The following is a 115,343-nucleotide window of genomic DNA, read 5'->3' on the forward strand; positions in this document are numbered from 1 at the left end:
CGATCCAGCAGGCGTTCATCGACGCCGGCGCGGTCCAGTGCGGTTTCTGCACCCCGGGTCTGCTGGTCCAGGCCGACGCGCTGCTGGAGGAGAACTCCTCCCCGTCCGACCAGGACATCCGTGAGGCCCTGTCCGGCAACCTCTGCCGCTGCACGGGCTACGAGAAGATCCTCGACGCGGTCCGCCTCGCGGCCGCCCGTCAGTCTGAGGCGGTCTGACCATGGCCCAGAACACGCGCACGGTCCCGGCGGGTACGCCGACCAACGTCACGCAGAAGCACACCAAGGGCGGCATCGGCGAGTCCACGCTCCGCCCGGACGGCACCCTCAAGGTGACGGGTGAGTTCGCGTACTCCTCGGACATGTGGCACGAGGACATGCTCTGGGGCCAGACGCTCCGCAGCACCGTGGCCCACGCCGAGATCGTCTCGATCGACATCTCCGAGGCCCTGGCGATGCCGGGTGTCTACTCGGTCCTGACGTACGACGACCTGCCGGCCGAGATGAAGAACTACGGCTTGGAGATCCAGGACACGCCGGTCCTCGCCAACGGGCGGGTGCGTCACCACGGTGAGCCGGTCGCCCTCGTGGCCGCCGACCACCCGGAGACCGCCCGCCGCGCGGCCGCCAAGATCAAGATCGACTACAAGGAGCTGCCGCTCGTCACGGACGAGGCCTCCGCCCTCGCCCCCGGCGCGCCGCTGATCCACGAGGGCCGCGACGACCACCACATCGGTCACGTCCCGCACCCGAACATCGTGCACCGCCAGCCGATCATCCGCGGCAACGTGGAGGAGGCCCGCAAGCGCGCCGACGTCATCGTCGAGGGCGAGTACACCTTCGGCATGCAGGACCAGGCCTTCCTCGGTCCGGAGTCCGGTCTGGCCGTACCGTCCGAGGACGGCGGCGTCGAGCTGTACGTCGCCACCCAGTGGCTGCACTCGGACCTCAAGCAGATCGCCCCCGTCCTCGGCCTGCCCGAGGAGAAGGTGCGCATGACGCTCTCCGGCGTCGGCGGTGCCTTCGGTGGCCGCGAGGACATCTCGATGCAGATCCACGCGTGCCTCCTGGCGCTGGCCACGGGCAAGCCGGTCAAGATCGTATACAACCGGTTCGAGTCCTTCTTCGGCCACGTGCACCGTCACCCGGCGAAGCTCTACTACGAGCACGGCGCCACCAAGGACGGCAAGCTCACCCACATGAAGTGCAAGATCGTCCTGGACGGCGGCGCGTACGCGTCCGCTTCCCCGGCGGTCGTGGGCAACGCCTCCTCCCTCTCGGTGGGTCCCTACGTCCTGGAGGACGTGGACATCGAGGCGATCGCGCTCTACACGAACAACCCGCCCTGTGGCGCGATGCGCGGCTTCGGCGCCGTCCAGGCCTGCTTCGCGTACGAGGCCCAGATGGACAAGCTCGCGGCGAAGCTGGGCATGGACCCGGTGGAGTTCCGCCAGCTGAACGCCATGGAGATGGGCACGGTCATGCCGACCGGCCAGGTCGTGGACGCCCCGGCGCCCGTCGCCGAGCTGCTGCGCCGGGTCAAGTCCCGCCCGCTGCCGCCGGAGCGCCAGTGGGAGTCCGCCGGCCAGGACGCGGACGTCCGCGCGCTGCCGGGCGGCCTGTCCAACACCACCCACGGTGAAGGCGTCGTCCGCGGCGTCGGCTACGCCGTCGGCATCAAGAACGTCGGCTTCTCCGAGGGCTTCGACGACTACTCGACCGCCCGTGTGCGCCTCGAGGTCATCAACGGCGAGCCCGTCGCGATGGTCCACACGGCCATGGCGGAGGTCGGCCAGGGCGGCATCACCGTCCACGCGCAGATCGCCCGTACCGAGCTGGGTGTCACGCAGGTGACCATCCACCCGGCCGACACGCAGGTCGGCTCCGCCGGTTCCACGTCCGCCTCGCGGCAGACGTACATGACCGGTGGCGCCGTGAAGAACACCTGTGAGGCCGCCCGCGAGGCGGTCCTGGAGATCGGCCGGCGCAAGAACGGCTCGTACCACCCCGCGTGGGCGACGGCCGAGCTGCTCCTCGAAGGCGGCAAGGTCGTCACCGACGGCGGAGAGGTCCTCGCGGACCTGGCCGACATCCTGGAGGGCGAGGACGCGATCGACCTGGAGCTGGAGTACCGGCACCACCCGACCGTCCCCTTCGACCTGGTCACCGGTCAGGGCAACGGCCACGTCCAGTACACCTTCGCCGCGCACCGCGCGGTCGTCGAGGTGGACACCGAGCTCGGCCTCGTCAAGGTCGTCGAGCTCGCGACCGCCCAGGACGTCGGCAAGGCGCTGAACATGCTCTCCGTGGTCGGCCAGATCCAGGGTGGTACCACCCAGGGCCTGGGCGTCGCGATCATGGAAGAGATCATCGTGGACCCGAAGACCGCGAAGGTGCGCAACCCCTCCTTCACGGACTACCTGATCCCGACCATCCTCGACACCCCGACCATCCCGGTCGACGTCCTGGAGCTCGCCGACCCGAAGGCCCCGTACGGCCTGCGCGGCATGGGCGAGGCCCCGACCCTCTCGTCCACCCCGGCCGTCCTCGCGGCGATCCGGCAGGCGACCGGTCTCGAGCTCAACAAGACGCCCATCCGTCCGGAAGCCCTCACCGGCACCCTCTAGGACGGCGTGGTCCGGGGGCCGCGAGGCCCCCGGACCCCCACAGATTTCCGGGCGGTGCGACGCGGGAACGTCACACTTTTCAGTCGCACCGCCCGGAGCACGAAGTCCGGAGTCATCAGCACCGCACCGCTCGCGGTCAGTTTCACCGGCAGTACCCCCACACCCCCCGGTCGTACCACCCACCCCCCGGTGCCACCAGCAGTACCAGCAGTACCGGCAGTACCGCAGAAATCCCGCAGTACCCGCAGTACACGCAGTGAACATTCGCGTCGCCTCGGGCCGTCACCCCGGGTCGTGCAGCCAACGCAGTTTCCCAAATCCCGTGTCTCCAATCTTTATGCGGGTGCCCCTTTGAACCTTGGGAGTTAGGCACCATGACCCAGTCCTCAGTGGAGCCCAAGACCAGTGCGGAGGAGGCCGGCGACGGCTCTCCGAACCCCGCCGGACGGTCTTGGCTCGATCGGTACTTCCACATCACGCACCGTGGATCCAAGGTCGGCAACGAAGTTCGTGGCGGTATCACGACCTTCATGGCCATGGCCTACATCCTCCTGCTGAACCCCCTGCTCCTCTCGGGCAAGGACGTCGCGGGCACCTCGATGGCCGCCTCGGCGATCATCACCGCCACGGCTTTCGCCGCTGCCGTCACGACGCTCCTCATGGGCTTCGTCGGCAAGGTCCCGCTCGCGCTCGCCGCCGGCCTCTCCGTGTCCGGCGTGCTGGCCTCGCAGGTGGCCCCCCAGATGACGTGGCCGCAGGCCATGGGCATGTGCGTGGTCTACGGCGTCGTGATCTGTCTCCTGGTCGTCACCGGCCTGCGAGAGATGATCATGAACGCGATCCCGCTCGCGCTCAAGCACGCGATCACCATGGGCATCGGCATGTTCGTCGCCCTCATCGGCCTGGTGAAAGCCGGCTTCGTGGGCAGGGGTCCGGAATTCGGTCCCCCCGTACAGCTCGGTTCCGTCGGTGAACTCGCCGGCTGGCCCGTCCTCATCTTCTGCCTGACCCTGCTCACCATCTTCATGCTGCAGGCACGCAAGGTTCCCGGCGCGATCCTGATCGGCATCGTCGGCGGAACCGTTCTCGCCGCCATCGTGAACGCCGTGGCCGACATCGACCCGAAGGCCTGGAAGAGCGGCCCGCCGGAGCTCAGCGGCTCGGCCGTCTCGATGCCGGACTTCTCCCTCTTCGGCGACGTCTCCTTCGGCGGCTGGGGCGAAGTCGGCTACATGACGGTCGGCATGATCGTCTTCACCCTGGTGCTCGCCGGCTTCTTCGACGCGATGGCCACCATCATCGGCGTCGGCACCGAGGCCAAGCTCGCCGACGACAAGGGCCGCATGCCGGGCCTGTCCAAGGCGCTGTTCATCGACGGCGCCGGTGGCGCCATCGGTGGCATCGCGGGCGGCTCCGGCCAGACCGTGTTCGTCGAGTCCGCCACCGGCGTCGGCGAGGGTGCCCGCACGGGCCTCGCCTCCGTCGTCACCGGCCTGTTCTTCGCCGCGTGCCTCTTCTTCACCCCGATCACGCAGATCGTCCCGGGTGAGGTCGCCTCCGCGGCCCTGGTCGTCATCGGCGCGATGATGATGCAGAACGCCCGCCACGTGGACTGGGCCGACAGCGCGACCGCGATCCCGGTCTTCCTGACCGTCGTGATCATGCCGTTCACCTACTCGATCACCGCTGGTGTCGCCGCGGGCGTCATCTCCTTCGTCGCCATCAAGGCCGCTCAGGGCAAGGCCCGCGAGATCGGCGGCTTCATGTGGGGCCTGACCGCGATCTTCGTGGTCTTCTACGCCCTGCACCCGATCGAGGGCTGGCTCGGCGTCGGCTGAACCGGCCGGACCTGATCCGCAGCGCACGACCGCACACTCCACGTATCCGATACTGGAAACCGAACCCCTCCGAGGAGGCCGCAATGCTGGACATCGCCGAAGAACTGAACCGGTGGGTCGAGCAGGGACGCGATTTCGCCGTCGCCACGGTCGTGGCCGTGGGCGGCAGCGCTCCCCGGCAGCCCGGAGCGGCCCTCGCCGTCGACAGCGACGGCACGGCCATCGGCTCGGTTTCCGGCGGATGCGTGGAGGGTGCGGTCTACGAGCTGTGCCGGCAGGCACTGGAGGACGGCGAGAGCGTCCTCGAGCGCTTCGGCTACAGCGACGACGACGCCTTCGCCGTGGGTCTGACCTGCGGCGGGATCATCGACATCCTGGTCACCCCGGTCCACGCGGGCTCTCCCGCACGGGAGGTCTTCGCGGCCTCGCTCGCCGCGGCCGCCCGGGGGGAGGCGGCCGCGGTCGCGAGGATCGCCGAAGGCCCGGCCGAGCTGCTCGGCCGCGCCGTACTGGTCCGTGGCGAGGGCGCCCACGAAGGCGGCTTCGGCGGACACCCCGAGCTGGACCGCGCCATCGCCGAGGAGGCCCGCGCCATGCTCGACGCGGGCAGGACCGGTCTGCTGGAGACCGGCGCCGACGGCCGCCTCTGCGGAGAGCCGCTCAAGGTGCTGGTCGAGTCCAGCGTCCCGCCGCCGCGGATGATCGTCTTCGGTGCCATCGACTTCGCGTCCGCCCTGGTGCGGATCGGCAAGTTCCTCGGCTACCGGGTGACCCTGTGCGACGCCCGACCGGTGTTCGCGACGAAGAACCGTTTCCCCGAAGCGGACGAGATCGTCGTCGACTGGCCCCACCGCTACCTGGAGGAGCAGTCCCGTGCCGGCGCCGTCGACGGCCGGACCGTCCTGTGCGTCCTCACGCACGACGCCAAGTTCGACGTGCCGCTCCTCGAACTGGCCCTCAGGCTTCCCGTTGCCTACGTCGGCGCCATGGGCTCCCGCCGCACCCACGAGGACCGCAACAAGCGGCTCCGCGAGGCCGGCGTGAGCGAGCTCGAACTCGCCCGGCTGCGTTCCCCGATCGGCCTGGACCTCGGCGCCCGCTCCCCGGAGGAGACCGCGCTGTCCATCGCCGCCGAAATCGTGGCCAACCGGCGCGGCGGCACGGGCGCGGCCCTCACCGGCGCCCACATCCCGATCCACCCGGACACCTCGAACACGGTGATCAGCCGGATAGGGTCCGTCGCTTGACGAGGTAGCGAGCTGCACCCGGTGCGCGAGGGCGCAACCCCGCCGGAAGGCTTGGGGGTTGCGTCCTTTCGGCGTTCGGTCTATTTTACCCGCCGGTAACAGCGTCTCCCCGCAACGGAGTTGACCGGATGTCTGCCGTTCCTATACGTGCCCGCCGCACCGCTCCGGCCCTGGCGGCCCTGGTCGCCCTGGCCTCCGCCGCCCTCCTGGCGGGCCCCCTCCCCGCGGCGGGCGCCGAGATCGCCGCCGGACCGGCTCCCCGCGAGGTGCTGTTCGTGGGCAACAACTGGGAGGGCACCGCCGACGTCCTCTCCTCCACCGGAGACCTGGCCCGCGTCGGCCGCGTCGACATCGTCCCGGACAAGGCGGAGCGGCTCCGGGAGATCTACCTCAACCCCGTGAAGCTCGGCTACTTCCTGGGCATCCGGCTCACGGCGGGCGAGGGCCACGACCAGTTCGTGGACGACATGTACACCACGCCGGACGGCTCCGCCGTCGTCGCCTCCCGCCCCAGCTTCGCCGACGTGGTCTCCATCGACCTGCGCACCGGCCGGCTCAACTGGCGCTTCCCGGTCGCCGGTTACCGGGCCGACCACATGGCGCTCTCCCCGGACGGCACCCGCGTGGCCGTCTCGGCCTCCACCGCCAACACCGTGCACGTCCTCGACATCGCCACCGGCCGCCAGGCCGGCTCCTTCACGACGGGCGACAAGCCGCACGAGAACACCTTCACCCAGGGCGGCCGCTTCCTGTGGAACAGCTCCATCGGTGACGTGACCTCGGCCCTCGACGCGCCCTGGCTGGACTGGACGAAGGGCGACCGCAAGATCACCGTCGTCGACACGCAGACCTTCCGCACGGTCCGGACGATCGACATGCGGGCGCGCCTCGACGCCTTCGGGCGCTCCGACCTGTCCGACGCGGTACGGCCCATGTCGTTCAGCCCCGACGAGTCGAAGCTCTACTTCCAGGTGTCCTTCTTCAACGGCGTCGTCGAGTACGACGTGGCGGCCGACCGGATCACCCGGATCAAGAACCTGCCCGAGAACCCCGCCACCAGCACCGACCGCACCACCTGGGTCAACGACTCCCGCCACCACGGCATGTCCATGAGCCCCGACGGGGCCAGGCTCTGCGTCGCGGGGACCATGGACGACTACGTGACCGTCGTGGACCGGGCCACTCTCGCCGAGGGTCCGCTCGTGCCCGCCGTCAAGCCGTACTGGGCGACCGTCGACGGCGACGGCACCGGCTGCGTGATCTCCGAGAGCGGCGCCGACCGGGTCACGGCCATCGACTTCGCCACCGGCACCAAGCGGGTCTCCGTCCCCGTCGGCGACCACCCGCAGCGGGTGCGGCTCGGCCGCGTCCCGGAGGGCTGGACGGGCCCGGCGGCGCGCTGACCGCGCGCACCGGCCCGGTGGCGCGGCCCGTCCGGGTCCCGCCGCCGGACCGCGCTCCGCGACCGGCCGGCCGGCGGATCGGACACTTATGAAGTGACTAGTCCGCGATGACCGATTAGTCTCCGGATCATGCTGGACATCCGCGAGGTACCCGAGGCCGACATCGACCGTGCTCTGGAGCTCGCCTATCTCGTCTTCCACGACCGGCCCGAGAAGGAAGGGCGCGAGCGGCACCACGACATGCTCCGCCACTGCGAGCGGATCGGCGCCTACGAAGGGGACGTGATCGTCGGCTTCATGGCCGCGCACGACTTCCGGCTCTCGGTACCCGGGGCGGACCTTCCCTGCCCCGGGCTCACCTTCGTCTCCGTCGCCCCCACCCACCGCCGCCGGGGCGTCCTCACGGCCCTGATGGGCGAGATGATGCGGCGCGCCGGGGCGGCCGGCAGTCCCCTCGCCGCCCTGTGGGCCTCCGAGTCCGCGATCTACGGGCGCTTCGGCTACGGCGGCGCCACCCAGGGCGCCACCATCGAGATCGACTCCACCCGGCCGCTGGCCCTGCGCATCGACCCGGACCGGCGCCCGCTGCGCCTGGTGGACGCCGGGGACGCGGTCGCCGTCGTCGGCCCGTACCACGAGGCGGCCCGCGCGGCCCGGGCCGGGAGGCCGACCCGTACCGCCTGGCGCTGGACCGAGGAGTGGCTGCCCGAGGAGGACGAGGAGGACGAGGAGCTGGGCCCGCCCCGCGTCATCGTCCTCGGCGAGCCGGACGAGCCGATCGTCGGCTACGTCCTCTACCGCACGAAGGCGGAGTCCTCCGAAACGGCCGCCGGCTCCGCGCGCACCCCGGGCCTGGTCCGGGTCTACGAACTGGAGGCGGACACCCCGGCGGTGGCCGCCGCGCTGTGGGAGTGCCTGGCCTCCCTCGACCTCACCGGCAAGGTGAGCGCCTGGGGCCGCCCGGCCGACGACCCCCTGCTCCACTTCGCCGCCGACCGGGACCAGGTCCGGGTCACCGCCGTCTTCCCGGCGCTCTGGCTGCGGCTGGTCGACGTGGCGGCGGCGCTGACCGGCCGGTCGTGGGCCGCGCCCGTGGAACTCGTCCTGGAGCTGACCGACGTACGGCTGCCCGCGAACGCGGGGACCTTCCGGCTGAAGGCGGGGCCGGACGGGGCCGCCTACGAGCCCGCCGACGGCCAGGCGCCGGACCTGACCCTGGACGTACGCGAGCTCGCGGCCTGCTACCTCGGCGGGACCCGGGCCGTCGAACTGGTCGCGGCCGCCCTGGTGGTGGAGCACACCCCCGGCGCGGCGGCCGCCCTGGACGCCGGCCTGCGCACCGAGCTGCTGCCGCACACGGCCGACGAGTTCTAGGCCGCCGGGCGACGCGGCGGCCGGGGTTCGCCGGCCGGGGTCTCAGCGGGCGGGCAGGGAGATCCGGGCCGCCGACATGCCGAAGGTCGAGCTCAGGACGGCGGTGGAGATCCCGTCGCCCAGCCGGTGCAGGTCCTCCTCGCGGTAACGCTTCGCCTTCTGGTGCCAGTTGAGGATCCCGGCGAGCCAGTCCTGCAGCTCGCGGACGTAGGCGTCGAGTCCGGCCCGCGCCCCCGCGTCCAGCTTCCAGTCGTCGTAGAGCAGCGGCAGCTGGCCCGCGACGATGTGCTCGAACTCCTCGGTCCGCTGCGTCATCAGCGCATGGCAGATGCGCAGTGCCTCCTCGTACCCGATGTCGAAGAAGTTCCGGGTGACGAGCACGTAGTTGTGCACCTCGCCCTCGACCTCCACCTCCTTCTGGTAGGAGAAGATGTCGTTGATCAGGCAGGCCGCGTCGGCGATCGCGTTCTCCAGGGAGCGGATGGTGCCGGAGGCGTAGATCTCCTCGGGGATGCCCCGGCCCGCCTGGCCGAGCCGGCACAGGTACATGGTGAGGTAGCTGCCGAAGGTGCGGCGGCGCATCTCGGCGTAGTCCACCGGGTCCGGGATGCGGTTCAGGATCTGGTTCTCCACCTCCCACAGCCAGCTCTCCAGCATGTCCACGAGGGTGGCTCGGAACTCCGCGCGGACCCGGGGGCCCATGTCCCGGCTGGTGCGCACCCACAGGTCGCCGAGCGAGCGCTCCATCGCGGTGGCGGGCGCCGCCTGCTCGGCGTGGTCCACCGGGATCATGGCCACGAGCCGGGCATGGGTGGCCTTGGCGGCCGGCAGGTTCTTGGCCTGCGCGAAGACCACCGGGTAGTAGTCGTCCCCGTACGTGCCCCAGGTCAGCCAGCAGGCGTTGAGGGTCAGGGCCTCGGGGGTGGCGTCGGGGTCCAGGCCGGCGGAGCAGAGCGCGAAGTCGTAGCCGCGCAGCCTCTCCTCGGTCCAGATCGCCGAGCCGGGATCGCCCGGCTGCGGGTCGAGCAGGCCCATATTCCGGGCCCACGCGACGGATTCCTCGAGGGCGCGGGTGTGGTGCGGGCTGAGGGTGAGCGGGAACGGCATGTAGACGTCGGGGACGACGGACGGGCCGGTGCGCTCGAAGGGGACGTGGGTGAAGGAGCGGCGGCGCATCTCCAGGGCGCGCGGGACGAGGATCGAACGGAGGTCGAGGGCGGTGGTGCCCGGACCAGAGGGGAGGAAGGGCAGCGTGAGCGGCGCGGTGGCCCTGGCCTCCTTGTTCATGTAGCGGCTGGAGACCATGTGCCACTCGTGACCGCCGGACTGCCAGTCCTGGAGGCCCTTGGCGTAGGCGAGGACGGCGGCGATCTCCGCCGGGTCCATGGCGTGGTCGGCGAAGAGCTGGGGGAGTTCGACGAGGGCGGTCTGCTCGAACTGCTGGAGCCGGGAGGTGAGGAGGTCGTTGGAGGCCTCGGCGGCCTCCTGGGTGGTGCAGCCGAGGAAGGTCTCCAATACCAGGATGGCGTTGGAGAGTTCACCCTCGTCGGCCACTTCGCGCTGGTAGGAGAAGATGTCGTTCCTGATGTGCACGGCGTCGGAGAAGGCGTCGCGCAGCACCCCGAGCGGCCGTGAGTGTGCGACGCGTGCCGGGACCTCGGCGGACACGTACTCGATGAGCCCCGCCGACCAGGGGGCGCCGCCGACCTTGCGGCGCATCTCGATGTATTCGAGGGGGTTGGCGACCCGGCCGATGTGGATGTTGGCGAGCTCCCACATCGACTCGTCGAGCAGGTTCCTGGTGGACTCGGAGAACCGTTCCCGCCAGTCCATCGACATCGCCGGGACGGTACGGGCCCACAGGTCGGCGAGGCCCGCCTCGACGGGGTTGGTCGCCTCGGGAAATCCGTCGGAGGAGGGGCCGAGGTCCATGGGCATGAAGGCGGCGAGCCGGTCGAGGTAGCGCTTGGCGCCCTCGCGGTCCTGGGAGCGCTTGTACATCTCCAGGAAGTGGTCGTCGAAGAAGAACACCCACACGTACCAGTCGGTGACCAACGACAGCGCCTCGGCGTCGCAGTCGGGGTGGGTGTAGGAGCACAGCAGGGCGTAGTCGTGCGAGTCGAGGTCGCTCTCCTCCCAGACGCCGGAACCCTCGAGCATCCCGAAGCCGCGGGCCCACGTCTTGGTGTGGGCCCGTGCGCTCTCCAGATGGGGGTTCAGTCGCGCCGGATAAGGCACATAGAAATCCGGCAGTTGGAACGGCTGCGTCACGGCAGGGTGGGCCTTTCGTCCGTCTGTCCCGATGAGGGAACGGAAGACCTTGGAGGGGCCTTCCGCACGAGATCAGCAGTGCCCTACCCGTGGCGACGGTGGGATAAGGGGGAGTTCACTTCATCAGGTGACATGGGCGCGGTTCCCGGACGGAGGGAGCGGCCGGACGGTATGAGGCCGGGGGCAGACGGGGCGGGGAGGGTCAGCCCGCGCAGACGGCCGCGTGCCCGGCCAGGACCTCGCGGGTGGCCGCGTACACGGCCCTCGCGGTGGCCCCGGTGCCTTGCGCGAGGAGCGCGTCGGACATCACCTCGGCAGAGACCCGGGTCCGCACGCCGTGCGCTTCCAGGAGCCCCAGCAGCCGCCCGGCGGCGCCGGTCCGGCTGCCGGGGACCAGGCGCAGGTGGAGGGACTCCTGCCGCATGTCCGGCAGGGGATCGGGTCCTACGTCGCACAGCTGGACGGTGAAGATCCGCGCGGCGGGGACGGGGGCGAGGTCCTCGGGCGCGGTCGCGCCGCGCACCCAGTGCCAGACGTCGAGGACGAGCCCGGCGTTGGGGCGCCCGGTGCGGCGCACCAGCTCCCAGGCGGTCGGCAGGTCGGGCACCGCCCCGAACGGCATGTACTCCAGCGCGATCCGCAGTTCGCCGGCCCGCTCGCACAAGGCGGTGAACCGGTCGGCGATGACGTCCAGCGGTGCCGCGTCGAAGAGGCCGACGTTGATGTGGTCGGCCCCGAAGGTGCGGGCGATGTGGAAGGCGGTGCGCTCCTTCGCGGAAGGGATCGCGCCGTCGCCGTCGCCCCCGTCTTCGCCGCCACCGGCCCGTGGGACCCAGTCGCTGAGGAACTCCACCTCGCCGAGGGCGAGTCGGTGCTCGTCGAGGACGGCGCGCATGGCGTCGTCGTCGAGTCCGGACCGGCGGGCTTCCCCGTAGGCCTCGACGCTGAGGCCCACGGCTTGGAAACCCGCGGCGGCCGCCGCCTGGACGCGTTCCCGGAAAGGGGCCGTACCCAGGGTCAGCGAGCTGATCGTCAGAGGGCAGGTATCGACGGTTCCCATGGTCAGTGCCTACGTTTCAACGATTTTCCGCTGATTGAAATCCGGGTAGAACGTGCGCAGCAGGCCGAAGGTCTCGGAGAAGTCGAGCTGGCCCGGTGCGGAGCTGGTGCCGAAGAAGGAGTAGGTGATCCGGGACCCGAGCGCCGGGAAGAAGACGCGCGAGAGGGCGCCGATCGCGCCCATGGCGATCACGATGAGCCGGGTGCCGTCCTCGCCGGCGCGCAGCAGCAGGGAGGCGAGGCGGCGCACGTCGTTTTCGGACGTCACCATGGCGGACACCTTGACGACATCCGCGCCGGCTTCCTTCGCGTCGTCGATGACGGCCTGGAGTTCCTCGGTGCTCGGGGTGCGTTCGAAATTGTGGTAGGAGACGATCACCACGGTGTCGTGCCGGTGGGCGGCCGCGACGACCTCCGACAGGATGTCCCGGGAGGAGAGCTCGATGTCCACGGCGTCCACGCGGGGGGCGAGGGCGCGGAAGAGTTCGAGGCGCTCCTCCTCCGTGCCGGCCCACTCGCCGCCTTCGCGGGTGGAGCGCAAAGTGGCCAGGACGGGCAGGGCTTTGAAGGCCTCGACCTGCGCCAGGACGTGGTCCGCGCCGGTGCGTGAGAACCTGTCGACGCGCAGCTCGGCCACGTCGACGCCGGCGGCCTTCGCCTCTTCCGCCCGGAGCGCGGCTTCGTCGTCGTCGAAGCTGACGGCCACCAGCGGAATCCCGCTGTCGAGGAGCGTGCGCATGGAGTTCATTTACTAGTCACAGCCTTTGCGATTCCTGGACGTGTCCCGTATTGCCCTGCTGCTCCGCCGCCTCACCGACGGGGTGCGAATATCCATCCGCTTCCCTCGGCGGCCTGGACCGCCGCGCCGATGAGTGACGAGTCGGGGGCGGTCACCGCGTGCTGGATGACCTCGGTCCCGAATTTCTCCCTGCACAGGGTTTCCGGGAAACCGTTCATGAAACTGCGAAGGTAGTCATTCGAACGGGCGATCAGTCCGGGTACTTGTGAGATACCCGATCCGACGCGAACCGTGGTGAACGGGGAGGAGTATACAAGGGTCGCGCAGGCCCGTGCAATGTATCTGGCCTGTAGGTCCCAGGCTTCGTGATGGGCGGGAAGTTCGCACGCGGGTACCTGCCACCGGCCGAAAATCGCCCGCCCGGAGGCGAGGCCCTGGAAACAACTCCCGTGAAATCGGCAACCACCTGGATAAGGGTCGTCGGTTTCCCGCGGAAGCGGCATGTGCCCGAGCTGCGGCGGAGTGGTGGGGGGAAGGGCGGGGGAGGCGGCCGCACGGGGCGGGCGGGAAAAAGCCCCGCCGATTCCGGTCCCGATCGAGAGGTAGGTGAATCCGGCCGATGTGGAGGTGTGTCCGCGTTCCTCCGCGGATACGGCGGAATTGACGTCGAAATCGAAATGGACGGGCACCCGGAACCGGTGGGACAGCAGTGCGGGCAGGTTCACTCCGGACCACTGCGGCTCTGAACTTCCGACGATCGCACCGAAGTCCGACCTCAGCGGATCGGTCTCCAGGGGGCCGAACACCGAGAGCCCGATGGAATCCACGCAATGGCGACCGAAGAGATCGGCGAGGCGGTGCTCCAGCAGTTCCAGGGTTTCCGAGGCCGTGGTGACGGAAATGCGGTGGCGTTCGACTTCCACCGTCGGTTTCGACCGGGTGAAGACACCCACGAGGAATTTCGTCTTCCCGGCGTCGATCGCCACGACGGCGGTGTCGTTCTCGTCCGGGTGGGGCTCCGTCACGTCCGCGGCGCCGGAACGGGCGCCGGAACGGGCGCGGGCGCGGGTGCCGGATGGACGGGGACCTGGCCGGGCTGCCTGCTCCAGTTCTCGAAGAGTTCGAAGAGGTGCTCTGTCCGGGAGTTGCGCCCGTAGTAGCGGTACTCCAGGGACTTGTCGGCCAGCCGTCCCGTCCGCAGGTCCCAGGACGGGAAGGTGACCAGCAGGTGGGAGCGGCCGATGGACAGGCCCAGGAGGAAGGGGAAGGCGGGATAGTGCCAGATCTCCAGGCCGGCCTTCCCCTCGCAGAGGGACTTCAGCCGGTCCACCGTCTCGGCTTCCTCCCGTTCCCAGTGCGCGGGGAACTGGCTGCCGTCGGTCAGGGAGAAGTCGATGGTCCGCATCACGATGTTCAGCTTGTTCGGGTTCTGTTGTACGAGGTCCCTGAGCAGCGCGGTCGTGAAGGTGCCGCCGGTGAAGGCGAGGATCTCGATGTCGACTGCGCCGCGCTGCGAGGGTTCCTTCGCGACGACCTCGCGGATGAAGTCGACCGTTCCGCTGACGTCGTCGGGGAACTTGATGCCCGCCTCGGTGGCGCCGATGCTGTTCTGCACCACGCGGGCGAGCCGGTCCTCGTTGCGCTGGCCGATGGGGCCGAGTACGAGGTACAGCGCCGGGAAGACGACGAGCGCCGTGATGACGTTGGGCAGGCAGGCCCTGATGAACTCGATGCCGCTACCGGCTCGTTCCGGGGGAGGAAGCAGGAAGTAGATGACGGTGAGAGCGGCCAGCGTGACGACCGCGAGCACCAGCTTCAGCCACTCGACCGCCGATTCGTTCCCCTGCTCCTGCTGCCCCCGCATCGCCCGTCCCCGTTCCGCGACTACCCGTGTCCCCCGACACGGGTCACCAGACTAGCCAGCCGTCAGGCGCCGCGGGAGGGTGTCCCGGTGAGCGGTGTCCGCCCCGGCGGGCTGCCCGCCCCGCGGCCCGGGTGACCCGGGCCGCGGGAGGGGCCGCAACCGCTACTCGCTCTCGGCTTCGAGGTTGCCCTCCGTGTCCAGGTACACCTGGCGCAGCGCCTCCAGGACCTGCGGGTCGGGCTTCTCCCACATGCCGCGGGACTCGGCCTCCAGCAGCCGCTCCGCGATCCCGTGCAGGGCCCAGGGGTTGGCCTCCTCCAGGAAGGCGCGGTTCTCCGGGTCCAGGACGTAGGTCTCGGTCAGCTTGTCGTACATCCAGTCGGCCACCACACCCGTCGTGGCGTCGTAGCCGAAGAGGTAGTCGACCGTCGCCGCCAGCTCGAAGGCCCCCTTGTAACCGTGGCGGCGCATCGCCTCGATCCACTTGGGGTTCACGACACGGGCGCGGAAGACGCGGGACGTCTCCTCGACCAGCGTGCGCGTCTTGACCGTCTCGGGGCGGGTCGAGTCGCCGATGTACGCCTCGGGGGCCGTGCCGCGCAGCGCGCGGACGGTGGCCACCATGCCTCCGTGGTACTGGAAGTAGTCGTCGGAGTCGGCGATGTCGTGCTCGCGGGTGTCCGTGTTCTTCGCGGCGACCGTGATCCGCTTGTAGGCGCTCTCCATCTCCTCGCGCGCCGGGCGCCCTTCGAGGCCGCGCCCGTACGCGTACCCGCCCCAGACCGTGTAGACCTCCGCGAGGTCGGCGTCGGTGCGCCAGTCGCGGGAGTCGATCAGCTGCAGGATGCCCGCGCCGTACGTGCCCGGGCGCGAGCCGAAGATGCGGGTCGTCGCGCGCCGCTCGTCACCGTGCGCGGCCAGGTCCGCCTGCGCGTGGGCCCGTACGAAGTTGTCCTCGGCGGGCTCCTCCAGCGAGGCCGCCAGCCGTACCGCGTCGTCGAGCAGCCCGATGACGTGCGGGAACGCGTCACGGAAGAAGCCCGAGATGCGCAGGGTCACATCGATGCGCGGGCGGCCGAGCTCGGCGAGCGGGATCGGCTCCAGGCCGGTCACCCGGCGCGAGGCCTCGTCCCAGACCGGGCGGACGCCCAGCAGCGCCATGGCCTCGGCCACGTCGTCGCCGGAGGTGCGCATCGCGCTCGTGCCCCACAGGGACAGCCCGACGGAGGCGGGCCATTCGCCGTTGTCCGTGCGGTAGCGGGTCAGGAGCGAGTCGGCCAGGGCCTGGCCGGTCTCCCACGCCAGGCGGGAGGGGACGGCCTTCGGGTCGACCGAGTAGAAGTTCCGGCCGGTCGGCAGCACGTTGACCAGGCCGCGCAGGGGGGAGCCGGAGGGGCCCGCCGGGACGAAGCAGCCGTCCAGGGCGCTGACGACGTGGGCGATCTCGTCGGTGGTGCCGGCCAGGCGCGGGACGACCTCGCGCGCCGCGAAGTCCAGCACGGCCGCCACGTCCGCGGAGTACCCCGAAGCCGTGGAAGCCACCGCTTCCGGGGCCCAGTTCGCGTCCTCCATCGCCTGGACCAGGGCGCGGGCCGTCTCCTCCGCCTCGTCGGCGCTGGTACGGGTGGCCGCGGACTCGTCGAGGCCGAGCGCCTCGCGCAGACCCGGGAGCGCGGTCGTACCTCCCCAGATCTGGCGGGCGCGCAGGATGGCGAGGACCAGGTTGACGCGGGCCGCGCCGGTCGGGGCGCCGCCCAGGACGTGCAGGCCGTCGCGGATCTGGGCGTCCTTGACCTCGCACAGCCAGCCGTCGACGTGCAGCAGGAAGTCGTCGAAGCCGTCGTCGTCCGGGCGCTCCGCCAGGCCCAGGTCGTGGTCGAGCTTCGCGGCCTGGATCAGGGTCCAGATCTGGGCGCGGATGGCCGGCAGCTTCGCCGGGTCCATCGCGGAGATCTGGGCGTACTCGTCGAGGTGCTGCTCCAGCCGTGCGATGTCGCCGTACGACTCCGCGCGCGCCATCGGCGGCACCAGGTGGTCGACCAGGGTGGCGTGCACGCGGCGCTTGGCCTGGGTGCCCTCGCCCGGGTCGTTGACCAGGAACGGGTAGATGAGGGGCAGGTCGCCGAGCGCGGCGTCGGGGGCGCAGGCCGCCGACAGGCCCGCGTTCTTGCCCGGCAGCCACTCCAGGTTGCCGTGCTTGCCCAGGTGGATCATCGCGTCGGCGCCGAAACCGCCGTCCTCGGCGCGGGCCTGGATCCAGCGGTACGCGGCCAGGTAGTGGTGCGAGGGCGGCAGGTCCGGGTCGTGGTAGATCGCGATCGGGTTCTCGCCGAAGCCGCGCGGCGGCTGGATGAGGATGAGCAGGTTCCCGCGGCGCAGGGCCGCGAGCACGATGTCGCCCTCGGGGTTGGCGGAGCGGTCCACGAACATGTTGCCCGGGGCCTCGCCCCAGTGATGCTCGACGCTTTCGCGCAGCTCGGCCGGGAGCTCGGCGAACCAGCGCTTGTAGTCGGCCGCCGGGATCCGGACGGGGTTGCGGGCCAGCTGCTCCTCGGTCAGCCAGTCCTGGTCGTGTCCGCCGGCCTCGATCAGGGCGCGGATCAGTTCGTCGCCGTCGCCGGACACCAGGCCCGGGACGTCCTCGACGGGGCCGAAGTCGTAGCCGCCCGCGATGAGCGTGCGCAGCAGCTCGACGGCGCTGGCCGGGGTGTCGAGACCGACCGCGTTGCCGATGCGGGAGTGCTTGGTGGGGTAGGCGGAGAGGACGAGCGCGATCTTCTTGTCGCGGCGGTCGATGTGCCGCAGCCGGGCGTGGCGCACGGCGATGCCGGCCACGCGGGCGGCCCGCTCGGGGTCGGCGACGTAGGCGGGCAGACCGTCCTCGTCCAGCTCCTTGAAGGAGAAGGGGACGGTGATCAGCCGGCCGTCGAACTCCGGGACGGCGACCTGCGTGGCGGCGTCGAGGGGGGACAGGCCCTCGTCGTTCTCCTCCCAGGCGCTGCGTGATCCGGTCAGGCACAGGGCCTGCAGGATCGGCACGCCGAGACCGGCGAGCGCGCCCGCGTCCCAGGACTCGTCGTCGCCGCCCGCCGAGGCGGTCGCGGGCTTGGTGCCGCCGGCCGCCAGGACGGTCGTGACGATCGCGTCGGCCGACTCCAGCGCCGAGATCAGTCCCGGCTCGGGGCTGCGCAGCGAGGAGACGTAGAGGGGGACCGGCTGGGCGCCGTGGGCCTCGACGGCCTCGCAGAGCGCGTGGACGAAGCCGGTGTTGCCGCTCATTTGGTGGGCGCGGTAGTAGAGCACGGCGATCCGCGGGCCCTCGGTCCGCTGCGGGGTGCGCTCCAGCGGGCCCCAAGTGGGGGCGGCCGCCGGGGGTTCGAAACCGTGGCCGGTCAGCAGGACGGTGTCGCAGAGGAAGCGCGCCAGCTGCTCCAGGTTGGCCGGGCCGCCGTGGGCGAGGTAGCCGTGCGCCTCGGCCGCGATGCCGATCGGGACCGTCGAGGCCTCCATCAGCTGGGCGTCGGGGGCCTGTTCGCCGGTCAGGACGACGACCGGGCGGGTCTGGGAGGGGGCGAGGAGCACGTCCAAACCCTCCTGCCAGGCGCGCAGACCGCCGAGGAGGCGTACGACGACCAGGTCGACGCCGTCGAGGAGACCGGGGAGGTCGTCGAGGGGAAGGCGGGACGGGTTCGCGAACCGGTACGGGACGGGGCCGTCCGCGGCGGCGCGAGCGCTGAGCAGATCGGTGTCGGACGTCGACAGCAGCAGGATCATGCGGCGGCAGGCCTTCCTCGGGGTTTCCGCGCCCCGGGCAGTGAGGACGGCGGGAGTTCCTGACTCATCCGGTGGCCGTGGGGCCCCGGATTCACAGTGGCGGGACCGCGCCGGAATCACACCGGGCTTCCTCCCATGTCGCCGTCCTCGGCGATGGCGGGCCTGTTGGCCGCCGGAGGTCATCCTAGGCGGCGGTGCCCCTGGCGGGGAGCCCGGGGTGGGCGGGTGCGGCGCCGATGCGGGGCTCTGCCCCGGAGCCCGCGCCTCAAACGCCGGCCGGGCCGGATGTGGCTGGTGTGGCTGAGTGTGGCTGGTCGTGGCGGACCCGGGGCGGTTTGGCGGGACTGGTCGTGGCCGGTTCGGGGTGGTGATCGACACAGGGGGCGGGCGGAGAATCGTGGGTATGCTCGCCGCCATGCCCACGCCCCCTTCCGCCGCAGTGCGGGACGAACCCGTCATACGGGATCGCGGCGACGCCTGCCCGGGCGCGCTGCGGCTGCACGCGGCGGACGACGGGTTCCTCGCGCGGGTTCGGATTCCGGGCGGGCTGCTCAGCGCTGCGCAGGCCGCCGCGCTGGCGGACGCCGCCGACCGGTTCGGGGACGGGCACCTGGAACTGACCTCGCGCGGGAACGTCCAACTGCGCGGTCTCGCCGACGGCTGCGGCGCCGGACTCGCGGAACTGCTCGACGGGGCCGGGCTGCTGCCCGCGCCCTCGCACGAGCGGATCCGCAACATCGTCGCCAGCCCGCTGGCGGACCCCGCTCCGGTGCGCGCCCTGGACGAGGCGCTCTGCGCCGACCCGAAGGCCGCCGCCCTGTCCGGCCGGTTCCTGTTCGCCGTCGACGACGGGCGCGGGGACGTGGCCGCCCTCGACCCCGACGTGACCCTGCTCGCGCGGCCCGGCGGACGGGTGCTCGTCCGGCTCGGCGCCGCGCCGGACGCCGTGGAGGTGGCCGCCGCCGAAGCCGCGGAGGCCGCGCTGGAGGCGGCCCGCCACTTCCTCGACGCCGCGGCCGCCGCCGGCACCCGGGCCTGGCGGATCGCCGAACTGCCCCCCGAACACGCCCTGTCGGCCGAGGAGTTCACGGCACGGCTGATCGGCCGGGGCATCCGCGCCCACCACGTACCCGACGCGCCCCGGCCGTACGCGGACCCGCCCGCGCCCGGGGTGCACGGGGACGCGCTCTGCGTCCTGGTCCCCCTCGGCCGGCTCGACTCCGCCCAGTGGCGGGAGCTCCCCGGCGAGCTGCGGATCACGCCGTGGCGCAGCGTCGTCGTCACCGGCACCACCGCCCGCCCCGCCGGGCTCGTCACCTCGCCGGACGGCCCGTGGGAGTCCGTCACCGCCTGCACCGGCCGGCCCGGCTGCGCCAAGTCCCTGGCCGACGTCCGCGCCGACGCGCGAGCCGTCGCCGAACGGGCGCGGGGGCCGCTGCCGGTCCACTGGTCCGGGTGCGAACGCCGGTGCGGACATCCGCGCGGCACCGCCTGGGTGGACGTGGTGGCCACGCCCGACGGGTACCGGATCGGCGCGGATCCGGTGCCACACCACGAACTCGCGGCGGCCGTCGCCGACGCGCGCAGCGCACTCCGAGTGTCCGAAGACGCAGTGAAGAAATGAGCGAGTACACCGTGTTCGAGTACGAGAAGGACGGCGCCGAGATCTACCGCCAGTCCTTTGCCACGATCCGCGCCGAGGCGGACCTCTCCGGGCTGCCCGCCTCGGTCGCCCAGGTCGCGGTGCGCATGATTCACGCCTGCGGGATGACCGACCTCACGCGGGACCTGGGCTACACGCCCGAGGTCGTGCTGCGGGCTCGCGCCGCCCTGGAGGCCGGCGCGCCGGTCCTGTGCGACGTGCAGATGGTCGCCAGCGGGGTCACCCGCAAGCGGCTGCCCGCCGGCAACGAGGTCATCTGCACCCTCTCCGACCCGGCCGTGCCGGAGCTCGCCGCGAAGATGGGCACGACGCGCAGCGCCGCCGCCCTCGAAGTCTGGCGTGACCGGGGGCTGTTGGAGGGCTCGGTGATCGCCGTCGGGAACGCGCCGACCGCGCTCTTCCGGCTCCTGGAGATGATCGAGGAGGGCGCGCCGCGCCCGGCCGCCGTCATAGGGGTCCCCGTGGGCTTCATCGGCGCCGCCGAGTCCAAGGACGCCCTCGCCGAACACCCCTCGGGGCTCGACCACTTGATCGTCCGGGGCCGGCGTGGCGGCAGCGCCATGGCCGCGGCCGCCGTCAACGCCATCGCGAGCGTGGCCGAATGAGCACGGGCAAGCTGTACGGAGTCGGGCTCGGGCCCGGCGACCCCTCCCTGATGACGCTGCGCGCCGTCGAGGTGATCGGGGAGGCGGACGTCGTCGCCTACCACTCCGCCCGCCACGGCCGCTCGATCGCCCGCTCGATCGCCGCGAAGCACCTGCGCGCCGACCAGGTCGAGGAGCCGCTGGTCTACCCGGTCACCACCGAGACCACCGATCACCCGGGCGGCTACCAGGGGGCGATGGAGGAGTTCTACGAAACGTCCGCCGCACGGCTCGCCGTCCACCTGGACGCCGGCCGGACCGTGGCCGTGCTCGCGGAGGGCGACCCGCTCTTCTACGGCTCGTACATGCACATGCACAAGCGGCTCGCGGACCGCTACGAGGCCGAGGTGATCCCCGGGGTGACCTCGGTGAGCGCCGCCGCGGCCCGGCTCGGCACCCCGCTCGTGGAGGGCGAGGAGGTACTGACCATCCTGCCCGGCACCCTGTCCGAGGAGGAGCTCACCGCGCGCCTCGCCGCCACCGACTCGGCGGTCGTGATGAAGCTCGGCCGCACCTTCCCGACCGTGCGGCGGGCGATGGAGAACAGCGGGCGGCTCGCCGAGGCGCGGTACGTGGAGCGCGCGACGATGGCGGGCGAGCGGACCGGACTCCTCGCCGACACCGACGCCGACACCGTGCCCTACTTCGCCGTCGCCGTGGTGCCCAGCCGGATCGGCAACCCGGGCAGCGTGCCGTCCGGACCGGGTGAGGTCGCCGTCGTCGGCACCGGCCCGGCCGGGCCGCTGTGGCTGACCGCCGAGACCCGACGGGTGCTCGCCGACGCCGAGGTGCTGGTCGGGTACACGACGTACCTGGACCGGGTCCCGGTGAAGCCGGGCCAGATCCGGCACGGCTCCGACAACAAGGTCGAGTCCGAGCGCGCCGAGTTCGCGCTCGACCTCGCCCGGCGCGGCAAGCGGGTGGCCGTGGTCTCCGGCGGCGACCCGGGGGTCTTCGCCATGGCCACCGCCGTCCTGGAGGTCGCAGGTCAGGCGCAGTACAAGGACGTGCCGGTACGGGTGCTGCCCGGGGTGACGGCCGCGAACGCGGCGGCCGCCGCGGCCGGCGCGCCGCTCGGCCACGACTACGCCACGATCTCGCTCTCCGACCGGCTCAAGCCGTGGGAGGTGATCGCGGAGCGGCTGCGCGCGGCCGCCGCGGCCGATCTCGTACTCGCCCTGTACAACCCCGGCTCGCGGAGCCGGACGTGGCAGGTGGCGCAGGCCCGGGAGCTGCTGCTGGAGCTGCGGGCGCCCGGGACCCCGGTGGTCGTCGCGCGCGACGTGGGCGGCCCGCAGCAGTCGGTCCGCATCGTCACGCTGGCCGAACTGGAGCCGTCCGAGGTGGACATGAGGACGATCCTGCTGATCGGCTCCTCGCAGACGCAGGTCACGGAGCGGCCCGACGGGTCGAGGGTGACATGGACGCCGCGCCGCTACCCGTGACGGGGAGGAAGCGCTGAGAGGAGGCCCGGGCCGGTTCGCCGCCCGGGCCTTTCGCGTCGCGCGGGCCGCTGCCGCAGCGGCGGCAGGGTCACCGTCGGGATGGGGCCGGTCGGGAGGCCTCGGCGGCCGGGGCGCGTCCGCGGGCGACGCGGATGCCGACCGTGAACGATCAGCGCGGCCGGTCGTAGCCCAGCCAGCAGAGCGCTTCGGGGACCGAGGCCGCCCGTGGTACGCCCGCCGGCACCGGGGGGCGGCGGACGACGAGCACCGGGATGCCGGCCTCGCGGGCGGCGGTGAGCTTGGGGGCGGTGGCGCAGCCGCCGCTGTCCTTGGTCACCAGGACGTCGACGCGGTGCCGTGCGAGCAGCTCCCGCTCGGCCTCGAGGCCGAACGGGCCCCGGTCCAGCAGTACTTCGAGGCGCGGGGGAGCCGGCACGGCCGGAGGGTCCACCGAACGCACCAGGAACCAGGGCTCGGTGAGGTGCGCGAAGCTGTGCAGGCCCATCCGCCCGGTGGTCAGGAAGACGCGGGAGCCGAGGCCCGGCAGCAGGGCTGCCGCCTCGGCGAGGGAGTCCGCGAAATGCCAGTCGTCCCCGGGGCCCGGGGCCCAGCCGGGGCGGCGCAGCGCCAGCAGCGGGACGCCCGAGAGGACCGCCGCCTCGGCCGCGTTGAAGCTCATCCGCTCCGCGAAGGGGTGCGTGGCGTCGACCAGGTGGGTGACCCCGTGGGCGGTGAGCCACTCCGCGAGCCCTGCGGGACCGCCGAAGCCGCCGATCCGGCTCTCGCCCGGCGGGAGCACCGGTGAGGCGACCCGGCCGGCCAGCGAGGTGGTCACCCGGTACGGGGCGCCCTCCTCGGCGGCCAGCGCCTGCGCCAGGCGGCGGGCCTCCGTGGTGCCGCCGAGGATCAGGACGTGCGGGCGGCCCGGGCCACCGGGCTCAGCAGGCATGCCGGTCGCGCTCGGCGGAGTACAGGTGGCTGTCGCGGAACTGCTCGGCGCCCAGGGTGCGGCCCACCAGGATGACGGCGGTGCGGACCAGCCCGGCCTCCTTCACCTGCCCGGCGATGTCGGCCAGCGTCCCGCGCAGGATCAGCTCGTCGGGGCGGCTGGCCATCGCGACCACCGCCGCCGGGCACTCGGCCCCGTAGTGCGGCAGCAGTTCGTCCACGACCCGGTCGACGTAGCGGGTGGCCAGGTGCAGCACCAGCAGTGCGCCGCTGCGGCCCAGGGTGGCGAGGTCCTCGCCGGGCGGCATGGGCGTGGCCTGCTGGGAGACCCGGGTCAGGATCACGGTCTGGCCGACGGTGGGGACGGTGAGTTCCCGCTTCAGCGCGGCGGCCGCGGCGGCGAAGGCGGGGACGCCGGGGACCACCTCGTAGGGGATGCCGGCCGCGTCGAGCCGCCGCATCTGCTCCGCGACGGCGCTGAAGACCGACGGGTCGCCGGAGTGCAGTCTCGCCACGTCCTGGCCGGCCGCGTGCGCGCGTACGCACTCGGCGATGATCTCGTCCAGGTTCAGCCGCGCGGTGTCGATCAGCCGGGCGTCCGGCGGGCATTCGGCGAGGAGCTCGCGCGGGACCAGGCTGCCGGCGTACAGGCAGACGGGCGCGGCGGCCAGCGTCCGGGCGCCGCGCACCGTGATCAGGTCGGCGGCGCCGGGGCCCGCACCGATGAAGTACACGGTCATATCGTCTGATCCACCATTTCGAGGTAGGGCTTGGTAACCGACCACTGGGTGACGGGCATCGCCTGGCGCCAGCCCGTGAAACCGCCGACCGGCACGGCGTGCGCGACGGCCAGTTTCACCAGTTCGCCGCCGTGGAGCCGGTAGCGCTCGGCGAGGACGGCCTCCGACTCCAGGGTGACCGTGTTGACCACGAGCCGCCCGCCGGGGGCCAGCGCCTCCCAGGCCGCGTCGAGCAGGCCCGGCGCGGTCAGGCCGCCGCCGATGAACACCGCGTCGGGGGCGGGCAGTCCGGCGAGCGCCTCGGGCGCGGCGCCGGTGACCACGCGCAGGCCGGGCACGCCCAGTGCCGCGGCGTTACGGGTGATCCGCGCGGCCCGCTCGGTCACCCGCTCCACGGTCACGGCGCGGCAGGAGGGATGCGTGCGCATCCACTCGATGCCGATGGAGCCGGAGCCGCCGCCGATGTCCCACAGCAGTTCGCCGGGGGCGGGGGACAGCGCGCACAGGGTGGCGGCGCGGACGTGGCGCTTGGTGAGCTGGCCGTCGTGCTCGTAGGCGGCGTCGGGCAGGCCGGGGGTCGCGCCGAGCCGGGGGGCGTCGGCGGCCGGGTCCCGGCGGCAGTCCACGGCGACCACGTTGAGGGGGTCGCCGGGCGCGTGGTCCCAGCTGCGGGCGAGGCCCTCGTAGGCGTCCTCGTGCTCGGAGCCGAGCTGTTCCAGGACGCGCATCCGGCTGGGGCCGAAGCCCCGCTCCCGAAGCAGAGCGGCGATCTCGCCGGGGGTCACCGCTCCGGCGCTCAGGACCAGCACCCGCCGGCCCTCGTACAGCGCGGCCGCGAGCCGGGCCACCGGGCGTCCCACGACGGTGACCACCTCGGTGTCCTCCACCGGCCAGCCGAGGCGCGCGCAGGCGTACGACACGGAGGAGGGGTGCGGCAGGACGTGCAGGGCGCCCGGGCCGAGCTCCTCGGACAGCGCCCGGCCGATCCCGTAGAACATCGGGTCGCCGCTGGCCAGTACCGCGATCCGGCGGCCCGCGTGCTCCGCCATCAGCTTCGGCACCGCCGGCCGCAGCGGGCTCGGCCACGCCACGCGGGTCCCGGCGCACTCCTCGCGGGGGAGCAGGTCCAGCTGCCGTGGCCCGCCGATCAGCACCTCGGCCCCGGCCAGAACGGCCCGCGCGGGAGCGGTCAGCCCGCCCCAGCCGTCGGCGCCGAGGCCGACGACCGACACGGGTACGGGGGGCGGTGGCGGTGCGGAGCTCACTGCGCGGAACCTCGGGGGTACGGGAAGGGGGTGGACCCGCAGCCTACTGGTCCCGGACCCGCTCCCCGGGGTCAGGGTGACCAGGATTACCAGGCCGCGGGGGGCGGCCCGGAGGGACGGGCGGACCCGTGCCGGCGGTGAGCGGCCGGGAGTAGGGTGCCGGGAGGCCGCCGGGCCGCCCGAGGCGGAGCCGGCCGACGCGAGGAGTTGCCATGGCGGGCTGGAAGGCCGCGCACATACCCGACCAGAGCGGCCGCACGGCCGTCGTTACCGGGGCCAACAGCGGGATCGGCTACTTCGCCGCGCGCGAGCTCGCCCGGCGCGGGGCCGCCGTCGTCCTCGCCTGCCGCAGCGCGGCCCGCGGACGCGCGGCCGAGGTCCGGATGAGGGCCGAAGTGCCGGGCGCGGACGTGCGGTTCATGCCGCTGGACCTCGCCGACCTGGCCACCGTGCGGGAGTTCGCGCGGGAGTACGGGCAGCGCCACGACAGCCTCGACCTCCTCGTCAACAACGCGGGCGTGATGGCCCTGCCGTACGGGCGGACCGCCGACGGCTTCGAAACGCAGTTCGGGGTCAACCACCTCGGCCACTTCGCCCTCACCGGACTGCTCCTGCCCGGCCTCCTCGCCGCCCGGGCCGGGGCCCGGATCGTGAACCTCTCCAGCGGCTTCCACGTACTGGGGGACGTGGACCACGAGGACCTGAACAGCGAACGCCATTACCGGCGTTGGGTCGCCTACGGCCGCTCCAAGACCGCCAACCTGCTCTTCACCCACGAGCTCGCCCGGCGGCTCGCGGCCGCCGGCTCCGGGATCGTCGCGGCCGCCGCCCATCCCGGCTACGCCTCCACCAACCTGCACGTCGGCGCGACCCCGCAGGCGGGCACCACCCTCACGTCGCGGATCGCGGTCGCCCTCAACGCCCTCGGCAACGCCGTGGGCAACACCGCCATCGCGCAGTCGGCCGCCTCCGGCGCCCTGCCCGCGCTCTACGCGGCCACCGCGCCCGGCGTCCAGCCCGACGAGTTCATCGGCCCGCGGCTCGGCTGGCGCGGGGCGCCCGCCCGTTCCCGGCGGGCGAAATGGACCCTGGACGACACGTCCGGCCAACGGCTCTGGACCGCCTCCGAAAAGCTCACGGGAGTCACGTACACGTCCCTGCCGCACTGAATCCCCGGGAGCGCGGCACCCCCGGGCCGGGCTCCGCGGCGACAACGCGGTCCGGGCCGGCGGCGGACCGGCCCTGACCGGCCGACGCACGCATTCGAACGGCCGTGTGGGCGCCCCGCTATGAGCCCGTCCGCCCCCGGCGAGCCCCAGGGCGCCCCGTCCGGGACCTGACCGGGGGCGCCCCGTCCGCACCAGACTCGGCGGAATGGACGACGACGCTACGGACAACCACCCACACACCGGCTCGGATCCCGGGGATCACGCGGTGGTCCTCGGGGCGGGAATGGCCGGGATGCTGGCCGCGCGGGTGCTCGCGCGGCGCTTCGCCCGCGTCACCGTGATCGAACGGGATCAACTGCCGGACGACGGACCGGGGTTCAGATCCGGGATACCGCAGTCCCGGCACGCGCACATCCTGTGGTCGCGGGGCGTGGAGCTGCTCGAACTGATGCTGCCGGGCGTCACGCGAAAGCTCGTGGACGCCGGGGCCGGCCTGCTGAACTCGCCGCGGGACTTCCTCTGGCTGAGCCCCGCCGACTGGTTCCGCCCGGTGCCCGGGGCCAAGGTCCTCCTCTCCAGCCGCGAGTTGCTCGACTGGACGGTCCGCCGCGAGGTGCTGCGGGACGGACGCGTCCGGATCCGCGCCGGGACCGCGGCCACGGGACTGGTGGCCGGGCCGGACGGCCGCTCGGTGACCGGCGTGGAGCTCCGCGACGGTGACCCGCTGGCGGCGCGCCTCGTCGTCGACGCGACCGGACGCACCTCCAAAGCCACCGCCTGGCTCGCGGCGCTCGGCCACACGGCCCCGGAGATCACCCGCTACGACTCCCACCTCGGCTACTCCAGCCGCTACTTCGCGATCCCCGCCGACCCGGGACGGCGCTGGCGGGGCATGTACGTCCAGGGCCGCCCCGACCTCCCGCGCGGCGGCGTGCTGATGCCGCAGGACGGGGACCGCTGGCTGGTGACCCTCATCGGCAACGGAGAACACGCCCCGCCCGTGGGGGACGAGGAGTTCTTCGCGTTCGCGAGGAGCCTGCGCAGTCCGGCCCTGTACGACGCCATCCGGGACGCGACCCCGCTGTCCTCGGCCACCGCCTTCCGGGGCACGGCGAACGAATGGCGCCACTACGAGCGCCTGGAGCGCTGGCCGGCCGGCTTCGTGGTCCTGGGCGACGCCGCCTGCCGGTTCAACCCCGTCTACGGGCACGGGATGACGGTCGCCGCCCTCGCCGCGGAGGCCCTCGCCAAGGAGGTCCGCACCCTGAACCCGCGGGAGATCGCCCGGGCCGCACGGCGGATCCAGCGCCGCACCACCGCGGCGGCCGCCGTGCCCTGGCAGATCGCCACCAGCGAGGACATGCGGTACCCGGTGACGGAGGGGCCGCCGCCCGACCGGGCCACGCGGATCCTCCAGCGCTACATGTCACGGGTGATGGTGGGCGCCAACACCGACCCGGCGATCGCCGGCCGGTTCTTCGGGGTGCTGTCCCTCACCTCGCCGCCGGGCGCCCTCCTCGACCCCGTCACGATGGTCCGCGTCCTGTCGAAGTGGCGGCTGCCGGCCGCCCCGGAGACCGCCGACTACCCGGCCCACCACGGGCCGCCGAAGGGGTAGCCGGGCGGGCGAGGGCCGGGGGGTCCACGCGGATCCGGCGGGGCGTCCGTTCTGCCCGGTGCGCCCCTGACGCGGAGGACGGGCCCGTCCGGGGCCGGTACCCTTATTGCGAACAGTTCGCAATAAGGGTGGGGTGGCGGTGTGACGGGATCTCCGGTGGTGCTCGGGATCGAGTCTTCGTGCGACGAGACCGGGGCGGGCATCGTGCGGGACGGGCGGCTGCTCGCCCACGTCGTCGCCTCCAGCATGGACGAGCACGCGCGGTTCGGCGGCGTCGTCCCCGAGATCGCGGCCCGCGCCCACCTGCACTCCTTCAACCCGGTGGTCCGCCAGGCCCTCGACCAGGCGGGACTGCGCGCCGACGAGCTCGACGCGATCGCCGTCACCACGGGTCCCGGCCTCTCCGGCGCCCTCCAGGTCGGCCTGGCCGGCGCGAAGACCCTCGCCTACGCGCTCGGCCTTCCGCTGTACGGGGTCCACCACCTGGCCGGCCACGTCGCCGCCGACACCCTGGAGCACGGGCCGCTTCCCGATCCCTGCGTGGTGCTGATCGTCTCCGGCGGCCACACCTCGCTGCTCCTCGTGCGCGATCTCGTGCGCGAGCCGATCCTGCACCTCGGCGACACCCTCGACGACGCCGCCGGCGAGTGCTTCGACAAGGTCGCCCGCCTCCTCGGCCTGCCCTACCCGGGCGGCCCGGCCATCGACCGCGCCGCCCGGGGAGGCGACCCCCGGGCCGTAGCCTTCCCCCGTCCGCTGACCGGCGGGCCGCGCTCGGGGGACCCGTACGCCTACTCCTTCTCCTTCTCGGGACTCAAGACGGCGGCCGCACGCTGGGCCGAGGGCCACCGGCTGCGCGGCGTGGAGCCGCCGGTCGCCGACGGCGCCGCCTCGCTCCAGGAGGCGGTGGCCGACGTGCTCACCCGCAAGGCGGTCGCGGCCTGCGCGGACCACGGGGTCAGGACCCTCGTGGTGGTCGGCGGGGTGGCCGCCAACTCCCGGGTCCGCGCGCTCGCCGAACGGCGCTGCGCCTCCGCCGGGATCGAGCTGCGGGTGCCGCCGATGACCCTCTGCACCGACAACGGGGCGATGATCGCCGCCATCGGCGACCTGCTGGTGCGGGCGGGCGTGGAGCCGGCCCCGCACCAGCTGACCATCGACCCGTCCGCACCCCTGGAGTACGCCTCGCTGAACCCGGCGGCCCTGGTCTGACGGGCGGGGGTCCGGCGGCCCCGGGCGGCTACCGCGACGGGCTCACCTGCACCGTCGTCACCGCCCCGCCCGAAGCTTCCTTCACCACCGCGATCCGGGTCCCGGTGTCCGGCACCTTGACCCCGAGCTGCGGCAACCGCGCGTCCCAGTAGGACCCGTGGCGGTCGTCGAAGACAGCGACCCCCGGCCGCGCCGGGATCACCGTGGGAGCGCCCGCCTTGTGCAGGACGATCCTGTCGCTCTTCCCGAGCGAGAAGGTGGCGTCGAAGGTCTGCGCGCGTGCGTTGAGCAGCGTCCCGTCCGCGTACGTCAGCGGCTCGGGCCGGGCGTCGACGGGCAGCAGCATGCCCTCTCCCGGGTGTGCCTTGGTGGTGTTGTCGCTGTGCGCGGTGTTCCAGAGCCAGATCAACGCGCCCTGCTGGTAGGGGAAGAACTCCACCTTGTCGCCGGTGAAGCCGAAGTTGTACGGCCCCGTCCTCAGCATGCTGCCGTAACCGGTGTAGCGCCGGTTCTCCACGAAGTACGCGCGCGGGTGCTGCTCGCTGCCCGTACGGCCCTGCGTGCGCGACCACTTCACCGCCGTCCAGCCGTTCGCGCCCTGCTCCGCCCCGTCGCGCAGCAGTTCCGGGCCGTCGCCCGCCGTGACGCGGATGTCGTCGAAGGTGACGCCCTTGCCGTGGGTGTTGCTGTCGGAGGTGACGCGCAGCCTCAACTGCACGCTCTGCCCGGCGAACCGGTCCAGCGCGACGGACAGCCGCGCCCAGCCGGCCGAGGAGCCGCTGATGCCCTTCGCCCCGATCGGCACCGAGTCCACCGTGCCCGGCAGTGCCGTCCATCCGGCCCCGCCGTCCGTGGAGGCCTCCACGGTGAGGAAGTCGAAGTCCTGCTCGATGTCGTACCAGACCCGGGCGTCGAGCCGGGCGGCCGTCCCGGCCGGCGTCCCCGTCAGGTCGACCGTGCGGGACAGGGTGTTGTCCATGAAGTCACCGGTGCCGCTCCACCACTGGCTGGCGCCCTCGAACGGATCGGTCAGCTCGGTCGTGGTCACCGACGGCGGCAGGTGCACCAACAGGGCTTGCGGATCCTCGGTGTTGTAACCCGATATCCCGAGCGTCGCGCGTGTGGTGCGGCCCGCGTCCGCCTCCGTGTACTGGAGCCAGCCCAACTGCAGCTTGCTCCAGGGGTCGAGGTCGCCCGGGAACTCGCCGGTGGAGTTGCGGCCCCGGCCCAGGTAGGAGGCGGAGGACATCAGCGACCAGAAGTTGACGCTGTTGTCCCCGTCCGAGCTGTACAGGTCCGGCAGGCCCAGATCGTGCCCGAACTCGTGCGAGAAGAGCCCGGCGCCGCTGTTCTCGCCGCCGGTCAGGTAGTCGCCGGCCCAGATGCCGGTGTCGCCGACCGGGGTGCCGCCCGCCTTGTTGCCCTCGGGACCGGCGCTGCCGGCCTGGTTCCAGTAGGCGAACCAGCGGTGCGCCCACACGGCGTCCTTGCCCTGCGTACCGCCGCCCCAGGTCCCGTCCTTGCCCGCGTGGACGACGACGAGGTGGTCGAGGTAGCCGTCCGGCTCGTCGAAGTTCCCGTCGTGGTCGGCGTCGTATCGGTCCCACACGTCGTACTCGGCGAGCTGCGCCTTGATCTGTTCGGGCGTACGGCCCTTGGCGCGCTCGGCGTCGTACCAGGCGGCCGTGGCGTCCCGGATCATGTCCCAGTTGGTCCGGCACTGGCCGGCCTCGGAGCAGCGGTCGGTCCCGTAACGGGCTTCGTTCCAGGGGAGTTTGACCCAGTCGCTCACCGTGCCGTCCATGTCGTAGCGACCGGAGGACTGGAGCCGGTAGTAGGCCCGCATGGACGCCGACTGCGGGTCGGTGGAGAAGAACTGCTTCTGGTAGAAGGACCGGTCGAAGTCCTTGCGCCACAGGGTGTGGTTGTCGTCCTTGGCCGGCTTGCCGATGGTGTTGTGCAGCGGGCCCGGGGTGCCGCCGAAGCGCGGCGCGCCCTCGAACTCGGTGGTGTTGTCCACCTGCTCGCCGAACTCGGCGAGGATCACGAAGACCTTGTCCTTGCGCTCCTGGGCCATCTCGACGTACCGCTTGCCGACCTTCGCCTGGCGCGGGAGCGTGCCGTCCGCTTCGGCCCGCAGGCCGCCGGCGCGGCCGCCGTCCGCGCCGCCGGCGCCGGCCGCGATGTCTTCGAGGGCTTGGCGGCGCAGGGCCTGGCGCTGTAGTTCCAGCGGCGCGAGCGGCGGGGAGGCGGCCTGTTCGGCCTGCTGCTGCCCGGCCGGGGGAGGGGAGGGGGTGGTGGAGGCGAGTGCGGAGCCGGCGAGTACCGGGGCGGTGAGGAGGGCGAGGGATATCGCCGCTCCCACCGCAGCGAGTCTGCGCAAGGTGGCTGGCCTTTCCGGGAGTTCGGTCGAAGCGCGAGTAATATTTCACATGTGACAGGTGATGAATAGCCGTGAGGATGCGGGAAAGTCCGGCCACGACCGGCCCCCGGCGCCCCCGGGACCGCCCCTGCACGCCCCGGCCGGGTGACGCGTGAACTCGCCGTTCCACCGGCCCCGTCCGCCGTGCGGCGCTATCGTGCCGAGCGGGGGGACAAGGGTGCGAGGGGGGCGGAGCCGCGATGCGATTTCTGTTTGTGCACGGCACGGGGGTGCGGCGCGAGCGGCACGACACCCTCTACGCACTGGTCCGGGACCGGCTGACCGCCCGCTTCCCCGACGCGGCCGTCGACTCCTGCTTCTGGGGGGAGCGGTTCGGAGCCACCCTCGGCGCCGACGGCCGCTCCGTGCCCGGACTGCGGGCCCCCGGCGGAGCCCCCGGCCCGGGGGACGCCGAGACCGCCGAGTGGGCCCTGCTGATCGCCGACCCGCTGTGCGAGCTGCGGGTCCTGGCGGAGGCGGGCTGGGACACCGGAGCTCCCGCGGACGACGAGCCCTTCGCCATGCCGGGCGTCCGCTCCGCCGGAGCCGGGGTGCTGGAACTGCTGGCCGGCGTGGGCGGGGTGCCCGACGGCGGGGAACTGGCCGCACTCCTGCTCGGCACCGGACTCGCCGCCGGCTTCCCCGCGGCCCTGGAGTGCGTCGCCCGCTCCAACGAGGCCGCCCGCGCCGGCGCCCGCGCCACCGGGCAGCCGCAGGCCCGCGAGCTGGCCACCGCCCTGGCGCGCGCCGTCACCGCCGGCGCGCTCGCTCCCGCCGGGGCCGAGGCGGACTGCACCGGAGCCGAACGCGACCGCCTCGTCGAACTGCTCACCACCCGCCTCGGCGGCGACGCGCGGGTCCCCGGTGCCCGCGCCGCAGCGGTCCTGGGCCGCCTCGCGATGCGCGTCACCACGCAGCCGCTGCTCAACGCCTGGCGCGGTTCCCTCACCGTCGGCAGCGCCCCCGCCCTCGGAGACATCCTGCGCTACCAGGCCCGGGGCGCCGGCCTGCGCGCCTTCCTGCAGGAACGGATCACGGCCGAGCCCGGGCCGACCGTGCTCATCGGACACAGCCTCGGCGGCGTCGCCCTCGTGGACCTCCTCGCGCTCGCGGCCGCCCGGGGCGAGCCCGTACCCGGGGCCGCGCTGCTCGTCACCGTCGGCTCGCAGGCGCCCTTCCTCCACGAACTCGGGGCGCTGGCGGGGATCGCACCCGGCGCCTCGCTCCCGTACGCCTTCCCGCGCTGGCTCAACGTCTACGACCGCCAGGACGCGCTCTCCTACCTCGCCGAGCCCGTCTTCCCTGGCGACCCGCGCGTCAGCGACCACGAGATCGGCAGCGGCCAGCCCTTCCCGGCCTGCCACAGCGCCTACTGGAAACAGGACTCCCTCTACGCGCGCGTCGAACAGGCGGTGGCCGAAGCGGAGATCGGATGATTCCCCCCGGCTTCCTGCCCCCGACCCTGGGGCCGCGGCGCACCTTCGCGCTCGTCGCCGGGGTCGAGAGCTATGCCGTCAGCCACCACTGGAACCTGCGCGGACCGGCCCGCGACGCCCTGCGGTTCGCCCGCTGGCTGACCGGCCCGGGCCAGGTACCGCCGGGCCACGTACGGCTGTTGCTCTCCCCGCTCGACGACCCGGACGCCCTCGACTGGTCGGCCTCGGCGGAGCTGGAAGCCCTGCGCGGCACCTACCGGCCGGCCACGGAGGAGAACGTGAAGTCGGCGCTGCTCGACGAACTCCCGGAATGCGACGGTGACTTGCTGTGGATCTTCTGGGCGGGACACGGCTACACCGAGCCGCGCCGCGGTGAGCTGATGCTGCCCTGCGCCGACGCCCGGCCCGGCCAGATCCGCCACCTCAACCTCGACTCCGCGCTGCGCTGGTGGCGCACCGACCTCGTCAAGCACCGGCGGTTCCCGCTCCAGGCGGCCCTGGTGGACGCCTGCCGCGTCGACGCGCCGCGCGACGCCCGGTGGAACTTCGGCAGCAGCGACTACGGGGGCGGCGCCACCGTCCCCGGACGGCGGCAGTTCCGGCTGTACGCCTCCCGCGAGGGCGAGGCCGCGCAGAACGACGCCGAGCGCGGCGCGGGGCGCTTCACGGAGGCGCTCCTCGGCGAACTCGGCGAGCGTTCCGTACGGGAGGGCGTCGCCGGCCTCGCCGAGACCGCCCGCTCCATCCACCGCACCTTCGGCGAACTGCGCGAGCGCGGCGAGGGCTGGCAGCTCCCGCAGTTCGTCGTGGACCGGGACTGGGACGCCTGCTCCTTCCTCGACGAGGACCACCCCGGGGTGGCGCTGCCGCGCGCGGCCCGCCTCGACCAGGCCGCCTGGGACGGGCTCGGCCGGCTCTTCGAAGGCCGCGACCTGCCCCGATGCGCCTACGAGGCGTACGCGTGGGCGTTCCGGGCGACCGGCTGCGCCGCCCCGCTCCAGGGCGGACTGCCCGGCGACACCCTGCTGGAGGTGGTCGCGGACCTCGACGAACGCCACGGCGGCCCGGACGGGATGCCGCTCGCGGTGCCCTTCGTACGGTTCCTCGGCGAGCGGGCCGGCGCGGGCGACGAGCGGTGGGCGGACGGGCTGCGCGCCTGGGTGAGCACCACGCTCGAACGCCTCGCGCTGCCCGTGCTCCCGCCCCCGCCCCCAGCGCCGCGCACGACGGCCCTGCACGTGCGGCTGGAGCCGCCGCCGGGCGGGGAGGACGGATTCCTGGCCCGGATGTGGCTGCGCCGGGACGCGGCCCGGCCCGGCCGGGGGCCGCAGGGCGGGTCCGTCCGCAGGGAGGCGTCCGAGCACATCTGGGAGTCGGAGGGCGAGCCCGTTCGGCTCGACGCGATCCGGGACGAACTCGTACGCCGACTGGGCGGCGTGGGCCGTGCGCCGGGCGGGCACGCCGAGGCCGGGCGGCCGTCCGAAGCGGTGGACCGGATCGAGTTCCACGTGCCCTACGAGCTGCTGGACCTGGACTTCGACCAGTGGCCGGTTCCGCGCGGCCCCGGCGGGCGGACCCGGGCCCTCGGGCTGGTCTACCAGGTGGTGGTGCGCTGCCCGCAGGAACGCGAGGACACCGGCGCCGAGTGGCGCAGCAAATGGCGCTGGCTGTGGTCCCAGGGCGGCCGGCACGCCGACGCGGTCCGGGTCGTCGGCGACGCGGAGGTGCACGACGGGCTCGGCATGGAGCTGGGGGCGGCCCCGGCGCCCGCCTGCGTACTGGCGCACACGCGGGGCGGGGCGCGGACGCAGGCGCTGGTGGAAGCGGTACTGGAGGGCGGCGTCCCGGTGGCGCTCTGGCGCCGCCCCGCTACGGCGTCGGCCGCCCCGGCTCCGGCGGGGGCCCACGACCTGCTGGCCCTGCTCGCGCCGGCCGGCGAGGACGGACGTCCCGACCCCGGAGCGCTCGACGTCCTGGCGCTGCCCGCCCGGGTGCGGGAGGTGCGCCGGGCGGCCGCCGTCGCGGCCGCGCGCGCCTCCGCCGGAAATCGACAACAAGCTTCAGGGGGAGACCGGTTGGTCCTCTTGTGGGACGATCCCGACGACACGCTCACCTTCCGGTCCCTGGCCTGAACCCGCACCCCCGGATCCACCTCCGCATCCGCCCCGACCCCGATGCCCGTCCCCGGCCGGCCCCGACGCCGGCAGCGACCGCGACACCCACAGCGACAGCGACAGCAGCAGTGATACGAGAGGGAGGCACAGGCAGTGGCGAAGGACTGGTGGCTGTACCACGGGACAGGCGAGGCCGCCGAGCGCCGGGCCAGGCTGGAGGCCGGACCGCCACCGCCCTGGCGCGATTTCACCGGCGTCCCCGACCCGGGGTACGCACCCCCCGGCTGCGCGGGGCCGGCATGGGAGCGCACCTGGCGGCGCGGCGAGGGCTACGCACCCGACGAACCCGAGAAGGACGTGGTCAACACCGCGCTGCACCTGCGCAGGCCGCTCCTCATCACCGGCAAACCCGGGGTCGGCAAATCCACGCTGGCCTACAGCATCGCCTCCGACCTGGACCTGGGCCCCGTACTGCACTGGCCGGTCACCAGCCGCACGGTCCTGCGCGACGGGCTGTACCTCTACGACGCGATCGGGCGGCTCCAGGAGGCCGGGCTGGAACAGCTGCGCGCACCCGGCGCCGCGGCCCAGGCCGCACCGGGCGCCGTAGGAGCCGCGGGCGCCAAGGGGGCCGAGGAGGGCCCGGCGTCGGCCCGGGACCCCGTCGCCGCGGGCCCGTCCATCGCCCGCTACCTGCGCCTCGGCCCCCTCGGCACGGCCCTCCTGCCCCAGGACCGGCCGCGGGTCCTGCTCGTGGACGAGATCGACAAGAGCGACATCGACCTCCCCGGCGACCTCCTCACCGTCTTCGAGGACGGCGGCTTCGTGATCCCCGAACTCGCGCGGCTCGCGAAGGAGGACCCGAGCGTCGCCATCGGCACCGACGACGACCCGGACGCCGCCGTCCGGATCACCCAGGGCCGCGTGCAGTGCCGGTACTTCCCCATCGTCGTCCTCACCAGCAACGGCGAACGCGACTTCCCGCCCGCCTTCCTGCGCCGTTGCGTCCGGCTCCACCTCGAACCGCCGAAGATCGACAAGCTCGCCCGCATCGTCCGCGGCCGGCTCGGCGTGGACATCGAACGCAACAGCGAGTACCGCGAGCTCGTCCAGAGCTTCCTCGACCGCGCCGAGGACGGCGACCTGGCCACCGACCAGCTCCTCAACGCCATCCAACTCCGCCTGGCCGGCGCCTGGTCCGCCCCCGACGAACGCGAACGCTTCCTCGCCACCGTCATGCACCACCTCACCGGGCCCTCCGCGTGATCGAGAGGCTCCTCGCCGCCTTCGCCGAAGGCGCCGGGGACGGCGGCCTCCGCCCCGGGGTCGGGGCGGAGGAGATCGCCGACATCCTGTGGCTGGCCACCCGCGTGGACGCGGCGGACCGCCCGCCCCCCGCGGGCCCGCCGACGACGGATCCGGAGCCGGCGCCCCCCGCCGGACCGGCCCCGGCGGCACCGGAGCCACCCGCGGGTCTGCGGGCCGACGAGGAAGCCGCCGCCCAGTTCTTCCCCGCGGCCCGGCCCCTGCCGGCCCGTCCGCGCGGGCCCGCCGGGCAGGCCGCGGGCGGCGCCGCCCCGGCGGCAGCGGCGACCGCCCGCCGCGGCACCGCGCTGCGCCTGCCGCGGGCCGCCTCCCTCGACGACCCGCTCGCCCTGATGCGCGCCCTGCGCCCCGTGGGCCGTCGCAACATCGGCGGTCCGGGCGAGGAATTGGACGAACAGCTCACCGTGGAGCGCAGCATCGAGCGGATGGTGCTCACCCCGGTCCTGCGCCCCGCCGAGAGCCGCTGGCTGGACGTGGCCCTGGTCGTGGACGCGCACCACTCGATGCTGCTCTGGTCCGACCTGGTGGAGGAGGTGCGCGGGGTCCTCACCCGCAGCGGAGTCTTCCGCGACGTGCGGGCCTGGCGGCTCACGGGCACCGGCCCCGGCGGCACCCCCATGGTCGCGCACGGCCCCGACACCCCGCCCCGCAACCCCCTGGAGCTCGCCGACCCGGCCGGCCGCCGGCTGATCCTGGTCCTCTCCGACACGGTGGCCGGCGGCTGGCGGGAAGCCCCCCTGCGCGGGGTGCTCCGGCAGTGGTCCGCGCACAACGCCGTGGCCGTACTGAACGTCCTGCCCGAGCGGCTCTGGACGCGCGGCGCGGTCAGTCCGGTCCCCTTCGCCGTCCGCGCGGACCGCCCCGCGGCCGCCACCCGCTCCTGGCAGCGGGTCCCCATGGTCCGGCGGGCCCGCGGGGGCGGGGCGGTGGTCCCGGTGGTCGGCATCGCCTCGGGCAGCCTGGCCCGGCTGATCCGCGTGGTCTCCGGGGACGGGCGCTGGCGGCGGCTGGCCTGTCTGCGGCTCGACGCCGAGCCCAAGCACGAGGCGGCGTACGAGGCCGACGGGCGGCCGCCGGACCCCTTCCCCGACCCCTTGGACGCGATCGAGCGCTTCCGGGCGAGCGCCTCCCCGACCGCCCAGCGGCTCGCCTCGCATCTGGCCGCGGTACCGCTGACGCTGCCGGTGATGACCCTCGTACGGCGCTCCCTGCTACGGGACTCCGAACACAGCCACCTCGCCGAGGTGGCCCTGGGAGGCCTGTTCGCGCCGTGGGGCTCGGAACAGGGCACGGAGCAGTCCGAGTTCGAGTTCCTGCCGGGCGTACGGGAGGCCCTGCTCGGCGCGCAGCTGCGCGGGGACGTCGCCGCCGTGCGGGAGCTGGTCCGGCGGCGCGTGTGGGAGTACATGTCCCGGCACCGCGGCACCGGCCGGGACTTCACGGCGATACGGATCACGGACGGCCTGGAGGGCCGCCGGGAGGTGGCCGAGGAGGCGATCCCGTTCGCGACGGCGGCCCGTCCCGAACCAGGTCTGGCCGACCGCGTGGTACGGGTCCGCTTCGAGTCGATGCGGGAGCCGCAGTCGGTCGGCGTGCTGCTGTCCGCCCGCATGGTCCTGGCGGTCGGGGAGGGCAGCGGCCGCGGCGCCACCGCGTGGGTCCGGGCGGGCGGACGCGAGCTGCCCTGCCGTGCGGTCTGGTGGGACGGGGCCACGCCCACGGCGTTCCTGCTGCTGGCCGACGAGGACCTCGTGGATCCGCGGGCCTGGCCGCCTCCGCGGTGGGGCGAGGCCGCGGGCGGGGGCGCCCGACTGCGGGTCGACGGCTTCACCGACCAGGGCGAGCCGGCCTCGCTGACCGGCGAGGTCCTGCCGTACGAGGGGGAGCGGAACGGGGAGATAGTGAGGCTCTCCTCCGAGCCGCAGCCCTGGACCCACTACGTGGGCGCGCCCGTCTCGCGCGGCGGGCGGCTCGCCGGCATCGTGCACAGCGTCCTGCCGGAGCGGATGGTGTTCCTGTCGGGGCGGGCGCTGCTCGAACAGCCGAATTTCCGCGAGGTGTTGACGGCACACGCGCGCGCCGCGAGCGAAGTCGCCGGCATCTGCCTGGCGGTACGGCCCCACGTGGTCATGGGGCCGAACGGCCGGTCGGTGGAGGCGGCGTTGGTCGAACTCCTCATGCAGGCGGAGGGGGAGACGGGCGCATTGGGGATGACCGCCCCCGCGCGGGACGGGGTCCTGTTCGTCACGGTGGCGGATCCGGACGCCCTCGGAAAGACGGGCCTGCTGCTGGCCGCAGTGCCCGGAGTCCTGTCGCGGCTGCGCGCCGGCTCCGGCGAGTGGGAGGTGTCCCTGGCGGTGGCCCTGGCCGGGGGCGAGTTCACGTCCGACGGGGCGGGGGTGCGCGGGCCGGCGGTGGAGGAGGCGGGACGGCTGGTCCGCCGCCGGGCGGTCTCCGCGCGGCTGGAGCGCCGGGCCGGGGCCGGAGACATCGTCCTGGTGACGGGCGAGTCGCTGCGCGGCGTCGGAGGCCTCGACTCGCTCCGGGTCGAGCGGATGGACCCGGACCTCGACCCGGAGGCGGAAGCGGAGGCGGACGCGGAGACGGAGACGGGCGCGCAGGCGGACGCGGGGACGGAGGCGGACGAGGAAGCGGGGAAGCCGGCCGCGACGCCCGCCCCGGGGAAGCGGTCCGGGGGCGGCCCGGCCGGATGGTTCCTCCTCGAAGCCCCCGCCGACACGGCCCGGGCCCTGATCGACGCCGGGCTGCGCGTCGATGACCCGGCCGTCGACTGGCAGCCCTGCGGGTACGGGGCCACGGTGGCCGACCCGGCCGGATGCGTCGGCATCCGGATGTGGCCCCGCGCGTACTGCCTGGCCCACCTTTCCCCGGAAGAACAGGCGCTCCAACTGGGGGAGTTCAGGCCCGGCGGCGCCGTCGACCTGCGGGGAACCACCTTCGCCGGCGGCTTGCTCGAACGTGTGCTGCGCACTCTGCGGGATCCCTCGACGGGACACGTCCGGATCGGGACGGCCGCCTTCGACCGCGCGCACTTCGTCGACGAATGGAGCGCGGTGGGGGCCGAGTTCGACGACCGCACCTCCTTCGACCGGGCCGTCTTCGACGAACGGGCGGGATTCGAGGCGGCTCGCTTCAGCGGGCCGGCCTCCTTCGGGCGGACCGTGTTCCGTCGCGGCGTCGCCTTCGACGGGGGCACCTTCGACCGTGCGGCCCGGTTCGGCAGGGCGGACTTCGGCGGCAGCGCGGGCTTCACGGACGCGCTGTTCGTCCAGGGCCTCGACATGACCTGGGCGGAGCTGTGGGACGAGGCGCTCATGAGCGGGATGAGGGTGCGGGGGCCCGCCGATCTCTCACACACCGTCTTCCACGGCGCGAACGAGTGGACCGGCACCGCCTTCCTCGGGCGGGCCTCTTTCGCGCACACCCTCTGGGGGCGGTCGGCGGCCTTCCGCGGGGTCCGCTTCGAGGGCGCGGCCTCCTTCGACCGCGCCACCTTCGCAGGCGCCGCGCGCTTCGCGCAGGTGGTCTTCGCGCAGCGGGCGACCTTCGAACGGGCCGACTTCGCGGACCGGGCCGATTTCGTGGAGACGTCCTTCGCCGATCCGTCCTCGCTCCCCGCCGCGTGGCGGGTTCCACCGGCCCGTTCGGGCGCCGTCACCTTCGGCCTCACCCCTCGGCCGGGCGGGTCGGAGCGGTGAGCCCCGGCGCCCGCCCCGAGGAGCGGGCGGGCGCCGACCGCGGGCGGGGGACCGGGAAGGCCCCGCGCCCGCGGCCGGCGGCGGGCGCTCAGGCGCCCGGCGGCACCCGGCCCGGCCGGCCCGCGCCCCGGGTCAGGCGGTAGCCGCCGACGCCGGCGAGCCCGGCGAGCAGGCCGCCCGCCACCGTCCAGAGCCAGCGGTCGGACCACCAGCCGCCGGACCAGCCGTCCTCCGGTTCGAGACCGGCCGCCGTGCCGGCGCCGGGCACGAGCGGCGCGGCGAGCGCGTTGTCGGCCGCGTACGCGCCGCCGACGTCCTTCGCCTCGGCCCGCAGGCGTGCCCGTACCGGCTGGCCGAGGTCCTCCTGCGCGAGGTCGGTGACGGTGAGGCGGATGTAATAGGCGCCCTGCAGCGGGTCGTTGGCCCACTGGTCGGCGCCCGAGCGGACCGGGCGCAGCGTGCACGACAGGTCGATCGTCGCGGCGACCTTGGCGGCCGTACCGGTCTGCGCGCCGTACATGCAGGGCTGGCGGCGGCGCAGTCCGTCGTAGACGTCGAGCTGCCACGTCGAGGCGGCGTGCCGGCCGGTCGCGGCGGGCAGCGTGACCGACGCCGTGACGGTGGCGCGCTGCCCCGAGTCCAGCGGGAGCACCCAGTAGAGGTAGTCGCCGGTGGAGGCGTCGGCCGTGGCCTCCTGGCCCAGCCGGACCGGTGTGGCCGTACGGAAGGCGGTGCCGGCCTCGGTCGGCGCCTGGGGGCCGCCACTGGGGCTCGGCGACGGCGAGGCCGCCACGCCGAGCAGGCCGCCGCCCACGAGCAGCGCGGCGGTCAGCGCGCGCCGAAGGCCGCGTACACCGCCCGCGCCCCGGACACCGTGTGGGGTGTGTTCACGTCGTGCGGCACTTCTCAGGGCACTCATCAGTTGGTCCTCCAGACCGCGATGCGCCAGCGGGAGACCCAGCCCCACACCAGGCCGGCGAGGAAGCCGGTGAGCACCAGTGCGCCGATCAGCCACCAGCCGCGCCCGAGACCGAAGGAGGCCACGTCGCTCGCGTCGTCCGGACCGTCCACCACGTCGATGGTCAGCTCGACGGGCATGCCCGGGGTGGTCTTGACGGATGCGGGCGCCGAGAAGGAGTTGCTGACCTGCAGACACACCGTCTCCGCAGGCTGCGGGTCCTCGTCGTCGTCCCCGGTGCCGCTCTTGGGGTAGCGCAGCCCGGAGGAGATCAGGTCGGTACGCCCGTCCCCCGCCTCCTGGCCGCGTACGATCTCCCGCCCGCTCAGCGTCGTGGCGCGCAGCAGGATCCCGTAGTCGTTGTTGACGGCGCGGTCGGCGCCGATGCTCACCGAGGCCCGCAGCTCCTGGCCGGGCTTGACGTTCACCCGGTACCAGCGGTGCTCCGCGAAGCTCTCGCGGTCGCTGTAGAGGCCCGGCTTCAACTCCGGTGCCTCTCGGCACTCCTTGGCGCCCTCGGTGGCCACGGGGTTGACCACCGGTGTGGCCGCACGGTCGACCAACTGCCGCACTCTGCCCGAGAGTTCAGCGGTGTGCTGCACGGAGGTGTAGGTACCGCCCGTGGCCTCCGCGATGCAGATCAGCTGGTTGCGGGTCTTGGCGTCGGGGACGAGTCCGAGGGTGTCGATGACCAGATGGATCCCCTTGGCCGCGATCTCCCGGGCCACTTCGCAGGGATCGAGCGGGGCGCAGGTGTCCTCGCCGTCCGTGATGAGCACGATCCGCCGGGTGGCGTCACCGCCCTTCAGGTCCTCGGCGGCCCCGAGCAGGGCCGGCCCGATGGGTGTCCACCCCGTGGGGGCGAGCGTCGCGACCGCGGTCTTGGCCTCGGTCCGGTTCAGCGGCCCGACCGGGTAGAGCTGCTTGGTGTCCTTGCAGCCCTGGTTCTTGTCGTCGCCGGGATAGTTGGCGCCGAGCGTCCGTATCCCGAGCCGCACTTCGTCGGGCACGGCGTCCAATACCTCGTTGAACGCCTGTTTCGCGGCGGACATCCGGGACTGTCCGTCGATGTCCTGTGCGCGCATCGAGCCGCTGACGTCCAGCACCAACTCGACTTTGGGCGCTTCCTTCGCCACCGGTTCACCGGCGGCGGCACCTGCCGGGAACAACCCGGCAGCCAGGGTGACGAGCAGACCGCACGCACCGGCCGCCACCCATCTTCTAGTGATCATCGCCGGATCGTATTGAGATTCCCCCCACCCGCCAAACCGAGCACCGCTACGGTCCGGGCGGCCGCGCGGGGGGCTGATCCGGCGACGCCGGAGCGAGGGTCCCGGCGGACAGGCCGCGCAGCGTCTGGACCCCGGCAACCGACCAGGCCAGGACGAGGAACACGTACAGAGCGCCGGCGAGCCAGGCGTAGGCGGTCAGGCCGGTGTGCCGGGCCAGGCCCTCCTCACCGGTGACGCAGGTGCCGACCGGGAAGGTGAGGGCCCACCACGTCATCGAGAAGCCCATGCCGTGGCGGCGGGCCCGCAGGACCACCGCGGACGCCAGGGCGAACCACAGCAGCGCGAACCCCGTCGTCGGCACCCCGTAGAGCACCGCGAGCATCCTGAAGCCCTCGGCATAGGGGGGCCGGAGCACCCTGCGGCGCGGCATCGGCGAAGTTGTTCACCGCCGTCGTGGACTGCCCCAGCGGACCGAGCACCAGGAAGAGCGTCGGTGTCAGGGCGAGCGGCAGCCGCGGGCCGGCCGAGGTGGCGCACGCGCGAGCCCGCGGAGCCGGCCTCGGGGCGGATCGCGGAGCTCGTCCGGACGGGTGTGCTCATGTGTCCACGGTGACCCGGCATGGCCGCCCCGACCATTCGGCGTTCCGCCGGAATCCGCTGGTGGGGCGGGGAACGTCCCCGTTAGCATCCGATGATGACGACGCCGGCGGACAAGCCCTTCCACGAACCGCTGCGCCGGACCGACGCCGGCCCGCCGGTCGGCCACCTCGACGCACGGCTCTGCTCACCGGCCGTCTTCGGACGTCTCGTCCGGCACGGTGATCCCCGCGTGCGGTACCGGGGACTGGTCCTCCTGGCCGAGCGCGTCACGTCGGGCCGGACGGGAGACGAGCGCGAGACGGCCGAGTTCGCGGAGCTGCTGCCCGTGTCGGTGGAGGGACCTCCCGAGGCGCTGCTCGTCCTGGCGCGGCTCTACGAACGACTGGGGCCGTACCGCCGGGGGCCGCGCCGGCCGCAGTGGCGCGCGGCCGAGCTGCCGGCGCGGGTGAAGACCGCTTGGCTGCGCGCCGAGCTCCTGACCGAGCCGACGGTGATCCGCGAGGAGCCCCCGGGCGAACTGCTGTACCAGGCCGTACGGGAAGCGACCGCGGCCCGTGCGCACCGGCCCGGGCCACTCGTGAACGAGCTGGTGGACAGCGCCGACCCCGTCCTGCACGCCGCGGCGCTGCGCCTGGCCCGGGAGGGGCTGCACGCCGGTCTGCTGGCTCCCGCACTGGTGCGCGCGCAGGTGATCGGCCTGCTCGGTTCCCGCAGTGCGGACGTCGTCGCCGCCGCCCTGGTCGAACTCGCCGAGCCGTGGGCGGCGTTGGATCCCCTGCCGTCGGGGCGGCTGTCTCCCTTCCTCACCGCCGGTTCGGTGATCGCACGGCCCGAGGTGGCCGGTGCCGCACTCACGGCCGCGGCCCGTCACGGACACCGCGCCCTGCTGCGGCAGGTCATCGACGACCCGGACCTGCCGCCGCTCCTCCGCCGGCGCGGCCTGGAACTGCTCGGTGACCTGGCGGACCGCGGTGACATCGGCGCGTTGACGGCGACGGCCGCACGGGACCCGTTGCTGTTCGGCGGGCCGATGGTGACATGCCTGCGCGGGCTCCACCGGCGCGGGCACTTCCCGGACGGCCGGCACGTCCCGTCCGTCATCGGGCTGGCGCTGGCCGATCATTCGATCGCGCCCCACGAGGTCGCGACGGTCCTCTTCACCTGCCGCCAGGCGGTGTTCCGCGTCCTCGTGGACGCCGCCGCCGACGATCCGAGCTGGCCGCGACGGCTCGCGCTGCTGGTCGCCCTGGCCGCGCAGGGAGCCGAGGAACTGCCCGTCGGGGACGCGATCACACGGGTCCTCCCCGAGGCTCCCGCGCCGGGGCCGTTCCTCGACGCGATCCGCGCGTTGCGCCACGCGGAGGCCGAGGACACCGTGATCGCCCTCCTGCCATCGGCGCCCGCGGCGGCCCTGGCCGCTCTGGAAGCCATCGGCGGCCACCGGACGGCAACGGCGTTGCGGGAGGGGCTCGGCCTCGGACCGGGGGAGGGCGCGGGCGTGATCGCGCCGCATCTGCGTGCGGTGCGCGACAGCGCCCTCGAGGTGCTGTGGCACCTGACCCACGATCCGTCCCAGCGGCGCGCCCTCCTCCTCCGTCTCGATCCCGCCGATCTGCCGGCCCGCGTCGCGGCGGACCTCGGTGGCCCGGACGAGGAGGAACTGGCCCTCCTGAGTTCCCACCTGGACCCCGCCGAGCCCGTGGCGGCCCTGTGCAGACTGGCCGCCCACGGCGGCGCCGGCACGCTGCCCGTCATCGCCGACCTCCTCCTGCGCGTCGTGGCCGAGCTGGCGGCATCCTGGGAGCCGGGCGGAGCCGCCCCGCGGCCCGCCGGCGGACAGCCGGCCGGGGAGCCCGTGGTACCCCAGGAGGTCCTGGACGCCGTACACGGCCTGGGCCGTCGTCTCCACGAGCGGGGCCGGATCCGGCCGACCTGCCTGCTCGACGCGGAGACCGCACGAGAGGCCGGCCACGCACTCGTCGCGACCATGGCGCTGGATCTGCTGGACCGGCCCGGCCTGTCGAGCGGCGAGCAGGCGATCCTGCTCGAACTCCTGCTGCGGGCCCCCTACGCGCGCACCCGTGCGCGGGCGCACCGCCTGTTGCGCCGCCGCGACCGGCACGTGCGCAAGCACGTGATCGCCCTGCTCGCCCAAGACGCCACGGAGGACGGCGCGCAGGCGCTGTCGGCGACCTTGACCGTGCTGACCGCGGCCCGGGACATCCAGACCGTCCGGCAGGCGCTGCTCGCCCTCGGTCACGCGCGGGCCCGCTGGGCCGCCACCGCGATCGCCGCCTGTCTCGGCCATCCGAACATGAACGTCAAGAAGACCGCCGCCGAGGTCCTGGTCCGCGCGGGCACGCCCACGGCGGTACCGGCCCTGCTCTTGCGGCTGGGGCGTCACGACAATCCGGGCCTGCGCGCCACGCTCGTCGAGGCGCTGCGCACCATCCTCGGCGACGCGTACCCGGCGACCGTCCTCGCGGCCGCCGAACACGGCGGAGACCGCCGCGCCCGCGAACTCCTGCTGGAAGGCCTCGACGGCACCCTGCCCGCGCGCTCGGTCCTCGCACTGGCCGACCAGGCGTCACCGGTCGTACCGACCCTGCTCACCCTGCTGGCCGCCGGCCGGGTCGGCCTCGCCTCCGGGACGATCGAGGACCTGTCCACGGCCATGGCCGCACACGGGATCACCCCGCCCGCCGCGCCGCCGTCGACGGGGGACGTCGCAGCGGACCCCGACATCGGTTCGCTGACGGCCGAGGGCTGGAATCCGTCCACCGCGCTGCGCATCGCCGAAAGGGACGAGCCGCCGCACCCCGACCAACTGCGGTCCCTGCGGCCCACGCTGGGGGACTGGCTCCGCCTGGCCGGCTCCCGCCCCGCCGCCCGGAGCCGCGTACTGCGGCTCGCGCTCCGGCTCTGCCCCGCGCCGTGGACGGCCGGGGAACTGACGGCCTTCGCCCGGTTCGCCGACGTCCTGCTCGACGGGCTCGCCCCGGCCTCGGCCGGAGACCGGCACGACCTCATGGCGGTACTCGTAGCGGTCGCGCCGCTCCTGCATGCGGTCGAGAAGCAGGCGGTCGCCGACGCGGTGCGCGCGCTGCCCCCCGCGCCCGGAGGAAGCCGGTCCACCCTGCCGCTGCTCCGCGGCCTCGGCGCCGTGCTGGTCCGCGCCGACCTCGACGGCGCCCTCGCCTCGGCCCGGCTGGAGGCCGACCCCTGGCAGGCCGAGACCGCGGTGCTGCGGGAGGCGTTCGCCGCCCCGCGGTCCGCTGCCGCGGGCGAGCCGGCCGAGTCCGGGGCCGGGGCCGGGTCCGAGGCGGAGGTGTGGCGAGCCGCGCTGGACGCCGCGGTGCGCGCACCGGGCGCCCTGGAGGAACTGCGCCGCCTCCGCCGCCGGCACGACGGCGTACCGGGCTCGCGGGACCGCCTGGGGGCACTGATCGATGTCCACGCCTCTGCCCGCCCCGAGGTAGGCGGCGCCCTCATCGACTGGATGACGGACATCCAGCCCCTCGACGCACCCGCCTGGACCATCGCCGAGACGACCCGCGAGCCGGAGCCGCGACCGCGGACCGTACGCGCCGACGACCTCGATCAGCCCCGTTCGGCAGCGCTGCGCGAGCGCCTGCTGGCCATGCTGCGGGCATCCGCTCCGGAGCGCCGGCACACCGCGGCCCTGGAGCTCTCGCGCTGGCCCGAGCCCGAGGCGAGGCTTCCCGTGCTGCGGGCGTTCCTGCGGGGCCGCGTCGACGTACCCGTCGGCGTCGACCTGGCCCGCACCCTGGGCGCCTTCAGCGAGGCGGAACTGCGCGCGGACGACGTCCTGCACGACAGGGTGGCGCTCGCGGCGAGCCTGCTGGCTCCGGGGGAACTGGAACCGCTGGTGGGGCTGCTGCTGGAGTGGTGGGAGCACGACCCGCCCTCCAGCAGTTCCGAGCCGCTGCCACGGGCGCTGCGCGCGGTCCCCGCCGACGTGCTGGCGGAGCGCCTCGGCGACCGCCTCGACGCTGGCGCCTGGGGGTTCCTCGACCTGCTCCGCGGACGTTCCCTGCTGCGCACCCCCGAACTGACCCGGACCCGCGAGCGGCTGCGTGCCGAAGGACGCGAGGACCTCGCGGACGGGCTGCTCCTCGTCGGGGGTCCGCTGCGCGGACCGGACAGCGCCCGGCAGGACGCCGCCGCGCTGTCGGCGCTGCGCGGCCGGGCCCCGGCGGCGCAGCGAGGAGCGCCTCAACCCCCGTCCCGACAGGAGCTGCTGGACCTGGCCCGTACCGGCGACCCGGTGCGCGTACGCCAGGCCCTCACGCGACTGTCCGAGGGACACGGCGGCCCGGACCCGGACCGGGACCCCGCCCTGCACGACCTGATCGCCGAGTTGCTGCGCCATCCCAGGCCCAAGGTCCGCCTCCACGCCCTGCGGACCTCGCGGGCCATGCTGGACCGGCAGACCTACCTGGGCCACACGTCGATCCTGCTGGACGACACCCAGCCGGACCTCGTGCGCACGGCGATCCGAACCCTCTGCCACGCCGACTGGACGCCCGCGATACCCGCCGTGACCGGCCTGCTGGAGCATTCCCATCCCGTCGTCCGCAAGTCCGCGGCCGAGGGGCTCGTCGCCCTGGGCACACCGGCGGTCCCCGCCCTGCGACACGCCGCCGTCCACGTCCGCCCCGACAGACGGTCCCTGTACACGGCGGTCCTCGAACGGATCACGACCGCCGAGGCCGAGCAGCGCCCTCCCGGACCGCGGTCCGCGCGGGGCGGGCGGGCGTGATCAGTACCGCTGGGCTTTCGCGATCCTCGGTGTCAGGTTCAGGTCGGCGGGCTTGCGACTGATGGCGAGCGGCTGGGCGAGCTCGCCGGGTTCGAGGTCCTCCGCTCCGACGATCCTGGTCTCCACGACCTTGCCGGAGGCATCCGTGAAGTCCACCTGCACGGCGTAGGACGCCTTCTCGTCCGTACGGTTGGTGATGCTGACGATGACCGCCAGGAGCCCTCCGGTCTCGGCCCTCGGCTTGCCCCGCAGGGAGACGTCGGCTCCCGCGTTTCCGCCTCCCGACACGTGCTGCAACTCCGCGGCGGCCGCCTCGTTCGCCCGCTGTGTCTCAGCCGACACGGAAGCCTCGAAAGCGGAAGCGGCGGCAGACGCGGACGAGGCCGCGGCCGACGCCGACGCGAGCGCGGAGGCCGCGGCCGAACTCATCGGCGACGGCGGCAAGCCGGAGAAGGAAGCCGTGTCGGGTGGCGTCGGCCGGGGGCTGAACGTCCTGGTCGACTGGTCCCCCTCACCCGTGCTGCACGACGCCAGTACGGCAGTTCCCGAAACGACGGCGGCAATGGTCAGGGCGACCACCGTCATGCCCCGCCCAGCCGGTGAGTGCTTCCCGGACACGGTCATAAGGCTTTCCTCCACGTTGACGGGCCGACGTCGGCATCACCCCCCAATCTCGGGGCTGCCCCCGCCCGCCGCGACCGGGGTGGACCGACCGGGGCAGTCCGCCGGGCCCGCCGGCCGCCGGGCCGTGCGCGGCGAAGGCCGCGGCCCGATTCCCGCCGCGCCCGCGCGGCCTGACCGCGCGGAGCGCCCCGCTCCGCCCCGCTCCTACGGCTGGGAGCCGGCGAACTGCTCGGCCAGTTCCCTCTCCTCCGCGGAGCCGAGCGAGGTCTGCAACACCGTGCCGCCGTGGCGCCGCATGGCATCGGTGAACCGGTCCTGCGACACCATCAGGCCCATGACCGCCACGGCCGCCGATCCCGGCTGGAGGAGATCCTGGACGCGTCGGCGGAACTCGTCGTCGACACCGGATTTGCCGAGCTTCCCCAGCAGCCCGCCGACCGCCGCGCCGGCCACGAACCCGACGGCCGGCAGGAGGAACAGCACGCCGAAGACGATGCCCCACACCGCCCCCGCCGCGACCGACGGGCCGATGAGGCGGCTCGGCGCGTCCACGTGCGTCTCGCCCTGCGCGTCCACCGACACCACCGCCAGCCCGCTCACGCTGATGACGCGGTCCCGGTGGAGCTCCTGCACCGTGGTGTAGGCCCGCCGGGCCGTCTCGGGGTCGTCGTACCCGATCACCATCAGCTCCGACATGAAGGCCTCCCGGTTGGCTACTGGACGTCGACGCACGCCAAGCCTGGCCGGGGCTTCGAGCATTCCGCCACCCGGACACCCCTGGACGGCGGAGGGGGAGGAGGCCGCTCTCCGGTCACCCGGTGACGCGGCCGGGCGCCTGCGCGCCGCACGTCGGAATGCCGATGGAAGACTGCCGTGACACGCTGAAACGGAGGATCAAACTCCGGTCCCGGTGTGCCAGGCCGGCTCTGCAACCCATGGAGATCGCAATGGCCAGTGACGACAGCAGGCCCCTCGCCGGGGACGCGCACCCGCGTCCTTGGCACGCGCACGCGTCAGGTACCACCTTCCTGGCGGCGGTCTTGATGATCATCGGTGGACTGATGGCGATCTTCGAGGGGATCGCGGCCATCGCCAAGCGCGACCTGTTCATCGCGACGCGCCACTACGTGTTCGAGTTCAGCCTGGCGGGCTGGGGCTGGGTCCACCTCATCCTGGGCGTCGCCCTCGTCTTCGCCGGCTGCTCCGTGATCAGCGAGGCCCTGTGGGCGCGCTTCTTCGGCATCACCGTCGCCAGCCTCGGCGCGATCGCCAACTTCCTGTGGATCCCGTACTACCCCTGGTGGGCCCTGGTGCTGGTCGCCATCAACATCTTCGTCGTCTGGGCGCTGTGCGCGGGCATGCACCGCGAAGCGACGCGGGCCTGACCCTTCCCGCCGGGCCGCGGACGCAGCGGACGGTGTCGTCCCCCGCCCGGTCCGGAGCCGGTACCGGAGAGGCCCGCCGTGGTCCCGGGTACTGCCCGGGACCACGGCGGGCCGGTCACGGCCGCGGTGGACTCAGCCGACGGTCCACTTCTGGAGCGCGGAGCCGGTGTCGGGCTGCTGGGTGACCGGTGCGCCATCGGTGGAGGACGCGGTGGTGAGGAGCAGTCCGCTCGCCGCGGAGGCGACCGTGTGGGTGCCGTTGGCCTGGCGCGTGACGGTCCAGCGCTGGTTGGCGCCGTTGCCGCAGGTCCACTGGATGATCTTCGCGCCGGGGCTGGTGGATCCTCCCTCGACGTCGGCGCACAGGCCGGACTCGCTGTTCTTCAACTGGTACGTGCCGTCGGCCTGCTGGGTGAAGGCCCAGCGCTGGTTGGCGCCGCCGTTGGGAGCCCAGGTGATGAGCTGGGTGCCGGGGGTGGTGCTGTGGCCGGGGTTGTCGAGTGCCTTGCCCCCGGTGGTGAGGGTGTGGACTCCGTCGAGGAAGGCCGTGACCGCCCACGTGAACGTGGCCGTGCCGGTGGCGGTACCGGAGGCCGCGGTGACCGTCACGGCCGAGGTGCCGGCGGCGGTGGGGGTGCCGGTGATCAGGCCGCTGGAGCTGATGCTCAGTCCGGCGGGCAGGCCGGTCGCCGAGAAGGTCACGGGCTTGCCGGCGGAGTCGGTCGCCGCGAGCTGGAGGGAGACCGCCTTGCTCAGGGTGCCGGTCTGGTTGCCCGGGTTGGCGACCGTCACCGTCTCGGGTGCGGGGGCGATCGGGGCCAGTGTCAGGGTCTGCTCGGCAGCCGTGCGGGTGCCGCCGACCGCGTTGCCGGTGGTGTTGGTCCAGCTGCGGACGGGCGTGGTCTCGGAGGGGCGGGCGGAGTCCGCGGAGAGACCGATGACGAGGCCGCTGTACCGGTTGACGATCTTGTACGTGCCGGTCGGGGTGCCGTTGGCGGGTGAGGTGCCGCGGATGACGAACCACTGCTGGCCGACGGTGGGCCCGCCGGTCCCGGCCGCGGTGACGGTGGGCTTGGTGCCCCATGCGCGGGTGGCCGTGGAGGTGGTGCCCACTCCGAGGAGCGAGCCGGTACCGGAGTTGGCGATGCGGTAGGAGCCGTCGCCGTTCGAGGCGAAGGTCCACGACTCGAGGCCGGAGCCGGTGGCGGCGGCGCGCGAGGTGGTGGCCGGGCTGCCGGAGACCTGGGCCAGGACCCGGCCGCCGGCGCTGCCGATGCGGTAGGCCTTGGAGGTGTCGACCGGCGCGGCGGGCGCGGTCGTGTCGATCGCGAGGTTGACGTACTCGCTGCTCGCTCCGCCCGAGCAGCCGAAGGAGCAGTACGAGCGGAAGTTCTTGCCGACGATCGTCGAGCTGGTCTTGTTGCCGCTGTCGAGGAACCAGCGGTACCAGGAGGCGTTCTTGTAGCTGCCCGTGTCGCCGAGACGGAACCACTTCTGGGTGGTCAGGTCGGCGGTGGCGTAGATCTCCTGGGAGGCGTTGCCGCTCTGGTCGACCGCCTGGGGCTGGCCGAGGTACAGGCCGAGGTGGGCGTTGTAGGTGATGTCCATGACGAACAGCGGGGACGTCGGGGGCATCAGGCCGGCGGCGACCTGCTGGTCCACGGAGCCGCTGTTGGCCGGGTCGTACTCCTTCGACGGCGGGGTGTACCCGGTCGTGCTGCCGGAGCCGACGGGGACCATGTTGCTCTCGCGGCCACCGACGCCGGGCTCGGACCAGGCGCCGTCGTACCACTTCTGCCAGGAGCCGGGCGCCATCTTCGCCGAGATCGGAGCGCGGGCGACGTGCCCGTAGAACGCGGCCCAGCCGCCGCCCTTGTTCACGATCCGGGAACCGTAGAAGGCGTAGAAGTAGCCGGATCCGGTGTCGACGAAGAGTCGCTGGTCACCGGTGCCGTAGTGGTAGGTCTGCTGCGGGAAGGCGGCGTTGTCGCCGCGCTTGGTGCTGTAGTCCGAGGTGATGACGTGGTCCTTGATGGTCCACGTGCGGCCCTGGTCCTTGGAGACGGCGTAGTCGATGCCGTCGTAGTGCAAGCCGTCGGCGAACGGCTGCGGGGTGAACTCGTTGTGCACGAGTCCGTACCAGTCGCCGGTGTCCGGGTCGACCCAGACGCCGGCGAGGTCGCAGTAGTTCCGCTGCGCGTATCCCGATCCCGCCGGTGCGGGGGTCGATTCGAGCCCGGTCGGGCTGTTGTTGCAGCGCCAGGTCGTGTCGTTGTTGCGGTCGTTGGAGTTGGCCGGGTTGACCGCGTCGCTGATGGCACCGGACCGGGTGGCGGTGTCCAGGTTGGTCCCCGTGAAGAACGTCCACTTGCGGGGGTCGTCGGCGCCGTAGAGCGCGTGGGCCTGCTGGAAGTAGAACGTGCCGTCCTTGTCGACGTACGTGCCGGCGGGGGTGTCGTCGGGGTGCGTCCAGGAGCCCTTGGCGCCGACCGTGACGGTGTAGGCGGGAGTGGGGGCGGCCGGCGCCGCGGATGCCGTGGGCATCAGCAGCGTGCTGCCGACGGAGAGGACCAGCGCGGCGGCGGCGAGTGCGCCGGCCAGTCTGCTTCGAGGAGCGATCACGGGTACTCCTTGATCGGCGGAGCCGTGGGGGCCGGCTCCTTTGGTGGTCCGTCGTCCTGCGGGACGGCGGTTCGTGCTCGGGACCGCTGTGACACGGCCCTGGGCCTTCTCTATTCGGATCGTGGCGGGCCCGGCAGGATCCGAAAGAGACGGCCTGGTCCGGCGCGTCAGTCGAACGTCTCGACGTACTCCTCGCAGGGCCCGAGGTCGGGCGCGTCCACGAGGTCGACGCGGTGGCCGAAGTGGTCGAGTTCGAGGACCGTCAGGATGTTGTCCCCCGTGCGCAGCAGCGGACGGGGAACGTAGAGGGTCGTCTGCGGGCCCACGTCCCAGTAGCGGCCGAGCAGGGTGTCGTTGACCCAGACGAAGCCCTTGCCGAAGCCGGGCAGGTGCAGGAAGGTGTCGGCGGGCTCCTCGACCCGCAGGCGCGCGGTGGCGATGCCGCGGCCGTCGGAGGGCTCGGCGGCCGTGCCGGCGCGCGTGAGGTCCTCGGCGGTCCATTCGTCGAGCGGCAGGGGGTGCATGGACCATCCGTGGACGAGCCGCCGCTCCACGCGGACCCCGCCCAGGATGCCTTTGCCCTGTCCGAGCAGCGGGCCGTAGTTGATGCGCCCCTGGTTCTCCACCAGCAGTTCGAGCCGGATCGGCGCGCCCGTGCCGGTGACGCCGAAGGACGCCGTCGGCCGGTCCAGGACGGTGACGAGGGTGCCGTCGACGAAGACTTGTGCGCGGTCGTGGAGGCCGGTGACCGTCACCTCGTGGGTGCCGGGCGGTACGACCGGGTGCGCGGTGTAGAGCACGAGGCCGGAGGTTTGTCCGAGTTCCTCGAAACCGAGCGGGTTGGCGGCGTGCACGGGGGTCGACACCGACCTCAGCGCGTCCAGCAGCGCGGACCCGCGGTGTACGGAGAGGGTGGCGGGCTCCAGCAGGAGCGGGTCGTCCGGCGGCTCGGGGACGGGGCGGGTGCTGTGGGGGGCGAGCTTGTCGCGCAGCGCGTGGAACTTGGGGGTGAGCGCGCCGTGCTCGGCCACGGGGGCGTCGGAGTCGTAGCTGGTGATGGTCGGCTGGAGGGCCGTGCCGTCGTGGTTCGCGCCGGCCCACAGCCCGAAGTTGGTGCCGCCGTGCGCCATGTACAGGCTCAGCGACCCGCCTAGGGCCAGGACGTCGTCGACGTCGTCGGCGGCGCTCGACGGGGAACGGACGTGGTGCGTCTCGCCCCAGTGGTCGAACCAGCCGTTCCAGAACTCGGCGCAGAGGAAGGGCTCGCCGGCGCGCCGCGAGCGCAGCAGCCCGGCGGCCTGGTCCGGGCGTGAGCCGAACGTGGCGGCCGCCAGTTCGCCGGGAAGGGTGCCGCCGTCGAGCATCAGCGGTGTGGGCCCGTCCGCCGTGAACAGCAGCTCGCGGACGCCGCGTGCCAGCAGGGCGTCGCGCAGCCAGCGCATGTAGGTGTGGTCGTCGCCGTAGCTGCCGTACTCGTTCTCGATCTGCACGGCCACGACCGGGCCGTCCTGCGCCGCCTGGTGGGCGGCGACGAGCGGGATCAGCACGTCGAACCAGCGTCCGACCTCGTCGAGGAACTCGCGGTGGCTGCTCCTGGGCCGCATGCCGGGGCGTCCGGTCAGCCAGGCGGGCAGGCCGCCGTTGTCCCATTCGGCGCAGATGTACGGGCCGGGGCGGACGATGACGTCCAGGCCGGCTTCCTCGGCGAGCCGCAGGAACCGGGGCAGGTCACGCCAGCCGTCGAAGCGGACGTCACCGCGTCTGCGCTCGTGGAAGTTCCACGGCACGTAGGTGTCCACGGTGTTCAGGCCGAGTGCGGCGACGCGCTGGAGGCGGTCGGCCCACTGCTCGGGGTGGACGCGGAAGTAGTGCAGGGAGCCGGACAGGATCCGGTGGGGCCGCCTGTGACGCAGGAAGGTGCCGTCGTCGGCCCAGCTCAGAACGGGCTGCGTGACCAGCGCGTCGGCGACGGGGGTGCGGTGGGCGGTGCCGGCGGTGCGGACGGACTCGGCGGTGAGGGCAGGAGGGGTCACTTGACGGCTCCGGCGGTCGTGCCCGCGCGCCGCGGGCGCCGCGGCGCGAGGCCCGGGGAGTCCTCGTGGCCCCTCGGCCCTCCGCGCAATGTTATCGATGCCTTTTCGGGGGCCGATCCGGTGGCCGAGCCCGCGCGCGAGCCCGAACCCGCGCAGTCACGGGCCGCAGAAACGAGGCCGGGAGCCCCCGCCGCTCCCGCGAGGGGGATGAATCTACGCTTCACAGCTCCTCCTGAGTGCCGCGGCAGGCAGCGGAGACGTCCTGCACGGGGGCCGCGTATCCGGCCGCGTACACCGGCGGCGTCGTCCGTCCGGCGTGCTGATTGCCGAAACTATGGCAGAGAATGTTATCGATGCCAATAGTCGGTGGGAGGCGGCGTCCGGCCAGGCAAAACTGCACGTGGGTCGTCATGTGAGCGATACCATTGACCAGGTCGGACAGGAGAAAAGGGACCCCATGGCGAAGAGCGGTGACACCAACGGCGGAGCGCGCCCCCCGGGCATGCTGGACGTCGCCCGGGTCGCCGGCGTGTCCGCCCAGACCGTCTCGCGCGCCCTCGCCGGGCACCCCAACGTGCAGGAGAAGACGCGCGCCAAGGTCCTGGCCGCGGTCGACCAGCTCGGCTACCGCCGCAACAACGCCGCCCGGATGCTCTCGTCGGGCAGGAGCCGGACCATCGGCGTCGTCACCCTCCAGACGAGCTTCTACTCCAGGGCCGCTGTCACGTCCGGCATCGAGAAGGCCGCCCACGAGGCCGGCTACGCCGTCAGCGCCGCCACCACCGCCTCGCTGGACACCTCCGCCATCGAGAACGCGCTCTCCCGGCTCGCCGACCAGGACGTCGAAGGGATCATCCTCTCGGTGCCCCTCATCCACACCAGCAGCAGGATCGAGCAGCTGACCCGCACCACGCCCACCGTCACCATCGACGGCTCGCGCACCGACGCGACCGAGGTCCTCGCCATCGACCAGGTCCAGGCCGCCCGCATCGCCACCCAGCACCTGCTGGACCTCGGACACGACACGGTGTGGCACATCGCCGGCCCCGCGGAGTGGCTGGAATCGGCCCACCGCCGCGACGGGTGGCGATCCGCCCTCGAAAGCGCGGGCCGTGCCGTTCCGCCACCGCTGGAAGGGGACTGGTCACCCGCCTCCGGCTACCGCAACGGCCTGGTGCTCGCACGGATCCCGGACGCCACCGCCATCTTCGTCGCGAGCGACGAGATGGCCTTCGGGGTGATCAGGGCCCTGCACGAAGTGGGCCGGCGCGTACCGGACGACATCTCGGTCGTCGGATTCGACGACATCGAGCTCGCCGAGTACTGCTCGCCCTCCCTCACCACCATCGCCCAGCCGTTCCAGCACATGGGAGCCCTCGCGGTGACCCACCTGCTCCGCCAGATCGACGCCCCCGGCGCCGTCCCCGAGCCGCGCTCGGTCGAACCACGGCTCGTCGTCCGCTCCAGCACGACGACCGCACCCGGTCGTTGAGCCCTGGCGCGAGGCGCCCGACCCGACAATGAGCGGCCGGGTACGTCGCTGGCCCGACCGTGGCCGCCACACGCGCCGGGCACCCGCCCGTCCCGCGGCGCCCCGGCGGCCCGTGGCGGGCCGGCCGCCGCATCAGCCCGGGAGCTCAGCTCCTCGCGTGCTGGTGGAGGGTGGCTGCCAGGAGATGGGAGTCGAGCAGGGAGACGTCCGCCGTCCTGTCCGCCCGTGCGTAGCCGGCCAGCATCCGCTTGGTCAGGACGAGTGCTTCGGGCGAGCGTCGCACGAGGGGCCTGGTCCAGGAATCGATCACCCCGTCCAGCTGGTCGAGCGGAGCCGTCCGGTGGAGCAGACCGATGCGGTGGGCCGTATCGGCGTCGAAGACGTCGCAGGTGAGCATGAGCTCGCGAATCCTGGAGGTGCCGGCCTCGGAGACCAGGCGTCCCATCGCCCCGCCCCACGCCGGCGGTAGCCCGATGCCGACCTCCGGCATGCGGAAGCGGCTGGTGTCGGCACCGGCGCGCAGATCGCAGAAGGAGGCGAGGGCCAGACCCGCGCCGACGACCCGCCCGTGCAGCCGGGCGATGGTGACCGCGTGGGTGTTCTCCAGGGCCTGGCACAGGCGGTGCGCCTTGTCGGCCATGCGCCGCAGGCCCGCTCCGGACGGATCGGCGGCCATTGCCTCCTGGTACTCGGTGCGGTCGGCGCCCAGGCAGAAGTCCGTACCCAGTGACGACAACGTCAGGATCCGGACGTCGGGTCTCTCGTGGAGGTCGTCGAGCAGGGTGGTGAGGTCGTCGAGGACCGCGGAGTCCAACGTGTCGTCCTGCCCCCAGGGGTTGAGGCGGACATGCAGTACGGGGCCGTCCTGCTCGGTGCGTATCGCCTTGGGGGCGGTCCGGGCGTGTGCGGGGGCGGGGATCGATTCGGTCATGCGAGTGCTACGTCCAGGTTCAGCAAGCGCCGGAACGCCACACGGGGCGCCATCGACGGGGGGCGTACGAGGGTGAGGCGGGGGAGGCGCCGGATCAGTTGGCGGAGAAGGGTCTGGGCTTCGAGGCGGGCCAGCGGCGCGCCGAGGCAGTAGTGGATGCCGCCGCTGAACGCGAGGTGGTCGGGCGTGCGTCCGGGGTCGAACCGGTCCGGGTCGATGTGTCTGGCCGGGTCCCGGTGCGCCGCTCCGATCATGAGGTGGACCATCTCGTCGCGGCGGATCTCGATGCCTCCCAGCACGGAGTCCTGCGATGCGACCCTGCTGATCACGTGGGTGGGCGGGTCGTAGCGGAGCGTCTCCTCCACGAACCCGGGGACGAGCCCCGGGTTGTCGGCGACCATGTCCCAGCGCTCCGGGCTCTCGACGAGCCGGAGCGTCATCGTCGAGAGGAGGGTCCCGGTGGTTTCCAGGGCGGCCAGCAGGACGAAGAGCACCAGGAAGTAGACCGCTTCGTCGGCCTTGTCCTGGTCGGGCTCGATCGCGTCCCACGTCTGGATCCACCGGGTGACGGGGTCGTCGCCGGGGTGGGAGCGCCGATCGCGCACCAGGTCCGTGAAATAGGTGCGGAGTTCGGCCGTGGCCGCGTCGGACAGTGCCAATTGGCTGGCCGACGGCAGCAGCTCCTGGGTGAAGACCTGATCATGGGTCAAGTCCCGGAGTCTGGGCCGGTCGGCCTGCGGCAGTCCGAGCCAGTCGCCTATGGTGGCCACCGGCAGCTCCTCGCAGACGAGCTCCGAGAAGTCGGCCTCGCCGGTGCGTATTCGCTCGGTGAAGGCGTCGAGGAGCTGATCCGCGGTCCGGTTCACCGTGCGGCCGATGCGCTCCACGGTGGCTCGGTCGAAGGTGCCCGCCGCCCGTCGCACTCTGGTGTGGTCCGGGGGGTTGAGCGCGGCCAGCGTGTTGCTCATCTCGCGCGAGGAGGGCGCGTTCCAGCGTGTCCCGGGCCCTTGGCGCTCCCGCCATTCCCTGTCGGGCTCCAGCCATTGGCGGCTGCGCAGAACCTGGTCGCAGGCGGCGAAGCCCGTTACGGCGAACCCGCCCCAGGGGGCGGGTACCACCTCGCCGCCCGAGAGGAGTTCGGCGTAGATCGGGAAGGGGTCGGCCTGCCCTCCGGCTGTCCGCAGACGGGAGAAGAGGGAGGCGGACGCCCGGCGGTCGTACGACGGAGTTGTGGCAACCCCCATGACGGCGGCTCCTTTCTGAGAACCAGCCGCCATGCATACCCGCATGATCGTTAAAGCATCCACTACCACTGGGTACGCTGGGGGTTACTAAAATCACACTTGCCTCACTCGCCCCTGGTCCACGCCAGGAAGCGGCTGAACAAGCCGCCCTTGGGCTGCGGCGCGACACCGGCGCTCGTGCGCGAGGGTCCGCCGTCGGAGGGTGAGGAGGCGGCTGTCTGCTGCGGGGGCATCTGCCCCGCGTTCGGTCCGGCCGACCGGGCTGCCTGCGGAACGGTCCTCGGGGTGAAGCGGATCGGGAGGGTGACCAGCGTGCGGCTCCACGGACTCGGTGCCCAGGTCAGCGACTTGAACGGGACGCGCAGCTCGACGTCGAGGAGCTGGTTGAGCAGTGCCTCGACCGCGGTCACGGCGATCATGAAAGCCGGGTCCTTGGCGGGGCAGGCGTGCGGGCCGGCTCCGAACGCCAAGTGCGCCTTGGCACTCAGCTGTTCGCGGTGTTCGGTCAGCTTCGGGTCGGTGTTGGCCGCGGCGAACGAGATGAGGACCGGGTCGTTGGTCCGGACCACCCTTCCGCCGAGCTCGACGTCGTGCGTCGGGTAGTGGGCCGCGTAATTGGAGATCGGCGCGTAGTTCCAGAGGGTCTGGGAGACCGCGTCCTCGACCGGGAGGCCGACCTGCCAGTCCTCTCCGAGGTACAAGGCGCTACTGGTGCCGATGGCCGCGGCCAGCGGCGCGGTGCCGCCGGAGAGCAGGGTGACCAGCTGGTGCAGCACCTCCTCGTCGCTCAGCTGGGCCGAGTGCTCCATCAGGCGCGTCGTCAGGTCGTCCGTCGGGCGGCGCCGCTTGAGGGCGATCAGCTCGGTGAGCGCCCCGCCGAGTACCTCGTCGGCCCCTGGCGTTCCCTCGAAGATTCCGCTGATCCCGGCGATCACGCGGTCACCGATCTCGGGCGGGCAGCCGAACAGTTCGCTGAAGACCAGCAGGGGCAGCGGCTGGGCGTACTCGGCCATCAGCTCCGCCTGGCCGCGGATGTCGGTACTGAACTGACTGATCAGGTAGTTGGCGGACTGCTGCGTCTGCCTGATGAGCTGGTGCTCGTTGACCGTGGCGAGACTGTCGGTAACGGCCCGACGCAGTCGGGCGTGCGCCGCACCGTCGCTGAAGAGCGCGTTGGGGCGGTAGCCCATCATGGGCAGTGCCGGGCTGTCGGCCGGGACGCGCCCTTCGTTGAGGGCGTTCCAGCGGCGGGAGTCGCGCACGAAGGAGGCGGGGTTCTGCAGGACGTACAGGGCGGCGTCGTAGCTCGTGACGAGCTCGACCTGGACATCGGGGGCGATGTCCACGGGCGCACTGAGACCGAAGGCACGCAGCTGTGCGTAGTGGCTGTCGGGGTCCGCTCCGAACGAGGGGCCGTACATCTGGACGTTCCCGTGCGCGGGGCAGCCGGGGGGTATCTCCTGCGGTTCACGTGGCTGTTGCATTCCTGCGCTCCTAGCCGAGTTGGGACATGAGGTGTTTCACGAGGGTGATGAGGGACCGCGCCGAGGAGTTCTCGTCCCGTACGTCGCACTCCACGACAGGGGTCTCGGCGGTGAGGTTCAGGGCCTCGCGCACCTCGTCGAGCGGGTAGTGCGTGGTGCCCTCGAAGTGGTTCACGGCAATGGCGTACGTCAAGCCGAAACGTTCGACGAGGTCCAGGACGGGGAAGGACTCGTGCAGCCGCTCCGGGTCGACGAGGACCAGCGCGCCCAGAGCGCCCCGGGAGAGCTCCTCCCACATCTCCTTGAAGCGCTCCTGGCCGGGCGTTCCGAAGAGGTAGAGCACCAGGGTGTCGCTCAGGGTGAGCCGGCCGAAGTCCATGGCGACGGTGGTGGTCTTCTTGTGGGGCGTGCCCGACAGGTCATCGAAGCCCACGCTGGCTTCGGTGATCTCTTCCTCGGTCCGTAGGGGCTCGATCTCGGAGAGACTGCCGATGCAGGTGGTCTTGCCGACCCCGAAGTGCCCCACTATGAGGATCTTCACCGCGTGGGAGACGTCTGGATCCAGGTACACGCGTTACGCTCCGAATCGATTCTTCAGGCCCTCGAGCACGGCGCTGACCAGTTCTCTGTCGACACGTTCGGCGCGCGGTATCGGTGTCCTCGCGAGGATGAGACGCTCCTCCTCCAACTGCGCCAGCAGGATGCGGACGATGCCCAGGGGCAGGTGCGTGTGCCCTGCCACCTCGGCCACGGACAGGAAGCCGTTCGCGACCAGGTCCATGACCTGCCCCGCTTCCGGGGACAGCGTGCGCGCCGCGACCTGGTCGCTCTCCGCCGCCGCCGTCACGAGCGTCGTGTGCTCGTACTCGTGGGCCGGGGGCAGCGCCCGTCCGTTCGTGATCACGAAGAGGGGGACTAACGGAGACGTCAGTTCCAGCTCTTCCTCCTGTTCGAACCCATCAGACATGGCCTGTCCCCTTCCCCGGTGTCGCCGCCGCGGTCAGTCCGGGAACCACCTCGTGCAGACGCGTGGTGAACTGTTCTATGTCGCAGTCGTGTTCGGCGGCGGCGGCCAGGAAGGCATCGGGTCCGGCCGCCATGAGGAAGATCCATCCGTGCTGGAACTCGATGACCGTCTGACGCCATTGCGGGTCCTCGGTGACCCCCGCGAACTGGGAGGTGACCCGGCTGTAGGCGTGGATGCCCGTCATGGCCGCGGAGATCGTATCCGCGAGGTCGCGGCTCATCCCGTTGGTCGCCCCGCGGGGAAGGCCGTCCGATCCCAGCAGCACGGCGTGGCGGGCACCCTTGACCTCGGACATCACCCGGTCGAGCTCGCCGAGGACGAACCCCGTGTCACCGTAGTTCTGCTGCCGGGAGGCGCTCTCCCGCGGACCTCCGGCGTCCTCGGCGCTCACTCGCGGAGGCGAGGTGAGGTTGTTGCCCAGCCGGGCGACGAGGCGGTGCATGCGGAAGGAGATCTGCTGCATGTCCACATCGGGCGCTGCCGCGGCGGCGAGGTAGGAGCCCTGCCCCGCCCCGATCAGGAAGCTCCAGCCGTGCGAGAACTCGATGATGGTCTGGTTCCACTGCCGGTCCTCCTCCGGTCCGGCGAAGTGGGCCGTCGCCCGGCTGAGCGACTGCATCCCGGCCATGGCCGCGGAGATGGTGCGCACATCCTTCTCGGCCAGGCCCTGGGTCGCGCCGCGAGGAAGGCCGTCCGCGGACAGCAGGACGGCATGCCGTGCGCGGGGCACGTTGTGCACGATGTCCTCGAGCATCCACGACAGGTCTGCGGTCATGCCTCTTCGGGCCCTTCGAACGAGGTGGCGTCAAGGTTGCGGCCGGAGAGCGTGCCGCGCTGGAAGGCCCCCAGGCTGCGCCCGGAAGCGCGGCCTGTCTCCCGCGGGGTCCGTGGCGCCGGCGTGGTGGTGTCGGGATCGGGGACGCTCGCGATGGGCGCCTGGCGTTCGCCGCGCTTGGGCAGACCGTGCATCGTGCGCGACGTCGCGCTCGGGGGCCGGCTCTCGGTGGCACGCCGGATGTCGCTGACCGGAGCCTCCTGGGCGGGCGGTATCTCCTCCATGGTCCACAGCTCCTCGGGCAAGAGGACGACGGCCCTGACGCCGCCGTATCGGGAGACTCCGGTGACGTCGACCTTGAAACCGTGCTGACGCGCGATCAGGCCGATGACCGGGAAGCCGAACTTCGGCTGAGTCCCGAGCTGCGACAGGCGGGGGGCGACTTCCCCGGAGAGCAGCGCGGTCGCCCGCTGCCGCTCTTCGTCGTTCATGCTGACACCGGCGTCGTCGATGACGATGCACAGGCTGTTCTGGACGCGCTGGAACGTCACCTCGATCGGCGCGTCGTGCTGCGAGAAGCTGGCAGCGTTGTCGAGCAGCTCCGCCACGGCGAGTGCGACGGGCGCGACCGCGGACGCCTTCAGGGCGAGGCTGGTCTGCTGCATGATGGCGACCCGGTGGAAGTTGCGGATCTGGCCCTGGGCACTGCGCACCACGTCGTAGACGCTGGCGGGCCTGTTGCGACGGCCGAGCGGCGCACCGCACATGACGGCGATGCCCTGAGCCTTGCGCGCCATCTGGGCGTTGGCGTGGTTGACGTCCAACAGATCGCTGAGGACGGCGTGTCCGCCGTACTTGCGCTGGATGCCGTCCAGAAGCGTCGTCTGCTCGGCCGCGAGGCTCTGCAGGAGGCTGGCGGCACCCTTGAGGACGGCTTTGGTGTTCTCCTCCGCCGCTTCCTTGGCCTCGCGGAGCGTGGCTTCCTGCTCGTTGCGGAACCTCTGCAGCTCCGCGCGCGACGAGTGCAGGTAGCTGTCTGTCGTGAGCAGCTGGTGTCTCAGTTCGGCCTCGGTGTGCTCCTTCTTCGCCCCCAGCGCTCTGTTGCGGGCGACGAGTGCCATGACCGCGACAACGGCTATCGCCGCCACCGCAACCAAGCACCACACAAGTGCGTCTCGATTCATGGAAACCTTTCCCGGCGCATGGCATGCGGACGGCTGCAGATACACCTCGCGAGGCCCCGCAACACAGCTGATCGGCGCGGTTCACCTGCTGTTACGCGGAGAACACGACGCCGATCACACATCGGCATCTGCGTCAAAACGGATCAAGATCACAGATGCCGGGATGCTATCACCGGATCTTCACCTCATCGGACGCCTGCTGTGGCGCCCCACACGCCCAACCCGGCTGCCACGAGCACGGGTTGACATGGTCATTCGACCCCGCGTCCGCCGTCGGCCGCCCCTCCCGTCACCGATCTGTTAAGCAGTTCTTCACAAGAGGAGCGGGAATCCCTCACATTCACCTGAGCCTCCGTCAAGCGGAGTCGGGACGAGCCTCGTCGGCGGGTGGCGGCGCCCGGTTCACCGGTGCCGGGCGCGTGTTGGGTTTTGCCCCGTTATCGGGAGGGTTTCGAGCGGGACGCGGTCGAGCCGGTGCGTTCGAGCGTCCGGACGGTCGGTTCGGCGGGACCGGACCGTCGTCCCGGCCCTGATCGGGTAGTGCGCTGTGGTGCCAAGGGCGCGTCGCCGCCGAGTCGTTCTCCGGGCCCCTGCTGCCGCAGCTCGCCGTAGATCCGTGATCAAGAGCCCCGTACGGCCGACCAGCCCTGGGCGACGAAGGCCGCCCAGTGCGCACCCGTGACGGTGTCCATCACCTGCGTCCGCGCGAGCCGCAGGGCTCCGACCGGGTCGGCCGTCGCCAGGTTCTCGTAGAACCTCCTCGCAGTGAGGGCCGCGATGGAATCGGGCACCTTCCACGCCGCGCCGATGACGACTCGTGCCCCGGCCTGGAGGAAGACCGTCGACAGGTTCGGGGCGTCTTCGAGGGTGCTGTCCTGCGACCCGGACTCACATGACGAGAGGAACACCAGGCTGGGCGCGTGTTCGCCGCACGCCTCCTCCAGCTCCGGAACAGACAGCAGCCCGTCCGAGAGGAGCAGTCCCGATAGGTCGGGTCGACCCGGGACCATCCTGCTGTGCCCGGCGAAATGGAAAAGGTCGACCTCCCTCACAATGCGCAGGAGTGCGCGTTTGCTGACGGGCCGCGACGTATCGGTCAGCACGATCTTGTCCGGCACCGACAGCACCGAGAAGGCGTGCCGGCACTCCTGGATGTGCTGTCGGAGCGTGCCGCTCGGGTCGCACGCAACGAAGGCCGACTTGCGCAACGGGGGATCCGGCGTGCCCGCGACCTGAGCGAGGAAAGCCGCGTTCGGGACTCCGACCAACTCGAACGCCCTACCCAAAGGCTCACCGCCGGGAGGACCCGGCATGGCATGCCAGGGCAAGTGACGCAGATCCCGTGAGGCGATCGCGACACGGCTGATGCCCGCCAGATCGATGTCGTTCAGGAGCGGGGTGAGGAAGCGCGAGCCGATCCAGGACATCTGGTAGTGGAACTGCTCTTCCAGAGCGGGGGTGGGCGCCGGAATCAGGATGCCGTGTTCATCGACTCCTCCGCCTGTGCCGACTGCGAGGGAACGCAGCGGCAGCCTGTGGCGACCGTCCTGGACAGTGAGCCGGCCGTCCCGGTTGCGCAGGACGAAACACCCCAGCTCCTGTTCCCCGCTGACGTATACCTGGAGAAGGACGACTTCGGCCGGAAGGCTTCTCTCGAGCCCGCTGAGAACATCGTCACGCAGAGGTGTCACACCCCGGCTCTCGGTCAGCGTTCTGCTGGTGTGGCGTTCCACCGCCCACCACCTGTCCTCCTCCGGAGCATCGAGCCGCTCCAGCACGGTGCCCAACAGCCCGTAGACGGTGGCGAAGCTCCGGGTCAGTTCTGCCCGGTAGCGGGAGGCTGCGCCGAGTCGGCGGAATTCCTCGATCGCGCAAACCGCTTCCTCGAGCAGATTCCGTGCCCCAGCCGCATCCCCGCAATCGAGATGGGCCCGACCGGCGTTGTAGAGAGCCAGGATGAGCAGCCGGGACGGGCCTTTGCTCCTGAGGTAGTGCACCGCCTCGAGCGCGGTTGCCTTGGCCGCCTCGAGATCGACGGTCCTGAGCGCAACCGCCGCGTTGGACAAGCTGCTCGCCTGCACGGCCGGATCGGCCGCGAGCGGCGCGAGCTGCTGGATCCGCCGGGCGAGCCGCACTGCCTCCGCCGTATTCGCCGCGCCTTCTTCGCCGTGTGTCTCGATGAGACAGCCCAAGAGGTTCCCCAGGGTCCGCAGTTCACGATCGCGGTTGCCAAGGCACTCCCTGAGTACGAGGGCCTTCCGGTAGCAGTCGGCTGCTGCAAGCCGGTTGCACTGTGGGTTCTCCAGGTCTCCCGCCTTCTGGAAGACGAGGCCCAGCGAGTTGAGCAGGGTGGCTTCCAAGAAGTCGGAGTCGGCGTGCGGCTCAGTGCGCAGCGCTGTCAACCCCCTCTCGAAAACGGTTCTGGCTTCCCGCAACCGGGGCAGCCCGACATCGGCGTAGTCGGAGAGGGCGTTTCCCAGGGTGATCGCGGCCTCGGGCAGGACGTCCCGGAAGCCGTGCCGTTGCGCAAGGCTCATGGCCTGGCGCCCTTCCTCGATGGCGGCTTCGATGCGGGCCGCTTCATCGCCGCCGTGGCTCTCCTTGAGGACGGTGGCTGCCGCAAGGCTCACACGCACCTCCATGCGCGGCAGCCCTTCGGCGATGGTGCGCGCCTCCCGCAGGACCGCCAGTGACTCCCGCAGGCTGTCCGAGGGCACACCGCCTATGTCCCTGGCGATGCAGCCGGCCAGGTTCACTCTGCTCCTGACCATGAGCTCCGGAGTGCCGAGCAGGTCTGCCGCGCGAACCGCCCTCCGGAGAAGCGGTTCCCTGTGGGGAAGAGGTTGCCCCTGGGGCGTATGGCTGGGGACATGGGAATCCGTGAACTCGCCGATGAGCTCGTCCGGTGAAGGGCACGCCTGCCGCAGGCGCCTGTAGCGCTCTCGTACCTGGCGGTTTGCGGGACCCAGCCAGGCCGGAGGCTCGTCCGGCGCCGATCCGATTCCCGGTGTCACGGGAGGTCCGAACATCTCGCGCAGCGCTTCCTCATCGGGAAACGATCCGTCGGCGCCCGGTTGCCGGGCCAGTGCGAAGAGCCGGGCTGCCGCGACCTCTCGCGTGTGCCTGGTCTTGAGGTCGATGCGCTGCCCGTTGTTCAGGAGATCTGGCGGCAAGGGGTAGGACCACAACATGCCGTAGCAGTCGTACTCTCGGGCCAGAGCCCCCATCAAAGGCAACTGCTGCGCGAACAGTTCACACTCGGGGAGCGCCCGAAGACGCAGGTCGTGCGCGAGAGTCATGGCTCCGGTGGCGTCGCCCTTCCGTATCCGGATCACGATCTGCGTGGCGAGAAGCAGCGCTTCGACCTCGGCCACGACCTCCTGCGGGCCGGTCACCCGGATGTGCTCGAAGAGCGTGAGCCACTCAGGTAGTTCGGATTCGAGAAGCGCGAAGCACGGCCCTTCCATGAGGAACCGGCGAAACGCTTCGGGGTGCCGGTCGATGCGGTGCTGACCGGCACGTAGCAGTCCGAGGGCGGTCAGGTGTTCTCCTGCAGCGATCCGTGCGCAGAGGAGATGGAAGTAACGATCATCGGCGAAACCGTGTTCACCCGCCGCCTCGAAGAGCGGTACGGCCTCGGCGAAGTGTTCCGCCGCCTCCTGGTGCCGGCCGAGATCATCCGTCAGCAGGTTTCCCAGATTCCCGTGCAGCGCGGCCGTGATCCGTGCGATGTCCGGCTCTCGTGGATCACGCTCACGCAGATCCCGGAGGGCCTTCTCGTACGTTTGCCGCGCCTCCTCCCCCTGCTTGCGCCTGCGGTGCAGGCTCCCCAGAGTGATCGAGATGTTGGCGGCGCGGGCGAGATTGCCCTGTCGCAGGTCCGAATCGATCGCCGAGCTGAGCATCTCGAAGGCCCGCTCGGGGTCTGTGCCGGAGATGAGAGTGGCGTAGAAGATCAGTGCATCTTCACGCTCGCTACGCGTCTCGAGATCCTCAGGGCGCCTCAGGATCTCACCGAAGTGCAGCAGCGCCTCGGCCTCGTCACCGAGAAGCGTGGCCGTAAGCCCGAGAGCCAACCCCAGGGCGCCCCGTAGCCGCGCTTCACCATGGCCTTGGCTGTCCAGGAGATGCACCGCCGTGACGGCGATGCGATGGCAGCCCGCGGGGTCGGAGCGCTGGTGTGTTCCAACCCACCTGACAGCCACCCGTATTTCATCGAGTTGCCGCTCGGGAGACAACGATGTGAATGCGCCGTTGTCCGGCCATGCTCCTTGCCCGATGGCTTCCCAGTCCATCGACCCCACCCAGCCCTCCTTGTTCAGCAGGACCCGCTCCGAGATGCGGCGGACCGGTCAGGGCGTCGTGCCTCTTCTTGACGAGCAGGCAGTGTGTGCTCCTTCCTTCTGGTCCACGACGGGACTTACGCACTGTTTTCCGTCTGTCTTTGCTTCTTTCGGACCGAACAGGGTCAGCCCGGTGGCCAGAGCCATTGCCGTGAGAGCTGTGATCATCAGCACGCCGGCGATCTTGATCCTGCGTATGGCGTCCCGGGCGTTCAGCCGGTCCTCACGCAGCATCCGTTCGTGCAGGCCGACGGACGCACCCACCGGCGTCGCCCGCGCGGACCACCCGAATGCCGCGACCATCGCGTGGAAGGCCGAAAGGACCACGGCGACCAAGGCGGCGAAGACCGCTCCGGCAGCGCTCCACCTGACCCAGGGGACCAGGCTGTCGAGGGAGTCGCGGCCTTTCAGCACCACCACGGTCCCGAACAGAGCGGCCAGGGCGAGCAGCCCGTCGCGCCATCTGCCCGCCTGCTCGCGGACCCGCTGGAGTTCTGTCGCCTGGAGCGCCCGGACCCGGTCCGCGGCCTCAAGATCCTGTGGCGAGGGGGCCGGTCCGCCCGAGATGCCGGTCACGGCCGGATTTCCACCGTCCAGGAACGGCCGCAGCCGAACCTGTTCTCTCCGTGGGCAGCTGGGTCGGTGCACCGGCACCGAACCGCTACCGAGGTCACCTCGGCGTCCGGCTCCAGCCGAGTGACGTCCACGCCGCGGATGACATCGTCGAGCCAGGTCTCGTGGACCGTGTGGCCGCACACGGGGCAGGGACCCTCCAAGTACCAGCCGGGGGGATCCTCGATCCGCCTGGCGGACCATCCGGTCAGGTCGGGACGGTCGAGCCTGACATCACTCCATGGCACGGACATCACAAAGACCCCCCCCGCGAGACGAGCTGGTTCAACAGCTTTGCCGACCAGTCCGCGTCAGACAAGGGATATGGGCAGATCGTCAGCCCCCGGCACCCCACTCCGACCAGCACCTCTGCGTACGCCATGGATCTCGCGCGTCTTCTCTCCGCGGGCGAGGTCCAGGCGCACGGACCGGCCGACCTCTCACCCGCTGTGCCGGAAGCCCTTGCCGGTGCGGTCGAGGGGGTCCTGCGGGAGGTCGAGGAAGCGGGCGCGCAGTGCGTCCCAAGCGGCGAGGCGGGTGAAATCGGGGGTCTCGCGGATCTCCTGGCGGTCGGTGAGGAAGGGGCTGGGCAGCAGGACGGTCATCATCTGTTCGTCACGGCCGTTGAACAGGCGCGCCCCCCAGCTGACGGGCGCGCCGTCCGAGCCGAGTGTGCGGTAGAGCTCGGCGCGGGAGCAGCGGCGGATGCGGCCGAGTTCGGGGCCGGAGGCGGTGTGCTCGCCGATGCACAGGTGGAAGTGCCAGGCGCCGAAGTCGACGGTGGTGTAGCCGTCGTTCATGGTGATGGCGGTTGGCGCGCAGGGGGCGCCGACCTCCCATGCGGCGCCTTCGATGATGGGCCCGAAGTGGATGTGCTGCCAGTGGTCGGTGAAGACGGTGGTGATCAGGTCGAGGAGCGTGGCCTCATCGGTGGGCAGGGTCCAGACATTCTGGGTACCGCCGCCCGGAGTTTCGACGACCGCGGGTTCGGTGGTGGTCATGGGTTGGTCTCCTGGTGGTTGAGGACGCAATCGCCGCAGGTGCCCGCGCCGGGCACGCGGTAGTAGAGGCAGCAGCTTCGGCGGCGGAAGGAGATCGTTCCGTCGTGCCTGGAGCCGCACGCGCCGGCGTCGGCCAGCGGCGGGCGGCGCAGTAGCTCGCGGACGACCGGGACGACAGGGACCGCCCGGTGCGGGGAGCGCGGGAGGCGGGCAAGCAGCACGCGGTGCGCTCCGATGAGCGCCGAGGCTGCGTTGCCGCGCAAGGTGTGCGGGGACACTCCGGATACGCGCCGCACGGCGTCGGCCCAGGGCGCCAGGTTCTGGGTGGCGACCGTGTGGTGCAGGGCCGTGACCGGGTCCTGGGGCAGTTCTCGTATGTCGGGCAGCCACAGGTCGATCGGGCCGGAGGACGCCGGGTGCCACCACAGCCGGTCGGGCCCCAGGTCGGGGACACGGCCGGTGAGCGCCGTGCAGGCGAGGGCGACCGACCAGAGCCGGGAGGCGGTGCCCAGGTGCAGGGTGGAGGCGGCCACCCGCGGCTGATCGGTCCCGAGCCGCCCGGCCACGGTGCGTACGGAGTTCTCCAGCGCGCCGGGGTCCGCGTACAGGTCGGCCATCGGCCGGAATCCACCGGCATCAGGCCGGGACCCGGTGGTCACGGCGAAGTACGGTCCGATGGCGCAAACGCGCGCCAGGACCTCAGGAGTTATCAAACTCACCACGCGCGCACCGTCCGGGCCAGCTCGTGGAAACTGCCGGTATGCACCACCTGTCTGTCCGGCCCCCGCAGGGTCAGCCCGCCCTCCTCGTCGGCGCTCACCTGCCCCTTGTCACCCCGTCCGCTCTGCGTGACGGTCAGCCCCTCCCGGGCCAGGGCGCGTTCGAGCAACGGGAACAGGGCGGGCGGCGCGTCCACGGCCACGGTCGCGCGCGTGGTCCGGCGCAGACCGAAGCTGCCCGAGACCGGGTCGAAAGCCAGGTGTTCGGCGTCGAAGGCGCCGGCTACGGCGCCGCTGTGGATCAGGTCCTCGGGAGCCCCGGCGTGCACACGGGAGTCGCGGTCGACCAGCCAGACGGCGTCGGCGACCCGCAGGGCCAGCTCCAGATCATGGGTGCTGACCACCACCGTCAGGCCCTTGTCCCGGGCGAGGTCACGGAGCAGCACCGTCAGGGCCACGCGCGAGGGCACATCGAGGAACGCGGTCGGCTCGTCGAGCAGGACGACCTCGGGCTCCTGGGCGAGGGCCCGGGCGGTCAGCACGCGCTGGCGTTCGCCGTCGGACAGCTCGGCGGCCGGCCGGTCGGCGAGATGCCCCGCGCCGACCGCCTCCAGCGACCACTGCACGACAGCGTGGTCGACGGTGGTGAGGCGGCCGGTGAATCCGGTGTGGGGGTGGCGGCCCAGCCCGACCAGTTCCCGCGCCGACAGCAGTCCGGGGTCGGCGCGGTCGGTCAGGACGACGGCGAGGCGGCGTGCCAGGACCGCCGGCGACTCGTGCGCGAGGCTGACGCCGCCCACACGTACGTGGCCGGAGAGCGGGGGAAGGAGCCCGCACAAGGTGCGCAACAGGGTGGACTTGCCCGCCCCGTTGGGGCCGAGCAGTACGGTGAGTTCACCGGCCCGGGCTTCGAGGTCGAGCCCCGTCAGCACGGCCCGCCTGCTGCCGCGCCCTCTCAGGGACCGGGTGCGGTAACCGACGGCGAGTCCTTCGGTGGCCAGGCCGTGCGCAGGGCCTTCGTCGGTCGTCCCGCGAGCGGTCCGCGGGGGCGGAGCGGCTGCGGCTTCCACCGCGTCCGGCAGACCCGTTGTGCCTGTCACGAGGTCACTCCTTGTATGCCGCGGCGGCTGCGGATCAGGAACGCGATGACCACCGGGGCTCCGAACAGCGAGGTGATCGCGTTCAGCGGCAGCACGGAGTCCATTCCGGGCGGCTGGCTCAGCAGCGCGCACGCCAGGGCGAGGAACGCGCCCGCGAGCATCGACGCCGGAATCAGCGCGCGGTGGTCGGACGTCCCGAGGGCCACCCGCGTCAGATGCGGAACGGCGAGCCCGAGGAAGGCGACCGGGCCGCAGAAGGCCGTCGCCGCGCCCGCCAGCAGGGAGGTGCCGAGCAGCGCGAGATCGCGGCTGCGCCGTACGTTCAGCCCCATGGTGCGGGCGTAGTCCTCACCGAGCAGCAGCGCGTTCAGGCGCTTGGCGGTCAGCAGGGCAGCCAGCAGACCCCCGCCGATCACGGGCAGCATCACCTTGAGGTCGGGCCAGGTCGTGGCGCTGAAACTGCCCAGACCCCACATGACGAACTGCTGGGCGCGTTCGGGTTGGGCGTACACCAGCATCACGCTGACCGCCGCCGTGGCTGCCGAGCCGATCATGACGCCGATGACGAGCAGGGTGACGGCCGACCGCACCCACCGTGAGAGCAGCAGTACGAGTGCGAGCACGCAGCCGGCGCCGAGGGACGCGGCCAGCACCACGCCCAGGCGTCCCAGCCCGGCCAGGTTCCCGGTGAAGCTGCCGGCCACCCCGCCGGTACCGACCACGACCGCGGCGACGCCCATGCTGGCGCCCGAACTCACTCCGAGGGAGAACGGGTCGGCCAGCGCGTTGCGGAACAGCGTCTGCATCTGTACGCCGGCCACGGCGAGGGCGGCTCCGACGACAGTGGCGGTCAGCGCGCGCGGCAACCGGACCTCCTCGACGATCACGGCCCACCTCGGGTCGGCACTGGTACCGCCGAACAGGACGCGTAGCACCTCCGCGAGGGGCACCTGGTGCGAGCCGGTCGTGATGGTGAGCACGAACAGCGCGGCTGTGCCGGCCGCGAGCGCGCCGACGACTGCGAGGCGTCTGCGCCGTCCGGGCTGCGGCGCGTCCGGAGTCTCGTCCGGGGCGCGGGCCGGCGTGGCGGCCGCGGTGACGATCGTCCGGGTCGTCACGCCTTGGGGACCTTGGTGTAGAAGGTGAAGGCGTGGCCCTCGGCCCGGTCGGGGTGGAGCAGGGCGAAGAGGTCGGCGAGGACCAGGTCCGGGCGCAGCACACCGCGTTCGAAGTAGTCGTTGCCGCCGCCGGGGCCCAGGGCCTTGGTGTTCGTCCAGACCTCACCGGCGGTGACGGCCTTTCAGCTCGCCGTACCGGCTGTCGGCCTTCACCGCGTCGGCGGTGGTCTTCCACTGCTGGCCGACCAGCCAAACGGGTGCCTCGCCGTCCTTGGCGTACACGGCCTCGAAGTTCAGCTGGAGATTGCCGGTGCCGGGCTCGTCCGCCCACGGGTAGGTGCCGCCGGCATCCTTGATCAGCTTGCCGGCGTAACTACCGCCGGGGGCCATGTTCCAGGTGCCCTGGTACATGGTGCCGGGCAGCACCTGGACGGGCTTGCCCGCCTTGACCGTCTCGGCGGCCTTGGCGGCGACCTTCTGGTAGTCGCCCTCGATGGTGTCGAAGACCTCGCCCGCGCGCTTCTCCGCCCCGGTGAGCGCAGCCATCGCCTTGACCCACTCGGCGCGGCCGAGCGGGCTCGATTCCAGCCACTCGGCGTTGGCGACGACGGCGATGCCGGCCTGGCGCAGCTTGGGGTACTGGGGATCGTCGGTGCCCTGGGTCATCAGCACGTCAGGCTTGGCGCCGATGACCGTCTCGGCGTTGAGGGTGCGGTCCTTGGCGTACTCGATGACCTCGCCCGCCTTCACCCGTTCGATCACCTCGGCCGAGCTGATGTTGGAGGCGTTTGCCACACCGGTCAGCACGTCCAGGGTGCCGGTCTCGGTCAGCAGCGGCAGGTGTGTGGTCGAGGCGGAGTGCAGGCTTTTGACGGGGGTGGTGATCTGCGGGGCACCCGCGAGGTCGCCGGTCAGCTTCGGCTTGGGGGCACCGCACTTGACCAGCACGTACGACTCGGGCTTGCCCTTGGGGTACGGCTCGTTGACGGTGAGGACCTGGTAGCTCTTCTCGTACCGGAGAGTGAAGTTCTCGGCGTGCTTCACCGCCGACTTGGCCGGGAAGTAGTCCTTGCCCGGGTCGAAATCGGTGATGCAGCCGTCACCCGCCGCCGCGGCCTTGGAGTCGGCGGGCCGGTCCGCGCCGCCGTCACCGCACGCGGTGAGTGCGAGCGCGAGGGCGAGGAACGCGGCCGCGGCGGCCGGACGGCGGCTGGGCATGGCTGGTCGTACGGACAAGGTGACTCCTGGTGACATGCGTAGAGAAACGCGCACCGGGAACCGGCGCGCGTGATGCGGCTGTACGGGAGGGGAACTCCGTGGCGGGAGAAGGCTCTTCAGAGTCCGACGGAGCGGGACCGGGAATCAGGCCGGTCCGGTCGGCTCCCATGGGCAGCCGACAGCGCAAAGCTCACACAAGTACGCAGGCACACGAGTGCCACCGCCTCTCCTGGGGAAATCCGCCCCGTACATCGAGGTGCGACGGCGTGAGTCTCCTGACTCGGGATCAACGCTTCTCCGGCCTTCCCGTCCCTTTACGGGCGGTGGCCATGGCGGAGTCACTCCCCCTACACAGTGGCGGTACCGTGCCGGAATCTCACCGGCTTCCTCGTTCCGCCGTCGCTTGACGGACCGAAGCATCCCAGAAGCCGATACGTCGACGCCAGTCCCACAACTGTGCGACGAACCACAACAGGGTGCGTTTCGACGAGAGTCGGCTGCATTCCGAAATGCCGGCGCGACCTGGGCCTCGACGAGGAGAGTCGTCGCCCTCAACGCGCTGACCTTTTCCGCTGGTGAGGCGGCCCTTCGTTGGGTCGGGTGTGGTGACGCGCCGTTTCGGAGGGTCTCGGGGCGAGTGTGCCTGCGTCGCGACCTTGCGCGTTCGCTCCCGTGACACTGCGCGGATCTCGTCCTTGACCGGTTGTGCGCCGTCGTGCCAACCCCTGGGCGCCGGAGGTCAACGCGGTCGGTCGGGTGGCTCGTAGCTTGAAGAAGTGCCGAGCCGCGGACGCGGGGGGCACGTTACCGATTGCTTCGAGAGGACCCCTCATGTTCGACATCACCAAGGTGCAGGCCGCCCCGAGCGGGGACCTGCTCACGCCCGACAACGCGGTCATGGTCTTCGTGGACCACCAGCCGCAGATGTTCTTCGGCACCGGCAGCGGCGACCGTGCCGCGATCATCAACAGCACCGTGGGTCTCGCCAAGGCGGCTCAGGCTTTCGACGTTCCGACCGTTCTGACCACGGTGGCCGCCGAGTCGTTCTCCGGGCCCCTGCTGCCGCAGCTTGCCGAGGTGTTCCCCAAGAACGAGATCATCGACCGCACCACCATGAACGCGTGGGAAGACGAAGCGCTCGTGGCGGCGGTCAAGGCGACCGGGCGCAAGAAGATCATCCTGTCGGGTCTGTGGACCGAGGTCTGCCTGGTGCTGCCCGCGCTCTCGGCGCTTGAGCAGGGTTACGAGGTGTACGTCGTGACCGACGCCTCCGGTGGCGTCAGCCCGGCCGCCCACGAGCACGCGCTGCAGCGGATGATCGCCGCCGGCGCCGTCCCGGTGACCTGGGTCCAGGTCCTCCTGGAGCTGCAGCGCGACTGGGCGCGTCAGGAGACGTACGGCGCGGTCATGGAGATCGTCAAGGCTCACGGGGGTGCGTACGGCCTGGGCGTCGTGTACGCGCAGAGCGTCATCGGCGCGCACGCGGCCGGCTGACCCCTGTGGACACCGGCATTCTGATCCTGCGTCTGCTGGTGGGACTGCTCGTCGCCGGCCACGGTGTGCAGAAGATCAGCTCGCACCTGGGCGGCAAGGGACTGGAGGGCGGTACGGAGGAGTTCCGCGCCGACGGCTTCCGCGGCGGTGCCCTCACCGCCCTGGCGGCGGGCGGTGGTCAGATCGGATCGGGCCTGCTGCTCGCGGTCGGCCTCCTGACCCCGCTCGCCGCGACCGGCGCCATCGGGGTCATGACGGTCGCGCTCACCGTGAAGCGCCGCCACGGGCTCTGGGTGCAGAACGACGGGTACGAGTACCCGCTCGTCCTCATCGGGACCGCCGCCGCCCTCGCCGCCACCGGCCCCGGCGCCTGGTCCCTCGACGCGGCCCTCGGCCTCACGCCGTACCCGCTGTGGTGGGCCGCCCTCGCGCTCGTGGCCGGTCTCGGCAGCGGACTCCTCACCCGGCTCGTCCTGCACCGGACCGCCGCCCCGGCGATCGCCGAGCGCTGAGCGCGAGCCGCGCAGGCCGGGTCCGGCCGCCCGCGTACCCCCCCCGACCGGGCGGCCGGGCCCTTCCCACCTTCTCTCCCGAACAGGAGCACTCGATGGACACCCTCACGACCCCGCACGGCGGCGGCCAGCCGCTGCTGCACCAGAAGGGCGCCGAGACCCAGGCGTTCGGCACGCTCAAGCAGTTGCCGATCGGCCTCGGCCACGACACCCGCATGTACGCCTGCCAGCGGCTGAACCGCGTTCTCGCTGACACGCAGATCCTCTACTCCCTCTACAAGAAGCACCACTGGCTCATGCGCGGGGCGACCTTCTACTCGCTCCACCTGATGCTGGACAAGCACGCGGAGGTTCAACTGGCCATCGTGGACGCGCTGGCCGAGCGGATCCAGAGCCTCGGCGGCGTTGCCGTCGGAGACCCGCGTCACGTCGCGGAGCTGACGTCGATCCCCCGGCCGCCGGACGGCGTCGAGCCGGTGCCCGTCATGCTGTCGCGGCTCCTCGACGCGCACGAGCGGATCCTGATCGACGCCCGGGACGCCGCCGCGCGGCTCTCCGGGGAGGGCGACGAGGGCAGCGCCGACCTGCTCGTCTCCGATGTCATTCGAACCGGTGAGGCGCAGGTGTGGTTCCTGGCCGAGCACCTCGTGGACACCCCTCTGGTGCGCGGCTGATGCACACGTACGACGTCGTCGTGGTCGGCGGCGGTCCGGCCGGCGAGGTCGTCGCAGACCGGACCGTCAGGTCGGGGCTGACCGTCGTCGTCGTCGAGGCCGGGGCGGTCGGCGGCGAGTGCTCCTACCGTGCCTGCGTGCCGAGCAAGGCCCTGCTGCGACCAGGCGCCGCCCGGGCGGAGGCCCGCTCGGTCGAGGGGGCCCGGCAGACGGTCACGGCGGCACTCGACCCGGCGCGCGTCCTGGCCCGCCGTGACCGTTTCACCGGGCGCGGTGACGACACCGGCCAGGCCGACTGGCTCGACGGTGCGGGCATCGCGCTCGTACGGGGGCACGGACGGCTCGCCGGTGAGCGCCGGGTGGAGGTGACGGGGGCCGACGGCACGGTCCGTACCCTGCGGGCCCGGCGCGCGGTCGTGGTGTGCACCGGCACGGAACCCGCCCTTCCGCCAGTCGAGGGGCTCGACCGGATCGGTGCGTGGACCAGCCGGCAGGCCACCACGGCCGACGCGGTGCCCGAGCGGCTCGTCGTCATCGGCGGGGGAGTGGTGGCTTGCGAGATGGCCACCGCCTGGCGCACGCTCGGCTCCTCCGTCACCCTGCTGGTCCGCGACCAGGCCCTGCTGACCGGCTGGGAGCCGTGCGTCGGCGCAGAGGTCGCCCGGGGTCTGGGCGATCTGGGCGTCACGATCCGCTTCGGGGTGTCGGCCGTCCGGCTCGCCCGTGACGAGGACACCCGCACGGTGACCGTGGACACGGACGACGGCACCGCCCTCGTCTGCGACGAGGTCCTGGTCGCCGTCGGCCGGCGCCCGCGCACGGCTGACCTCGGCCTGGAGGCCGTCGGACTGCCGGCCGGCGGCTGGCTCCCGGCCGACGACACCTGCCGCGTCACCGAGCACGCAGGCGACTGGCTCTACGCCGTCGGCGACGTGAACCACCGTGCGCCGCTGACCCACATGGCCAAGTACCAGGCCCGCGCCTGCGCGGCGGCGATCGCCGAGCGAGCCGCGGGCCGCCCCACCGACACCGGAGGCGGGCAGCCCTGGAGTGCGGAAGCCGACCGCTTGGCCGTCCCCCAGGCCGTCTTCACCCACCCCGAGATCGCGAGCGTCGGTCTCACCGAACGCGCGGCACGCGAAGCGGGGATCGCCGTACGCGCGGTGGAGTACCGGATCGACGACGTCGCCGGTGCCGCGCTCCACGCGGACGACTACCGCGGCCTCGCCAAGCTCGTCGTCGACGAGACCCGAGGAGTCATCGTCGGCTGCACGCTCACCGGCCCCCTGGCGACCGAACTCATCCACACGGCAACGGTCGCCATCGTGGGAGAAGTCCCGCTCGAACGCCTGTGGCACGCCGTGCCCGCCTTCCCGACGGTCAGCGAGATCTGGCTACGGCTCCTGGAGGCGTACGGCCTCTGAGGCGAGGCCCCGCCCGACCGCGCTCGGCCCAATCGGTGCACCCCCCCGCCCGCCCGGCGCACCCCCACCCGCCCGCCCGAGCGCACCCGAATGCTTCACCACCCGACAAGGAACCCCCCATGCATCCCAAGAGGCGCACCCTCGCCCTCGCTCTGCCGGCCATGCTGGCCGCCGTGATGGGCGCCGCACCCGCCGCACCTGCCGCACCCGCGAGCGTCCCGGCCGCCGCCGGCGCCGACCGGCACGGTCCCAAGCCCACGATCGTCCTGGTCCACGGGGCGTTCGCCGACGCCTCCAGCTGGAGCGGCACGATCAGGCGGCTGCAGCGCGCCGGCTACCCCGTCCTGGCCCCCGCCAACCCGCTGCGCGGTCTCGCCGCGGACACCGCCTACCTGCGCAGCGTGCTGGCCGCCGTCGAGGGACCCGTCGTCCTCGTCGGCCACTCCTACGGCGGCGCCGTCATCAGTGGCGCCGCGCTGGGGGACCTCCGTGTGAAGGCCCTCGTCTACATCGCCGCGTTCACCCCGGACAAGGGCGAGAGCGCGGCCGAGCTCGCCGCCATGTTCCCCGGCTCCACCCTCGGCGACACCGTGAACCCGCGGTCGTACCCGCTGCCCGGAGGTGGCACCGGCACCGAACTCGTCATCGAACGGGCCAAGTTCCACCGGCAGTTCGCCGCCGACGTCCCCGCCGCCGACGCGGCTGTCATGGCCGTGACCCAGCGCCCGGTCGCCACCGCCGCGCTGGAGGAGAAGGCCGGGGAAGCGGCCTGGAAGACGATCCCTTCCTGGGCGCTGATCGTCACCGCCGACAAGAACATCCCGCCGGCCGCCGAACGGTGGATGGCCCGGCGCGCCGGCTCGCACATCACCGAAGTGGACGCGTCGCACGCCGTGGCCGTCTCCCGTCCGGCCGTGGTCGTCGACGTGATCCTCGACGCCGTACGGGCGACCCGCTGAGCCCCCGACCTGCGCCCTCTCGTACATCCCCAGAAGGAGAACCCCTCATGAAGAACCGTCCGATCCTCGAACCCGCCGCCCAGGCCTTCGCCGACGCCACCGCCCAGCCGCCGTACCTTTACCAGATCCCCGTCGCCGAAGGCCGTAAGGCCGTGGCCGGTGTCCAGAGCGGTGAGGGCGTCCCCCTGCCCGAGGTCGACGAAGAGTGGATCACCGTCCACGGCGGCCCGACCGGCGACGTCCGCGCCCGGATCGTCCGCCCCCGCGGCGCCACCGGCCCGCTTCCCGTCATCCTCTACATCCACGGCGCGGGCTGGGTCTTCGGCGACGCCCACACCCACGACCGGCTCGTCCGCGAACTCGCCGTCGGCACCGGGGCGGCCGTGGTGTTCCCCGAGTACGACCTCTCGCCCGAGGCGCGCTACCCCGTCGCGATCGAGCAGAACTACAGCGTCGCCCAGTGGGTCGCCCGCGAGGGCCACCACAAGGACCTCGACGGCACGCGGATCGCCGTCGCGGGCGACTCTGTGGGCGGCAACATGAGCGCCGCCCTCACCCTCATGGCCAAGCAGCGCGGCGACGTCACGCTCGTCCAGCAGGTCCTCTTCTACCCGGTCACGGACGCGAGCTTCGACACCGACTCGTACCACCGGTTCGGCGAGGGCTATTTCCTGCGCCGCGACGCCATGAAGTGGTTCTGGGACCAGTACACGACCGCCGAGGCCGAGCGGGCCCAGATCACCGCCTCCCCGCTGCGCGCCTCCACCGAGCAGCTCAGCGGCCTGCCGCCGGCCCTGGTCATCACCGCCGAGGTTGATGTCCTGCGCGACGAGGGCGAGGCGTACGCGGCGAAGCTCCGTGCCGCCGGCGTCCCCGTCACCGCCCTGCGCGTCCAGGGTGTCATCCACGACTTCGTGATGCTGAACGCACTGCGCGAGACGCAGGCCGCGGAACTCGCCATCGGCCTCGCCACCGACACCCTGCGCAAGGCCCTCGCATGACCGGGCCGTCGACGAGCATGCCGGTGGCGGGCCTCGTCCCCGCCCCGCGTCGGGAACACGGGCACGCCGACCTCCTCGTCCGCAACGCCAAGGTGTTCACCGGTGACCCCGACCGCCCCGAGGTCCGTGCCGTCGCCCTCCGGGACGGCCGGGTCGCGGCCCTCGGCGACGACCACGACCTCGCCCACCTCGTCGGGCCGGGAACGAGGGTCGTCGACGCCCTCGGCCGCCGGGTGATCCCCGGCCTCAACGACTCGCACCTGCATGTCATCCGGGGCGGCCTGAACTACGTCCTGGAGCTGCGCTGGGACGGCGTACGAAGCCTGCGACACGCCCTCGCGATGCTGCGCGAGCAGGCCGGCCGCACCCCGAAGGGGCAGTGGATCCGGGTGGTGGGCGGCTGGACCGCCGAACAGTTCGCCGAGCGCAGGATGCCGACCGTCGCGGAGCTGAACGCCGCCGCCCCCGACACCCCGGTCTTCGTCCTGCACCTGTACCAGTCGGCGCTGATGAACCGCGCCGCGGTGCAGGCAGCCGGATTCACCCGCGACACCCCGGATCCCCGCGGCGGCCAGATCGTCCGCGGCCGGGACGGCGAACCCAACGGCGTGCTCCTCGCGGCGCCGAGCGCCCTCATCCTGTACTCGACCCTGGCCAAGGCGCCGGCCCTCGACGAGGCAGACAAGCGGACGTCGACGCGCCACTTCCTGCGCGAGCTGAACCGCTTCGGACTGACGTCCGCGGTCGACGCCGCCGGCGGGTTCCAGAACTTCCCCGACAACTACGCGACGGTCGTCGACCTCGCCCGGTCGGGAGAGCTGACCCTCCGGATCGCCTACCACCTCTTCCCGCAGACGGCCGGGCAGGAGCTCGCCGACCTGAAGCGCTGGACCGAGACGGTCAAGCCCGGGGAGGGGGACGAGTGGCTCCGCCTCAACGGCGCGGGAGAGAACCTGACCTGGGCCGCCGCCGACTTCGAGAACTTCTCCGAGCCCCGGCCCGAGCTTGCCGCAGGGTACGAGACCGAATTCGAGAGCGCCGTCCGGCTTCTCCTTGAGAACGGCTGGGGCTTCCGGCTCCACGCGACCTACGACGAGACGATCCGCCGCGACCTGGCCGTCTTCGAGAAGCTCGCGGCCGAAGGGCTCTTCCCCGGCGGCAACCGCTGGCTCTTCGACCACGCGGAGACGGTCTCGGCCGACAGCCTCGACCGGATCGCCGCCCTCGGCGGCGCCGTCTCGGTCCAGAACCGGATGTCCTTCCAGGGCGCCGCGTTCCTCGATCGCTACGGCGCCGAGGCCGCCGCCCGCACCCCGCCGGTCCGGGCCATGCTCGACCGAGGCCTGACCGTCGCCGCAGGAACCGACGCCACCCGCGTCTCCTCGTACAACCCGTGGGTCGCCCTCCACTGGCTGGTCACCGGGCGCACCGTCGGAGGCACGGCCCTCTACCCGGCCGGGAACCTGATCGACCGGGAGACCGCCCTCGGCCTCTACACCCGGGGCGGAGCGGAGCTCACCGGCGAGCAGGACGTCAAGGGGACCCTGCGAGAGGGGACTTACGGCGACCTCGCGATCCTCTCCGACGACTTCCTCACCGTGCCCGAGGACGTCATTCCCGACATCGAGTCCGTCCTCACTGTCGTCGGCGGCCGGATCGTCTACGCGACCGCCGAGTACGAGGGGCTCGACGAGACCATCCCGCCGGTGACCCCCGAGTGGAGCCCGGTGGCTCACTTCGGCGGGTACCAGAGCGGTGCCCGCCAGGCATCGGCCGTGGCCGAGGCCGTCGCCGAGTCCGAGCAGCACCGCCGCTGGCGCGTCGCACGCGGCTCCGTTCCCGACACGACGCCGTCCTTCGTCGATCCCTGCTTCGATCACTGAAAGAGAGATCCACCCGATGTCCGCAGCCTCCCCCGCCGCCGACGGCGGCGACACGCCGGCAACCCTGCCGGACGTTCCCCCGGGACGCCGTTTCGAGCCGGACCTCCGGTCGATGACACGGATCAACCTGCGCCCCATCGCCTCACCCATGCCACTCGGCTTCTTCACGATAGCCATCGCCTCCGTGATGACGGGCTGCCTGCAGCTCGGGATCTTCGACGAGACGGCCCGCAGCGCCGTCGCCTTCACCGTACTGCCGGCCTTCGCCCTGCAACTCCTGGTGAGCTTCCTGGCCTTCGGCGCCCGTGACGTGATCGCGGCGACGCTGATGGCGGTGTTCGCCGGCAGCTGGCTGCCCTACTCGCTCATCATGCTCAGCGGCGCGGCCGACGGCCTTCAGGTCCTCGGCGTGTTCAACCTGGCGCTCCTCTGCTTCGGGGCCCTGATGACCGCCGTGACCCGGCCCAAGCGCGCGCTGTGGCTCGTCCTCGCGGTCTCCCTGCCCCGCTGGGCGGCCACCGGCTTCGCGGGCATCACCGGCGCCGAATGGCTGACGCGCACGTCCGGCGCGCTCGGCCTCGTGGTGGCGCTCGTCGCGATGTACACGGCGTTCGCCCTGATGCTCGAGGACATGCGCAGCGAGCAGGTCCTGCCCATCGGCCGCAGCGGCCCCGCCCACCTCGCCGTGGAAGGCGACCTGTCCGTCCAACTCCGCAACCTGGAACGCCAGGCAGGCGTACGCCGCACGCTCTGACCGCACCCACCCACCCCGTCACACGACGAGCGCACAGGAGCACCCATGGAACCGCAGGTGACGGACCGGCCCGAGAAGTCCCGGTATGAGATCCTCGCCGGCGACGACGGCACCGAGACCGCCGGCTTCGCCGAGTACCACCTCTCGGAGGGCGAGATCGCCTTCATCCACACCGAGATCGACAGCCGGTTCGCCGGCCGGGGCCTGGGCGGGCTGCTCGCCCGCGGGGTCCTCGACGACGCCCGGGCCCGAGGGCTGCGCGTCCTGCCGTACTGCCCCTTCATCCGGGGCTGGATCGGCAAGCACCCCGAGTACACCGACCTGGTGCCCGAGGCGAGGCGCGCCCGCTTCGGCCTGTGAAGCACCACACGAACACCACACATCCGCCTCTCGTCTCCCGCATCCCCAGTCCCATCCCCAGTCACGCACCGAGGAGTTCCCCCATGCCCCGACACGCCCGCCCCACCGTCGTCCTGGTCCACGGCGCCTTCGCCGACGCCTCCAGCTTCGCCCGCGTCATCCCCGAACTGGCCGCCGCCGGAATGGAAGTGGTGGCCCCGGCCGTGCCCAACCGCAGCCTCGTCGACGACGCCGCGTACATCGCCTCGGTGATCCGCGCCGTCGAAGGCCCCGTGATCCTGGTCGGGCATTCCTACGGCGGTGCCGTCATCACCCTCGCCGGCACGGAGGACAACGTCCGCGCACTGGTGTACCTCGCGGGATACGCGCTGGAGGAGGGCGAGAGCCTGGGCGAGTTGCAGGGCCGCTTCCCCGACTCCGGTCTCGCCGACGCGCTCGTCTACACCCCGTTCCCGGTGGCCGGCTCCACCGAGACCGGCACCGACGTCTCGGTGGAGATCGAGAAGTTCCCCGCCCTCTTCGCGGCGGACGTCGACCCTGACCTCGCCGCGGTGCTCGCCGTCTCCCAGCGCCCCCTGGCCGCACGTGCCTTCTCGGAGGCGGCGCCTGTCGCGGCGTGGAAGACCAAGCCCTCGTGGGGCCTGGTCGCCTCCTGCGACCGCACGATCAACCCCGATGTGGAGCGCTACGGGTATGAGCGCGCCGGCATGACCACCGTCGAGGTCGACTCCTCCCATCTGGTCATGCTTGCCCAGCCCAAGGCCGTGGCGGAGCTGATCCAGGACGCGGCCCGGTCCACCGCCCCTGACCCAATCGTTCAGGATCGAACGATTAGTCGATAATGTTCGAGCGCTGGTAGCTTCTGATCGCCCCCGAGGACCTTCGGCGGGCGATCGGAGGAGATACACCCATGAGGTTCGGCGCGAGGCTCGCGCTCGCCGTCATCGCCCTCGCCGCCCTTGCCACCGCCTGCGGTGTTTCGCAGGACAGTGGTTCGCAGTCGCACACCGCCGTGGACTGTGGGCCGTACGCCAGGTACGGCAAGCACCCCGGCACCGAGGTCACCGTCTACGCGGAGAACCGGGACCGGGAGGCCGACCTGTTCGAAGAGACCTGGGCGGACTTCGCGGACTGCACGGGAATCCACGTTCAGTACGAGGGGGACGGGGAGTTCGAGGCCCAGATCCAGCTCCGGGTCGACGGCGGGAGTGCACCGGATGTGGCGTTCTTCCCTCAGCCCGGGCTCCTGGAACGCTTTGCGCGGGCGGGGAAGCTCAAGCCCGCGAGCGCCGGGGTCGTGGCCCTCGCGAAGCAGGGCTGGTCGGCTGACTGGAACGGCTACGCGACCGTGAACGGCACCCTCTACGGCACGCCGCTGGTCGCGAACGTGAAGTCGTTCGTCTGGTACTCGCCGAAGTTCTTCCGCGACACGGGACTGAGCGTTCCCCGCACGTGGTCCGAGCTGATGGCCGTGACGGAGAAGGCCGCGGCGTCGGGCGTCAAGCCGTGGTGCGCGGGCATCGAGTCCGCCGAGGCGACCGGCTGGCCCGTGACGGACTGGATCGAGGACGTCCTGCTGCGTCAGCAGGGCACGGACGTCTACGACCAGTGGGTCGCCCACGAGATCCCGTTCAACGATCCGCGGGTGATCAAGGCCATGGACACCGTGGGGTCCATCCTCAAGAACGACCGGTACGCCAACGGCGGTTTCGGTCCGGCCCGTTCGATGGCGTCGATCTCCTTCCAGGAGGCCGGCACACCGATTCTCTCCGGCGACTGTGCGATGCACCGCCAGGCCTCGTTCTATGCCGGCATGTGGCCGAAGGGCACCGAGATCGGACCGGACAAGGACGTCTACGCCTTCCTCCTGCCGGGAGCCGACCCGGCCGGGCGCCCCGTACTGGGCGGTGGGGTGTTCACCGCGGCGTTCGCCGACCGCCCCGAAGTGCGGGCGTTCCAGGAGTACCTGACCTCCGCGGACTTCGCGAACGCGCGTATGAGGAGGGGCCCGTTCGTCTCGGCGAACAGGGGCGTGGATCCGGCGAACGCCGCGACCCCGGTCGACAGGCTCTCGATCCAGCTGCTCCAGGACCCCAGGACCCAGTTCAGGTTCGACGGTTCTGACCTGATGCCCGCGTCGGTCGGCGCCGGGACGTTCTGGAAGGGAGCCGTCGACTGGATCGGCGGCGCGAGCACCCGGCAGGTCGCCGACTCCATCGAACGGTCCTGGCCGAGCCACTGATGTCGTTCGACGCCGTCGCCCAGCAGCCCAAGCTGCTGTACCTGCTCCAGGGCGTCGCCGCCTTCGCGGCGGTGGTCGCCCTGATCCTGCTGGCGCTGCACCGGGGGCCGGTACGGAGGAGGGCCGCGGCCCTGATCCTGCTGGCCCCCGCGCTGCTGCTGCTCACTGTCGGTCTTCTCCTGCCCGGTCTGCGCACCCTGGTCCTGTCGTTCACCGACAGCGGGGGAGACGCGTGGGCCGGCTTCGACAACTACGTGTGGATGGTCACCGACCCCCGGGCGCTGGTGGCGCTGCGCAACACCCTGGCGTGGGTGGTGCTCGTGCCGTTGCTGGCAGCCCCGGTCGGTCTGCTCTACGCGGCGGCCGTCGTGCGGTCGCGGTTCAGAGCGTTCGCGCTGTCCCTCGTCCTGATGCCGATGGCGATCTCCTTCGTCGGCGCGGGTGTCGTCTGGAAGTTCGTCTACGCCTACCGTCCCGCGGAGGCCGGGCAGATCGGGCTGCTGAACCAGCTCGTCGTCGCGTTCGGCGGCGAACCGAGGCAATGGCTCGTGGACTCTCCCTGGAACGTCCTGTTCCTCATCGTGGTGATGGTGTGGACACAGGCGGGCTTCGCGGCCGTCCTGCTGGCCGGCGCGATCAGGGCCGTTCCCGGAGAGCTGACCGAGGCGGCCCGACTCGACGGCGCGTCCCCCCGGCAGATCTTCTGGCGGATCACCATGCCGTCGATCAGGCCCACGCTGCTCGTCGTGGTCCTCGCCCAGGCGGTCGGCACCTTCAAGGCCTTCGACATCGTCAAGACCATGACCGGCGGACAGTTCGACACGGGCGTCATCGCCCACGAGATGTACGGCCAGGCCTTCCGCTACGGCGAGACGGGCCGCGGTGCGGCGCTCGCCGTGCTCCTCTTCGTCCTCGTCACCCCCTTCGTCGCCCACCAGGTCCGGGCGCAGCGGAGGACAGCGTGAACGGCGTACGGGAGCGTCTGGCCTCCCGCGCCTTCACGTCGATCGCCGTGGTGATCGCGGTCCTCTGGACGACACCCACCCTCGGTCTGCTGCTCTCCTCGTTCCGTCCCGAGGAGGAGATCAAGACGACGGGCTGGTGGACCGTGTTCGGTGCTCCGAACCTCACACTCGACAACTACGGCGAGGTGCTGTCAGACGGCGGGAACGGGTCGGGGCGGCTCGCGGAGCACTTCGTCAACTCCGTCGTCATCACCCTTCCCTCGGTGCTGTTCCCGCTCGTGCTGGCGTTCTTCGCGGCGTACGCCCTGGCGTGGATCGACTTCAGGGGGCGGGACGCGCTGGTCGTCGGCATCTTCGCGCTCCAGGTCGTGCCGCTCCAGATGGCGCTCGTCCCCCTCCTGAAGCTGTTTTCCCAGGGCTGGCTGTTCCTGCCCGCGTGGAACCTCACCGGTCCCGCGCGGTTCGGCCAGGTCTGGTTCGCCCACACGGTCTTCGCGCTGCCGTTCGCGGTGTTCCTCCTGCACAACTTCCTGGCAGGGCTGCCCCGGGACCTGATCGAGGCCGCCCGTGTCGACGGCGCGTCGCACGGGACGCTGCTGCTCCGGATCGTGCTGCCCCTGGCCCGCCCGGCCCTGGTCTCCTTCGCCATCATCCAGTTCATCTGGGTGTGGAACGACCTCCTCGTGGCACTGACCCTGCTGGGCGGAACGGCCGACACCGCGCCGATGACGGTCAGACTGGCGAGCCTGGCCGGGACGTACGGCAACGAGTGGCAGCGGCTCACCGCAGGAGCCTTCGTGGCGGCGTTCGTCCCGCTGCTCGTCTTCTTCTCCCTCCGGCGGCACTTCGCGCGGGGACTGCTCGCCGGATCGGTCAAGGGATGAGCCCCGGGCGGCCCGAGGGAGAAGGCACGGCGGTGCCCGGGAGCGCGGGGCTGAGCCGGCCCGGGCTGCGGGGCCGCGAAGCCGAGCTGGCGCGGCTGCGCGCCCTGGTCGAGGCGGTGCGCGACGGCGAGGGAGGAGCGATCGCGCTGCTCCTGGGCGAGCCCGGGATCGGGAAGACCGTACTGTTGCAGGAGACCGTCTCGATCGCGCGGGCTCACGGGTTCTTCGTCGGCCATGGACGCGCCGAGGAACTGCACGAGCTGGCACCGCTCGCCTCACTGGCCTCCGGCCTCCTGCACGGTGACCCGCCGCTGCTGTCCGGCACGGACTTCGCAGACCTCGCGGGCCATCACGACCAGCGCATCTGGCTCGTCGAACGACTGGCCCAGCTGATCGAGGAACGCTCGGCGGGCACGCCGGTACTGATCGCGGTCGACGACGTCCAATGGGCCGACCCGCTGAGCCGGTTCGCCCTGAGTGTCATGCCGGCACGGCTGCTCAGCTCCCCGGTCCTCTGGCTGCTCACGGGCAGGAACGACCCGGAACTGTACGGGCAGGGGCCGCGGACGACGACCCTCCCCCTCCGGCCGCTGTCCGACACGGCCCTGGCCGAGCTGGGACGGGACGTCCTCGGCGGGGACGTGCCGACGAAGGTCGCGGAACTCCTCGACGGGGCGGGAGGCAACCCCTTCCTCGCCGCCGAGATGCTCACGGGGATCGCGGCGTCGGGCGCGGATGCGCCGGAGCCGCCGGAGCGGCTGGTCCTCGGTGTACGCGACCGGCTGGCCGACCTCCGTCCGGACACCCTCCACTTCCTGCGGATCGGCTCGGTCCTCGGCCGCGCGTTCTCGCTCGCGGACGCCGCCGCCCTGTGCGGCCGGCCCGCCTCCGGGCTCAGCGCCGAAGTGGACGAGGCGATCGCCGCCGCCCTCCTCCACGACGACGGCGAACGCCTCCTGTTCCGCCACGACCTGCTCCGCCAGGCGGTGTACGCCGATCTCGCCCCCTCCGTACGCCGGGCGCTGCACCGGGAGGCCGCGAGCCGCCTCGTCGCGGCGGGCCGGAGCTCCACCGACGCGGTCCCGCATCTGCTGAAGAGCGCCGAACCCGGCGACCAGGAGGCGATCGGGCTGCTCGGCACGGCCGCCACGGACGTGATCGCCGTGATGCCCGGCCTCGCCGCCGACCTGGCCGTACGCGCCCTGGAACTCGTACCGCCCCATACGTCCATGGTGTTCGACGTGGGAGAACGGGCCATCGTCGCGCTGACCCGCGCGGGCCGGTACACCCAGGCACGGGATACCGGCGACACGCTGCTCGCCCGGCAGCCGCCCCTGGACGTCTTCGCCCGTCTGCAGTCCGTACTCGGCGACACGCTGTGGCACCTCGACGACGTCCACGAGCTGACCCGCCGCTCGACGGCAGCACTGGCAGCCGTCACCGACCCGACGATCCGCGCCCGGCTCACCGCCCGGCAGGCCCTCGCCCGGTCCCGCGGGCGCGACCTCGGGGCCGCTCGCGAGACCGGCGAAAGGGCGCTCGCCGAGGCGGAGCGGTCCGGTGACCGGGAGGCCCGTGTCCTCGCGCTGTGGGGCCTCGGCGAGATCGCCCTCAACGCGGGCGACTGCGCCGCCGCCGTCGAACACCACACGGCGCTGAGCGTGTTCGACACGGCCTTCCTGCCCGAGGAGGCCGTCGCCCGGATCCACATGGACGACTTCGACACCGTCCGGCGACTGCTCCGGACGGCGGGCGACGCTCCCCTGCGCCCCGCCATGCTGATCTGGGCCCAGGGAACCCTGAACATGGGGCTCGGCCGGCTCGACGACGCGGACGCCGACCTCGTCACCGCCGAGCGGCTCGAAGCGGACCTCCACGTGCCCGCCAACCTGGTCAACATCCGCGTCAACCGCGGCCTCCTCGCGATGCTGCGCGGCGACCGCGAAGCCGCGCGGGAACACCTGGACGTCGTACGGGCGACCGTGGCCGAGCGGCCGAACACGGGCAACCACGCCACGCACCAGTACTTCGAGGCCGTCGTCGCCGACGCCGACGGCGACCACGCGGCAGCGGCCGAACTGGTCCGATCCGTGCAGCGTGACCATCCCTTCCTCCGATGGCGGCTCCTGCGCCCCCATGTCGTCCCGGCCGTGCGGATCGCCCTGCGCGGCGGGGACCGGAACCTGGCCGAGGACCTCGCCGCCCAGGCTGTCGAACACGCCACCCGCAACCCCGGCGTGCCGACCGCCCAGGGGGCGGCCGCCCACGCGTCCGCCCTGGCGAACGCCGACCAGGGACTCCTGGAGCGGTCGGTCCGCATCCTCCTCACCGGCCCCCGGCCGCTGCCCCTCGCCGCCGCATCCGCCGACCTCGGGCGCGCGCTCCTCACAGCAGGCGACCCCGCCGCGACACCCGCCCTGAACAGGGCCCACGACATCTACGCCCAGGCGGGGGCCGACGCCGAGGCCGACCGGGTCCGGGCCGATCTGGAACGGGCCACCAGCAGCTCCGGCCGGCGCCGCACCGGAGGCCTCCGGCCGCGCCCCGGCCAGGGCTGGGACGCGCTCACGACCTCGGAACGCAAGGTGGCCCGGCTGATCGCCGCGGGCCACACCAACCGGTCGGCCGCACAGGCCCTCGTCGTCTCCCCGCACACGGTCAACACCCATCTGGCGTCGATCTTCCGCAAGCTCTCGGTGCGCTCGAGGGTCCACCTGGCCCGGATCGTGCTTGCGGAGGGCGACGCCGGGACAGCCACCGGCGGCTGAGTGACCTCTGCGCCTCCGTGCAAGGTGTGGTGCGCGGTACGGCAACAGGAGGTGCAGGACCGGTCCTAGCGTGACGGGCATACCGCGCCGCTTCGACGCGCGGACCAGCCGACCCGAATCGAGGACGCATCCCCATGCCGTACATCACCGTGGGCCAGGAGAACACCAACCCCATCGAGCTGTACTTCGAGGACCAGGGTGCCGGGCAGCCCGTCGTCCTCATCCACGGCTTCCCGCTCGACGGCCACTCCTGGGAGCGCCAGAGCGCCGCGCTGCTCGACGCCGGCTACCGCGTGATCACGTACGACCGCCGCGGTTTCGGGCGGTCCTCGCAGCCGACCGTCGGCTACGACTACGACACCTTCGCGGCCGACCTGAACACCGTGATGGAGACCCTCGACCTGAAGGACGCCGTCCTGGTCGGTTTCTCCATGGGCACCGGCGAGGTCGCCCGCTACGTGTCCGCGTACGGCTCCGGCCGGGTCGCCAAGGTCGCCTTCCTGGCCTCGCTCGAGCCCTGCCTGCTCAAGAGCGACGACAACCCGGACGGCGTCGCCCCGAAGGAGTTCTTCGACGGTGTCGTCGCCGCCGTCGAGGCCGACCGCTACGCCTACTACACGGCCTTCTTCAACGACTTCTACAACCTCGACGAGAACCTGGGCACCCGCATCAGCGAGGAGGCCGTCCGCAACAGCTGGAACACCGCGGCCCGCGGCGGCTCCTTCGCCGCGTCCGCCGCGCCGGCGACCTGGTACACCGACTTCCGTGCCGACATCCCCGCCGTCGACGTGCCGGCCCTGATCCTGCACGGCACCGCCGACCGCATCCTGCCGGCCGAGGGCACGGCGCGCCCGTTCCACAAGGCGCTCCCGTCGGCCGACTACGTCGAGATCGAGGGCGCCCCGCACGGTCTGCTGTGGACCCACGCCGAGGAGGTCAACACCGCCCTCCTCGCCTTCCTGGCGAAGTGACGCCGCACCGTTGACCCGCCGGGTGACGCCGGTCCCCGACGTCACCCCGGCCCCCGGTTCCCCGGCGCGGGAACCGGACGAGCTCAGGAGAGCAGACACCCCATGCAGTTCGGCATCTTCACCGTCGGGGACGTGACCCCCGACCCCACCGACGGTCGCACTCCGACCGAACGCGAGCGCATCAAGGCGATGGTCGCCATCGCGCTCAAGGCCGAGGAGGTCGGCCTGGACGTCTTCGCGACCGGCGAGCACCACAACCCGCCGTTCGTACCGTCGTCGCCGACCACCCTGCTCGGCTACATCGCCGCCCGCACCGAGAAGCTGATCCTGTCCACGTCCACGACGCTGATCACCACGAACGACCCGGTGAAGATCGCCGAGGACTACGCGATGCTCCAGCACCTGGCCGACGGCCGGGTCGACCTCATGCTGGGGCGCGGCAACACCGGTCCGGTCTACCCGTGGTTCGGCCAGGACATCCGCCAGGGCATCGAACTCGCCAAGGAGAACTACGCGCTGCTGCGCCGGCTGTGGCGCGAGGACGTTGTGGACTGGGAGGGGACGTTCCGGACACCGCTCCAGGCCTTCACCTCGACACCGCGGCCCCTGGACGACGTCCCGCCCTTCGTCTGGCACGGCTCCATCAGGTCCCCCGAGATCGCGGAGCAGGCCGCCTTCTACGGCGACGGCTTCTTCCACAACAACATCTTCTGGCCGGCCGACCACACCAGGCGCATGGTGCAGCTCTACCGGCGCCGGTTCGCGCACCACGGCCACGGCCGGCCGGAGGACGCCGTCGTCGGCCTGGGCGGACAGGTCTTCATGCGGAAGAACTCCCAGGACGCCGTACGGGAGTTCCGGCCCTACTTCGACAACGCGCCGGTGTACGGCCACGGCCCGTCGCTCGAGGACTTCACCGAGCAGACCCCGCTGACGGTGGGCTCTCCCCAGCAGGTCATCGAGCGGACCCTGTCGTTCCGGGAGGCCGTCGGCGACTACCAGCGCCAGCTGTTCCTGATGGACCACGCGGGCCTGCCCCTGAAGACCGTCCTTGAACAGCTCGACATCCTCGGCGAAGAGGTCGTGCCCGTGCTGCGGAGGGAATTCACCAAGGGACGTCCGGCCGACGTGCCGGAGGCCCCCACGCACGCGTCCCTTCGAGCCGTCCGGGAGGTGTCCGCCGCATGAAGCTGATCGTCGTCTCCGCGGGCCTGAGCACCCCCTCCTCCACCCGCCTGCTCGCGGATCGGCTGGCCGAGGCGGCCCGCGACGAACTCGCCGCCCGGGGGCAGGCGCCGTCGACCGAGGTCGTGGAGCTGCGGGAACTGGCCGGCGACATCGCCAACCACCTCGTGACCGGCTTTCCGCCGCCGCGACTGAGCGCCGCGATCGACGCGGTGACGGCGGCTGACGGCCTGGTGGTGGTGACTCCCGTGTTCGCGGCTTCCTACAGCGGCCTCTTCAAGTCCTTCTTCGACGTGATCGATCCGGACGCCCTCTCCGGGAAGCCGGTCCTGATCGCGGCGACGGGCGGTACGGCCCGCCACTCCCTGGTCCTTGAGCACGCCGTGCGCCCGCTCTTCGCCCATCTCCGCGCCGTCGTCGTCCCCACCGCCGTGTTCGCGGCCTCCGAGGACTGGGGCTCGGGGGGAGACGAGTACACCGACGGCCTGCCCGGCCGCGTCCGCCGGGCGGGCGTCGAGCTCGCCGTGCTCATGGCGGCGCGCCCGATCGGTGAAGAGCCCGAGGACGACGTCACCGTCCTCGAACGGCAACTCGCCGACCTGCGCTTCGACTGAGCGGGCACCTGGGCCGGGCGACGGCGGGGTGGTTCATATGGTTCATACTGTTCCGCCGTATGAGCGTGAACCGAGTGACGACAAGGACCGTGCCCGAGAAACTCGAGGGTGTACGGACGCCCCTCCGCGGCAGGGACGCCGAACTGGCGTTCATCGAGGCGCGGCTCGACGCGCTCGACCGGGGCGAAGGCGGGATCATCCGCGTCGAAGGCTTCGTCGGCATCGGCAGGTCCAGGATCCTCGCGGAGGCCGCGGCAGCCGCGAGGCGGCGCGGGACGAGGGTGTTCGAGGGAGCGGCGGACCCCGACGAACAGTTCGTGCCGCTCGGCCCGCTCCTCGACGGTCTGCTCTCCGGCGAGGAACCGCTGTCGGGCGCCGTACGTCTCAGGGACCTCGCCACGACGCCCGGCCAGCGCTTCTGGCTGCTCCAGGAACTGGGGGACCGCCTGCGGGAGACGGCTCGAAACGGCCCCCTGCTCGTCGTCCTCGACGACCTCCAGTGGTGCGACGACCTGACCCTCCTCACCTTCAACACCCTCGCGGCCGGACTCTCGTCGCACGCCATCCTGTGGCTGGTCGCCGTGCGCGGTGGCAGCGTGCCGTCGGGAGTGCGCACGACCCTGGACCGGATCCGGCGGGCAGGCGCACACGAGCTGGCGCTGGGAGCGCTGGACGACCAGGCGACCACACGGGTCACCGAGGACGTCCTCGGCGCCGCTCCCGACCCGGACGTCCTCTGCGTCGCCCGCCGCGCCGAAGGAGTCCCGCAGCTGCTGGTCGAGCTGCTCGGCTCGCTGCGGGAGGCAGTGACGATCGAGAACGGCACGGCCAGGCTGTCGGCCGGACCCCCCGCCCCACGGGAACTCCCCTCCGTCGTGCGCCGCCTCGACCAGCTGTCCGACGAGGCACGGGAGCTGGTGCAGACGGCGGCCGTCGTGGGCGGCCCGGTCACCGTCGCGCTGCTGGCCGAACTGCTCGGCAGGTCCTCGGCGGCGCTCATCACAGCGGTACGGGAATCCCTCGACGCCGATCTGCTCACCGAGAGCGGCGATCGCCTCGCCTTCCGCCACGACCTGATCCGCGAGGCGGTGGAAGCCGGCCTCCCCCTGCCCCTGCGTCAAGCCCTGCGTGGTCAAGCCGCCGAGCTGCCGCCGGGGAGCGCGGCCTCCCCCGTCGAGCGTCCCGGGCCGTCGGCCGGGAGAGCACCGGCAGATGCGGCGGAGGCCGGGAGAGCGGGGGCGGGAGACGTGGCCGAGGCCGACCGGCTGCGCACCGCCGCGGCGGAACTCGCGGCCACCGCTCCCGGACCCGCCGCGGAACGCAGCCTCAAGGCCCTGGAACTCACCACGGCGGACGCTCCGGAGCGGCCGCGGGTCATCGCCGAGACGATCCCGCTGCTCTGGCAGACGGGCCGGGCCGCGCAGGCACGTGAGCTGGGAGCCTCCGCCCTGGCGACCGGCGGCCTCGGACCTGAGGACGAGGCGCGCATACGCCTTGCCCTGGCACGCCTCGCCGTACCGTTCGACTTCTCCGAGGCGGTCCGGCAGGCCCGCGCCGGGGCGGCACTGCCCGGGATCCCCGTGGACGTGAGGGGGCGACTGCTCGCCATGCTCGCTGTCGGCCTGTCGATGGCGGGCGAGCACTCGGCGGCCGAGCAGGTCGCCGCGGAGGCGTGGGAGACCGCAGCGGCAGCGGGGGACCGCTCCGCCGAGGCCACGTTGACGACGGTCCGCTCGGCCGTGAGTTTCCACCGCATGGACTTGACCGAGGCGTTCCGGCAGGCCGAGCGGGCCGCCGCGCTGGCCGACGCCCTGGGCGTCAGCACCTCGCTGTGGGTTCCGGAGGCCTTGTGGCACGCTCTCCTGTCGAACACCACCGGACGTTCCGCGCAGGCGCTCGCCGCCGCGGAGGACGGCATCCGGATCACCAGGGAGCAGGGCCGGACGGCGGCCACCCGTATGTGGCTCATGACCCGCTCCCGCATCCTTCTGGAGGCCGGACGGCTGACGGACGCCCGGGCCGACGCCGAAGCCGCCTCCGCGACGACCGACGATCTCGGCCCGGGCAACCTCGCCGACGTCACGCTCCGGTACGTGATGATGCGCGTCGCCCTCCACACCAACGACCAGCGGACCGCACGAGCGTACGCGGCGGAGGCGAGGCGCATGCGGAGCGACGGCGCACCCGTCGTCCGGCACTTCGGCTCCTGGATGCTGGCACTGATGGCCGACTTCGAAGGCCGGCCCGACCGTGCCATGGCCGAACTCGACGAGGTGATGACGTCGCCCGCCGCGGACCGGCCGGCCTACGCCGGCTTGGTCGACCCCGCAGACGCCCCGGTCCTCGTCCGCCTGGCGCTGCGTGCCGGGGCGCACGAACGGGCCGCGCAGGCAGTGGCTCTGGCCGAGCGACTGGCCGTGCTCAACCCCGACCTCACGTTCCTCGCCGCCACCGCCGCGCACGCCCGGGGGCTCCTCGACAACGACCTCGCCCCTCTCGTACGTGCCGTCCGGCTGTACGAGGACTGCCCTCGGCCGTTGGCCCGGGCGTCGGCACTGGAGGACGCCGGACGCAAGCTGGCGGCCACCCGCAAGTCCGAAGCGGTGCCGTACTTCGACACGGCCCTCGCGCTCTACGCGCGAGCGGGCGCCGAGCGGGACCTTGCACGCGTCCACCGGCGCCTGCGGGCCGCTGGTGTCCGCCGCCGGCCCTCGACGGCCGGACTCTCCGGTGCATGGCCCGAGCTGACGGCCGCGGAGATACGGGTGGTACGGCTCGTGGCTCGTGGGCTGACCAACCGACAGGTGGCCGAGCACCTCTCCCTCTCGCCGCACACGGTGGGTTCGCACCTGCGCCGGGCCTTCACCAAGCTCGACATCACCTCGCGCGTGGAGCTGACCCGGCTGGTGAAGCACCGCGACAGCGGAGAGTAGTCGCTTCGCATCCCCCGTGGGCGTCACGGCAATGGACGATTCGTGTGATGTGCCGACGGCGTCGCTTCCTCAGACTGATCAAGAGCCGCGGAATGAAGAAGTCCGCGGGGAACCGTTGGTCGAGAGAGGAACAGCGCATGACCGTAAGGCTCCAGCGAGCCCGCCCCGGCAGCCCCGAGCTCCAGGCGCTTGTCGACGATCTCGCGGAGCGGCTCGGCCGGTCCGTCGCCGTCGACGACCCGCTGGTCCGCATGGTCTGCACGAGCCGCCACTTCGGCGACGAGGACCCGGTCCGCATCGGCACCCTGTTGCAGGGCCGCGCCGACAACGCGACCATCCGCTACGTCCTCGCCCAGGGCGTGACCCAGTGGTCCCGAGCCGGATTCATCGACGGCCGTGACGATCTCGGACTGCTGCCCCGTTACGTCGTGCCCCTGCGCGAGCGCGGGCATCTTTTCGGACTGCTCCTGGTGGTCGTGCCCGAGAAGACGCTCGCAGAGCACGAGACACGTGCCATCGCCGGGGCCGCGGACGCCATGGCCGCCCAGATGCACGGAGAGCACATCGCCACCGACACCCGGAAGGCCGACGAGCGGGACCTCGTCCTCGAACTCGTCGGCACCGACGTCGCCGCCCGTACCACCGCACGGCGGCGGGGCAAGGAACTCGGACTGCTCGGAGCAGCCGAGCACGTCCTGGTCACCGTCGTCCAGCTGAGCTGCGCGACCGAGCTCGTGCGGCAGTCCGAGGCGGCCCTGTGGGGGGCGCTGGAGGGGTTCCGGCAGACGCGTTCGGCCCAGGGCCTCATCGCGATCGGCAAGGAGCGGGCGACACTGCTCCAGCTGCGCGACCACCCACCCGGCCAGGACGAGGTCACCGCACAGTCCGCTCGCATCCTGGACGAACTCCGCACCTTCCTGGGCCCGTCGGCGGACCCCGTGATCGGCGTCGGCGGCCGGCACCCCAGCCTGGACGACGCACGGACGTCGTACGAGCAGGCGCTCGTGGCGGCACGCGCGGCACGCCGACTGCCCACCCTGAAGAGCGCCAGTGACTGGGAACTGCTAGGGGAGCTCGCGGTGCTGCTCCAGCTCCCCGAGCACGCCCTGAACGCGTCTTTGGTCCCGAAGCCGCTCCATGCCCTGAGCGACACTCATGGCGGCGACCGCCTGCGGGACACCCTGCGCTGCTTCCTCGAACACGCGGGATCGATTCCCCGGACCGCGGACACGCTGGGAATCCACCGCACCTCGCTCTACTACCGCTTGCGCCAGATTCAGGAGATCACCGGACTCGACCTCGACAACGGCGCCCACCGGCTCGCTCTGCACCTCGGCCTCAGGATCGAGGAACTCCTCGCCCCGGGCGGCGACGGGGCCGTCTGACCACGGACTCGCTTCGACAAAGCGAGGAGGATCCACGGCCCGATTCCTACAGCTCGCGGTGGTGCGGGCGGCGGGCCCCATTCGATGATGTTCGGGACGGGCGGGAACGATGAACCGCCTCTGACCAGGGGAGAGGTCATGAAGGAACTGATCACGACGGACGGCGCGCGGCTCGCGTACCAGGACACCGGCGGCGAGGGCGTCCCGCTGGTGATGCTGCACGGCTGGGGGCAGACGCAGGCGATGTTCCGCCACCAGATCGAGGGGTTGGCGCCCGGCCGTCGCGTCGTCACCGTCGACCTCCGCGGCCACGGGAAGTCCGGCAAGCCGCGTCACGGCTACCGCATCGCCCGGCTCTCCCGCGATGTGCTCGAACTCGTCGACCACCTCGGTCTTGGCCGTTTCGACGCACTGGGCTGGTCCATGGGCGTCTCGGTGTGGTGGAGCTTCATCGACCAGTACGGGACCGGACGGATCCGGCGCTTCGTCGCCGTCGACCAGCCCGCGGCGGTCGCCGCCGTGCCCTGGATGACCGAGCGGGAACAGCGGGACTCCGGTGCCATCTTCGACGTGTCGGGGCTGTTGTACCTGGGTGCGGCCCTCGCGGGGCCGGAGGGCGACACGGTCCGCGCCGACTTCGTGCGCGGCATGTTCTCCGGCGAGCCCGACCCCGAGGTGCTGGCCTTCGTCGGCGAGGAGATCCGGTCGACACCGGCCTACGCGGGCGTACCGCTGCTGTTCGACCACTGCGCGCAGGACTGGCGCGACGTGCTTCCCCGGATCGATGTGCCGACCCTGGTGATCGGCTGTGAGGGAAGCCATGTGCACCCCGATTCGCAGCGCTTCGTCGCCGAGCGGATTCCCGGCGCACGCCTACACGTCTTCGCCTCCGACGTGGCGAGCTCGCACTTCCCCTTCCTGGAGAACCCGCCGGCCTTCAATGCCGTGGTGGAGAAGTTCCTGGCCGAGGAGCCGGCGAACGGGGCGTGAATCCGCCCTCCGCTCGCACGCACCTACGGCTAGGAATCCCCATGACCCTCACACTGATGTCACGTGCGCCCCAACGGGTGTCCCGGCAAGCGCCCGATCCGGCCTCGCCCTCCTCCCGCTCGGGGTGGCTGGTCCGGATGCTTTCCGAGATGCCGAAGACGGACGACCGGACCCACGTCTACCTCGGCGTCCATGTCCGTGGGCCCGTCACCGTCGTCCACGAGCGCGCCAAGACCCTGTTGGAGCCGAACGACCTGGTCTTCTGCGACCCGGCCCGACGGCATCTGCTGCAGTTCGGAGAAGACTGCCAGATGATCTTCTTCCGGGTGCCCCGGTGCTATCTGGGCGTCACGGAGTCGGAACTGAACCAGGTGATCGGCGTACCCGTACGCGGCGGGGAGGGGATCGGGGCGCTGGCGTCCGACTTCCTGACCGCGCTCGCCGCCAAGGCGGAGTTCCGGCGGTCCACGATCGGGGACCGCCGTGCCCGGACGGCCGTACACCTCCTCTCCGTCCTGGTCATGGAGCTCCTCGAAGCGGACACGACGGACGAGGCCGACGACGCGTCCGGGGCCGTCAACGAGATGCTGTCCCGTATCCACGGCTACATCGAAGAGCATCTGATGGACCCGGACCTCTCGCCGGAGTCGATCGCACGCGCCCACCACATCTCCGTCCGGTACCTGCAGAAGCTCTTCCAGAACGACGGCAGCACGGTGAGCCAAAGGGTGCGGCGGCGCAGGCTCGAGTTCTGCCGGCTCGAACTGGGCCGCTCCAACCGGAGGATCACGATGGCCGCGGTGGCACACCGCTGGGGCTTCAGCAGCCCCTCGCACTTCAGCCGCACGTTCCGCGGGGCCTTCGGCATGAGCCCCAGCGAATGGCAGGCGCTGGCGACCTCGGCCTTCGCGACGACGACTGCCGGCGCCCAGGACGAGGGAAGGCGCTGAGACGCGTGTGCGCCGTCGTGTCAGCGCGGATGCGCGCACGTACACGAGGTACCGCTCCACGGCCGTACCGTGAGTAACCGTCGCACGGACCTCTTGCCGAATTCCGAGCCGCGCCCTGACCGTCGTGACGACGCCCCACACGTGGCCCGACACCGAGAAGAGAACTCGCATGACCAACCCCACCGTCGTCCTCGTGCACGGTGCCTTCGCCGACGCGACAGGCTGGATAGGCGTCATCTCGGAGCTGCGGAGCAGCGGTATCCCCGTGATCGCTCCGTCGAACCCGCTGCGGGGCCTGACGTCGGACGCCGCCTACCTCGCCTCCGTCCTGGCCCAGCTCGACGGCCCGGCCGTACTCGTCGGCCACTCGTACGGCGGTGCGCTGATCACCGTGGCCGGCGCCGCGGAGAACGTCGTGGGGCTCGTCTACGTGGCCGCCTACGTGCCCCACGAGGGCGAGAGCCTCGGCCAGCTCCAAGGGAGTTTCCCCGAATCCCCGCTGACGGGCAGCCTGAAGGAGTGGACCTACCCGCTCCTCGACGGCGACTCCGGGGTCGAGGTCACCATCGAGGAGAAGGCCTTTCCCTCCGTGTTCGCGGCGGACGTGCCCGCGGACGTCGCCGGCGTCCTGGCAGCGGCCCAACGCCCGCTCGCCACGGCCGCCTTCACCGAGACCGCGTCCGCGGCGGCGTGGCGGACCAAACCGTCCTGGGCCCTGGTGGCCGGGGCGGACCGCACGATCAGCCCCGAGGTCCAGCGCTTCGGCGCCGCCCGGGCCGGCGCCGTCGTCGTCGAACTTCCGGACGCCTCCCACGCCGTCGTCCTCTCCGAGCCCACCCGGGTCGCCGACCTGATCAGGGACGCGGTACGGGCGACGAGCTGACCGACCGGCCTGCGCGACGACAGGAGCGGGACCGCGTCAGTCGGGACGCCATCCCACTCGGTCGGGCCGGACTTGGACCGGAAGAGCACGGGGCAGCCGCATTCCTCAGACACGCCGCCGCCTCGTCGCGGCACTTGCAGGCGGCCACCCCCCTCGAATACTCGGGCGTGCGAAGTGATCAGCCGGCCTGGGGACATTCAGAGCCAGTCGCGCTTCTTGAAGACGACGTACAGGCTGACGCAGACGACCGCCATCAGCAGGATCGCGAAGGGGTAGCCGCCTGCCCAGTGGAGTTCGGGCATGGTGTCGAAGTTCATGCCGTAGATGGTGCCGACCAGGGTGGGTGCGAAGAGGATGGCCGCCCAGGAGGAGATCTTCTTGAAGTCGTCACCCTCACACCGCTGACCTGCGGAAATTGCCTACTCAGGCGATCTGACCTGCAGCGATCGACCTTTCCGAGTCCTTCACCCTGCTGCCCGTATATGCAGCCGATTCCCCCAGCCACCCCCCAACGAGGCCTCATTCCCCCCAGATTCCCCCAGCGGAGGCAGCTTGTGGCGGCGGATTGCCGCTGGCTGGGACCGTAATCCCGGCGGTAGGGATGGCTACGCGACGTAGGAAAAGTGAACGGTACGACCTGGCGATCGTGGACGTCCCTGCGCATCTCAAAGCCCAGGTTGCATGAGGAGGCGCCTGCAAAAGCAGGGCGAAATGTTGCCAGTGGGGCCCGGTTCGCCCCGGTATGCACGGCGCACTACACGTGACACTTGCGCCCCATGGGAACTCTGCGCGCCCTACCGGTGCCCACGGGTGCCGGGAATGATGAGTGCACCGCACATGAACCAGGCGATCCGCACCCCCTGTCCCTCGGCCAGGTGGACATGCGGCGGAAGGAGCTCATCGTGTTGCTTCTCATCTCCCCGGACAGCGTCGAGGAAGCCCTCGATTGTGTGAAGGCGGCGGAGCACCTCGACATCGTCGACGTGAAGAAGCCCGACGAGGGCTCGCTCGGAGCTAACTTCCCCTGGGTCATCAGGGAGATCCGCGACGCGGTGCCGGCGGACAAGCCAGTGTCCGCCACCGTGGGTGACGTCCCGTACAAGCCCGGCACGGTGGCGCAGGCCGCGCTCGGTGCAGTCGTCTCCGGCGCCACGTACATCAAGGTCGGCCTCTACGGATGCACGACGCCCGATCAGGGCATCGAGGTCATGCGCGCGGTCGTCCGGGCGGTGAAGGACCACCGCCCCGACGCGCTCGTCGTCGCCTCCGGCTACGCCGACGCCCACCGCATCGGCTGCGTCAACCCGCTCGGCCTGCCCGACATCGCCGCCCGCTCCGGTGCCGACGCGGCCATGCTCGACACCGCCATCAAGGACGGGACGCGGCTGTTCGACCACGTTCCACCGGAGGTCTGTGCCGAGTTCGTACGGCTGGCCCACGCCTCCGGTCTGCTCGCGGCCCTCGCGGGCAGTATCACTCAGGCCGACCTCGGTCCGCTGACCCGCATGGGCACGGACATCGTGGGCGTGCGGGGAGCGGTCTGCGAAGGCGGCGACCGCAACTCCGGGCGGATCCAGCCGCATCTGGTGGCGGCCTTCCGGGCGGAGATGGACCGGCACGCCCGGGAGCACGCCGTCGGCGTCCCCGCCGTGAACTGACCGCCGGCATGCAGACGCCTGAGGCCCGCAGCGTCCCCGGACGCCGGGCCGTACCTTTCTCCGTCGTCGACCCGGCCACCGGGGAGACCTTCGACGAGGCCTCCGACCAGCAGCCGGGCGAGTTGGACGACGTGATCGCCCGAGCCCAGCGAGCCTGGCACGGCTGGCGCGCGGACCCCGCCGCCCGCACCGCCGCGTTGCGCGCCGCGGCCGACGCCGTGGAGACGGCCGGCGACGACCTTGCCCGGCTGCTCACCCGGGAACAGGGCAAGCCCCTGGCCGAGTCGTACGCGGAGGTCGCCCGTACTGCGGCCCGCCTGCGCTACTTCGCGGACTTGGCCCCCCGGACCCGCCGGATCGACGACGGCCGGCCCGTGCACAGTGAGATCCGCTGGCGTCCCCTGGGGCCCGTCGCCGCGATCGTGCCGTGGAACTTTCCCCTCCAGCTCGCGGCGGCGAAGTTCGCGCCCGCGCTCGCGGCGGGCAACACCATGGTTCTCAAACCGTCGCCGTTCACTCCGCTCGCCACCCGGCTGCTCGGGTCCGTCCTCGCCGCCGTCCTGCCCGAGGACGTACTGACCGTCGTCACGGGCCGCGAGCCCCTCGGTGCCCGCCTCGCGTCCCACCCGGGCATCCGCCACGTCACCTTCACCGGTTCGGTGCCCACCGGGCGGGCCGTCGCCGCAGCGGCGGCGGGCTCGCTCGCCCGGGTCACCCTGGAGCTGGGCGGCAACGACGCCGCCGTCCTGCTGGACGACGTCGACGTGGACCGGATCGCGGACCGGCTGTTCTGGGCGGCGTTTCGCAACTGCGGCCAGGTCTGTATGGCGGTCAAACGCGTCTACGTCCCGGCCCGGCTCCACGCCGAGGTCGTCGAAGCCCTCGCCCAGCGCGCGAAGGCGGTCGCTGTCGGGCCCGGACTCGACCCCGAAACCCGGCTGGGACCGGTCAACAACGCCCCACAGCTGGCCCGGGTCGAACAGATCACGGAGCAGGCTCTGGCTGACGGCGCCCGGGTGGCGTCCGGCGGCCACCGGCTGGACGGGCCGGGATACTTCTTCGCCCCCACGATCCTCACCGACGTCCCACCCGGCAGTCCGGTAGTGACCGAGGAACAGTTCGGACCGGTGCTGCCGGTGCTGCCGTACAGGAGCCTCGACGAAGCCGTCGACGCGGCCAACGGCACCGGCTTCGGGCTGGGCGGATCCGTATGGGGCACCGATCTCGACCGGGCCGAGGCCGTGGCCGACCGGCTCGAATGCGGCACGGCCTGGATCAACCACCATGCCGAACTGTCCCTCGCCCAGCCCTTCGCAGGCGTCAAGGACAGCGGGGTCGGCGTCGCGGGCGGACCGTGGGGGCTCTACGGAAACCTCCGGCCGTTCGTCGTCCACCGCCCGCAGGAGGGGTGACGATGAGGTTCCAGGCGGCCGTACTGCGCTCGTACGAGGACCCGTTCACGGTCGAGGAGGTGACCCTGCGGACGGAACCCGACGAGGGCGAGATCCTGGTCGAGATCGCGGGCGCGGGGATGTGCCGGACCGATCTCGCGGTCCGGCGATCCGCCGGCCGCAGCCCGCTCCCGGCCGTCCTGGGCCACGAGGGCGCCGGGGTCGTGGTGCGGACGGGCTGCGGCCCTGACGCCGCGATCAACGTGGGTGACCACGTCGTGCTGAGCTTCGACTCCTGCGGGCACTGCCACAACTGCCTCGGCGCGGCCCCCGCCTACTGCGACTCCTTCGCCTCCCTCAACCTTTTCGGAGGACGCGAGGAGGAAGTGCCGCGGCTCACCGACGCGACCGGGAAAGCGTTGGCCCCCCGTTGGTTCGGCCAGTCCTCGTTCGCCGAATACGCGCTCGTCCCGGCCCGCAACGCCGTCCGGATCGACCCGGCGCTGCCGCTCGAACTGCTCGGGCCCCTCGGCTGCGGCTTCCTCACCGGCGCCGGAGCCGTGCTGAACACCTTCGGCGCAGGCCCCGGCGACACCCTGACGGTCCTCGGCGCCGGAGCCGTGGGCCTGGCCGCAGTGATGGCCGCCACCGCCGCCGGCGTCCTGACCGTGGCCGTCGACCGGCATCCCCAACGACTGGCCCTGGCCGAACGGTTCGGCGCGATCCCACTGCCCGCCGCAACGGCTGGACTGGCCGAACGGGTCCGACGGCTGACCGACGGCGGCGCGCAGTACGCCCTGGACACCACGGCCTCGGCCCCTCTCATCAACAACGCGCTCCAGGCACTGCGCCCCACCGGCAGCCTCGGCCTGGTGGCTCGCCTCCACACCGCGCTGCCGCTCGAACCGGGCACCCTCGACCGAGGCCGCAGCATCCGCCACATCTGCGAAGGGGACGCCGTACCCGGACTGCTGATACCCCGACTGACTGGGTTGTGGCAGGCCGGCCGCTTCCCCTTCGACCAGCTGATCCGCACCTACCCGCTGGCCGACATCAACGAGGCCGAACGCGACTGCGACGCGGGCCGCGTGGTCAAGCCCGTCCTGCTCCCGGAGCGAACAAGCCGATGAGCGGGGCGCGCGGAACCGCGGACCCACCCATCCGACAAGCAGACACCCCACACCCTGCACCCCCCACTCCCGCCAACGGAGGAAACATGCCCGGCACGGCCCCGCAGCAGACAGATACGGAAGGCGTGGACGGAGGTGTGGGCCTGACCGCCCTCCTGGTCGCCGCGGCACGGGCGATCGAGACCCACCGCCACGACAGCCTGGCCCAGGACGTCTACGCGGAACACTTCGTGCGCGCCGCCCGGGCATGCACCGACTGGCCGGTACGCATCGAGCAGGTCCCGGACGGGGACGACAACCCGCTGTGGGGGCGCTTCGCCCGCTACTTCGGCCTGCGGACCAGGGTCCTCGACGACTTCCTCCTCCAGACGGTCGGTACGTCCGTCCGCCAAGTGGTCCTGCTGGGTGCGGGGTTGGACACGCGCGCCTTCCGGCTGGACTTGCCGTCCGACTTGGTGGTCTTCGAGATCGACAGGGCGGGCGTGCTGGCCTTCAAGCAGCAGGTGCTCACCGGCCTGTCGGCTGCCCCGAGGGTTAAGCGCGTCCCCGTACCGGTCGACCTGCGCGCGGACTGGGTCACCGCGCTGACCACTGCCGGCTTCGACCCGGCCGCGCCGAGCGTCTGGCTGGCCGAGGGACTGCTCTTCTACCTGCCGGGCCCCGCCGAGACGTACCTCATCGACACGGTGGACAGGCTGACGACCGCGGGCAGCGCTCTGGCCTTCGAGGCCAAGCTGGAGAAGGACCTGCTGGCGTACCGCGACAGCCCGGTCTACACGGCGACGCGAGAACAGATCGGCATCGACCTGCTCCACCTCTTCGACACGGGACCACGACCCGACTCCGCGGGCGCCCTGACGGCCAAGGGCTGGTCCACTTCGATGCACACGCCCTTCGAATTCACCCGCCGGCACGGAAGCGGCCCCCTCCCTGAGCCGAACGATGCGCTGGAGGGAAACCGGTGGGTGTTCGCGCACAAGCCCCGGCCATGACGTCGGCAGCACTCACGACGACGTCCCCCGGCATCCCGTACCTGGCCCGGGGCTTCGCCGCTATCGGGAACGACTGCCCGACAGCACAGGAGTTGAGGGCGGGGCCCTGCCGCAGGCCCCGCCCTCAGGTTGTGTCGTAGCGGTTGCCGGCCCGCGCCCGGGATGGCGAGCGTCGTTCCATGATGAACGTGCGCCCCCGTCCCGGGACAGCCGCTGACCGGCCGTGTCAGACGGCCCCGACAGCCACCAGCTGGTCGCCCGGGATCCCGGCCATGTCCGGTGCGTAGTAGTCCTTGATGCCTGCGGCCCACGTCGCCACGGAGATGCGGTCCTTGGCGTCCGGGCCGAAGGCGTCGAAGAGCGCGTGGATGTTCGCCTTCTCGAAGCCGATCGCCGTCATCAGCGATTCGAAAAGCGGGCGCTCGATCAGGCCGTCCTTGTCGGGGTCGCCGAGTGCGGCGAGCGCCTCGGCAAACTCGGTGATCGTGGGACCGAAGCGCTTGGGGTCGAGCACGAACGGACGGAACTCCTCGACGGTGATCACACCGTCGCCGTTGGCGTCCAGTTCCGTGGCCAGCGTCGTCCAGTAGCGGCGGAACGCGGCCCGGATAGCGGCCTTGGCGCCGTCGTCCGATGCGACCGCCGCCTCCAGAACACGGCCCGTCATGAGGTCGAAGTCGTTGGAGTCGATGACTCCGTTGCCATTGGCGTCGAAGAGGGAGAAGACCAGTTCGACTCGCTTGGCGGCCTCGGTTCGCATGTGTGTCACCTGTCTGCTGCGGCCCATCGATCCCGGGCCTGGCTCAATGAATGCTCCTACGTAACCGTCCCGGGGGAGAGGCGTGACGGTGAGACGGTTTCCGTTACCGGAAGGAGTGAGTCCGCCGTCAATCAGTTCGGGCGGCTCGGGCAGGACACGCGTGATCCGGGCGAGGCTCCAGCCGGCGATTCTCCGGCTCGACGGGCAGGCCGCAGGGTCGGAAGGGCGGCCTCCTGTTCAGGGGCACGAAGGCGTCCCGGCTGAAGAGGCCGGTCTGGCCGTCCACCGTGATCATCTTGGACTGTGGAACAACGGTGCGGCGCTCCCGTCTCTTAAGGCGGTGAACGGCGCCGGTCAGGGCGGCCGGCGGCACCGCGCCCTGCGGAAAGGGACGTACGAGTAGCTCCCCCTGGTAGCCGGACTCTGAAGTCAGTCCCAACGAAGAGCGGTCGTAGTTTCACGATGTCAGCTCGGTCAGCGCTGCACACAACAAGGTCCTGTCCTCGATCGCGCGGCGGCATGTCGGGTCGTCGAGGGTGAGGCGCTGTCCGGCACGGAGGGGTGTACGTGGGACGCGGGCCAGGTACTTCGCGTCGACCACGCCATCGTTGTGCGTGAAGACGTGACGTGCTGCCCAGGTAGCGAGGAGGCGGTTCCAGGTGTCCGATGCGAGCGTGGTCCGCACATCCGGAAAGCCGGCGTCGGTGAAGAGCACGGCCATGTCGTCCAACCGCTGGAAGATGCTGCGGTTCCCGAGCGCCGGCCGCCCTGTGGGTCGAAGCCGCCCGTGCCTACGCGCAGCAGGGCCGCCTCGCCGACGGCTACCAGGCCCTGCGGATCGCGGAGACCTGCGCAGCTCAGGACGTACGACGCCCAGCCGTCCGGGACCTGGTCGCCGACATGGCAGCCCGAGACCGTCGGCGTACGCTGCCAGAGCTCCACCACTTCAGCCGCCGACTGGGAGTACCCGCGTGACCGAGCCGCAGTGCAAGCCCTTCCTGTACGTCCTCGTCTGCGCGGCCGGGATCGCGGGCGACGTCGGCAAGCTGATCGACGCCGCTCACGAGCGGAGCTGGGACGTCGGCGTCGTCGCCACCCCGCAGGGGCTGCCCTTCCTCGATGTCGCCGCGATCGAGGAGGGGACCGGTTACCCCGTCCGCTCCGCCTGGCGCGCGCCCGGGGACGCACGATCCTTCCCACCCGCCGATGCGATCGCCGTAGCCCCGGCCACCTTCAACACGGTCAACAAGTGGGCGGCCGGCTTCGCGGACAACCTCGCCCTCGGCATCCTCTGCGAGGCCCCGGGCATGGGCATCCCCACCGTCGTCCTGCCCTACGTGAACACCGCGCTCGCCGCCCACCGCGCGTACCAGCGGAGCCTCGCAGAGCTGCGCGAGATGGGAGTTCTGGTCGGCAGCTACGAGCCTCACCGCCCGAAGTCCGGCGGCGGCGCCGATCGCTTCCGCTGGGAGGAAGCCGTCGACCTCCTGGCCCCACTACTCACGGCAGGGGCCGCCCGCCGCTGAGCCTGCGACTGCGAGTAGGGAGACTCTGCCGTTTACCCGGTCGCGAGGCGCTGTTAAGGAGAGTCTGCCAGTCTTGCGATGGTCTCCCAACCCATCTGTGGGGGACGCTGTCGGGAGTTCGCAAGAGGCATGGTGAGCAACGGTGTTGGTGTACCGGCTACAGCCAGTCGCGCTTCTTGAAGACGACGTACAGGCTGACGCAGACGACCGCCATCAGCAGGATCGCGAAGGGGTAGCCGCCTGCCCAGTGGAGTTCGGGCATGGTGTCGAAGTTCATGCCGTAGATCGTGCCGACCAGGGTGGGGGCGAAGAGGATGGCCGCCCAGGAGGAGATCTTCTTGATTTCCTCGTTCTGTTCGAAGCCGGCCTCGGCCAAGGCGCGCATCTCCGCGTTCTGTTGTTGGGAGACCAGGGTGGCGTTGACCGTCAGGATTTCCGTGAGGGCCTGGCGGAAGCCGTCCACGCGTTCGCTGGTGTGCGTGACGTGGTCGGCCACGTCGCGGAGGTAGCGCTGGAGTTCTTCGTCCGTGCCGTACTTGGCGAAGCCGGCCATCAGGCTGTGGAGCATGCCGACCAGGGGGCGGGTGGCGCGTTGGAACTCGACCATTTCGCGGGAGAGTTCGTAGATGCGGCGGGAGACCTCCGGGGCGCCGCTGAAGACCTCGGTTTCGATCTCGTCCATGTCGGTCTGGACGCCCTCGACGACCGGGGCGTAGCCGTCGACCACCGCGTCGAGGATGGCGTACAGGGCGGCCTCCGGTCCGAGGGAGAGGAGTTCGGGTGAACCCTCCATCCGGCGGCGGACGGCCGAGAGGTCGGGGGCGGCGCCGTGGCGGACCGTGATCAGGAAGTCCGGTCCCACGAAGACGTGGAGCTCGCCGAAGTCGACCTCCTCCGGCGCGTCCAGGTAGCGGGCGGCCCGCAGGACGACGAAGAGGGTGTCTCCGTAGCGCTCCAGCTTCGGCCGCTGATGGGCCTCCAGTGCGTCCTCGATGGACAGCGGGTGGAGGTTGAACTCCTCGGCGAGCGAGTGGAGTTCGGCTTCGGTGGGGCGGTGCAGTCCGATCCAGGCCATGCCGTCGGGCTCTTCGCGCAGTCGGCGGAAGGTGTCGGCGAGGGTGGACGGGGAGGCGACGCGCAGGCCGTCGCGGTAGACGGCCGAGTCGATCACGCTGCGGTGATCGGCGGGTGTGGGGGCCGGCGGCGCCGGCTTCGGGGCCCGCGGAGGTGTGGCCGGGGGAGTGGAGGCGGAGGAGGCCGGGCGGCGCCACCCCGTCCGCTTCCCGTTCGAGGCATCCGGGGAGGGCGAGGGCGAAGGCGAAGGCGAAGGCGATGGGGAGGAGGGGGAGGGGGAGGGGGAGGGGGAGGGGCGGTGGTCTGGTCGCTCCGGCATCGCAGGTCAGCTCCCCGGTCGAACGGCTGTTTACGGGCAGAGTGCAGGATATCCGGGCGAAGGGGCCCCGGGAGGTTCCAGTTGCTCGTAAACGCGAGGCGGCCCGAAGAAGTCCGCTACGGCGGCACGCTCCGCCCCGCACTCCGTCGGCCCGGCTCCGCTTCTCCCTGCCACAGGCGGGCCCGTAATCCCCTTGAGGACAGAAGGTGTCCGCATGGAGGGCTAGTTTGTCGTCATGGCCTCCAGGACGACTCACCCCGTGCTCGATACCCGTTCGCTGAACCGTGCCACGCTCGCCCGTCAGCTGCTCCTGGCGCGTGCCGAGATGTCCGCGGCCGACGCCGTGGAGCACCTGCTCGGGCTGCAGGCGCAGAACGTGAAGCCCCCCTACTTCCAGCTCCATGCCCGCCTCGCCGGATTCCGGCCGGCCCAGCTCGCCTCGCTCATGGAGTCCCGGGACGCGGTCCGGATCGTCACCATGAGGTCCACCATCCACACCCACACGGCCCACGACGCGCTCACCCTGCGGCCCCTCGTCCAGCCCGCCCGGGACCGGGAGGTCAACTACTTCCGCAAAGGTCTGGCCGGAGTGGACCTGGACCGGCTGGCCGAGCGGGCGCGGGCGTTCGTGGAGGCCGAGCCGCGCACCATGGCGGAGATCCGCGAGGAGCTGCTCAAGGAGTGGCCCGGCGCCGATCCGCAGTCGCTGTCCGTCGCCGCGCGCTGCCGGCTGCCGCTCGTCCAGGTGACCCCGCGCGGGGTATGGGGCAAGAGCGGGCAGGTCCGGCTCACCACGCTGGGGCAGTGGGTGGGCGACGGCCGGGACGAAGGCCCGGTGGCCGTGGACGACATCGTGCTGCGCTACCTCGGCGCCTTCGGGCCCGCCTCCGTCAAGGACATGCAGACCTGGGCCGGCCTCACCCGGTTGCGCGAGGCGTTCGAGCGACTGCGGCCCCGGCTGGTCGTCTTCCAGGACGAGAACGGCGTCGAGCTCTTCGACCTGCCCGACGCACCGCGCCCCGACGCCGCCACGCCCGCCCCGCCGCGCTTCCTCCCCGAGTTCGACAACCTGCTCCTCTCGCACGCCGACCGCGCGCGCGTGGTCCCGCCCGAGCTCAAGGGACGGGCCTGGTCGGGGAACCAGGCCCACTGCACCCTGCTCGTCGACGGATTCCTCTCCGGGCTCTGGAAGCTGGACGGCGACACGCTCACCGTCGAGCTGTTCTCCGCCGCCTCCGAGCAGTCCAAGGAGTCAAGGCAGTCCAAGGAGTCCAAGGAGTCCAAGGAGTCCAAGGAGGAGATCGTCGCCGAGGGAGAGGCCCTCATCGCCGCCATGGCCCCAGACGGGGAGCTCGGCACCGGCTCCGTCCGCTTCGGGTCAATCAGCGGCTGACGCCGCTCTGGTGACGCCCGCACCCGGCACGGCACGATGCCTGACATGACCGAGAACACGGCGCACGCGCCGTACGCGAACCCCGACGCCACCGCCCGGTTCCTCGCGGCACGAGACTTCCTCCTCGAACGCCGCGCGGACTACGAGGCCGCCCGCGCCGGATTCGTCTGGCCCCGTCCCGAGCGCTTCAACTGGGCCCTCGACTGGTTCGACCACATCGCCACCGGGAACGCGGCGGACGCCCTGCGGATCGTCGAGGAGGACGGCACCAGCCGCGGCGTCTCCTTCGGGGAGATGAGCGTCCGCTCGGACTCGGCAGCCAACTGGCTGCGCGCCCAGGGCGTCGGGGCCGGCGACCGGATCCTGGTCATGCTCGGCAACCAGCGCGAGTTGTGGGAGGTGATGCTCGCCGCCATGAAGCTGCGGGCCGTCGTCATCCCCGCCACCCCGCTGCTCGGCGCCGCCGACCTCCGCGACCGGGTGGAGCGCGGCCGCGTGCGCCACGTCATCGCGCGGTCCGAGGACACGGCCAAGTTCGACGAGGTGCCCGGCGGGTACACCCGGATCGCGGCCGGGGCCGAAGTGCCCACCGGGTGGCGGCGTCTGGAGGACCTGTACGACACCGACTGCCGCTTCACCCCGGACGGGGAGACCCTCGCGACCGACCCGCTGATGCTGTACTTCACCTCCGGCACCACCGCCCGGCCCAAACTCGTCGAGCACACGCACGCCTCGTACCCGATCGGGCACCTCTCCACCATGTACTGGCTCGGGCTGCGCCCCGGTGACGTGCACCTCAACATCGCCTCGCCGGGCTGGGCCAAGCACGCCTGGTCGAACCTCTTCGCCCCGTGGAACGCCGGCGCCACGGTCTTCGTGCACAACTACGCGCGCTTCGACCCCGAGCGGCTGATGGCCGAGATGGACCGGCACGGCGTGAGCACCTTCTGCGCCCCGCCCACCGTGTGGCGGATGCTCATCCAGTCCGACCTCACCCTGCTGCGCACGCCGCCGCGCGAGGCCGTCGCCGCCGGAGAGCCGCTCAACCCGGAGGTCATCGAGAAGGTCCGCGAGGCGTGGGGCGTGACCATCCGCGACGGCTTCGGCCAGACCGAGACCACCCTGCAGGCCGGCAATTTCCCGGGCGCTCGCGTCAAACCGGGCTCGATGGGCCGCCCCGCCCCCGGCTACGAGATCGTCCTGCTGGACCCGGTCACCGGCAAGGAATCAGCCGACGAGGGCGAGCTGTGCGTGGCCCTCGGTCCCCGGCCCGCCGGGGTGATGACCGGCTACCACGACGACCCGGAGCGCACTGCCGAGGCCATGGCCGGCGGGCTCTACCGCACCGGCGACATCGCCTCGCGCGACGCCGAGGGGTACTTGACCTACGTGGGCCGGGCCGACGACGTCTTCAAGGCCTCCGACTACAAGATCAGCCCGTTCGAGCTGGAGAGCGCCCTGCTGGAACACGAGGCGGTCGCCGAAGCCGCCGTCGTCCCGGCTCCGGACGAGCTGCGCCTCGCCGTCCCGAAGGCGTACGTCACGCTCGCCGCCGGCTGGCAGCCCGGGCCGGAAACGGCCCGCCTGCTCTTCGAGCACTCCCGGGCAGTGCTGTCCCCGTACAAGCGGATCCGCCGCATCGAATTCGCGGAGCTCCCCAAGACCGTCTCCGGGAAGATCCGCCGGGTGGAGCTGCGGGAGCTCACCGCGGCCGGCTCGGCGGGGGAGTACGACGAAGCGGAGCTGACCTGAGCGGATGAGGGGCAGGTGGAGGCAGGTGAGGGGCAGGGCCTAGGGGGGGGCACACCCCGGCCGCGTCCCCTCGGCCGGTACGGGGCCGCGCGCGGCCCCGTACCGACCGCCGGACCGCCGGACCGCGCGATCGTGCCGCGCGCGCGGAACCCCCGGCCGACGCGGGCTACGCGGAGGCGGGGAGCAGCGCCTCGATCGCCGCGATGACCTCGGGGGCCTCCGGCTCGGTGCGCGGGCGGAAGCGGCCCACGACCTCGCCGGCGGGCGAGATGAGGAACTTCTCGAAGTTCCACGTGATGTCCCCGGCCTCGCCCTCGGCGTCCGGGGTCTTCACCAGCTCCTGGTACAGCGGGTGCCGGTTCTCGCCGTTGACCTCGGACTTCTCCAGCATCGGGAACGTGACGCCGAAGCCGGCCGCGCAGAACGTCTGGATGTCGTCGGCGTTGCCCGGCTCCTGCCCGCCGAACTGGTTGCAGGGGACGCCGATGACCGTGAAGCCCTTCTCCTCGTACTTGAACTGCAGTCGGGCCAGACCCGAGTACTGCGGGGTGAGACCGCACTGGGAGGCGGTGTTCACGAGCAGGATCGCCTTGCCCTTGTACGCGGCGAGGCTGGTGGACTCGTCGGACAGGGTGGTCAGCGGGATGTCGTACAGGCTCATCTGGCTCTCCTCGGCAAAAGGCAGGTAATGGTCCCCGAGCCTAGGCCCCCGAGGCGATGAGTCCGTCCGCCGGGTCGTTGACCGGCTGCGGCATGCCCGTGAGGTCCATGACGAAGAGGGGTATCCCCAGCTCGTCCGCGCGCGTGCGCGCGTCCTGCGTGTATCCGGCGAGCGAGAAGTAGACGCTGGTCGCCGAGGCCGTGAGCCCGTTCAGCCAGACGCACTCCACGGCCCGCACCCCGGCCGGCGCCGTGGTCGGGTCCACCTGGGCGACCAGGCCCGGGGCCCGCAGGTCGACCGCCGCCGAGGGGATGGGTCGGCCGTCGGGCTGGCGCACGTCCTGGAAGCCGAGCCAGCGCAGGTACAGGGCGGCCGTGGCCACCGCGTCCCGGGCGGTGCGGATGGTCACGGGGCGGAAGGCGGGCCGCGGCACCGGCTGACCGCCCCGGCCCTGACCCTTGCCCTGGGACGGGCGGCCGCTCACCTGGGACGGGCGGTCGCTCCCGGGGTGCTCGGGGCTCCCCGCAACCGGCCCGTGGGGCGCGGTTCCGCGCGACTCCGTCCGTACGTCCCCTCCCGCGGGCCCGGCGGGATCCTGCGTCTGGCGGCCCTGGGGAGCCGGAGACGTCAGGGGCGCCTGAGGCGGGGTCCGGACGACCGCCGGAGCCGGCGGATGCACCGGAACGAGCACCACCGTCCCGCAGGAGGCGCACCCGACCTCCGGATGCGGCCAGTCGCTCTCCCGCCCGCAGGCCCCGCACCGCACGGTCACCCACACCTCGGACCAGTTGCGGTGGGTCAGTTCCCGGGACGGCGCCGCCAGGTCCAGCGGCGGGATGACCGGGGTCCCGCAGGCGCACGGGAAGACAGGGGTGACGTAGTCGTTCTCGCGCAGGCACGCCGGGCAGCGCACCGGTACCGCATCCGCCATGGGAACTGGACCCCCTCCGTCGCTGTGCGTGAAGCCATGCTCCACCACACGCCACGACGGGGGCGGGCGGACCGCAGATTTTCAGCCGAGCCCTGGGTTTTCGTACAACTCACCGACCGAGACGCGGCTTTTGGTGGGTTCCTGGCTGCCCCACCGCCTTGACGTGTGCGGAGTCGCCACTTAGCTTGTTCCGTATAGCAGAACAAAACTTCCGGATTACGGAAAAGCCTGACCCGCCAGACCCGCAGGAGAAGTCGATGCCTCGTATGACAGCCGCCGCCGCTGCAGTGGAGATCCTCAAGCTCGAGGGTGTCGAACAAGCGTTCGGCGTCCCCGGTGCTGCGATCAACCCGTTCTACCGCGAGCTCAAGAACGTGGGCGGGATCAAGCACACGCTGGCCCGCCACGTCGAGGGTGCTTCGCACATGGCCGAGGGCTACACGCGTGCCAAGGCGGGCAACATCGGTGTCTGCATCGGTACCTCGGGCCCGGCCGGTACCGACATGATCACCGGCCTGTACTCCGCGATCGCGGACTCGATCCCGATCCTGTGCATCACCGGTCAGGCTCCGGTCTCGAAGCTCCACAAGGAGGACTTCCAGGCCGTCGACATCGCCTCGATCGCCAAGCCGGTCACCAAGAAGGCCACGACCGTCCTGGAGGCCGCCCAGGTTCCGGGCGTGTTCCAGGAGGCGTTCCACCTGATGCGCTCCGGCCGTCCGGGCCCGGTCCTGATCGACCTCCCGATCGACGTCCAGCTGACCGAGATCGAGTTCGACCCCGAGACCTACGCCCCGCTGCCGGTCTACAAGCCGCGCGCCACCCGCGCCCAGGCCGCCAAGGCCCTGCAGTTCCTGCTGGCGTCCGAGCGTCCGCTCATCGTCTCCGGCGGCGGCATCATCAACGCCGACGCCTCAGACCTACTGGTCGAGTTCGCCGAGCTGACCGGCGTCCCGGTCATCTCCACCCTCATGGGCTGGGGCACGATCCCGGACGACCACGAGCTGGCCGCCGGCATGGTCGGTGTCCAGACCTCGCACCGCTACGGCAACGCGACCTTCCTCGAGTCGGACTTCGTCCTCGGCATCGGCAACCGCTGGGCCAACCGCCACACCGGCTACAACCTCGAGGCCTACACCAAGGGCCGCAAGTTCGTCCACGTCGACATCGAGCCGACCCAGATCGGCAAGATCTTCGCCCCGGACTTCGGCATCGCCTCGGACGCGAAGGCGGCCCTGGAGCTCTTCATCGAGATCGCGAAGGAGCTCAAGGCCGAGGGCAAACTGCCCGACTTCAGTGCCTGGGCCGCCTCCGCCCAGGAGCGCAAGGCCACGCTGCTGCGCCGTACGCACTTCGACAACATCCCCATGAAGCCGCAGCGCGTCTACGAGGAGATGAACAAGGCCTTCGGCCCGGAGACCCGCTACGTCACCACCATCGGTCTGTCCCAGATCGCCGGTGCGCAGATGCTGCACGTCTACAAGCCGCGCAACTGGATCAACTGCGGCCAGGCCGGGCCGCTCGGCTGGACCATCCCGGCCGCCATCGGTGCCGCCACCGCGGACCCGCAGACCCCGATCGTCGCGCTGTCCGGCGACTACGACTTCCAGTTCATGATCGAGGAGCTCGCGGTCGCCGCGCAGCACAAGGTCCCCTACGTCCACGTCCTCGTGAACAACGCCTACCTGGGGCTGATCCGTCAGGCGCAGGGCGGTCTGGGCATCAACTTCGAGGTCAACCTCGAATTCGAGAACATCAACACCCCGGAGATCGGCGTCTACGGCGTCGACCACGTCAAGGTCGCCGAGGGCCTGGGCGTCAAGGCGATCCGCGTCACCGACCCCAACGAGCTGGGCGCCGCCTTCGAGCAGGCCAAGAAGCTGGCCCAGGAGTTCCAGGTCCCGGTCGTCGTCGAGGCCATCCTGGAGCGCGTCACGAACATCTCGATGAGCAAGACGGTCGACATGAGCGACGTCACCGAGTTCGAGGAGCTCGCGACCGAGCCGGGCCACGCCCCGACCGCGATCCGCCGGCTGGCCGTCTGAGGCCAGGCTGATCCAGCACCACCGCGACGGCCCCCGCCCCTCCGCCAGGAGGAGCGGGGGCCGTCGTGCGTCTGCTACGGGTCCGGGTTCCGTCGGCAGTGGTCCCAGTGGTCCCGCCCCGGCGGGACCTGCCCGATGCCCTGTCGTGGCGCCCCGCGGCCTGCGCGCCGCACCCCCGCCCCGGCCGTCCGTCCGAGCCGGCGCCGGAGAGGCGCCCTGTGCGTGGCCCCGTCCCGGCTGCGCGACGCCCCGCGGCTGGGTCTTGGTGGCCCGCCGCCCCGGTGCCCGGGTGCTTCCTGGGCCCGGGGAGGCCGCAGGGCCGCGTACGCGCTCGGCGCGGGCATCGGGTCGCCTGGGACGGCAGCGCTGAGGAAGCCGGGCCCAAGGACCCGTGCACCGGAGCGCGCGAGGCGGCGTACAGCGGTACGTGGTCCGCGCGGCGTCCGACCGGACCGCGCACGGCCCTCGGGCCCCCTGGGGCGCGGCTCCGGACGGTCTCCCGACTCCACGGGCCGGGCATGACGAAGAGCCGGGTCACGGGACCGTCCGTGACTCGGCTCTTCGAGTGTGTGCTGCTGATACCGCCCGACGGTACGAGGCTGGCGCGACAGGACGTTCGCACCGCCGGGCGGAGAAGGTGGAGGGAGGTTGTCCTCTCTGTAGGGGCCCCGTGCGCGGCCCCCGTGGAGAGGATTCGCCGGGACCGTGGCGAGCGGCGACGAGAACTCCGGCTTCGTCTCCCTCAGGTCGAAAGACGGGCCTCGGAACCCATTACCACCGCACTGGCTCGCACGCTCGCCACGGTCCTCACGCGGCGCCGGCCCTATCGGCCGGCGCAGTGCGCCCTCACCGCGTACCACCCCTCATCCGGGTCCGCGGTGTGGGCTCAGCACCCGGAACCCGACCTCCCGTCAGGCTCCCGGTACAGCTGTGGGCTCAGGCGTCGCGCAGGGCGCGAACGGCCTCCTCGACGCGCTTGCCGTAGTCGGCGTCCGCGGCGTGGAAGTGAGCGAGGTTCTTCTCGATGACGTCCTCGAGGGTGACCTGGGACAGGCCGCCGGCGATGTTCGCCACCAGACGCTGCTTCTCGGCCTCCGACATCAGGCGGTAGAGCTCACCGGCCTGGAAGAAGTCGTCGTCCTTGGTGTGGGCCGGGGCCTCGTGGGTGCCCGTGTAGCCGGAGACGGCCTTCGGGGCGCCCAGCGCCAGGCCGGTCTCGGCCGGGCCCTGGTAGGAGTTGGGCTCGTAGTTCTTGTCGTGGCGCGAGCCGTTGCGCAGCGCCATGACGCCGTCGCGGCCGTAGTTCTCGGCCTTCGTCGCCTTCGGGGCGTTGACCGGCAGCAGGGTGTGGTTCACACCGAGGCGGTAGCGCTGGGCGTCGGCGTAGGCGAAGAGGCGGCCCTGGAGCATCTTGTCCGGCGAGGCGGTGATGCCCGGGACGAAGTTGTTCGGGGAGAAGGCGGACTGCTCGACCTCGGC

At 72.0% G+C, this 115,343-nt stretch carries 85 protein-coding genes, 3 pseudogenes and 2 riboswitches (1 of these 90 running past the window's edge); of the genes and pseudogenes, 50 read left to right on the plus strand and 38 right to left on the minus strand.

All coding sequences use genetic code 11. The features are described from left to right. From ACFWBY_RS30790 to ACFWBY_RS30815, 6 genes are all read left to right on the plus strand, one after another. On the plus strand, positions 1 to 218 hold a 218-nt coding region (locus ACFWBY_RS30790), incomplete at its 5' end, for a (2Fe-2S)-binding protein (RefSeq protein WP_385345217.1). Between the two features lie 2 nt (positions 219 to 220). Then, positions 221 to 2,626 (plus strand): xanthine dehydrogenase subunit D, encoded by a 2,406-nt coding sequence (gene pucD, locus ACFWBY_RS30795; RefSeq protein ID WP_385345220.1) that lies wholly within the window; start codon positions 221 to 223, stop codon positions 2,624 to 2,626. A gap of 374 nt (positions 2,627 to 3,000) precedes the next feature. Next, entirely contained in the window at positions 3,001 to 4,464 is a 1,464-nt protein-coding gene (locus ACFWBY_RS30800) for an NCS2 family permease (protein WP_385342027.1), read from the plus strand. Positions 4,465 to 4,547: 83 nt separating this feature from the next. Beyond that, positions 4,548 to 5,711: an XdhC family protein gene (locus ACFWBY_RS30805; protein WP_385342026.1), complete on the plus strand. Its 1,164-nt coding sequence runs from the start codon at positions 4,548 to 4,550 to the stop codon at positions 5,709 to 5,711. A gap of 128 nt (positions 5,712 to 5,839) precedes the next feature. Further along, positions 5,840 to 7,114 carry a YncE family protein gene (locus ACFWBY_RS30810; protein WP_385342025.1) on the plus strand — a complete coding sequence of 425 codons (1,275 nt, stop codon included), beginning with the start codon at positions 5,840 to 5,842 and terminating at the stop codon, positions 7,112 to 7,114. A gap of 129 nt (positions 7,115 to 7,243) precedes the next feature. Continuing rightward, on the plus strand, positions 7,244 to 8,488 hold the full coding sequence (locus ACFWBY_RS30815; RefSeq protein WP_385342023.1) for a GNAT family N-acetyltransferase: 1,245 nt from the start codon (positions 7,244 to 7,246) through the stop codon (positions 8,486 to 8,488). A gap of 42 nt (positions 8,489 to 8,530) precedes the next feature. Here ACFWBY_RS30815 and ACFWBY_RS30820 read toward each other — a convergent pair whose 3' ends face one another. The 6 genes from ACFWBY_RS30820 to cobN form a co-directional block, all read right to left on the minus strand. Continuing rightward, positions 8,531 to 10,759, minus strand: a complete 2,229-nt coding sequence (locus ACFWBY_RS30820; protein WP_385342022.1) for a germacradienol/geosmin synthase — start codon at positions 10,757 to 10,759, stop codon at positions 8,531 to 8,533. A gap of 202 nt (positions 10,760 to 10,961) precedes the next feature. Further along, positions 10,962 to 11,819 (minus strand): sugar phosphate isomerase/epimerase family protein, encoded by an 858-nt coding sequence (locus ACFWBY_RS30825; RefSeq protein WP_385342021.1) that lies wholly within the window; start codon positions 11,817 to 11,819, stop codon positions 10,962 to 10,964. 9 nt (positions 11,820 to 11,828) lie between these two features. Next, on the minus strand, positions 11,829 to 12,566 hold the full coding sequence (gene aroD / locus ACFWBY_RS30830; RefSeq protein ID WP_385342020.1) for a type I 3-dehydroquinate dehydratase: 738 nt from the start codon (positions 12,564 to 12,566) through the stop codon (positions 11,829 to 11,831). A 62-nt stretch (positions 12,567 to 12,628) separates the two neighbouring features. Beyond that, positions 12,629 to 13,543 carry an ROK family protein gene (locus ACFWBY_RS30835; protein WP_385342018.1) on the minus strand — a complete coding sequence of 305 codons (915 nt, stop codon included), beginning with the start codon at positions 13,541 to 13,543 and terminating at the stop codon, positions 12,629 to 12,631. Positions 13,544 to 13,578: 35 nt separating this feature from the next. Next, positions 13,579 to 14,421: a hypothetical protein gene (locus ACFWBY_RS30840; protein ID WP_385342017.1), complete on the minus strand. Its 843-nt coding sequence runs from the start codon at positions 14,419 to 14,421 to the stop codon at positions 13,579 to 13,581. Positions 14,422 to 14,583: 162 nt separating this feature from the next. Then, the gene (gene cobN, locus ACFWBY_RS30845) at positions 14,584 to 18,195 is read right to left on the minus strand and encodes a cobaltochelatase subunit CobN (RefSeq protein ID WP_385342016.1); all 3,612 of its coding nucleotides are present in this window, start codon (positions 18,193 to 18,195) and stop codon (positions 14,584 to 14,586) included. A gap of 53 nt (positions 18,196 to 18,248) precedes the next feature. Further along, positions 18,249 to 18,328: riboswitch (cobalamin riboswitch) on the minus strand. A gap of 270 nt (positions 18,329 to 18,598) precedes the next feature. Between cobN and ACFWBY_RS30850 the strand changes: the two genes are divergently transcribed. Genes ACFWBY_RS30850 through ACFWBY_RS30860 form a run of 3 tightly spaced genes read left to right on the plus strand, consistent with a single transcriptional unit; the run spans position 18,599 to position 21,947 of the window. Further along, positions 18,599 to 19,819: a cobalamin biosynthesis protein CobG gene (locus tag ACFWBY_RS30850; RefSeq protein ID WP_385342014.1), complete on the plus strand. Its 1,221-nt coding sequence runs from the start codon at positions 18,599 to 18,601 to the stop codon at positions 19,817 to 19,819. Continuing rightward, entirely contained in the window at positions 19,816 to 20,463 is a 648-nt protein-coding gene (locus tag ACFWBY_RS30855; RefSeq protein WP_385342012.1) for a precorrin-8X methylmutase, read from the plus strand. The genes ACFWBY_RS30850 and ACFWBY_RS30855 overlap by 4 nt, the downstream gene beginning before the upstream one ends. Continuing rightward, the gene (locus ACFWBY_RS30860) at positions 20,460 to 21,947 is read left to right on the plus strand and encodes a precorrin-2 C(20)-methyltransferase (RefSeq protein WP_385342011.1); all 1,488 of its coding nucleotides are present in this window, start codon (positions 20,460 to 20,462) and stop codon (positions 21,945 to 21,947) included. Before ACFWBY_RS30855 ends, ACFWBY_RS30860 begins: the two co-directional genes overlap by 4 nt. 169 nt (positions 21,948 to 22,116) lie before the next feature. Here ACFWBY_RS30860 and ACFWBY_RS30865 read toward each other — a convergent pair whose 3' ends face one another. Genes ACFWBY_RS30865 through cbiE form a run of 3 tightly spaced genes read right to left on the minus strand, consistent with a single transcriptional unit; the run spans position 22,117 to position 24,900 of the window. After that, positions 22,117 to 22,896 (minus strand): cobalt-precorrin-6A reductase, encoded by a 780-nt coding sequence (locus ACFWBY_RS30865; protein WP_385342009.1) that lies wholly within the window; start codon positions 22,894 to 22,896, stop codon positions 22,117 to 22,119. Continuing rightward, complete coding sequence (gene cobM / locus ACFWBY_RS30870; protein WP_385342008.1) at positions 22,886 to 23,635, minus strand: precorrin-4 C(11)-methyltransferase; 750 nt, start codon at positions 23,633 to 23,635, stop codon at positions 22,886 to 22,888. The genes ACFWBY_RS30865 and cobM overlap by 11 nt, the downstream gene beginning before the upstream one ends. Continuing rightward, positions 23,632 to 24,900, minus strand: coding sequence for a precorrin-6y C5,15-methyltransferase (decarboxylating) subunit CbiE (cbiE, locus tag ACFWBY_RS30875; protein ID WP_385342006.1), 1,269 nt, complete (start codon positions 24,898 to 24,900; stop codon positions 23,632 to 23,634). Before cbiE ends, cobM begins: the two co-directional genes overlap by 4 nt. A gap of 212 nt (positions 24,901 to 25,112) precedes the next feature. Between cbiE and ACFWBY_RS30880 the strand changes: the two genes are divergently transcribed. The 3 genes from ACFWBY_RS30880 to tsaD all read left to right on the plus strand — a co-directional run bounded on the left by ACFWBY_RS30880 (position 25,113) and on the right by tsaD (position 28,899). Continuing rightward, on the plus strand, positions 25,113 to 26,069 hold the full coding sequence (locus ACFWBY_RS30880) for an oxidoreductase (RefSeq protein WP_385342004.1): 957 nt from the start codon (positions 25,113 to 25,115) through the stop codon (positions 26,067 to 26,069). 205 nt (positions 26,070 to 26,274) lie between these two features. Beyond that, a complete protein-coding gene (locus ACFWBY_RS30885) occupies positions 26,275 to 27,687 on the plus strand; it encodes an NAD(P)/FAD-dependent oxidoreductase (protein WP_385342002.1) in 1,413 nt (470 codons plus the stop codon). Positions 27,688 to 27,843: 156 nt separating this feature from the next. Then, entirely contained in the window at positions 27,844 to 28,899 is a 1,056-nt protein-coding gene (tsaD, locus tag ACFWBY_RS30890; RefSeq protein ID WP_385342029.1) for a tRNA (adenosine(37)-N6)-threonylcarbamoyltransferase complex transferase subunit TsaD, read from the plus strand. A 28-nt stretch (positions 28,900 to 28,927) separates the two neighbouring features. On the opposite strand, the gene ACFWBY_RS30895 is transcribed toward tsaD, so the two are convergent. Then, positions 28,928 to 31,282 (minus strand): immune inhibitor A domain-containing protein, encoded by a 2,355-nt coding sequence (locus tag ACFWBY_RS30895; protein ID WP_385342000.1) that lies wholly within the window; start codon positions 31,280 to 31,282, stop codon positions 28,928 to 28,930. A gap of 239 nt (positions 31,283 to 31,521) precedes the next feature. On the opposite strand from ACFWBY_RS30895, the gene ACFWBY_RS30900 reads away from it, so the two are divergent. From ACFWBY_RS30900 to ACFWBY_RS30915, 4 genes are all read left to right on the plus strand, one after another. Beyond that, positions 31,522 to 32,757 (plus strand): hypothetical protein, encoded by a 1,236-nt coding sequence (locus ACFWBY_RS30900; protein WP_385341998.1) that lies wholly within the window; start codon positions 31,522 to 31,524, stop codon positions 32,755 to 32,757. Beyond that, positions 32,754 to 34,889 (plus strand): hypothetical protein, encoded by a 2,136-nt coding sequence (locus tag ACFWBY_RS30905; protein WP_385341996.1) that lies wholly within the window; start codon positions 32,754 to 32,756, stop codon positions 34,887 to 34,889. The genes ACFWBY_RS30900 and ACFWBY_RS30905 overlap by 4 nt, the downstream gene beginning before the upstream one ends. 135 nt (positions 34,890 to 35,024) lie before the next feature. Beyond that, the gene (locus tag ACFWBY_RS30910; protein WP_385341994.1) at positions 35,025 to 36,137 is read left to right on the plus strand and encodes an AAA family ATPase; all 1,113 of its coding nucleotides are present in this window, start codon (positions 35,025 to 35,027) and stop codon (positions 36,135 to 36,137) included. Further along, positions 36,134 to 39,916 (plus strand): SAV_2336 N-terminal domain-related protein, encoded by a 3,783-nt coding sequence (locus ACFWBY_RS30915; RefSeq protein WP_385409730.1) that lies wholly within the window; start codon positions 36,134 to 36,136, stop codon positions 39,914 to 39,916. The genes ACFWBY_RS30910 and ACFWBY_RS30915 overlap by 4 nt, the downstream gene beginning before the upstream one ends. An 88-nt stretch (positions 39,917 to 40,004) precedes the next feature. On the opposite strand, the gene ACFWBY_RS30920 is transcribed toward ACFWBY_RS30915, so the two are convergent. From ACFWBY_RS30920 to ACFWBY_RS30930, 3 genes and pseudogenes are all read right to left on the minus strand, one after another. After that, the gene (locus ACFWBY_RS30920) at positions 40,005 to 40,835 is read right to left on the minus strand and encodes a hypothetical protein (protein ID WP_385344810.1); all 831 of its coding nucleotides are present in this window, start codon (positions 40,833 to 40,835) and stop codon (positions 40,005 to 40,007) included. Further along, positions 40,835 to 42,106 (minus strand): VWA domain-containing protein, encoded by a 1,272-nt coding sequence (locus ACFWBY_RS30925; protein ID WP_385344807.1) that lies wholly within the window; start codon positions 42,104 to 42,106, stop codon positions 40,835 to 40,837. The genes ACFWBY_RS30920 and ACFWBY_RS30925 overlap by 1 nt, the downstream gene beginning before the upstream one ends. 46 nt (positions 42,107 to 42,152) lie before the next feature. Next, positions 42,153 to 42,627: pseudogene (locus tag ACFWBY_RS30930) on the minus strand (C4-dicarboxylate ABC transporter); the annotation flags it as partial. Positions 42,628 to 42,800: 173 nt separating this feature from the next. On the opposite strand from ACFWBY_RS30930, the gene ACFWBY_RS30935 reads away from it, so the two are divergent. Continuing rightward, entirely contained in the window at positions 42,801 to 47,489 is a 4,689-nt protein-coding gene (locus ACFWBY_RS30935) for a HEAT repeat domain-containing protein (RefSeq protein WP_385344804.1), read from the plus strand. Here the strand turns inward: ACFWBY_RS30935 and ACFWBY_RS30940 are convergent, their stop codons facing one another. After that, on the minus strand, positions 47,490 to 48,113 hold the full coding sequence (locus tag ACFWBY_RS30940; protein WP_385344802.1) for a hypothetical protein: 624 nt from the start codon (positions 48,111 to 48,113) through the stop codon (positions 47,490 to 47,492). 204 nt (positions 48,114 to 48,317) lie between these two features. After that, complete coding sequence (locus tag ACFWBY_RS30945; protein WP_385344799.1) at positions 48,318 to 48,809, minus strand: DUF1269 domain-containing protein; 492 nt, start codon at positions 48,807 to 48,809, stop codon at positions 48,318 to 48,320. A 251-nt stretch (positions 48,810 to 49,060) separates the two neighbouring features. On the opposite strand from ACFWBY_RS30945, the gene ACFWBY_RS30950 reads away from it, so the two are divergent. Beyond that, complete coding sequence (locus tag ACFWBY_RS30950) at positions 49,061 to 49,498, plus strand: hypothetical protein (protein ID WP_385344796.1); 438 nt, start codon at positions 49,061 to 49,063, stop codon at positions 49,496 to 49,498. Between the two features lie 132 nt (positions 49,499 to 49,630). Here ACFWBY_RS30950 and ACFWBY_RS30955 read toward each other — a convergent pair whose 3' ends face one another. Then, on the minus strand, positions 49,631 to 52,042 hold the full coding sequence (locus ACFWBY_RS30955) for an RICIN domain-containing protein (RefSeq protein ID WP_385336068.1): 2,412 nt from the start codon (positions 52,040 to 52,042) through the stop codon (positions 49,631 to 49,633). Between the two features lie 245 nt (positions 52,043 to 52,287). Beyond that, the gene (locus ACFWBY_RS30960) at positions 52,288 to 54,078 is read right to left on the minus strand and encodes a glycoside hydrolase family 35 protein (RefSeq protein WP_385336066.1); all 1,791 of its coding nucleotides are present in this window, start codon (positions 54,076 to 54,078) and stop codon (positions 52,288 to 52,290) included. A 532-nt stretch (positions 54,079 to 54,610) separates the two neighbouring features. On the opposite strand from ACFWBY_RS30960, the gene ACFWBY_RS30965 reads away from it, so the two are divergent. After that, positions 54,611 to 55,645 (plus strand): LacI family DNA-binding transcriptional regulator, encoded by a 1,035-nt coding sequence (locus tag ACFWBY_RS30965; RefSeq protein ID WP_385336059.1) that lies wholly within the window; start codon positions 54,611 to 54,613, stop codon positions 55,643 to 55,645. Between the two features lie 145 nt (positions 55,646 to 55,790). Here the strand turns inward: ACFWBY_RS30965 and ACFWBY_RS30970 are convergent, their stop codons facing one another. The 14 genes from ACFWBY_RS30970 to ACFWBY_RS31035 form a co-directional block, all read right to left on the minus strand. Beyond that, positions 55,791 to 56,576, minus strand: coding sequence for an enoyl-CoA hydratase/isomerase family protein (locus ACFWBY_RS30970; protein ID WP_385336057.1), 786 nt, complete (start codon positions 56,574 to 56,576; stop codon positions 55,791 to 55,793). Beyond that, on the minus strand, positions 56,573 to 57,820 hold the full coding sequence (locus ACFWBY_RS30975; RefSeq protein WP_385336055.1) for a cytochrome P450: 1,248 nt from the start codon (positions 57,818 to 57,820) through the stop codon (positions 56,573 to 56,575). Before ACFWBY_RS30975 ends, ACFWBY_RS30970 begins: the two co-directional genes overlap by 4 nt. 104 nt (positions 57,821 to 57,924) lie before the next feature. Beyond that, a complete protein-coding gene (locus tag ACFWBY_RS30980; RefSeq protein ID WP_385336053.1) occupies positions 57,925 to 59,304 on the minus strand; it encodes a cytochrome P450 in 1,380 nt (459 codons plus the stop codon). Positions 59,305 to 59,314: 10 nt separating this feature from the next. Beyond that, a complete protein-coding gene (locus tag ACFWBY_RS30985; RefSeq protein WP_385336051.1) occupies positions 59,315 to 59,875 on the minus strand; it encodes an ATP/GTP-binding protein in 561 nt (186 codons plus the stop codon). Positions 59,876 to 59,878: 3 nt separating this feature from the next. Beyond that, positions 59,879 to 60,271: a DUF742 domain-containing protein gene (locus ACFWBY_RS30990; RefSeq protein WP_385336049.1), complete on the minus strand. Its 393-nt coding sequence runs from the start codon at positions 60,269 to 60,271 to the stop codon at positions 59,879 to 59,881. Next, positions 60,264 to 61,106: a roadblock/LC7 domain-containing protein gene (locus ACFWBY_RS30995; RefSeq protein ID WP_385336047.1), complete on the minus strand. Its 843-nt coding sequence runs from the start codon at positions 61,104 to 61,106 to the stop codon at positions 60,264 to 60,266. The genes ACFWBY_RS30990 and ACFWBY_RS30995 overlap by 8 nt, the downstream gene beginning before the upstream one ends. After that, positions 61,103 to 62,227 carry an ATP-binding protein gene (locus tag ACFWBY_RS31000; RefSeq protein WP_385336045.1) on the minus strand — a complete coding sequence of 375 codons (1,125 nt, stop codon included), beginning with the start codon at positions 62,225 to 62,227 and terminating at the stop codon, positions 61,103 to 61,105. Before ACFWBY_RS31000 ends, ACFWBY_RS30995 begins: the two co-directional genes overlap by 4 nt. Before the next feature lie 683 nt (positions 62,228 to 62,910). After that, positions 62,911 to 66,585 (minus strand): CHAT domain-containing protein, encoded by a 3,675-nt coding sequence (locus tag ACFWBY_RS31005; RefSeq protein ID WP_385336064.1) that lies wholly within the window; start codon positions 66,583 to 66,585, stop codon positions 62,911 to 62,913. Positions 66,586 to 66,642: 57 nt separating this feature from the next. After that, complete coding sequence (locus tag ACFWBY_RS31010) at positions 66,643 to 67,209, minus strand: hypothetical protein (RefSeq protein ID WP_385336043.1); 567 nt, start codon at positions 67,207 to 67,209, stop codon at positions 66,643 to 66,645. A 476-nt stretch (positions 67,210 to 67,685) separates the two neighbouring features. Further along, entirely contained in the window at positions 67,686 to 68,246 is a 561-nt protein-coding gene (locus ACFWBY_RS31015) for a hypothetical protein (RefSeq protein WP_385336041.1), read from the minus strand. Beyond that, the gene (locus tag ACFWBY_RS31020; RefSeq protein WP_385336039.1) at positions 68,243 to 68,863 is read right to left on the minus strand and encodes a (2Fe-2S)-binding protein; all 621 of its coding nucleotides are present in this window, start codon (positions 68,861 to 68,863) and stop codon (positions 68,243 to 68,245) included. Before ACFWBY_RS31020 ends, ACFWBY_RS31015 begins: the two co-directional genes overlap by 4 nt. 98 nt (positions 68,864 to 68,961) lie before the next feature. Next, positions 68,962 to 70,065 carry an ABC transporter ATP-binding protein gene (locus ACFWBY_RS31025; protein WP_385336037.1) on the minus strand — a complete coding sequence of 368 codons (1,104 nt, stop codon included), beginning with the start codon at positions 70,063 to 70,065 and terminating at the stop codon, positions 68,962 to 68,964. Then, complete coding sequence (locus ACFWBY_RS31030) at positions 70,062 to 71,183, minus strand: FecCD family ABC transporter permease (protein WP_385336035.1); 1,122 nt, start codon at positions 71,181 to 71,183, stop codon at positions 70,062 to 70,064. Before ACFWBY_RS31030 ends, ACFWBY_RS31025 begins: the two co-directional genes overlap by 4 nt. A 162-nt stretch (positions 71,184 to 71,345) precedes the next feature. Then, positions 71,346 to 72,419 (minus strand): ABC transporter substrate-binding protein, encoded by a 1,074-nt coding sequence (locus ACFWBY_RS31035; RefSeq protein WP_385336033.1) that lies wholly within the window; start codon positions 72,417 to 72,419, stop codon positions 71,346 to 71,348. Between the two features lie 227 nt (positions 72,420 to 72,646). Beyond that, positions 72,647 to 72,832, minus strand: a riboswitch (cobalamin riboswitch). Positions 72,833 to 73,232: 400 nt separating this feature from the next. Here ACFWBY_RS31035 and ACFWBY_RS31040 point away from each other — a divergent pair. From ACFWBY_RS31040 to ACFWBY_RS31145, 22 genes are all read left to right on the plus strand, one after another. Beyond that, positions 73,233 to 73,895 carry a hydrolase gene (locus ACFWBY_RS31040; RefSeq protein ID WP_385336031.1) on the plus strand — a complete coding sequence of 221 codons (663 nt, stop codon included), beginning with the start codon at positions 73,233 to 73,235 and terminating at the stop codon, positions 73,893 to 73,895. Positions 73,896 to 73,900: 5 nt separating this feature from the next. Next, on the plus strand, positions 73,901 to 74,407 hold the full coding sequence (locus ACFWBY_RS31045) for a DoxX family protein (protein WP_385336029.1): 507 nt from the start codon (positions 73,901 to 73,903) through the stop codon (positions 74,405 to 74,407). A gap of 95 nt (positions 74,408 to 74,502) precedes the next feature. Further along, positions 74,503 to 75,081, plus strand: coding sequence for a Dps family protein (locus tag ACFWBY_RS31050; RefSeq protein WP_385336027.1), 579 nt, complete (start codon positions 74,503 to 74,505; stop codon positions 75,079 to 75,081). Next, complete coding sequence (locus ACFWBY_RS31055; protein ID WP_385336025.1) at positions 75,081 to 76,505, plus strand: dihydrolipoyl dehydrogenase family protein; 1,425 nt, start codon at positions 75,081 to 75,083, stop codon at positions 76,503 to 76,505. The genes ACFWBY_RS31050 and ACFWBY_RS31055 overlap by 1 nt, the downstream gene beginning before the upstream one ends. Before the next feature lie 119 nt (positions 76,506 to 76,624). Then, positions 76,625 to 77,464 (plus strand): alpha/beta fold hydrolase, encoded by an 840-nt coding sequence (locus tag ACFWBY_RS31060; protein WP_385336023.1) that lies wholly within the window; start codon positions 76,625 to 76,627, stop codon positions 77,462 to 77,464. A 47-nt stretch (positions 77,465 to 77,511) separates the two neighbouring features. Then, entirely contained in the window at positions 77,512 to 78,465 is a 954-nt protein-coding gene (locus ACFWBY_RS31065; protein ID WP_385336021.1) for an alpha/beta hydrolase, read from the plus strand. After that, positions 78,462 to 80,348 (plus strand): amidohydrolase, encoded by a 1,887-nt coding sequence (locus tag ACFWBY_RS31070; protein ID WP_385336019.1) that lies wholly within the window; start codon positions 78,462 to 78,464, stop codon positions 80,346 to 80,348. The genes ACFWBY_RS31065 and ACFWBY_RS31070 overlap by 4 nt, the downstream gene beginning before the upstream one ends. A gap of 16 nt (positions 80,349 to 80,364) precedes the next feature. Continuing rightward, positions 80,365 to 81,102, plus strand: a complete 738-nt coding sequence (locus ACFWBY_RS31075; RefSeq protein ID WP_385336017.1) for a GPR1/FUN34/YaaH family transporter — start codon at positions 80,365 to 80,367, stop codon at positions 81,100 to 81,102. Positions 81,103 to 81,147: 45 nt separating this feature from the next. Continuing rightward, positions 81,148 to 81,462, plus strand: coding sequence for a GNAT family N-acetyltransferase (locus ACFWBY_RS31080; RefSeq protein ID WP_385336015.1), 315 nt, complete (start codon positions 81,148 to 81,150; stop codon positions 81,460 to 81,462). An 83-nt stretch (positions 81,463 to 81,545) separates the two neighbouring features. Then, positions 81,546 to 82,304 carry an alpha/beta fold hydrolase gene (locus tag ACFWBY_RS31085; protein WP_385336013.1) on the plus strand — a complete coding sequence of 253 codons (759 nt, stop codon included), beginning with the start codon at positions 81,546 to 81,548 and terminating at the stop codon, positions 82,302 to 82,304. Between the two features lie 68 nt (positions 82,305 to 82,372). Next, positions 82,373 to 83,704 (plus strand): ABC transporter substrate-binding protein, encoded by a 1,332-nt coding sequence (locus tag ACFWBY_RS31090; protein WP_385336011.1) that lies wholly within the window; start codon positions 82,373 to 82,375, stop codon positions 83,702 to 83,704. Beyond that, positions 83,704 to 84,669 carry a carbohydrate ABC transporter permease gene (locus ACFWBY_RS31095; protein WP_385336009.1) on the plus strand — a complete coding sequence of 322 codons (966 nt, stop codon included), beginning with the start codon at positions 83,704 to 83,706 and terminating at the stop codon, positions 84,667 to 84,669. The genes ACFWBY_RS31090 and ACFWBY_RS31095 overlap by 1 nt, the downstream gene beginning before the upstream one ends. Then, entirely contained in the window at positions 84,666 to 85,553 is an 888-nt protein-coding gene (locus ACFWBY_RS31100) for a carbohydrate ABC transporter permease (protein WP_385336007.1), read from the plus strand. The genes ACFWBY_RS31095 and ACFWBY_RS31100 overlap by 4 nt, the downstream gene beginning before the upstream one ends. Then, on the plus strand, positions 85,550 to 88,321 hold the full coding sequence (locus ACFWBY_RS31105) for an ATP-binding protein (protein WP_385336005.1): 2,772 nt from the start codon (positions 85,550 to 85,552) through the stop codon (positions 88,319 to 88,321). The genes ACFWBY_RS31100 and ACFWBY_RS31105 overlap by 4 nt, the downstream gene beginning before the upstream one ends. Positions 88,322 to 88,455: 134 nt before the next feature. Beyond that, entirely contained in the window at positions 88,456 to 89,292 is an 837-nt protein-coding gene (locus ACFWBY_RS31110) for an alpha/beta fold hydrolase (RefSeq protein ID WP_385336003.1), read from the plus strand. 102 nt (positions 89,293 to 89,394) lie between these two features. Next, entirely contained in the window at positions 89,395 to 90,480 is a 1,086-nt protein-coding gene (locus ACFWBY_RS31115) for an LLM class flavin-dependent oxidoreductase (protein WP_385336001.1), read from the plus strand. Continuing rightward, positions 90,477 to 91,091: an FMN reductase gene (locus ACFWBY_RS31120; RefSeq protein ID WP_385335999.1), complete on the plus strand. Its 615-nt coding sequence runs from the start codon at positions 90,477 to 90,479 to the stop codon at positions 91,089 to 91,091. The genes ACFWBY_RS31115 and ACFWBY_RS31120 overlap by 4 nt, the downstream gene beginning before the upstream one ends. Positions 91,092 to 91,150: 59 nt before the next feature. Further along, entirely contained in the window at positions 91,151 to 94,024 is a 2,874-nt protein-coding gene (locus ACFWBY_RS31125) for an AAA family ATPase (RefSeq protein ID WP_385335998.1), read from the plus strand. Positions 94,025 to 94,161: 137 nt separating this feature from the next. Next, positions 94,162 to 95,409 carry a PucR family transcriptional regulator gene (locus ACFWBY_RS31130; RefSeq protein ID WP_385335996.1) on the plus strand — a complete coding sequence of 416 codons (1,248 nt, stop codon included), beginning with the start codon at positions 94,162 to 94,164 and terminating at the stop codon, positions 95,407 to 95,409. A 138-nt stretch (positions 95,410 to 95,547) separates the two neighbouring features. Then, positions 95,548 to 96,399: an alpha/beta fold hydrolase gene (locus tag ACFWBY_RS31135; protein ID WP_385335994.1), complete on the plus strand. Its 852-nt coding sequence runs from the start codon at positions 95,548 to 95,550 to the stop codon at positions 96,397 to 96,399. 149 nt (positions 96,400 to 96,548) lie between these two features. Beyond that, a complete protein-coding gene (locus ACFWBY_RS31140; protein WP_385335992.1) occupies positions 96,549 to 97,349 on the plus strand; it encodes a helix-turn-helix domain-containing protein in 801 nt (266 codons plus the stop codon). 169 nt (positions 97,350 to 97,518) lie between these two features. Then, complete coding sequence (locus ACFWBY_RS31145; protein WP_385335990.1) at positions 97,519 to 98,232, plus strand: alpha/beta fold hydrolase; 714 nt, start codon at positions 97,519 to 97,521, stop codon at positions 98,230 to 98,232. Between the two features lie 197 nt (positions 98,233 to 98,429). Here the strand turns inward: ACFWBY_RS31145 and ACFWBY_RS31150 are convergent. Continuing rightward, a pseudogene (locus ACFWBY_RS31150) lies at positions 98,430 to 98,615 on the minus strand (CorA family divalent cation transporter); the annotation flags it as partial. Between the two features lie 519 nt (positions 98,616 to 99,134). Between ACFWBY_RS31150 and ACFWBY_RS31155 the strand changes: the two are divergent. The 4 genes from ACFWBY_RS31155 to ACFWBY_RS31170 all read left to right on the plus strand — a co-directional run bounded on the left by ACFWBY_RS31155 (position 99,135) and on the right by ACFWBY_RS31170 (position 103,403). Continuing rightward, positions 99,135 to 99,890 (plus strand): (5-formylfuran-3-yl)methyl phosphate synthase, encoded by a 756-nt coding sequence (locus ACFWBY_RS31155; protein ID WP_385335988.1) that lies wholly within the window; start codon positions 99,135 to 99,137, stop codon positions 99,888 to 99,890. An 8-nt stretch (positions 99,891 to 99,898) separates the two neighbouring features. Next, positions 99,899 to 101,302, plus strand: a complete 1,404-nt coding sequence (locus ACFWBY_RS31160; RefSeq protein ID WP_385335986.1) for an aldehyde dehydrogenase family protein — start codon at positions 99,899 to 99,901, stop codon at positions 101,300 to 101,302. Positions 101,303 to 101,304: 2 nt separating this feature from the next. Next, positions 101,305 to 102,411, plus strand: coding sequence for an NAD(P)-dependent alcohol dehydrogenase (locus ACFWBY_RS31165; protein WP_385335984.1), 1,107 nt, complete (start codon positions 101,305 to 101,307; stop codon positions 102,409 to 102,411). 86 nt (positions 102,412 to 102,497) lie between these two features. After that, positions 102,498 to 103,403, plus strand: coding sequence for a class I SAM-dependent methyltransferase (locus ACFWBY_RS31170; RefSeq protein WP_385335983.1), 906 nt, complete (start codon positions 102,498 to 102,500; stop codon positions 103,401 to 103,403). 226 nt (positions 103,404 to 103,629) lie between these two features. On the opposite strand, the gene ACFWBY_RS31175 is transcribed toward ACFWBY_RS31170, so the two are convergent. Together ACFWBY_RS31175 and ACFWBY_RS31180 are read right to left on the minus strand one after the other, a co-directional pair. After that, positions 103,630 to 104,163: an EF-hand domain-containing protein gene (locus tag ACFWBY_RS31175; RefSeq protein WP_385335981.1), complete on the minus strand. Its 534-nt coding sequence runs from the start codon at positions 104,161 to 104,163 to the stop codon at positions 103,630 to 103,632. 457 nt (positions 104,164 to 104,620) lie between these two features. Beyond that, positions 104,621 to 104,893: a hypothetical protein gene (locus tag ACFWBY_RS31180; protein ID WP_385335979.1), complete on the minus strand. Its 273-nt coding sequence runs from the start codon at positions 104,891 to 104,893 to the stop codon at positions 104,621 to 104,623. 32 nt (positions 104,894 to 104,925) lie between these two features. On the opposite strand from ACFWBY_RS31180, the pseudogene ACFWBY_RS31185 reads away from it, so the two are divergent. Next, a pseudogene (locus ACFWBY_RS31185) lies at positions 104,926 to 105,138 on the plus strand (transcriptional regulator); the annotation flags it as partial. Further along, positions 105,135 to 105,689, plus strand: a complete 555-nt coding sequence (locus ACFWBY_RS31190; RefSeq protein WP_385335977.1) for a flavoprotein — start codon at positions 105,135 to 105,137, stop codon at positions 105,687 to 105,689. The pseudogene ACFWBY_RS31185 and the gene ACFWBY_RS31190, both read left to right, overlap by 4 nt. A gap of 157 nt (positions 105,690 to 105,846) precedes the next feature. Here the strand turns inward: ACFWBY_RS31190 and ACFWBY_RS31195 are convergent, their stop codons facing one another. After that, positions 105,847 to 107,082 carry a magnesium and cobalt transport protein CorA gene (locus ACFWBY_RS31195; protein ID WP_385335975.1) on the minus strand — a complete coding sequence of 412 codons (1,236 nt, stop codon included), beginning with the start codon at positions 107,080 to 107,082 and terminating at the stop codon, positions 105,847 to 105,849. Positions 107,083 to 107,317: 235 nt separating this feature from the next. On the opposite strand from ACFWBY_RS31195, the gene ACFWBY_RS31200 reads away from it, so the two are divergent. Next, positions 107,318 to 108,475, plus strand: a complete 1,158-nt coding sequence (locus ACFWBY_RS31200; protein WP_385335973.1) for a winged helix DNA-binding domain-containing protein — start codon at positions 107,318 to 107,320, stop codon at positions 108,473 to 108,475. 45 nt (positions 108,476 to 108,520) lie between these two features. Continuing rightward, on the plus strand, positions 108,521 to 110,227 hold the full coding sequence (locus tag ACFWBY_RS31205) for an AMP-binding protein (protein WP_385335971.1): 1,707 nt from the start codon (positions 108,521 to 108,523) through the stop codon (positions 110,225 to 110,227). Positions 110,228 to 110,393: 166 nt separating this feature from the next. Here ACFWBY_RS31205 and ACFWBY_RS31210 read toward each other — a convergent pair whose 3' ends face one another. Together ACFWBY_RS31210 and ACFWBY_RS31215 are read right to left on the minus strand one after the other, a co-directional pair. Then, complete coding sequence (locus ACFWBY_RS31210) at positions 110,394 to 110,888, minus strand: glutathione peroxidase (protein WP_385335969.1); 495 nt, start codon at positions 110,886 to 110,888, stop codon at positions 110,394 to 110,396. 40 nt (positions 110,889 to 110,928) lie between these two features. After that, positions 110,929 to 111,819: a hypothetical protein gene (locus ACFWBY_RS31215; protein ID WP_385335968.1), complete on the minus strand. Its 891-nt coding sequence runs from the start codon at positions 111,817 to 111,819 to the stop codon at positions 110,929 to 110,931. Between the two features lie 257 nt (positions 111,820 to 112,076). Here ACFWBY_RS31215 and gcl point away from each other — a divergent pair, with 257 nt between their 5' ends. Then, positions 112,077 to 113,864, plus strand: coding sequence for a glyoxylate carboligase (gcl, locus tag ACFWBY_RS31220; protein ID WP_385335966.1), 1,788 nt, complete (start codon positions 112,077 to 112,079; stop codon positions 113,862 to 113,864). 936 nt (positions 113,865 to 114,800) lie between these two features. On the opposite strand, the gene ACFWBY_RS31225 is transcribed toward gcl, so the two are convergent. Further along, positions 114,801 to 115,343, minus strand: the final stretch of a protein-coding gene (locus tag ACFWBY_RS31225; RefSeq protein WP_385336063.1) for a catalase. Its footprint extends 915 nt past the window's final position; the window shows 543 of its 1,458 coding nt (coding positions 916-1,458); its start codon lies beyond the right edge, outside the window; its stop codon occupies positions 114,801 to 114,803.

It is taken from the genome of Streptomyces sp. NPDC060049, assembly GCF_042736715.1.
GTDB lineage: Bacteria > Actinomycetota > Actinomycetes > Streptomycetales > Streptomycetaceae > Streptomyces.

Coding starts and splice junctions, on each gene's coding strand:
- pucD (WP_385345220.1), top strand. CDS start 221: ATGGCCCAGAACACGCGCACGGTCCCGGCGGGTACGCCGACCAACGTC.
- ACFWBY_RS30800 (WP_385342027.1), top strand. CDS start 3,001: ATGACCCAGTCCTCAGTGGAGCCCAAGACCAGTGCGGAGGAGGCCGGC.
- ACFWBY_RS30805 (WP_385342026.1), top strand. CDS start 4,548: ATGCTGGACATCGCCGAAGAACTGAACCGGTGGGTCGAGCAGGGACGC.
- ACFWBY_RS30810 (WP_385342025.1), top strand. CDS start 5,840: ATGTCTGCCGTTCCTATACGTGCCCGCCGCACCGCTCCGGCCCTGGCG.
- ACFWBY_RS30815 (WP_385342023.1), top strand. CDS start 7,244: ATGCTGGACATCCGCGAGGTACCCGAGGCCGACATCGACCGTGCTCTG.
- ACFWBY_RS30825 (WP_385342021.1), bottom strand. CDS start 11,819: ATGGGAACCGTCGATACCTGCCCTCTGACGATCAGCTCGCTGACCCTG.
- aroD (WP_385342020.1), bottom strand. CDS start 12,566: ATGAACTCCATGCGCACGCTCCTCGACAGCGGGATTCCGCTGGTGGCC.
- ACFWBY_RS30840 (WP_385342017.1), bottom strand. CDS start 14,421: ATGCGGGGGCAGCAGGAGCAGGGGAACGAATCGGCGGTCGAGTGGCTG.
- cobN (WP_385342016.1), bottom strand. CDS start 18,195: ATGATCCTGCTGCTGTCGACGTCCGACACCGATCTGCTCAGCGCTCGC.
- ACFWBY_RS30850 (WP_385342014.1), top strand. CDS start 18,599: ATGCTCGCCGCCATGCCCACGCCCCCTTCCGCCGCAGTGCGGGACGAA.
- ACFWBY_RS30855 (WP_385342012.1), top strand. CDS start 19,816: ATGAGCGAGTACACCGTGTTCGAGTACGAGAAGGACGGCGCCGAGATC.
- ACFWBY_RS30860 (WP_385342011.1), top strand. CDS start 20,460: ATGAGCACGGGCAAGCTGTACGGAGTCGGGCTCGGGCCCGGCGACCCC.
- ACFWBY_RS30865 (WP_385342009.1), bottom strand. CDS start 22,896: ATGCCTGCTGAGCCCGGTGGCCCGGGCCGCCCGCACGTCCTGATCCTC.
- cobM (WP_385342008.1), bottom strand. CDS start 23,635: ATGACCGTGTACTTCATCGGTGCGGGCCCCGGCGCCGCCGACCTGATC.
- ACFWBY_RS30880 (WP_385342004.1), top strand. CDS start 25,113: ATGGCGGGCTGGAAGGCCGCGCACATACCCGACCAGAGCGGCCGCACG.
- ACFWBY_RS30885 (WP_385342002.1), top strand. CDS start 26,275: ATGGACGACGACGCTACGGACAACCACCCACACACCGGCTCGGATCCC.
- ACFWBY_RS30900 (WP_385341998.1), top strand. CDS start 31,522: ATGCGATTTCTGTTTGTGCACGGCACGGGGGTGCGGCGCGAGCGGCAC.
- ACFWBY_RS30905 (WP_385341996.1), top strand. CDS start 32,754: ATGATTCCCCCCGGCTTCCTGCCCCCGACCCTGGGGCCGCGGCGCACC.
- ACFWBY_RS30920 (WP_385344810.1), bottom strand. CDS start 40,835: ATGAGTGCCCTGAGAAGTGCCGCACGACGTGAACACACCCCACACGGT.
- ACFWBY_RS30925 (WP_385344807.1), bottom strand. CDS start 42,106: ATGATCACTAGAAGATGGGTGGCGGCCGGTGCGTGCGGTCTGCTCGTC.
- ACFWBY_RS30935 (WP_385344804.1), top strand. CDS start 42,801: ATGACGACGCCGGCGGACAAGCCCTTCCACGAACCGCTGCGCCGGACC.
- ACFWBY_RS30940 (WP_385344802.1), bottom strand. CDS start 48,113: ATGACCGTGTCCGGGAAGCACTCACCGGCTGGGCGGGGCATGACGGTG.
- ACFWBY_RS30945 (WP_385344799.1), bottom strand. CDS start 48,809: ATGTCGGAGCTGATGGTGATCGGGTACGACGACCCCGAGACGGCCCGG.
- ACFWBY_RS30950 (WP_385344796.1), top strand. CDS start 49,061: ATGGCCAGTGACGACAGCAGGCCCCTCGCCGGGGACGCGCACCCGCGT.
- ACFWBY_RS30955 (WP_385336068.1), bottom strand. CDS start 52,042: ATGCCCACGGCATCCGCGGCGCCGGCCGCCCCCACTCCCGCCTACACC.
- ACFWBY_RS30965 (WP_385336059.1), top strand. CDS start 54,611: ATGGCGAAGAGCGGTGACACCAACGGCGGAGCGCGCCCCCCGGGCATG.
- ACFWBY_RS30970 (WP_385336057.1), bottom strand. CDS start 56,576: ATGACCGAATCGATCCCCGCCCCCGCACACGCCCGGACCGCCCCCAAG.
- ACFWBY_RS30975 (WP_385336055.1), bottom strand. CDS start 57,820: ATGGGGGTTGCCACAACTCCGTCGTACGACCGCCGGGCGTCCGCCTCC.
- ACFWBY_RS30980 (WP_385336053.1), bottom strand. CDS start 59,304: ATGCAACAGCCACGTGAACCGCAGGAGATACCCCCCGGCTGCCCCGCG.
- ACFWBY_RS30990 (WP_385336049.1), bottom strand. CDS start 60,271: ATGTCTGATGGGTTCGAACAGGAGGAAGAGCTGGAACTGACGTCTCCG.
- ACFWBY_RS30995 (WP_385336047.1), bottom strand. CDS start 61,106: ATGACCGCAGACCTGTCGTGGATGCTCGAGGACATCGTGCACAACGTG.
- ACFWBY_RS31000 (WP_385336045.1), bottom strand. CDS start 62,227: ATGGCACTCGTCGCCCGCAACAGAGCGCTGGGGGCGAAGAAGGAGCAC.
- ACFWBY_RS31005 (WP_385336064.1), bottom strand. CDS start 66,585: ATGGACTGGGAAGCCATCGGGCAAGGAGCATGGCCGGACAACGGCGCA.
- ACFWBY_RS31015 (WP_385336041.1), bottom strand. CDS start 68,246: ATGACCACCACCGAACCCGCGGTCGTCGAAACTCCGGGCGGCGGTACC.
- ACFWBY_RS31020 (WP_385336039.1), bottom strand. CDS start 68,863: ATGGCCGACCTGTACGCGGACCCCGGCGCGCTGGAGAACTCCGTACGC.
- ACFWBY_RS31040 (WP_385336031.1), top strand. CDS start 73,233: ATGTTCGACATCACCAAGGTGCAGGCCGCCCCGAGCGGGGACCTGCTC.
- ACFWBY_RS31050 (WP_385336027.1), top strand. CDS start 74,503: ATGGACACCCTCACGACCCCGCACGGCGGCGGCCAGCCGCTGCTGCAC.
- ACFWBY_RS31055 (WP_385336025.1), top strand. CDS start 75,081: ATGCACACGTACGACGTCGTCGTGGTCGGCGGCGGTCCGGCCGGCGAG.
- ACFWBY_RS31060 (WP_385336023.1), top strand. CDS start 76,625: ATGCATCCCAAGAGGCGCACCCTCGCCCTCGCTCTGCCGGCCATGCTG.
- ACFWBY_RS31065 (WP_385336021.1), top strand. CDS start 77,512: ATGAAGAACCGTCCGATCCTCGAACCCGCCGCCCAGGCCTTCGCCGAC.
- ACFWBY_RS31070 (WP_385336019.1), top strand. CDS start 78,462: ATGACCGGGCCGTCGACGAGCATGCCGGTGGCGGGCCTCGTCCCCGCC.
- ACFWBY_RS31075 (WP_385336017.1), top strand. CDS start 80,365: ATGTCCGCAGCCTCCCCCGCCGCCGACGGCGGCGACACGCCGGCAACC.
- ACFWBY_RS31080 (WP_385336015.1), top strand. CDS start 81,148: ATGGAACCGCAGGTGACGGACCGGCCCGAGAAGTCCCGGTATGAGATC.
- ACFWBY_RS31085 (WP_385336013.1), top strand. CDS start 81,546: ATGCCCCGACACGCCCGCCCCACCGTCGTCCTGGTCCACGGCGCCTTC.
- ACFWBY_RS31090 (WP_385336011.1), top strand. CDS start 82,373: ATGAGGTTCGGCGCGAGGCTCGCGCTCGCCGTCATCGCCCTCGCCGCC.
- ACFWBY_RS31095 (WP_385336009.1), top strand. CDS start 83,704: ATGTCGTTCGACGCCGTCGCCCAGCAGCCCAAGCTGCTGTACCTGCTC.
- ACFWBY_RS31105 (WP_385336005.1), top strand. CDS start 85,550: ATGAGCCCCGGGCGGCCCGAGGGAGAAGGCACGGCGGTGCCCGGGAGC.
- ACFWBY_RS31110 (WP_385336003.1), top strand. CDS start 88,456: ATGCCGTACATCACCGTGGGCCAGGAGAACACCAACCCCATCGAGCTG.
- ACFWBY_RS31115 (WP_385336001.1), top strand. CDS start 89,395: ATGCAGTTCGGCATCTTCACCGTCGGGGACGTGACCCCCGACCCCACC.
- ACFWBY_RS31120 (WP_385335999.1), top strand. CDS start 90,477: ATGAAGCTGATCGTCGTCTCCGCGGGCCTGAGCACCCCCTCCTCCACC.
- ACFWBY_RS31125 (WP_385335998.1), top strand. CDS start 91,151: ATGAGCGTGAACCGAGTGACGACAAGGACCGTGCCCGAGAAACTCGAG.
- ACFWBY_RS31130 (WP_385335996.1), top strand. CDS start 94,162: ATGACCGTAAGGCTCCAGCGAGCCCGCCCCGGCAGCCCCGAGCTCCAG.
- ACFWBY_RS31135 (WP_385335994.1), top strand. CDS start 95,548: ATGAAGGAACTGATCACGACGGACGGCGCGCGGCTCGCGTACCAGGAC.
- ACFWBY_RS31140 (WP_385335992.1), top strand. CDS start 96,549: ATGCCGAAGACGGACGACCGGACCCACGTCTACCTCGGCGTCCATGTC.
- ACFWBY_RS31145 (WP_385335990.1), top strand. CDS start 97,519: ATGACCAACCCCACCGTCGTCCTCGTGCACGGTGCCTTCGCCGACGCG.
- ACFWBY_RS31160 (WP_385335986.1), top strand. CDS start 99,899: ATGCAGACGCCTGAGGCCCGCAGCGTCCCCGGACGCCGGGCCGTACCT.
- ACFWBY_RS31165 (WP_385335984.1), top strand. CDS start 101,305: ATGAGGTTCCAGGCGGCCGTACTGCGCTCGTACGAGGACCCGTTCACG.
- ACFWBY_RS31170 (WP_385335983.1), top strand. CDS start 102,498: ATGCCCGGCACGGCCCCGCAGCAGACAGATACGGAAGGCGTGGACGGA.
- ACFWBY_RS31175 (WP_385335981.1), bottom strand. CDS start 104,163: ATGCGAACCGAGGCCGCCAAGCGAGTCGAACTGGTCTTCTCCCTCTTC.
- ACFWBY_RS31195 (WP_385335975.1), bottom strand. CDS start 107,082: ATGCCGGAGCGACCAGACCACCGCCCCTCCCCCTCCCCCTCCCCCTCC.
- ACFWBY_RS31200 (WP_385335973.1), top strand. CDS start 107,318: ATGGCCTCCAGGACGACTCACCCCGTGCTCGATACCCGTTCGCTGAAC.
- ACFWBY_RS31205 (WP_385335971.1), top strand. CDS start 108,521: ATGACCGAGAACACGGCGCACGCGCCGTACGCGAACCCCGACGCCACC.
- ACFWBY_RS31210 (WP_385335969.1), bottom strand. CDS start 110,888: ATGAGCCTGTACGACATCCCGCTGACCACCCTGTCCGACGAGTCCACC.
- ACFWBY_RS31215 (WP_385335968.1), bottom strand. CDS start 111,819: ATGGCGGATGCGGTACCGGTGCGCTGCCCGGCGTGCCTGCGCGAGAAC.
- gcl (WP_385335966.1), top strand. CDS start 112,077: ATGCCTCGTATGACAGCCGCCGCCGCTGCAGTGGAGATCCTCAAGCTC.